At 43.7% G+C, this 115,343-nt stretch carries 108 protein-coding genes, 2 tRNA genes and 1 other RNA gene; 40 read left to right on the top strand and 71 right to left on the bottom strand.

What is annotated here, in order from left to right; all coding sequences use genetic code 11:
- The first annotated feature begins 154 nt into the window (after nucleotides 1-154).
- Together BLS49_RS13325 and BLS49_RS25025 are read left to right on the top strand one after the other, a co-directional pair.
- Nucleotides 155-1,573: an RsmB/NOP family class I SAM-dependent RNA methyltransferase gene (locus tag BLS49_RS13325; protein WP_091231109.1), complete on the top strand. Its 1,419-nt coding sequence runs from the start codon at nucleotides 155-157 to the stop codon at nucleotides 1,571-1,573.
- A gap of 125 nt (nucleotides 1,574-1,698) precedes the next feature.
- A complete protein-coding gene (locus tag BLS49_RS25025; protein WP_217640064.1) occupies nucleotides 1,699-1,794 on the top strand; it encodes a YjcZ family sporulation protein in 96 nt (31 codons plus the stop codon).
- Nucleotides 1,795-1,894: 100 nt separating this feature from the next.
- On the opposite strand, the gene BLS49_RS13320 is transcribed toward BLS49_RS25025, so the two are convergent.
- The 6 genes from BLS49_RS13320 to BLS49_RS13295 form a co-directional block, all read right to left on the bottom strand.
- A complete protein-coding gene (locus BLS49_RS13320) occupies nucleotides 1,895-2,695 on the bottom strand; it encodes a Cof-type HAD-IIB family hydrolase (protein ID WP_091231106.1) in 801 nt (266 codons plus the stop codon).
- Nucleotides 2,696-2,710: 15 nt separating this feature from the next.
- Nucleotides 2,711-3,469 (bottom strand): pseudouridine synthase, encoded by a 759-nt coding sequence (locus tag BLS49_RS13315; RefSeq protein WP_091231103.1) that lies wholly within the window; start codon nucleotides 3,467-3,469, stop codon nucleotides 2,711-2,713.
- A 4-nt stretch (nucleotides 3,470-3,473) separates the two neighbouring features.
- Complete coding sequence (locus BLS49_RS13310) at nucleotides 3,474-5,018, bottom strand: RsmF rRNA methyltransferase first C-terminal domain-containing protein (RefSeq protein WP_091231099.1); 1,545 nt, start codon at nucleotides 5,016-5,018, stop codon at nucleotides 3,474-3,476.
- A 140-nt stretch (nucleotides 5,019-5,158) separates the two neighbouring features.
- Nucleotides 5,159-5,644 (bottom strand): DUF309 domain-containing protein, encoded by a 486-nt coding sequence (locus BLS49_RS13305; RefSeq protein WP_091231096.1) that lies wholly within the window; start codon nucleotides 5,642-5,644, stop codon nucleotides 5,159-5,161.
- Nucleotides 5,634-6,449, bottom strand: coding sequence for a GTP diphosphokinase (yjbM, locus tag BLS49_RS13300; RefSeq protein ID WP_091231093.1), 816 nt, complete (start codon nucleotides 6,447-6,449; stop codon nucleotides 5,634-5,636). Before yjbM ends, BLS49_RS13305 begins: the two co-directional genes overlap by 11 nt.
- Before the next feature lie 30 nt (nucleotides 6,450-6,479).
- Entirely contained in the window at nucleotides 6,480-7,574 is a 1,095-nt protein-coding gene (locus BLS49_RS13295; RefSeq protein WP_091231090.1) for a quinone-dependent dihydroorotate dehydrogenase, read from the bottom strand.
- Nucleotides 7,575-7,784: 210 nt separating this feature from the next.
- Between BLS49_RS13295 and BLS49_RS24845 the strand changes: the two genes are divergently transcribed.
- Nucleotides 7,785-7,922, top strand: a complete 138-nt coding sequence (locus BLS49_RS24845; RefSeq protein ID WP_175471406.1) for a hypothetical protein — start codon at nucleotides 7,785-7,787, stop codon at nucleotides 7,920-7,922.
- Here the strand turns inward: BLS49_RS24845 and BLS49_RS13290 are convergent, their stop codons facing one another.
- From BLS49_RS13290 to BLS49_RS13280, 3 genes are all read right to left on the bottom strand, one after another.
- Nucleotides 7,923-9,317, bottom strand: a complete 1,395-nt coding sequence (locus BLS49_RS13290; RefSeq protein ID WP_091231087.1) for a L,D-transpeptidase family protein — start codon at nucleotides 9,315-9,317, stop codon at nucleotides 7,923-7,925.
- 191 nt (nucleotides 9,318-9,508) lie between these two features.
- Entirely contained in the window at nucleotides 9,509-9,751 is a 243-nt protein-coding gene (locus tag BLS49_RS13285; RefSeq protein ID WP_091231084.1) for a ferredoxin, read from the bottom strand.
- Nucleotides 9,752-9,893: 142 nt separating this feature from the next.
- The gene (locus BLS49_RS13280) at nucleotides 9,894-11,183 is read right to left on the bottom strand and encodes a DNA polymerase IV (protein ID WP_091231081.1); all 1,290 of its coding nucleotides are present in this window, start codon (nucleotides 11,181-11,183) and stop codon (nucleotides 9,894-9,896) included.
- A gap of 185 nt (nucleotides 11,184-11,368) precedes the next feature.
- Between BLS49_RS13280 and cimA the strand changes: the two genes are divergently transcribed.
- The gene (gene cimA, locus BLS49_RS13275; RefSeq protein ID WP_091231079.1) at nucleotides 11,369-12,988 is read left to right on the top strand and encodes a citramalate synthase; all 1,620 of its coding nucleotides are present in this window, start codon (nucleotides 11,369-11,371) and stop codon (nucleotides 12,986-12,988) included.
- Between the two features lie 80 nt (nucleotides 12,989-13,068).
- Here the strand turns inward: cimA and BLS49_RS13270 are convergent, their stop codons facing one another.
- From BLS49_RS13270 to BLS49_RS13255, 4 genes are all read right to left on the bottom strand, one after another.
- Nucleotides 13,069-13,656 (bottom strand): TlpA family protein disulfide reductase, encoded by a 588-nt coding sequence (locus BLS49_RS13270; RefSeq protein ID WP_091231074.1) that lies wholly within the window; start codon nucleotides 13,654-13,656, stop codon nucleotides 13,069-13,071.
- Nucleotides 13,657-13,911: 255 nt separating this feature from the next.
- Entirely contained in the window at nucleotides 13,912-14,646 is a 735-nt protein-coding gene (locus BLS49_RS13265) for an exonuclease domain-containing protein (protein ID WP_091231071.1), read from the bottom strand.
- Nucleotides 14,643-15,734 carry a DUF294 nucleotidyltransferase-like domain-containing protein gene (locus BLS49_RS13260; protein ID WP_091231069.1) on the bottom strand — a complete coding sequence of 364 codons (1,092 nt, stop codon included), beginning with the start codon at nucleotides 15,732-15,734 and terminating at the stop codon, nucleotides 14,643-14,645. Before BLS49_RS13260 ends, BLS49_RS13265 begins: the two co-directional genes overlap by 4 nt.
- Before the next feature lie 64 nt (nucleotides 15,735-15,798).
- On the bottom strand, nucleotides 15,799-17,208 hold the full coding sequence (locus BLS49_RS13255) for an ammonium transporter (RefSeq protein WP_091231065.1): 1,410 nt from the start codon (nucleotides 17,206-17,208) through the stop codon (nucleotides 15,799-15,801).
- A 273-nt stretch (nucleotides 17,209-17,481) separates the two neighbouring features.
- Between BLS49_RS13255 and BLS49_RS13250 the strand changes: the two genes are divergently transcribed.
- Both BLS49_RS13250 and BLS49_RS13245 read left to right on the top strand, forming a co-directional pair.
- On the top strand, nucleotides 17,482-17,922 hold the full coding sequence (locus BLS49_RS13250; RefSeq protein WP_376769601.1) for a MerR family transcriptional regulator: 441 nt from the start codon (nucleotides 17,482-17,484) through the stop codon (nucleotides 17,920-17,922).
- A 29-nt stretch (nucleotides 17,923-17,951) separates the two neighbouring features.
- A complete protein-coding gene (locus tag BLS49_RS13245) occupies nucleotides 17,952-18,632 on the top strand; it encodes a zinc metallopeptidase (protein WP_091231058.1) in 681 nt (226 codons plus the stop codon).
- An 86-nt stretch (nucleotides 18,633-18,718) separates the two neighbouring features.
- Here BLS49_RS13245 and gltC read toward each other — a convergent pair whose 3' ends face one another.
- Together gltC and BLS49_RS13235 are read right to left on the bottom strand one after the other, a co-directional pair.
- Complete coding sequence (gltC, locus tag BLS49_RS13240; RefSeq protein WP_091231055.1) at nucleotides 18,719-19,630, bottom strand: glutamate biosynthesis transcriptional regulator GltC; 912 nt, start codon at nucleotides 19,628-19,630, stop codon at nucleotides 18,719-18,721.
- Between the two features lie 129 nt (nucleotides 19,631-19,759).
- On the bottom strand, nucleotides 19,760-20,371 hold the full coding sequence (locus tag BLS49_RS13235) for a rhomboid family intramembrane serine protease (RefSeq protein WP_091231051.1): 612 nt from the start codon (nucleotides 20,369-20,371) through the stop codon (nucleotides 19,760-19,762).
- Nucleotides 20,372-20,494: 123 nt separating this feature from the next.
- Here BLS49_RS13235 and tpx point away from each other — a divergent pair, with 123 nt between their 5' ends.
- Nucleotides 20,495-21,016, top strand: a complete 522-nt coding sequence (gene tpx, locus BLS49_RS13230) for a thiol peroxidase (protein WP_091231048.1) — start codon at nucleotides 20,495-20,497, stop codon at nucleotides 21,014-21,016.
- A 95-nt stretch (nucleotides 21,017-21,111) separates the two neighbouring features.
- Here the strand turns inward: tpx and BLS49_RS13225 are convergent, their stop codons facing one another.
- The 3 genes from BLS49_RS13225 to BLS49_RS13215 form a co-directional block, all read right to left on the bottom strand.
- The gene (locus tag BLS49_RS13225) at nucleotides 21,112-21,510 is read right to left on the bottom strand and encodes a DUF1499 domain-containing protein (protein WP_091231045.1); all 399 of its coding nucleotides are present in this window, start codon (nucleotides 21,508-21,510) and stop codon (nucleotides 21,112-21,114) included.
- A gap of 154 nt (nucleotides 21,511-21,664) precedes the next feature.
- Nucleotides 21,665-21,855, bottom strand: a non-coding RNA gene (ssrS, locus tag BLS49_RS13220) — 6S RNA.
- 86 nt (nucleotides 21,856-21,941) lie between these two features.
- A complete protein-coding gene (locus tag BLS49_RS13215; protein WP_091231168.1) occupies nucleotides 21,942-22,730 on the bottom strand; it encodes a YesL family protein in 789 nt (262 codons plus the stop codon).
- 192 nt (nucleotides 22,731-22,922) lie between these two features.
- Between BLS49_RS13215 and BLS49_RS13210 the strand changes: the two genes are divergently transcribed.
- On the top strand, nucleotides 22,923-23,024 hold the full coding sequence (locus BLS49_RS13210) for a sporulation protein YjcZ (protein WP_091231041.1): 102 nt from the start codon (nucleotides 22,923-22,925) through the stop codon (nucleotides 23,022-23,024).
- A 61-nt stretch (nucleotides 23,025-23,085) separates the two neighbouring features.
- Here BLS49_RS13210 and cshA read toward each other — a convergent pair whose 3' ends face one another.
- Entirely contained in the window at nucleotides 23,086-24,699 is a 1,614-nt protein-coding gene (gene cshA, locus BLS49_RS13205) for a degradosome RNA helicase CshA (RefSeq protein ID WP_091231038.1), read from the bottom strand.
- A gap of 277 nt (nucleotides 24,700-24,976) precedes the next feature.
- Here cshA and BLS49_RS13200 point away from each other — a divergent pair, with 277 nt between their 5' ends.
- The 3 genes from BLS49_RS13200 (at nucleotide 24,977) to BLS49_RS13190 (ending at nucleotide 27,488) form a co-directional block, all read left to right on the top strand.
- Complete coding sequence (locus tag BLS49_RS13200) at nucleotides 24,977-25,798, top strand: YitT family protein (protein WP_091231035.1); 822 nt, start codon at nucleotides 24,977-24,979, stop codon at nucleotides 25,796-25,798.
- A 165-nt stretch (nucleotides 25,799-25,963) separates the two neighbouring features.
- A complete protein-coding gene (locus BLS49_RS13195; RefSeq protein ID WP_175471405.1) occupies nucleotides 25,964-26,152 on the top strand; it encodes a hypothetical protein in 189 nt (62 codons plus the stop codon).
- A 151-nt stretch (nucleotides 26,153-26,303) separates the two neighbouring features.
- Nucleotides 26,304-27,488: a putative glycoside hydrolase gene (locus BLS49_RS13190; protein ID WP_091231029.1), complete on the top strand. Its 1,185-nt coding sequence runs from the start codon at nucleotides 26,304-26,306 to the stop codon at nucleotides 27,486-27,488.
- A 117-nt stretch (nucleotides 27,489-27,605) separates the two neighbouring features.
- On the opposite strand, the gene pfkA is transcribed toward BLS49_RS13190, so the two are convergent.
- Together pfkA and BLS49_RS13180 are read right to left on the bottom strand one after the other, a co-directional pair.
- On the bottom strand, nucleotides 27,606-28,577 hold the full coding sequence (pfkA, locus tag BLS49_RS13185; RefSeq protein WP_091231024.1) for a 6-phosphofructokinase: 972 nt from the start codon (nucleotides 28,575-28,577) through the stop codon (nucleotides 27,606-27,608).
- Between the two features lie 33 nt (nucleotides 28,578-28,610).
- Entirely contained in the window at nucleotides 28,611-29,690 is a 1,080-nt protein-coding gene (locus BLS49_RS13180; RefSeq protein WP_091231020.1) for a tetraprenyl-beta-curcumene synthase family protein, read from the bottom strand.
- Nucleotides 29,691-29,891: 201 nt separating this feature from the next.
- Here BLS49_RS13180 and BLS49_RS13175 point away from each other — a divergent pair, with 201 nt between their 5' ends.
- Nucleotides 29,892-31,133, top strand: coding sequence for an MFS transporter (locus BLS49_RS13175; protein WP_091231016.1), 1,242 nt, complete (start codon nucleotides 29,892-29,894; stop codon nucleotides 31,131-31,133).
- 430 nt (nucleotides 31,134-31,563) lie between these two features.
- On the opposite strand, the gene BLS49_RS13170 is transcribed toward BLS49_RS13175, so the two are convergent.
- The 4 genes from BLS49_RS13170 to BLS49_RS13155 all read right to left on the bottom strand — a co-directional run bounded on the left by BLS49_RS13170 (nucleotide 31,564) and on the right by BLS49_RS13155 (nucleotide 35,038).
- A complete protein-coding gene (locus BLS49_RS13170; protein ID WP_091231013.1) occupies nucleotides 31,564-32,475 on the bottom strand; it encodes a prenyltransferase/squalene oxidase repeat-containing protein in 912 nt (303 codons plus the stop codon).
- 45 nt (nucleotides 32,476-32,520) lie between these two features.
- Nucleotides 32,521-33,603, bottom strand: coding sequence for a DNA glycosylase AlkZ-like family protein (locus BLS49_RS13165; RefSeq protein WP_091231009.1), 1,083 nt, complete (start codon nucleotides 33,601-33,603; stop codon nucleotides 32,521-32,523).
- Between the two features lie 47 nt (nucleotides 33,604-33,650).
- The gene (locus BLS49_RS13160; RefSeq protein WP_091231006.1) at nucleotides 33,651-34,577 is read right to left on the bottom strand and encodes a helix-turn-helix transcriptional regulator; all 927 of its coding nucleotides are present in this window, start codon (nucleotides 34,575-34,577) and stop codon (nucleotides 33,651-33,653) included.
- 263 nt (nucleotides 34,578-34,840) lie between these two features.
- Nucleotides 34,841-35,038 (bottom strand): cold shock domain-containing protein, encoded by a 198-nt coding sequence (locus BLS49_RS13155; RefSeq protein WP_018750471.1) that lies wholly within the window; start codon nucleotides 35,036-35,038, stop codon nucleotides 34,841-34,843.
- 214 nt (nucleotides 35,039-35,252) lie between these two features.
- On the opposite strand from BLS49_RS13155, the gene BLS49_RS13150 reads away from it, so the two are divergent.
- From BLS49_RS13150 to BLS49_RS13130, 6 genes are all read left to right on the top strand, one after another.
- Nucleotides 35,253-35,486 (top strand): hypothetical protein, encoded by a 234-nt coding sequence (locus BLS49_RS13150; protein WP_091231001.1) that lies wholly within the window; start codon nucleotides 35,253-35,255, stop codon nucleotides 35,484-35,486.
- A gap of 26 nt (nucleotides 35,487-35,512) precedes the next feature.
- Nucleotides 35,513-35,686, top strand: coding sequence for a hypothetical protein (locus BLS49_RS24840; RefSeq protein WP_175471404.1), 174 nt, complete (start codon nucleotides 35,513-35,515; stop codon nucleotides 35,684-35,686).
- Nucleotides 35,687-35,925: 239 nt separating this feature from the next.
- Nucleotides 35,926-37,716 carry an oligoendopeptidase F gene (gene pepF / locus BLS49_RS13145; protein WP_091230996.1) on the top strand — a complete coding sequence of 597 codons (1,791 nt, stop codon included), beginning with the start codon at nucleotides 35,926-35,928 and terminating at the stop codon, nucleotides 37,714-37,716.
- Between the two features lie 91 nt (nucleotides 37,717-37,807).
- Nucleotides 37,808-38,143 (top strand): LapA family protein, encoded by a 336-nt coding sequence (locus BLS49_RS13140; RefSeq protein WP_091230994.1) that lies wholly within the window; start codon nucleotides 37,808-37,810, stop codon nucleotides 38,141-38,143.
- Nucleotides 38,144-38,176: 33 nt separating this feature from the next.
- Nucleotides 38,177-39,217, top strand: coding sequence for a M42 family metallopeptidase (locus BLS49_RS13135; protein WP_091230991.1), 1,041 nt, complete (start codon nucleotides 38,177-38,179; stop codon nucleotides 39,215-39,217).
- A 464-nt stretch (nucleotides 39,218-39,681) separates the two neighbouring features.
- A complete protein-coding gene (locus BLS49_RS13130; protein ID WP_091230988.1) occupies nucleotides 39,682-43,899 on the top strand; it encodes a 2-hydroxyacyl-CoA dehydratase in 4,218 nt (1,405 codons plus the stop codon).
- 173 nt (nucleotides 43,900-44,072) lie between these two features.
- Here BLS49_RS13130 and BLS49_RS13125 read toward each other — a convergent pair whose 3' ends face one another.
- From BLS49_RS13125 to hemE, 7 genes are all read right to left on the bottom strand, one after another.
- Entirely contained in the window at nucleotides 44,073-46,070 is a 1,998-nt protein-coding gene (locus BLS49_RS13125) for an ABC-F family ATP-binding cassette domain-containing protein (protein ID WP_091230983.1), read from the bottom strand.
- 41 nt (nucleotides 46,071-46,111) lie between these two features.
- On the bottom strand, nucleotides 46,112-46,981 hold the full coding sequence (locus BLS49_RS13120; RefSeq protein WP_091230980.1) for a DUF92 domain-containing protein: 870 nt from the start codon (nucleotides 46,979-46,981) through the stop codon (nucleotides 46,112-46,114).
- Nucleotides 46,978-47,622: a fumarylacetoacetate hydrolase family protein gene (locus tag BLS49_RS13115; RefSeq protein WP_091230976.1), complete on the bottom strand. Its 645-nt coding sequence runs from the start codon at nucleotides 47,620-47,622 to the stop codon at nucleotides 46,978-46,980. Before BLS49_RS13115 ends, BLS49_RS13120 begins: the two co-directional genes overlap by 4 nt.
- 20 nt (nucleotides 47,623-47,642) lie before the next feature.
- The gene (locus BLS49_RS13110) at nucleotides 47,643-48,377 is read right to left on the bottom strand and encodes a glycerophosphodiester phosphodiesterase (RefSeq protein ID WP_091230973.1); all 735 of its coding nucleotides are present in this window, start codon (nucleotides 48,375-48,377) and stop codon (nucleotides 47,643-47,645) included.
- A 36-nt stretch (nucleotides 48,378-48,413) separates the two neighbouring features.
- Nucleotides 48,414-49,736: a CapA family protein gene (locus tag BLS49_RS13105; protein WP_091230968.1), complete on the bottom strand. Its 1,323-nt coding sequence runs from the start codon at nucleotides 49,734-49,736 to the stop codon at nucleotides 48,414-48,416.
- A gap of 125 nt (nucleotides 49,737-49,861) precedes the next feature.
- Nucleotides 49,862-50,803 carry a ferrochelatase gene (hemH, locus tag BLS49_RS13100; RefSeq protein WP_091230965.1) on the bottom strand — a complete coding sequence of 314 codons (942 nt, stop codon included), beginning with the start codon at nucleotides 50,801-50,803 and terminating at the stop codon, nucleotides 49,862-49,864.
- A gap of 33 nt (nucleotides 50,804-50,836) precedes the next feature.
- Nucleotides 50,837-51,886 (bottom strand): uroporphyrinogen decarboxylase, encoded by a 1,050-nt coding sequence (gene hemE, locus BLS49_RS13095; RefSeq protein WP_091230962.1) that lies wholly within the window; start codon nucleotides 51,884-51,886, stop codon nucleotides 50,837-50,839.
- A gap of 196 nt (nucleotides 51,887-52,082) precedes the next feature.
- Here hemE and BLS49_RS13090 point away from each other — a divergent pair, with 196 nt between their 5' ends.
- Nucleotides 52,083-53,291 (top strand): MFS transporter, encoded by a 1,209-nt coding sequence (locus BLS49_RS13090; RefSeq protein WP_091230958.1) that lies wholly within the window; start codon nucleotides 52,083-52,085, stop codon nucleotides 53,289-53,291.
- Nucleotides 53,292-53,374: 83 nt separating this feature from the next.
- Here the strand turns inward: BLS49_RS13090 and BLS49_RS13085 are convergent, their stop codons facing one another.
- Nucleotides 53,375-53,782, bottom strand: a complete 408-nt coding sequence (locus BLS49_RS13085; RefSeq protein WP_091230955.1) for an Lrp/AsnC family transcriptional regulator — start codon at nucleotides 53,780-53,782, stop codon at nucleotides 53,375-53,377.
- A 116-nt stretch (nucleotides 53,783-53,898) separates the two neighbouring features.
- On the opposite strand from BLS49_RS13085, the gene BLS49_RS13080 reads away from it, so the two are divergent.
- Nucleotides 53,899-54,657 (top strand): MBL fold metallo-hydrolase, encoded by a 759-nt coding sequence (locus tag BLS49_RS13080; RefSeq protein WP_091230952.1) that lies wholly within the window; start codon nucleotides 53,899-53,901, stop codon nucleotides 54,655-54,657.
- A 683-nt stretch (nucleotides 54,658-55,340) separates the two neighbouring features.
- Here BLS49_RS13080 and BLS49_RS13075 read toward each other — a convergent pair.
- Nucleotides 55,341-55,970, bottom strand: a complete 630-nt coding sequence (locus BLS49_RS13075; protein ID WP_175471402.1) for an O-methyltransferase — start codon at nucleotides 55,968-55,970, stop codon at nucleotides 55,341-55,343.
- 113 nt (nucleotides 55,971-56,083) lie between these two features.
- Between BLS49_RS13075 and BLS49_RS13070 the strand changes: the two genes are divergently transcribed.
- On the top strand, nucleotides 56,084-57,229 hold the full coding sequence (locus BLS49_RS13070; RefSeq protein ID WP_091230949.1) for a THUMP domain-containing class I SAM-dependent RNA methyltransferase: 1,146 nt from the start codon (nucleotides 56,084-56,086) through the stop codon (nucleotides 57,227-57,229).
- A 19-nt stretch (nucleotides 57,230-57,248) separates the two neighbouring features.
- On the opposite strand, the gene BLS49_RS13065 is transcribed toward BLS49_RS13070, so the two are convergent.
- Nucleotides 57,249-58,439, bottom strand: a complete 1,191-nt coding sequence (locus BLS49_RS13065) for an alpha/beta hydrolase (protein ID WP_091230945.1) — start codon at nucleotides 58,437-58,439, stop codon at nucleotides 57,249-57,251.
- Nucleotides 58,440-58,667: 228 nt separating this feature from the next.
- Here BLS49_RS13065 and BLS49_RS13060 point away from each other — a divergent pair, with 228 nt between their 5' ends.
- Both BLS49_RS13060 and BLS49_RS13055 read left to right on the top strand, forming a co-directional pair.
- On the top strand, nucleotides 58,668-59,327 hold the full coding sequence (locus BLS49_RS13060) for a DUF2306 domain-containing protein (protein WP_091231160.1): 660 nt from the start codon (nucleotides 58,668-58,670) through the stop codon (nucleotides 59,325-59,327).
- Between the two features lie 70 nt (nucleotides 59,328-59,397).
- On the top strand, nucleotides 59,398-61,404 hold the full coding sequence (locus BLS49_RS13055) for an LTA synthase family protein (protein WP_245742373.1): 2,007 nt from the start codon (nucleotides 59,398-59,400) through the stop codon (nucleotides 61,402-61,404).
- 95 nt (nucleotides 61,405-61,499) lie between these two features.
- Here the strand turns inward: BLS49_RS13055 and BLS49_RS13050 are convergent, their stop codons facing one another.
- The 6 genes from BLS49_RS13050 to BLS49_RS13025 all read right to left on the bottom strand — a co-directional run bounded on the left by BLS49_RS13050 (nucleotide 61,500) and on the right by BLS49_RS13025 (nucleotide 64,735).
- Nucleotides 61,500-61,736 carry a YuzB family protein gene (locus tag BLS49_RS13050; protein WP_091230942.1) on the bottom strand — a complete coding sequence of 79 codons (237 nt, stop codon included), beginning with the start codon at nucleotides 61,734-61,736 and terminating at the stop codon, nucleotides 61,500-61,502.
- Nucleotides 61,737-61,754: 18 nt separating this feature from the next.
- Complete coding sequence (locus BLS49_RS13045) at nucleotides 61,755-62,057, bottom strand: HesB/IscA family protein (protein WP_091230939.1); 303 nt, start codon at nucleotides 62,055-62,057, stop codon at nucleotides 61,755-61,757.
- A gap of 177 nt (nucleotides 62,058-62,234) precedes the next feature.
- Nucleotides 62,235-62,714, bottom strand: coding sequence for a hypothetical protein (locus tag BLS49_RS13040; protein WP_091230937.1), 480 nt, complete (start codon nucleotides 62,712-62,714; stop codon nucleotides 62,235-62,237).
- A 119-nt stretch (nucleotides 62,715-62,833) separates the two neighbouring features.
- Nucleotides 62,834-63,079 (bottom strand): YkvA family protein, encoded by a 246-nt coding sequence (locus BLS49_RS13035; RefSeq protein WP_091230934.1) that lies wholly within the window; start codon nucleotides 63,077-63,079, stop codon nucleotides 62,834-62,836.
- An 89-nt stretch (nucleotides 63,080-63,168) separates the two neighbouring features.
- Nucleotides 63,169-64,074, bottom strand: coding sequence for a M14 family metallopeptidase (locus BLS49_RS13030; protein ID WP_175471401.1), 906 nt, complete (start codon nucleotides 64,072-64,074; stop codon nucleotides 63,169-63,171).
- Between the two features lie 31 nt (nucleotides 64,075-64,105).
- The gene (locus BLS49_RS13025; RefSeq protein WP_091230931.1) at nucleotides 64,106-64,735 is read right to left on the bottom strand and encodes a TraX family protein; all 630 of its coding nucleotides are present in this window, start codon (nucleotides 64,733-64,735) and stop codon (nucleotides 64,106-64,108) included.
- A gap of 100 nt (nucleotides 64,736-64,835) precedes the next feature.
- On the opposite strand from BLS49_RS13025, the gene BLS49_RS13020 reads away from it, so the two are divergent.
- A complete protein-coding gene (locus BLS49_RS13020) occupies nucleotides 64,836-65,741 on the top strand; it encodes a diacylglycerol/lipid kinase family protein (RefSeq protein WP_091230928.1) in 906 nt (301 codons plus the stop codon).
- A gap of 57 nt (nucleotides 65,742-65,798) precedes the next feature.
- Here BLS49_RS13020 and racE read toward each other — a convergent pair whose 3' ends face one another.
- The 4 genes from racE to BLS49_RS13000 all read right to left on the bottom strand — a co-directional run bounded on the left by racE (nucleotide 65,799) and on the right by BLS49_RS13000 (nucleotide 68,361).
- Nucleotides 65,799-66,677 carry a glutamate racemase gene (racE, locus tag BLS49_RS13015; RefSeq protein WP_091230924.1) on the bottom strand — a complete coding sequence of 293 codons (879 nt, stop codon included), beginning with the start codon at nucleotides 66,675-66,677 and terminating at the stop codon, nucleotides 65,799-65,801.
- Between the two features lie 130 nt (nucleotides 66,678-66,807).
- Nucleotides 66,808-67,296, bottom strand: coding sequence for a YtxH domain-containing protein (locus BLS49_RS13010; protein WP_091230921.1), 489 nt, complete (start codon nucleotides 67,294-67,296; stop codon nucleotides 66,808-66,810).
- Nucleotides 67,297-67,479: 183 nt separating this feature from the next.
- Nucleotides 67,480-67,908: a DUF86 domain-containing protein gene (locus BLS49_RS13005; RefSeq protein ID WP_091230918.1), complete on the bottom strand. Its 429-nt coding sequence runs from the start codon at nucleotides 67,906-67,908 to the stop codon at nucleotides 67,480-67,482.
- Nucleotides 67,909-68,073: 165 nt separating this feature from the next.
- A complete protein-coding gene (locus BLS49_RS13000; RefSeq protein ID WP_091230916.1) occupies nucleotides 68,074-68,361 on the bottom strand; it encodes a Dabb family protein in 288 nt (95 codons plus the stop codon).
- A gap of 208 nt (nucleotides 68,362-68,569) precedes the next feature.
- On the opposite strand from BLS49_RS13000, the gene BLS49_RS12995 reads away from it, so the two are divergent.
- A tRNA-Ala gene (locus BLS49_RS12995) sits at nucleotides 68,570-68,645 on the top strand.
- Between the two features lie 23 nt (nucleotides 68,646-68,668).
- A tRNA-Lys gene (locus tag BLS49_RS12990) sits at nucleotides 68,669-68,741 on the top strand.
- A 119-nt stretch (nucleotides 68,742-68,860) separates the two neighbouring features.
- On the opposite strand, the gene BLS49_RS12985 is transcribed toward BLS49_RS12990, so the two are convergent.
- Nucleotides 68,861-69,319, bottom strand: coding sequence for an SRPBCC domain-containing protein (locus BLS49_RS12985; RefSeq protein WP_091230912.1), 459 nt, complete (start codon nucleotides 69,317-69,319; stop codon nucleotides 68,861-68,863).
- 140 nt (nucleotides 69,320-69,459) lie between these two features.
- Here BLS49_RS12985 and BLS49_RS12980 point away from each other — a divergent pair, with 140 nt between their 5' ends.
- From BLS49_RS12980 to BLS49_RS12960, 5 genes are all read left to right on the top strand, one after another.
- Nucleotides 69,460-70,308 carry a helix-turn-helix domain-containing protein gene (locus BLS49_RS12980; protein ID WP_091230909.1) on the top strand — a complete coding sequence of 283 codons (849 nt, stop codon included), beginning with the start codon at nucleotides 69,460-69,462 and terminating at the stop codon, nucleotides 70,306-70,308.
- 19 nt (nucleotides 70,309-70,327) lie between these two features.
- The gene (locus tag BLS49_RS12975; protein WP_091230906.1) at nucleotides 70,328-71,059 is read left to right on the top strand and encodes a response regulator transcription factor; all 732 of its coding nucleotides are present in this window, start codon (nucleotides 70,328-70,330) and stop codon (nucleotides 71,057-71,059) included.
- Nucleotides 71,056-71,991: a sensor histidine kinase gene (locus tag BLS49_RS12970; protein WP_091230903.1), complete on the top strand. Its 936-nt coding sequence runs from the start codon at nucleotides 71,056-71,058 to the stop codon at nucleotides 71,989-71,991. Before BLS49_RS12975 ends, BLS49_RS12970 begins: the two co-directional genes overlap by 4 nt.
- 148 nt (nucleotides 71,992-72,139) lie before the next feature.
- The gene (locus tag BLS49_RS12965) at nucleotides 72,140-73,060 is read left to right on the top strand and encodes an ABC transporter ATP-binding protein (RefSeq protein WP_091230900.1); all 921 of its coding nucleotides are present in this window, start codon (nucleotides 72,140-72,142) and stop codon (nucleotides 73,058-73,060) included.
- Nucleotides 73,053-73,730, top strand: a complete 678-nt coding sequence (locus BLS49_RS12960; RefSeq protein ID WP_091230897.1) for an ABC transporter permease — start codon at nucleotides 73,053-73,055, stop codon at nucleotides 73,728-73,730. Before BLS49_RS12965 ends, BLS49_RS12960 begins: the two co-directional genes overlap by 8 nt.
- A gap of 145 nt (nucleotides 73,731-73,875) precedes the next feature.
- Here BLS49_RS12960 and BLS49_RS12955 read toward each other — a convergent pair whose 3' ends face one another.
- On the bottom strand, nucleotides 73,876-73,986 hold the full coding sequence (locus tag BLS49_RS12955; protein ID WP_091230895.1) for a sporulation protein YjcZ: 111 nt from the start codon (nucleotides 73,984-73,986) through the stop codon (nucleotides 73,876-73,878).
- A 150-nt stretch (nucleotides 73,987-74,136) separates the two neighbouring features.
- On the opposite strand from BLS49_RS12955, the gene BLS49_RS12950 reads away from it, so the two are divergent.
- On the top strand, nucleotides 74,137-74,376 hold the full coding sequence (locus BLS49_RS12950; RefSeq protein WP_091230893.1) for a hypothetical protein: 240 nt from the start codon (nucleotides 74,137-74,139) through the stop codon (nucleotides 74,374-74,376).
- A gap of 13 nt (nucleotides 74,377-74,389) precedes the next feature.
- On the opposite strand, the gene BLS49_RS12945 is transcribed toward BLS49_RS12950, so the two are convergent.
- On the bottom strand, nucleotides 74,390-75,022 hold the full coding sequence (locus BLS49_RS12945) for a DedA family protein (RefSeq protein ID WP_091230889.1): 633 nt from the start codon (nucleotides 75,020-75,022) through the stop codon (nucleotides 74,390-74,392).
- A gap of 233 nt (nucleotides 75,023-75,255) precedes the next feature.
- On the opposite strand from BLS49_RS12945, the gene BLS49_RS12940 reads away from it, so the two are divergent.
- Nucleotides 75,256-75,618: a hypothetical protein gene (locus BLS49_RS12940; RefSeq protein ID WP_091230885.1), complete on the top strand. Its 363-nt coding sequence runs from the start codon at nucleotides 75,256-75,258 to the stop codon at nucleotides 75,616-75,618.
- A gap of 346 nt (nucleotides 75,619-75,964) precedes the next feature.
- Here the strand turns inward: BLS49_RS12940 and pstB are convergent, their stop codons facing one another.
- The 4 genes from pstB to BLS49_RS12920 all read right to left on the bottom strand — a co-directional run bounded on the left by pstB (nucleotide 75,965) and on the right by BLS49_RS12920 (nucleotide 79,529).
- Nucleotides 75,965-76,723 carry a phosphate ABC transporter ATP-binding protein PstB gene (pstB, locus tag BLS49_RS12935; protein WP_091230883.1) on the bottom strand — a complete coding sequence of 253 codons (759 nt, stop codon included), beginning with the start codon at nucleotides 76,721-76,723 and terminating at the stop codon, nucleotides 75,965-75,967.
- Nucleotides 76,724-76,733: 10 nt separating this feature from the next.
- Nucleotides 76,734-77,621: a phosphate ABC transporter permease PstA gene (pstA, locus tag BLS49_RS12930; RefSeq protein ID WP_091230880.1), complete on the bottom strand. Its 888-nt coding sequence runs from the start codon at nucleotides 77,619-77,621 to the stop codon at nucleotides 76,734-76,736.
- Complete coding sequence (pstC, locus tag BLS49_RS12925) at nucleotides 77,618-78,520, bottom strand: phosphate ABC transporter permease subunit PstC (protein WP_091230877.1); 903 nt, start codon at nucleotides 78,518-78,520, stop codon at nucleotides 77,618-77,620. Before pstC ends, pstA begins: the two co-directional genes overlap by 4 nt.
- Before the next feature lie 79 nt (nucleotides 78,521-78,599).
- Nucleotides 78,600-79,529, bottom strand: a complete 930-nt coding sequence (locus BLS49_RS12920) for a phosphate ABC transporter substrate-binding protein PstS family protein (RefSeq protein WP_091230874.1) — start codon at nucleotides 79,527-79,529, stop codon at nucleotides 78,600-78,602.
- Between the two features lie 231 nt (nucleotides 79,530-79,760).
- On the opposite strand from BLS49_RS12920, the gene BLS49_RS12915 reads away from it, so the two are divergent.
- The gene (locus BLS49_RS12915; RefSeq protein ID WP_091230871.1) at nucleotides 79,761-81,356 is read left to right on the top strand and encodes an Ig-like domain-containing protein; all 1,596 of its coding nucleotides are present in this window, start codon (nucleotides 79,761-79,763) and stop codon (nucleotides 81,354-81,356) included.
- A 359-nt stretch (nucleotides 81,357-81,715) separates the two neighbouring features.
- Here the strand turns inward: BLS49_RS12915 and nrdR are convergent, their stop codons facing one another.
- Nucleotides 81,716-82,183: a transcriptional regulator NrdR gene (gene nrdR, locus BLS49_RS12910; RefSeq protein ID WP_091230867.1), complete on the bottom strand. Its 468-nt coding sequence runs from the start codon at nucleotides 82,181-82,183 to the stop codon at nucleotides 81,716-81,718.
- Between the two features lie 132 nt (nucleotides 82,184-82,315).
- Here nrdR and BLS49_RS12905 point away from each other — a divergent pair, with 132 nt between their 5' ends.
- Nucleotides 82,316-82,552, top strand: coding sequence for an alpha/beta-type small acid-soluble spore protein (locus tag BLS49_RS12905; RefSeq protein ID WP_091230863.1), 237 nt, complete (start codon nucleotides 82,316-82,318; stop codon nucleotides 82,550-82,552).
- A 49-nt stretch (nucleotides 82,553-82,601) separates the two neighbouring features.
- On the opposite strand, the gene BLS49_RS12900 is transcribed toward BLS49_RS12905, so the two are convergent.
- The 4 genes from BLS49_RS12900 to polA are packed head-to-tail and all read right to left on the bottom strand — an operon-like array spanning nucleotide 82,602 to nucleotide 87,407.
- Nucleotides 82,602-83,165: a lytic transglycosylase domain-containing protein gene (locus BLS49_RS12900; RefSeq protein ID WP_091230860.1), complete on the bottom strand. Its 564-nt coding sequence runs from the start codon at nucleotides 83,163-83,165 to the stop codon at nucleotides 82,602-82,604.
- Entirely contained in the window at nucleotides 83,162-83,758 is a 597-nt protein-coding gene (gene coaE, locus BLS49_RS12895; RefSeq protein WP_091230857.1) for a dephospho-CoA kinase, read from the bottom strand. Before coaE ends, BLS49_RS12900 begins: the two co-directional genes overlap by 4 nt.
- Nucleotides 83,755-84,687 carry a DNA-formamidopyrimidine glycosylase gene (gene mutM / locus BLS49_RS12890; protein WP_091230854.1) on the bottom strand — a complete coding sequence of 311 codons (933 nt, stop codon included), beginning with the start codon at nucleotides 84,685-84,687 and terminating at the stop codon, nucleotides 83,755-83,757. Before mutM ends, coaE begins: the two co-directional genes overlap by 4 nt.
- A gap of 38 nt (nucleotides 84,688-84,725) precedes the next feature.
- Entirely contained in the window at nucleotides 84,726-87,407 is a 2,682-nt protein-coding gene (polA, locus tag BLS49_RS12885; protein WP_091230851.1) for a DNA polymerase I, read from the bottom strand.
- A 381-nt stretch (nucleotides 87,408-87,788) separates the two neighbouring features.
- On the opposite strand from polA, the gene BLS49_RS12880 reads away from it, so the two are divergent.
- From BLS49_RS12880 to BLS49_RS12860, 5 genes are all read left to right on the top strand, one after another.
- Nucleotides 87,789-89,456: a peptide ABC transporter substrate-binding protein gene (locus BLS49_RS12880; RefSeq protein ID WP_217640063.1), complete on the top strand. Its 1,668-nt coding sequence runs from the start codon at nucleotides 87,789-87,791 to the stop codon at nucleotides 89,454-89,456.
- 114 nt (nucleotides 89,457-89,570) lie between these two features.
- Nucleotides 89,571-90,512, top strand: coding sequence for an ABC transporter permease (locus BLS49_RS12875; RefSeq protein WP_091230848.1), 942 nt, complete (start codon nucleotides 89,571-89,573; stop codon nucleotides 90,510-90,512).
- Nucleotides 90,505-91,518 carry an oligopeptide ABC transporter permease gene (opp3C, locus tag BLS49_RS12870; RefSeq protein WP_091230845.1) on the top strand — a complete coding sequence of 338 codons (1,014 nt, stop codon included), beginning with the start codon at nucleotides 90,505-90,507 and terminating at the stop codon, nucleotides 91,516-91,518. Before BLS49_RS12875 ends, opp3C begins: the two co-directional genes overlap by 8 nt.
- Nucleotides 91,519-91,530: 12 nt before the next feature.
- A complete protein-coding gene (locus tag BLS49_RS12865) occupies nucleotides 91,531-92,625 on the top strand; it encodes an ABC transporter ATP-binding protein (RefSeq protein ID WP_091230842.1) in 1,095 nt (364 codons plus the stop codon).
- Nucleotides 92,598-93,524 (top strand): ABC transporter ATP-binding protein, encoded by a 927-nt coding sequence (locus BLS49_RS12860; protein WP_091230838.1) that lies wholly within the window; start codon nucleotides 92,598-92,600, stop codon nucleotides 93,522-93,524. The genes BLS49_RS12865 and BLS49_RS12860 overlap by 28 nt, the downstream gene beginning before the upstream one ends.
- Nucleotides 93,525-93,590: 66 nt before the next feature.
- On the opposite strand, the gene BLS49_RS12855 is transcribed toward BLS49_RS12860, so the two are convergent.
- The 14 genes from BLS49_RS12855 to BLS49_RS12790 form a co-directional block, all read right to left on the bottom strand.
- The gene (locus tag BLS49_RS12855; RefSeq protein WP_091231148.1) at nucleotides 93,591-95,498 is read right to left on the bottom strand and encodes a beta-N-acetylhexosaminidase; all 1,908 of its coding nucleotides are present in this window, start codon (nucleotides 95,496-95,498) and stop codon (nucleotides 93,591-93,593) included.
- Between the two features lie 14 nt (nucleotides 95,499-95,512).
- On the bottom strand, nucleotides 95,513-98,257 hold the full coding sequence (locus BLS49_RS12850) for an alpha-mannosidase (RefSeq protein ID WP_091230835.1): 2,745 nt from the start codon (nucleotides 98,255-98,257) through the stop codon (nucleotides 95,513-95,515).
- A 59-nt stretch (nucleotides 98,258-98,316) separates the two neighbouring features.
- Nucleotides 98,317-99,294 carry a phosphotransferase family protein gene (locus BLS49_RS12845; RefSeq protein WP_091230833.1) on the bottom strand — a complete coding sequence of 326 codons (978 nt, stop codon included), beginning with the start codon at nucleotides 99,292-99,294 and terminating at the stop codon, nucleotides 98,317-98,319.
- 42 nt (nucleotides 99,295-99,336) lie between these two features.
- Nucleotides 99,337-100,329: a glycoside hydrolase family 130 protein gene (locus tag BLS49_RS12840; RefSeq protein WP_091230830.1), complete on the bottom strand. Its 993-nt coding sequence runs from the start codon at nucleotides 100,327-100,329 to the stop codon at nucleotides 99,337-99,339.
- Nucleotides 100,330-100,377: 48 nt separating this feature from the next.
- Nucleotides 100,378-101,697 (bottom strand): glycoside hydrolase family 125 protein, encoded by a 1,320-nt coding sequence (locus BLS49_RS12835; RefSeq protein WP_091230828.1) that lies wholly within the window; start codon nucleotides 101,695-101,697, stop codon nucleotides 100,378-100,380.
- Nucleotides 101,698-101,726: 29 nt separating this feature from the next.
- Nucleotides 101,727-104,873: an alpha-mannosidase gene (locus BLS49_RS12830; protein WP_091230824.1), complete on the bottom strand. Its 3,147-nt coding sequence runs from the start codon at nucleotides 104,871-104,873 to the stop codon at nucleotides 101,727-101,729.
- Between the two features lie 3 nt (nucleotides 104,874-104,876).
- A complete protein-coding gene (locus BLS49_RS12825; protein WP_091230821.1) occupies nucleotides 104,877-107,174 on the bottom strand; it encodes a glycoside hydrolase family 3 N-terminal domain-containing protein in 2,298 nt (765 codons plus the stop codon).
- Between the two features lie 52 nt (nucleotides 107,175-107,226).
- Nucleotides 107,227-108,141 carry a carbohydrate ABC transporter permease gene (locus BLS49_RS12820; protein ID WP_091230818.1) on the bottom strand — a complete coding sequence of 305 codons (915 nt, stop codon included), beginning with the start codon at nucleotides 108,139-108,141 and terminating at the stop codon, nucleotides 107,227-107,229.
- Nucleotides 108,142-108,164: 23 nt separating this feature from the next.
- Nucleotides 108,165-109,103, bottom strand: coding sequence for an ABC transporter permease (locus tag BLS49_RS12815; protein WP_091230815.1), 939 nt, complete (start codon nucleotides 109,101-109,103; stop codon nucleotides 108,165-108,167).
- 94 nt (nucleotides 109,104-109,197) lie between these two features.
- Nucleotides 109,198-110,703 carry an ABC transporter substrate-binding protein gene (locus BLS49_RS12810; RefSeq protein ID WP_091230812.1) on the bottom strand — a complete coding sequence of 502 codons (1,506 nt, stop codon included), beginning with the start codon at nucleotides 110,701-110,703 and terminating at the stop codon, nucleotides 109,198-109,200.
- A 134-nt stretch (nucleotides 110,704-110,837) separates the two neighbouring features.
- Entirely contained in the window at nucleotides 110,838-112,361 is a 1,524-nt protein-coding gene (locus BLS49_RS12805; protein ID WP_091230808.1) for a response regulator transcription factor, read from the bottom strand.
- Nucleotides 112,354-114,180 (bottom strand): sensor histidine kinase, encoded by a 1,827-nt coding sequence (locus BLS49_RS12800; RefSeq protein ID WP_091230806.1) that lies wholly within the window; start codon nucleotides 114,178-114,180, stop codon nucleotides 112,354-112,356. The genes BLS49_RS12805 and BLS49_RS12800 overlap by 8 nt, the downstream gene beginning before the upstream one ends.
- 185 nt (nucleotides 114,181-114,365) lie before the next feature.
- Nucleotides 114,366-115,025: a phosphate signaling complex protein PhoU gene (gene phoU / locus BLS49_RS12795; protein ID WP_091230803.1), complete on the bottom strand. Its 660-nt coding sequence runs from the start codon at nucleotides 115,023-115,025 to the stop codon at nucleotides 114,366-114,368.
- 21 nt (nucleotides 115,026-115,046) lie between these two features.
- Nucleotides 115,047-115,343: phosphate ABC transporter ATP-binding protein (locus BLS49_RS12790; protein ID WP_425432147.1), on the bottom strand; the 297-nt coding region annotated here is incomplete at its 5' end.

The following is a 115,343-nucleotide window of genomic DNA, read 5'->3' as shown; positions in this document are numbered from 1 at the left end:
GAACACCTACACCTCCATTATGCCACAGGCAGGAAGGAACATCCATTCCCCTTTTGATATAGAAAAACATTATGATAAACTTCGAAAAGTAAGTATACACATAACAGTACAGTTTTCTTATTATTGTTATGACCGGAGAAAGGAGACACGAAATATGACAGAAGTATCACTGCCCGCCGCATTTCGCGACCAGATCATTACTATGCTGGGTGAACATGAGGGCGAGGCATTTTTTCACAGTTATACAACAAAACGAACCTACGGATTAAGACTCAACCATTTAAAAATACCCCCCTCTTCAAAAACAGAACAAACCATTCAACAACTCTTTGACCTTCGCCCTGTGTCTTGGTGCACAGGAGGATATTATTACGATGAACATTTCCGGCCAGGCAAACATCCCTATCATGCAGCCGGTTTATACTATATTCAAGAGCCGTCAGCAATGTCTGCTGTAGAGCTTCTTGCTCCTAAGCCTGGTGAAGTCGTGCTGGATTTGGCCGCAGCACCAGGTGGTAAAACTACGCAAATTGCCGCTAAAATGGCCGGTTCCGGCCTATTAATCAGTAATGAAATTCATCCACAGCGTGCTAAAATATTGGCAGAGAATGTAGAACGTCTTGGCATTCGAAATGCCGTAGTAACCCAAACAACTCCTGGCGAGCTATCCTCAAGATTTCCGCTTGCTTTTGATCGGATTATGCTTGATGCTCCTTGCTCAGGTGAGGGAATGTTCCGCAAGGATCACGATGCTATATCGGAATGGTCTCCTGCTTCGGTCGAAGTCTGTGTAAACCGCCAATGGGACATTTTACAGGATGCTGTTGCCATGCTTAAACCCGGTGGAGTAATGGCCTATTCCACCTGTACCTTCAATCGTCGTGAGAATGAAGAAATGATGTCACGCTTACTGAACGAATATCCATTTCTAAGACTTGTCCAGGAGAAAAGAATATGGCCGCATCTGCAAGAGGGTGAAGGACATTATGTTGCTCTTATTGAACGTTTGACCAGTTCAGACGACATCCTTAATGACAGCTCTGCAAATTCGCTTCGGGACCGGAGTTCCCGATATTCTGGACGAACCGGGCGAAATGATCGCAGTTCCCGTGAAACAATGGATGTATCCAGCAGCTGGAAAACCTTTCTGGCTTGGGCGCAGGAAGAGCTACCTGGCTTTAAGGCTCCGTCTGGCACACCCATTTTATTTGGCGAAGCACTCTATCTACTTCCCCATAGTGAAAGCTATAGCCTGAATATGGATCAGCTCTCGGGGCTTAAAATCCCACGTGCCGGACTACATCTTGGAGACTTCCGCAAGGATCGATTCCATCCAGCACATGCCCTTGCTATGGCCTCTGCCGCACAGGACGCTACTTACGTCTGGAATCTCGAAGCCGATTCTCCTGAGGTAACGTCTTATTTGCATGGCGATACACTGACTATACCAGACAGTATTCGTGGCTGGTGTCTCGTAACCATAACATGCGGCGAGGATCACTTCCCACTTGGATGGGGAAAGGCCAGTAACGGACAATTAAAAAACCATTTGCCTAAAGGACTACGAAATTGAAGTAGAAGTACACCCTTTTTCCAGCATTTATAGATAATAGTCCAAACGAATTATGCCTCCAAACATACAATACGATATCCCGTGTATTTCGGGGTAACACCAACTGAAAGTAAGGAGGAATATCAATGAGCGGTTTATTAGGCGCTGGTTTCACATCAACTGGTGTTATCTTGGTTCTCTTTATTTTGCTGGTTATCGTATCCCGGGCTTTCGTCATCTAACCATTTTTCACCAGACACAAACAGGGCTATTCCCTCAAGTCATTTCAATGACCGAAGGATAGCCCTGTTTTTGTCACACTATTAAAAAAGGAGGCCATAATCAGGATAAACAGTACTTCTGGAGCGCCAGCTTAACTCCTTCTTCGTTATTAGAAGCAGTAACATTATCAGCTGCTGCTTTAACCTCCAACGGAGAATTATCCATAGCTACGCCCAAGCCTGCAAAGGTCAGCATCGTAAGATCATTATAATAGTTACCGATCGCCATCACTTGTTCAGCAGGAATTCCCCGTACCGCTGCCAGCTTTTGAAGCGCCGATCCTTTTGAAGAATCTTTATGCATTAAGTCGATAAAAAAATCCCCACTACGAAGCATATTAAACTCTTGCTCCCATTGACTCCAGTCACTATATACCTTGTCCATCTGCTCCATACTTCCAGTTACCGTGAATTTTACAATCGGCTCGCTGAAGTCAGCCCATCCTGGCAAATCCTCAGGTTCCATCATAAACTTGTGGTACATATCGAGAGCTTCCTGGCTCAATCCCGCCACGCCTTCAACATAAATAGCAAACGTGGTGTTTACATCAAAATGAATGTTGTTTTTACGGCAATAATCCATATATGGATCGAGTCCAAACGGATTCAGCGCGAACTCATGAACGATTTCCTCAGTCGTCACATTCACAGTAGCCGCCCCATTATGAGTAATAACATACCCTTCCAATCCAATTTGTTTCATATACGGAATCGAATTTACAGGAGCTCGTCCTGTACACAATACAAATTCCGTTCCTTGATCCGCAATCATCTTGATCACCTCTGCCGTTCCAGATGATAGTACATGATCATCATTCAATAAGGTTCCATCCACATCCAAAGCAATCAGTTTGTAGTTCATTAGCTGCCTCTCCTTCTATCGTTTATCTCTATGAATCATCATTGCTTGAAGCTCGGACTCCGTAAGTTCACGGACATATCCCATCGGAAGGCTCTCATCCAGCTCTAGCGATCCCATTGACACACGTTTTAAATAGGTCACTTTGGAGCCCACCGACTCAAACATACGCTTGACTTGATGGAATTTACCTTCAGAAATCGTCAGAGAAATTCGCGACATCTTCTCTCCTTCTGCGGTATCTATGATTTCAAGCACTTGCAATTCTGCCGGCAAGGTAACGTAACCGTCATCAAGCTCTACACCTTCTTTAAACTTCTCTACCACATCATCTCCAATATGGCCGATGCAGTTAGCTACGTACGTCTTGGGCACATGCTTGCGCGGAGACAACAGATCGTGAGCAAGCTGACCATCATTCGTCAGAAGCAGCAGCCCCTCGGTGTCCTTATCAAGTCTCCCTACTGGAAAAGGAGCAAAAATCAAATACTCGTCAGGGATCAAATCAATGACCGTCTTCTCTCTGAAATCTTCAGTAGCGGAAATAACACCAGGTGGTTTATGCATCATTAAATATATAAATTCACGATAAAGTACTGGATCACCATCCACTTCAATTACATCGCTCAATGGAAGGCACTGGGTCCCGCTATCTTTGACAACGGAACCATTCAATGTAACTCGACCTTGCTTCACGATTTTTTTAATTTCAGAACGTGATCCGTATCCCATATTGCCAAGAATTTTATCGATACGTTTTTTCTTATCGTCTTTCATGTCCTTAGGTCCACCTCCAGCCAGCAGGATAATCATTTTTGAGCATACCGTCCAGCCATTTGCCCCAGCCCAGGGAGTACCCGTCTACTGTAACAAGCACATATCCCTTTGGACTGACTCCGTCAGATCGGACAATTCGGGATTCAGGAATTTCTAGTGTCTCTCCCTTTAAATACCGGACTGCCTCTGTATCATGTGAAGACAAATTAAGCACTCTCGCGGCTTCATCCGGCTTTAGCGCTGTTGCGAGCGGGTGTCCTGGTTGAAACCTTCCGTTCTTTGACGTACCAACATACCAACCAGGTCGTACGGTTTTAAGCCCGTCCAACTTTTCTTTTGAAAGTGGAGATAAGTACACATTACCACCAAATAATAAAGTTTGTTCTTGGGAGCCAATCACGAGATGCTCATGAGCAAAAGCTGACCATGTCTCGATCATCTCCCCCTCATCCAGCCCCTTTTTCCCCTGATTATTGATACTTTTCCCTGCTTTACGTGCAATTCTTGATTGATCCCTGTTAGAACGCTCTTTCAATGGACCAGGTGACCGATCCTTTTCGTTTGAGCCAATGTAATGGTCATCCTGACTTATATCTACATCTTCACCGTTATGTCGAAGCACAGCCAAAAAATGACCCTCTCCCTCGATCTTATGAGGCCACAATCGACCACACCCGGCCGTCTGCGCTTTGATATCGTCAGGGATAACCGCTCCCTCCAAGCGATCAGGTATCCATTCTGGGCGTCCACGTGAAAATCCGGAATCAGTAGAAAGCGGGACAACTGCAAACTCATCATTATTTAGCAAAAATTCCGATATCATTCCCTCATTTTCCTCAGGAGCAAACGTACACGTCGAATAAACAATCGTTCCACCCGGAGCTAACAGTGAAGCTGCCGTTCTGAGAATGTCACGCTGCATTAATGTACACTTGTCTATCGAATGCTTCTCCCACTGACGGATCATATCTTCATCCTTGCGGAACATCCCTTCCCCGGAGCATGGCGCATCAATGACAATTTTATTGAAAAAATGAGGGAAAGATTTCGCGATGCGCTCCGGTGTCTCATTCAGCACAACCGCGTTTCTCACACCGTACAGCTCTATATTTTTAGCCAACGCTTTCGTTCGATCTGCGCTGATGTCGTTTGTAACCAGTATGCCCTTACCCTGCAGCTTGCCTGCAATTTGCGTTGATTTACCTCCTGGAGCTGCGCATAAATCCAGCACCCGATCTCCCGGCTCAACCTTCAGTGCTTCTGCCGGAGACATCGCGCTTGGCTCCTGAATATAGTATAGGCCTGCATGATAATAAGGGTGTTTGCCAGGCTTCACGTTCTCATCAACATAGAATCCAGTCTCGCACCAAGGGATTGGCTTTAACTCAAATGGGGTAATTTTCAGAAATTCGTCCACTTCGATTTTGAGAGTGTTCACCCGAATGCCCACGTACTTGGGTTTATCATACGATGATAAAAAAGATGCATACTCATCTCCCAACAGTGTCTGCATTCGATCCAAAAAAGCGAGGGGTAATTGTACGGCCATGTTGTACCTTCCATTCTTCCGATATTACGTATTACGATATGCCCATATTGTATCATACTTCAAGTCGAGATCCTGAAGTTATTAACATCGATATCTCCCCACAAAAAAAAAACAGTACTCCTCATAAGAGAAGTACTGCCCTATTTCATATCCGAACGCTGATTCTTCATTTGTAATGCCGCTTCGTGCTTAGCCCCTCTTTGAGGTCCACGGCGCTGGGGAACGTTCGGCTGAATCGTCGCTGACGCCACTTCAATTTGGGCTAATAACTTTGGATCGTATACAATGATCGATAGATCATAATATTTAAACGGATGAATGCTGTAATCACCCAACGCATCCGCATAGGAAGCAGCCTCGCTCCGCAGCTTGCCTAGATCGATGCCAAGACTGTCAGGGGGATAAGGAGCCAGCCTTTGATAAGCAGATCGAAACATCTTTGTACCACCGGTCACATTACCGTTTCGAAAATGATAGAGTCCGACAGCAACCTGAAGTAAACCCTTATACAATGGTTCTTTATCCAGCTTTAGCCAAAGCTCCTCAAGCACCTCATGACATTCAAAATAATCCTGGTCTCTATTGAAGTACACTAGGAACGCCACATACAGCGGCTCATAGCTCATCGCCCGGTTCCTCGACTTTTTTGTTCGCCTTAATCAATGCCTTGACCTCAACAAGCAAATCCTTAATACCTTCCATATCTTTCTCTTCCCACAAATCATTAAAACGATTCTGATAAGCGATTGCCTCATTTACCAGATGGAAGAAATACAGCTGATGGATAGCATGAAGAAGCTGTGTAACGATATTCGCATCATCCTCGAAGGTCTTTTGCGCTTCAAGAATTTCCTGACGAATACTGGACATTTCGTTATCTAGTACAAAAGCCGCTTCACCTGCTTTTTTGAGTCGTGCCCTCATCTCCTCAGGCAAGCTCTCCCTGTACTTGTAATTGAGCGAATGCTCAATTGTAGCCCAGAAGTTCATAGCTAATGTACGAATCTGGATCTCAGCGAGTACGATCTTTTGTCCAAGTGCTGTCTGAACCGGATACTCTACAATCATATGAAAGCTGCGGTAGCCGCTCTCTTTATAATTCGTTATATAGTCCTTCTCGTATAACACCGTTAAATCCTTGCGCATCCGAATATATTCGGCTACTCGGCGAATGTCCTCAACAAACTGACACATGATACGAATACCTGCGATATCTTCAATGCCTGTCTCAATATCCTCCATCGCAACGTTTAATCGCTTGGCTTTGTCAAAAATACTTGTAATTTTTTTAACTCTTCCCGTTACAAACTCAATCGGTGCGTATTCTTCACGTTTTTTAAGCTCAGAACGCATCGTTTTGAATTTGACCTTCAATTCCTCAACAGCTTGTTCATACGGAAGCAAAAATGTTCCCCAATCCCTACTGTCCATGACTGCGCCTCCTGTCTTCTGTAACCCTGCCTAACGATGGTCGGCCCCTATCGCTTCAGAAATATGTGAGAAACCGTCCCTTCGCAGAAGTTCCCTCAGACCGCGATGCAACTTACGGTTAATCTCAGGACCTTCATAGATCAATGCTGTATAAATCTCGACTAAACTAGCACCTGCTCGAATTTTGTTATATGCATCTTCTGCTGTAAAAATGCCGCCCGAACCGATAATCGGAAGGCCACCTTCAGTCTGGCGATACACACGTGAAATGATGTCAGTCGATCTTTGGGTCAGCGGCTTGCCGCTAAGTCCTCCCGTTTCCTTTGCATTAGGATGTTTCAGACCATCTCTTGAAATTGTAGTATTGGTAGCAATTAGGCCGGATACACCGCTCTTCTGAATCGTATCTACCATATACTCCAGCTCTGCGTCACTTACGTCAGGAGCGATTTTCACCAATACAGCCTTATTTGAGCCGTACCGCTTGCCTTCCAACGCCATTTGCTCGGTCACGGCCTGAAGCAATAATGCCAACTCACTCCCATGCTGCAAATTACGCAAGTCTGGCGTGTTCGGTGAGCTGATATTTACAACAAAAAAGTCAGCATACGGATAAAGCGCCGATATACATTGCTCGTAATCCCGGTGAGCGTCCTCGTTTGGCGTTGCTTTATTTTTACCAATATTAACAGCGACCGGAATGCTTCTGGTCTTAAGCTTAGCCAGCTCTTCGGCCATAGCCTCCGCTCCAAAATTGTTAAAGCCCATACGGTTAATCAATGCCTCGTCCTGAGGCAACCGAAATAATCGTGGCTGTTCATTGCCAGGCTGTCCCTTCGGTGTTACCGTCCCTACTTCCATAAACCCGAATCCGATCGCAGAAAATCCAGCTACAGATCTTCCATTCTTATCAAGCCCGGCAGCTAAACCTACTGGTGACGGAAAATGAATACCGAACAAATCACTTGCCAGTTCGGGGGTTTCCTGAACACCATACAATCCACGCATAATCGGAACAATTCCAGGAACTTTTGCCGCAGTATGTAGACCATCAACTACCAGATGATGCGCCTTCTCCGGATCTAGTTTAAAAAACAATGGTTTCCCCAAATTACGATACAACACGTTCACTCTTCACTCCGATCATTCTTCATGCATAAGCACAAGCAATCCCTAGAACACATATATCCAGTTTAGCGGTTCTTGGCGCAAAAGAAAAGTTTAACCTGCTTTGTGAAACAAACAACATGGTGATGGAATTTTATATTGAAAGCCGTTACAATGTATATATTATGATACATATTCCTGATGATAACCAAGAGAGGGGAACCGTCTATGTCAACAAAACGCAAATCACCTACACTTCAGCAAAAAAGGGATGAAGTAAATAAAAAAGCGTTGGTCTGGGCAAGTTCTGTTGTCGGAGCGCTTATCATTCTGGTCACCATCGTGATCATCCTCGCCAATCTTTAATTAATTTAGCCAATGATACGTACGATCGGGATTGGTCTGACTCTGCCGGTTACCAAGAGTGAATCGACTCTTCGGGACGACCTCAAGAGAAGGAACAATCCCTTTTCCTATTGTTACCTTAGTCCCTTTTGGCAGTAGATCGAATAGTTCCTCTACATCTTCCTTGAGCATTCGAATGCAACCGAGTGATTGATCTTTTCCCACACTGTCAGGTTCATTTGTCCCATGGATTGCGTAATTCGTATCTGACAATTGCATCCCGCGGCTGCCAAACTCTCCGTCACTATGTCCGTTTGGATTAACCACCTTATCTGAAATTACATATTTGCCTTCCGGTGTATCCTCTCCACCAAGCCCGACTTTATAACTCCTGACTATTACCGAACCACTGACGACAGCCAATCGATGCGTTGTTTTATCTACCAACACCTCAAGTGGCAGTGTAAAATAAGGTTCAGCTTCTTGCAAGGACGGCTTTGCCGTTGTGGTATTGCCATTATGCGCACTAACCTCTGTCTCATTATCCGGCTGATTCTTTTGAAGTTGTGAGAGCAGCGGGATGAAATTATCCTTCATTATAGTGTCAGTTCCAGCAAGCCAATTCCCTGGAAACGGCTTCGTCAATTCCTTTAGGCTAGAAGGCCACTTCCCATTTTTCTCTTTATAATGACGTATAGCTGAGGATAGAACCGCTAAAGATTCCTGCCGAACTGCCCACTTTTCGCCCTCTTTCTGCAACTTTGATGGATCTGGTGGAGTGCAATCGCAATCTATTGGATCGTAGGATTGAATCGTTGTCTCGCCGCTGTCCGAATCCTGCTGAATCCCGTAGACTACAGGAAGATTTTTAGACCAGAGCAGCCAATTCCCCGAACGCTTCATCCCCATCACTACAGTCTGGCTTTGCTCATCTGAACGATTACCACCTAGCAAATCTGCGGCATATTTCATGCCGTTGTTTCCAGAGTATTCTCTTGCCGTAAACGTCGGTTTTGTCTTGCCTGAAGATGCTCCGCTATCAGACTGGACTTCCTTCTTACCCGTTGTATCTGCTATCACCGTATCAGAACCATCAGAAGTCTGACCAGGTGCATAAGAAAGCGGAATCCAAATCAACATAAGTAAAATCAATAAAACACCAATTCTACGAGCTAATCTACTCTGCTTTTCCTTACGTTTTGATTCCTGCAGCAGCTTCGTCTGGTATTCCTTCCACAAATCCGCAGGGACCTTGCTTGCTTCAAAGGCCTCGTAGACGCCGCTCGCCTGGTTATAACAATAGTTAGCCTTTCCTTCTTGCCCCGCTGCTTCGTACTCCTTGCCGAGCAAATACCAAGCCATCTTGTTATCAGGGTGATTTTCCACATATTTTTTGAGGTACACCGAATTATTCATCGAAATCCTCCACATAAAATTGGATCGTATTATAGTAGCTTCACTGTTATAAATAACTTTGCTACTTACTATATCGGCAACAATATGCAGGTTTCTAACTTTACGGCTAAAAAATTTCATAAAAAAACATCTTCTGTCACGATTAACAGAAGATGTTTACAGAACTATGAACAAATCATATTAGACTTTTGTTAACCTTCTTTATTAAACGGTACGTCAGCAATTTTGATGGAATCCGTAGGGCATCCGTCACAAGCATCTTGAAGATCATCAAACAAATCGTCAGGAATTTCAGTGACACCGCGGTTCGCATCGCTTTCGTAAATTACCTCAGCCAAACCTTCGTCATCATAATCGTAAATATCCGGCGCTGTTGCGCCACATGCGCCACATGCGATGCAAGTATCTTTTTCAACCCAAGTATATTTTGCCATATTTATCTGCCTCCTGAATAACAGTACAAGTCCGGTGCTAGTATCAGTATCACCATGTTCAATATAATACAAAAGAAAAGCAATTTCAATGCAATTTCCGCATTTTCCCAACTGATAATAGTTATCACTCTTCCCAGTCGTATCAACCGTTTTCGTCTTCTTCTCGCAAAAAATCGGTCTGTAAAGAGGTTCCTCGAATCTTGTGATTTCTAATCAGTGCTGAAGGGTCGTCAGAGAGCATTCCTGCAGTTAATATAGCTCCTTCACCAAATTTATCACGCAGCAAATCCATCGTTTTCGTCAGGGACTCCTTCTTCGGTTCCAGCTCATAGTCAAAAAGATCCAATTGCATTGCTGAATCTTCTTTCGGAACAAGATTCTGAAGTGTAATTCCTAACAGTCGTACGGGTTTGTCGCTATTCCAATGTCGGCTGTACAAATTGCACGCCTCATGATACACATCTTCGGCACGATCAATGACCTTACTCAGACTCTGAGAACGGGTAATTGTCGCCATATCCGGGGTACGTATCGTAATTTGAATCGTTTGAGCCATAAGATTTTGCCGACGCAGCCTCCGGGTCACTTGATCCGCTAGATTCAGCATAACCCTTTGGACATCCTCAAGCTTGCTAATATCCCGGGGCAAGGTTGTAGTATGCCCAATCGATTTATTCTTCTCTTTGTCTTCCCTAACCGGAGAATCATCCAATCCATTGGCAGCCTGCTTCATCCATAACCCTGCTACACCAAACTTTTCCCTCAATAAACGCTCATCAGCCGCAGCCAGTTGTCCTATCGTAAAAATGGTCAGCCTTTTCAGCTTTTCTGCTGTTTTGTTGCCTATTCCAAAAAGCTCATTACATGGTTTGTCCCACAAAAGCGCCGGAACGTCACGTATCCTCAACACCGTTATTCCATTAGGCTTTTTCATATCTGAAGCCATCTTGGCGAGCAGCTTGTTGGGGGCAACTCCGATAGAGCAGGGCAACCCAAGCTCATCAGCAATTCTTGTTTGGATCTCCTTGGCAATTTCGAGCGGAGTTCCGAATTGCTTTGAACCCGTAATGTCCAGATAACATTCGTCGATGGAAACCGCCTGAAGAAGAGGCGTATACTCATAGGCGATACCCATAAAGGCCTTGGAATATTTACGATATAAATGAAAATTAGGGGTGATTACGATAAGCTCCGGGCATTTTTTTAGTCCCTGGCTCACTGTCATACCCGTAGATATTCCTTTTTTTCTGGCTGCATATGAGCATGTCACGATTACGCCCTTTCGCAGCTCTACACTGCCTGCCACTGCAGTAGGCTGATTTCGATATTTTTCCGGCTCCTCCGCCTCATGAACAGAACAATAAAAAGCGTTCATATCGACATGAAGCACAACCCGGCCCCTGGCAGGATAGTATTCATCGATATTTTTCAAGGAAATTCCCCTCTTTTATGATTGGTTAGAGTTGTTCTCAGCATACCCCTTCATCTAAAGTTAGGTCAACTTTGCTTATGTAAATTATTAAAAATCGTGTAACTTTAAAAAAAGGAGTGCTATAATGAGTTAATATTGAAATCGGAGCCCATTCTAAGGACATCCATAAGGAGGATACTTCCATCATGTCAAAGGCTATATCCATCTTCGACACTACATTACGCGATGGTACACAAGGCGAAGGTATTAGCTTGTCCGCGGACGATAAGTTGAAGATCGCCAGGAAGCTGGATCAGCTGGGTGTCCATTATATAGAAGGTGGCATCCCTGGCAGTAATAGCAAGGATATTGAGTTTTTCAAGCGTATCCAGGATTTTAATTTATCCGCTAAAATTACGGCATTTGGCAGCACGCGTCGTAAAGACAGCCAGGCAGAACATGACGCCAACCTCAAAAGTATGATACAATCCGGCGCCAAGGCAGCTACGCTTGTCGGCAAATCATGGGATTTCCATGTGCATACTGCTCTGCAAACTACACTGGAAGAAAATCTCGCCATGATCTATGATTCCATTGCTTATTTGAAGCAGAATGGTCTGGAAGTTATTTTTGATGCTGAACATTTCTTTGACGGCTACAAGCACAATCCCGAATATGCCCTGTCTGTAATGCGCAAAGCAGAGGAAGCAGGAGCGGACTGGCTGGTTATGTGTGATACGAACGGCGGAACGATGCCGCATGAGGTTCATGATATTGTTACCTCTCTTGTCGGTCAGGCAAGCAGCTCACGACTAGGCATTCATACTCATAACGATTGTGAGCTTGCGGTAGCAAATTCTCTTAGTGCGGTTCGTGCAGGCGCCGAGCAGATTCAAGGTACAATGAACGGCTATGGAGAACGATGTGGCAACGCTAATCTTTGCTCAATTATTCCGAATCTTCAGCTAAAGCTTGGTTATGAAGTGATTGACCCAGAGCAAATCAAACAACTGACAAATACCGCCCGTTACATTAGTGAGATTGCAAATGTACACATGCCGGTTAATCAACCTTATGTTGGTACAGCAGCTTTTGCGCACAAAGGCGGCATACACGTATCTGCGATCCTTCGTGATTCTCGTACGTATGAGCATATTGCACCGGAAACTGTAGGCAACCGTCAGCGTGTACTTGTCTCCGAGCTTGCCGGACAGAGCAATATTCTATCCAAAGCTCAAGAAATGGGAATTGATATCAATCCCGAGAATGAGAGCACTCGTAAAGTTATAGCTAAAATCAAAGACCTGGAGCATCAAGGATATCAATTTGAAGGTGCTGACGCTTCTCTTGAGCTTTTACTACGTCAAGCGAATGGGGAGCTTAAAGAGCTATTCGTCTTTGAATCCTTCAAAATGCTCGTTGAGAAAACGGCTGGCAGACCGGTTGTCTCCGAAGCTTTCGTCAAGCTCAACATCGATGGCAACAGCATTTATACCGCTGCTGAGGGCAACGGACCTGTCAACGCACTTGATAACGCCCTGCGCAAAGCGCTGATCAGTTATTTCCCTCGAATTGCCAACATTCACTTGTCTGACTATAAAGTACGTGTATTAGATGAAAAGGACGCTACTGCATCCAAGGTTCGCGTATTAATCGAGTCCCGAGACGCTGAAAACACATGGAGTACAGTCGGTGTATCCGGCAACGTGATTGAAGCGAGCTGGGAAGCACTGGTGGATAGTCTTCGCTACGCTCTGCTTGGACAGACGAAACGTGAGGATTATGAAGAGATTCCATCAGCCGCTCGTGGTTTAGTGAACCTATAAACAACAAACGGGGTATCCTAGAAGCCAGAACTCTGGCGACCGGGATACCCCTTGTTACATTTGAACCTATAATTTTTCTCTTAACTATCTTCCAGCAGCTTCTTCACCTTGGCTTCTAGCTCCTCAGGCGGCAATATTCCTATGATAACCTCCTGTATTACACCGTTCTTATCGATTAGAGCATTAGTTGGAAAAGCGATCCCGTTAAACATACGATATACTTCCTCTTTTTCATCCAGCAAAATTGGGAAAGTGTAATGATACTCCTCCACAAACTTTTTAGCGTTCTCAAGCTTATCGTATGCCGTTACATTTACGCCATAAAAATCCATCTTATCTCCATACTTTTTGTACAAATTAACGAGATCAGGTGCCTCCTCCTTGCATGGATCGCACCATGAAGCCCAGAAGTTGAGCAGCAGCGGTTTATCCCGCTTCCCTCCTACCTCATAATTATGACCATCTAGCCCAGTCAAGGAAAAAGCCGGCGATGGAGTTCCTGGTTTTGGAGTATTTTCTGCTATAAGATTACTTAGTGTCTGTTCTGAAGGGGATGAATTTTTTGTTTTATCCGAAAACCGCGACAAAATGCTTTGACCACTATTCTCATACAAGACAACGGCCAGGCAAACAATAACCCCCACCAATATCCATCGATTACGATTCATATTTGTGACTTCCTTTATGTTAAAGTCTTTTTGTGGATCCCACCTTAAAGCAAAAGATTTGCCTACACTTGATATTGTACCCTGTTTTCTAGTTTTGTTACAGATTACAACAACAAAAACGTTGATCGACGAGCACTCAAGAATAACAGACCGCATTTAGCAGCAATTTTTTTGTAAACTACGTAATGAAAAAAACCGTCCGGAACAAACCGAACGGTTAACAGCAGCAAGTATTAGATGTATTATGCCTAAGTATTAATTCTTACTAAGATAACTATATAAATCACCTAATGTAATGACTCCGCATTCTTTAAGACGTGAAATAATAGCACACCATAACCCGGCCGTCATCTTCGAATCCTCAAGAGCATGGTGACGTCTTAACAGTGGTATTTCGTATACTTCCAACCAATCATCCAGAGACGAAATGTTTCGTTCCGGTTCGAGCTTTCTGGCTATCATCATCGTATCCAGCACCCGATGTCCCAGATGAGCTTTTGTCGTTTTCCAGAGTGCAACATCAAGGAATGCTTTATCATGAGCACTACCATGTGCAATAAGCACCCGATCATCAACAAAACCCATAAAATCTCGAAGCGCTAGTAGTAAAGGAGGCGCATCTTCAACCATCTCAGGTGTGATACCTGTTAATTCCACAATTTGTTCTGGAACAGAACAAGCGGGTTTACACAAGGAATAATACACGTCATCCGTTATCTGCTCGCCATCTACCTTAATCGCTCCAAAAGACAATATTTCGTCGCCATAATGATAATGAAATCCCGTCGTTTCCAGATCGAATACAGCCGTCTTTAATTCAGTGAGAGGTACGTGGAGTGTTTCCGGTTTACGTTGACCTTTAGTAAGTGAGCGTACGAAGGCGATTTGCTGAGCACTGGGAGCTCCTAGCATTGAAGCGATCCTTGGAGGTATTCCTCCACCTTTCAACACATCCCACAATCCCCCGGTTTCTTTCATCGGTTCCTTCATAGCCATTTCCTTTCTGTATAACGATGTTGACGCTGGAGGGTACGGTACATTAGTTTTACCGTACTCAAAGCTTCCCTGAGCTCACGCCGCATTTCTTTTTGTCTGATCAGGGTTTCTGGTAAATAATTCGTTCCTGTCAATAATCCATCTTCATCTTTGACAGCAGCCATCGATCTGAATCTAAGAGCGGTGTTAAAAGCATGTTGACATGAGTCCAGCCATCTAAGTTGAGCAGCGTCCAATCTATATAGCTGCTCAATTCTCTCCTGCGTTGAAGAAGCAACAATTCCATACTCTATTGATAAGTAACGCACAGCATTCACAACAGGAAGATAAAGGCCATATTTCACATCAAACTCTCCGGCATGCTCCCCTGTCTGCTCCGTAATGACCTGCCCCAGCGCATTTAACGCTGCTTTATGGCGAATAGTATTACGAAGAACAGCAGCGGTCAGATCATATTCAGGCTCAGCCTCCGATTCAAACACTGCAGTCATTTTTTTGCGAAGGAGCTTTGTTAATTCTTCATCACCATATATATGGCGCATGTCAGCTGCAATCATGAGATAACGAACCTGCTCCCACCCGAGCAGACCTCTCCAATACCGCAGCTGCCTCTCCCAATCCGCTACTGATTTACGCCAAAGTGTGTTGGATAGCATCACATTCCCTGGACACGGCGGATAACCTGCCACTTCCAATATATGCGATAGCCTTGGGCCGAACTCATCAAAATAAGATTCCGACGTACCATCATTACTTTCACCGATTATTAGACCGTTATCCTGATCACTCCATAACGTCTGTTCAGCACGCCCAGCACTCCCAAAAACAACATATGCATAAGGAACAGGAGGAGGGCCGAAGCCCTCCTCAATTAACTCCTGTTCACATAATGCTGAAGCTCGTGACATTACCGTATTATGAAGCTCATTTACAAGCTCATTCCAAATCACTATTTCAGTGTCAGAGAATTGTTCAAATAGCCTGTTTTGTTCTTCAATCCGTGCCTTCCTAAGCTCTGCGGGAGAGGAAGCCGACCGAATCGTCTGAAAACTGACTTCGTTCATGGACGCTTCATTGCTCATAGGCCGAACTTCCTTTCTAAATGATGTCACTGCTGCTAATCACATTATAAGTTCAGAATCTCTCTTATAAGTTTTGTGTATTTCCAGAGCCAGAAGCAGTTGATTGATTCAACAGACTCATTTGTTCAGGATAACCATAAGTGCCGTGCTCACTAATATCAAGACCCATCATTTCTTCTTCTTCAGTAACGCGTAGCCCCATAATCATTTTCATTCCACCAAGTACGATAAAGGAAACTACAAGAACGAAAGCAAATGTTCCGATAACCCCTAGCAATTGCACGCCCAATTGTCCGAAGCCGCCGCCGTAGAATAACCCTTCTTTACCTACACCAGTTGTCCCTACAAGCTCAGGAGTAGCGAACAAGCCTGTAGAAATAGCACCCCAGATACCAGCAACACCGTGAACAGAAATTGCAGAGATTGGATCATCAACTCCGATACGTTCAATCCATCTACCTACCAGGAATGCTACAATAGCTGCTACAGCACCAATGATAATGGAAGCCCAAGCATCAACGAATGCACAAGAACCAGTAATTGCAACTAACGCAGCAAGCACACCATTCAACATACTTGGAATATCAGATTTGCCCATTACTGCCCAGGAAATCAGTAGTGCAGCAACAGCACCAGCAGCAGCTGCAAGGTTTGTTGTCATTAATACATAACCGAAGAATCCATCACCAAGTGGAGTTAACGCACTACCTGGGTTAAATCCAAACCAGCCAATCCACAAAATAATTACACCGAGAACAGTCAACACTTGGTTATGACCTGGAATACTATTTGGTTTACCATCTTTATTGTATTTACCAAGACGTGGTTTTAGCAACACTGTTGCAACGAGTGCAGCTGTAGCACCTGTAAGGTGAACTACCGTGGAGCCTGCATAATCTTGCATTCCGAGACTGCCTAACCAGCCGCCGCCCCATACCCAGTGACATACAATAGGATAAATTCCTACTATAAATATGATGCCGAATACGATATATACACTTAGCTTTGCTCTTTCAGCCATACCGCCACAAGCAATTGCCAAGGATACTGCCGCAAATGCCATTTGGAACAAGAACATCATATTTAGTGAAATTCCGATCTCAGAAAGACCACTAAATGAACCAATTGCCCCGTCACCGCCATAGAGGAAGCCAGTTGTTCCCCAGAAGCCGTTACCATCACCAAATGCGAAACCAAAACCTAAAGCCCACCAAGCAACTATTGAAATACCTAATGTAAGAACTGTTTTACCTGCTACGTGACCCGCATTTTTCATTCGAACTGAGCCAGCTTCCAAAAGTGCGAATCCGGCTTGCATGAAGAATACTAACATTGCAGCTACAAAAACAAAAAGTGTATTTAGTCCAATCTCTAATACCGCTGGAGTTACTTCACCTTCTGCTGCAAAAGCTGATACCGGAAAAGCAAACATAGCTGCAGTTCCTAACAATCCATAGAGCCATTTCTTTTTCATAGATCCCCACTCCTCAATGTCATATTTCCTAACACAAAATAAAAGGTTAAGGTGATTATAAGACTAAAGAAGCAGATATGACAATAGTTTTTTTAAAAAAACCGAAAATAATTTATATTAATTAACACATCATGTTAGATATTCACGTATTTTATTGTGAATTAGTTACTTTCTTTAATAAAGCATGACGTTTGACTGTACACTTATAGATCAGTTATCATTTAGGTATAACCTCTATGTTTCACGTATAAATAATTAGAAAGAGGTGATTATATTGGAGTTATAAAATTATTTCGGATAGGAGAATTGGCCAAGGCTGCAGACGTAAGTGAGCGCACTATTGATTACTACACTAAGATGGGACTTATTTCACCCGAGAGCAGAACTCAAAAAAATTACCGTCTTTATAGTAATGAAACCTTAAACAGGCTGGAGCGAATTAATCTTTTAAAACAGGAAAAATACACTCTTGAAGAAATTCGTGAGAAGCTGGAGCTTTGGAACAAGGTAAGCAACGAAGAACATGTAACTGAAAAATTAAGTTCGTTGGAAATACACCTTCAGCAGCTTGAGCGTGAAGTAAAGGAGCTTGAGCCCCTCATTTCCAGCCTTAAGCCCGGACAGGCACGTCACGCATTTTCCAACATCATGCCTCAAAGCCTTGCCTGTATCGAAGCACTTCGTATTTTGATGAACAATGTTCCTTTTAGCTAAATATTCAATTACTTTTGGAGGAATGCTTGATGTACTCTGACATAATGTTAATTCCCATTTTATTGGCTTTCGGACTCTCCGTCTGGGCTCAATTCCGTGTTAAGGGAACCTTTAACAAATGGGCAAAAGTTGAAAATTCATATGGTCTCACAGGCCATGATGCCGCAAGACGTATGCTGGATTCCAACGGTCTTTACAACGTACCCATCGAACCGGTTAGAGGTACACTATCTGACCACTATGATCCGATCAAACGTGTCGTTCGCCTTTCTGAACCTGTATATTATGAACGCACGATATCAGCAGTCGCTGTAGCCTGTCATGAAGTTGGTCACGCCATTCAACATAAAGAATCTTACCCGATGCTAGTGCTTCGTCATAAAATGTTCCCTGTTGTCAATTTTGCTTCCGGGATTGCACCGTTCCTTTTATTGGCTGGTATCATCTTCCAAGCATTTAACCTGATTGGCCTTGGGATCATCTTCTTCTCGGCAGCAGTTCTGTTCCAGCTTGTTACACTGCCAGTCGAATTTAATGCCAGCAGCCGTGCCCGAAAAATCATGTTAAGCCAAGGATATGTTACACAAAATGAAGAACGCGGCGTCGGTAAAGTGTTGAACGCAGCTGCGCTAACTTATGTAGCAGCAGCTCTTATTTCCCTGCTTGAACTGATTCGTTACATTTTGATATTCACTAGCAATCGCGAATAATACTGACAAATACAAAGACCCTTCACTCCGCCCAGCATGACGGAGACAGAAGGGTCTTTGTTGCTTGCAAATAAAAAAACCGCCGATCACTGGCTCGGCGGAGTATCGATTTGTAGTCCAAAATATTCAAGAAGAAAAATACGGAAAGATTGAGCAACGAGCGGCAGCTTTTCATCTGCACGATGAATAAGTCCAATCGTTCGCGTTACCTTTGGAACTGAAATTCGAACTCTGCTTGGCTGGAGGGAAAAGCTCTGAAACAGCGCCGTTTCCGGCAGCAGGCTCACGCCCATTCCCGCCGCAACAAGTCCACGAATCGTATCTGTCTCTTCCCCCTCAAATGCAATCTTCGGGGTAAATCCAGCCTCCAGGCACGCATGCCACACAATCGGACGCAGAGAGTATCCTTTACTAAACAATACAAATTTATCATCTTTTAATTGATTAAGGGTTATGCTCTGTTCGCCTGACAACGGATGACCAGGCGGTAAAATAGCGACTAAATCCTCTGTCAGCACTACATTACCTGCCACCTGATTGTGGTTCTCCGGAAACGGAGATATAAAAGCGAGATCCACATCTCCTGACACCACGTCACGAATTAAGGTTGGGTACGTTCCTTGTCGGAACCGAAACTTGACGTTAGGGTAGAGTTTGCGGAATTCCGCCACTACACTAGGTATAATATGAATTCCAAGGCTGTTCGGAAAACCTAGTCTGATCTCTCCTTGTTCAGGGTCCAGAAATTCATGAACCTCACTAACGGCCCTTTCCAAATCCTTAAGAATAGTTTCTACACGGCTGCAAAACAGCTGCCCGACTGCCGTCAGGTGCAAATTTCTCCCCTTCTGCATGAACAGATTAACTCCAAGCTCCTGCTCCAACTGATGAATTTGCCGACTTACCGCGGATTGAGCCACATGCAGCTCTTCTGCCGCTTGAGTGACGTGCTCTTTTTTCGCCACTTTTACGAAGTATTGCAGTTGTCTAAGTTCCACGAATCTGATCGCTCCATTTCGCATCTTCATATAATCGAAATAAGGGCAAAATAAAAGGGCTTACATTTCTAAAAGATACAAATAGATAAAATTTATTTATCTTAAATGTACCATTTAGTTATCATCTCTTCAACGGCGTTTTAACAATCTTATAATGATTCCGTAAATAAAAAAGCCTCCGAGGAGCCCACCAAAATGAGCTACCCAGTTGATTTGAGGAACCGCAACCGAGAACACTACCCCAACGATCAGCAAGCTGTACAGCGTCTTACGCGAGCTCTCATCCATAAGATTACGCTGTAGAAGTGCAATATATAGAAACGCTCCATACACGCCGTATATCGCTCCTGAGGCGCCGACAGAGATAGTATCCATAGCATGACGATATGCTCCTAATGAAATTATGTTGCCAACTAAGCCGCTTCCAAGATAAAGCAGCGCATATCGCCATTTGCCTAAATAGGTCTCAAGCGGAGGTGCAAACACCAGGATCGCAAAACAATTTGAGAGCAAATGGTTGAACCCGTTATGCAAAAACATAGCCGTGAACAATCTCCACATTTCTTCTGGATAATGCCCATAATTCGCCATTGCCCCAAATTTCAACAAGGTTTCAAGATTCGTTGAACCCCCATTTATCGTAACGATGATGAACATCACAATATTCGCAGCTAATAATAGACAAGTTATCGGATAATACCGAAGATAGCTTTTCCAGCTTTCATATCGAATAAAAATCATGTTGCGAACCTTCCTTCGTTCAATAATGTTATCTAACTATTTCCTAAAGTTGGACAATCTCTTTTTATAAATATTATAATTAAAATTGAAAACAATATCTAATCTATAGGAGGAGAAATTAAAATGACACAAGAACGCGCTAGCGTAGCTACATTTAAAGGTAATCCCATTACCCTGGTAGGTCCGGAACTGAAGGTTGGCGACACTGCGCCAGACTTCAAAATTAGCAAAAATTTGCTCGAAGAGGCTTCTCTCCAAGACTACGCAGGGAAAATCAAGCTAATTAGTGTCGTTCCTTCTCTCGATACAGGCGTATGTGACGCTCAAACCCGCCGCTTTAACCAAGAAGCAGCAACCCTGGGCGATGATGTTATCGTATTGACCATCAGCGTAGACCTTCCATTTGCACAATCACGTTGGTGTGGAGCTGCTGGTATCGACCAAGTAATTACTCTATCTGACTACAAGGACAACTCCTTCGGTAAAGCATACGGCGTATTTATCAAAGAATTTGCGCTTGATCATCGCGCAGTATTCGTTCTTGATAAAGAAAACACGATCCGTTATGTCGAAGTACTTAAAGAAATGGGCGAACACCCGAACTATGATGCACCTATCGACGCAGTCAAACAACTGTTGTCCTAATCATTATTGCGGCGTTTAATAACCTGTATACACGAAAAGCGAGTAAGGAGGGCTCCCCTCCCTGCTCGCTTATTTTAGCGCGGTGCATGTAAAAATTATGACGGTGACGAGATTTTATGTGAGGACAGTTTCTTGTCCAGCATCCCAAATAAATGCATAATATTACGGTAATTCGCACCCAGATCGCCCATTGATCCTCGGGTAGCAGAATAAATGTCAATCGCACTACGAACAGGTCCTGTAGAAACGATAGAGACCGTAATATCCATAGTTCGTCCAAAAGCAGTGCGTTTCTCCAATGTAATTTCACCTACTGAAGGAACCTCATGCGTGACTTTATAACCAGGAATTTTCTTAAGTGTCGAAGATACTTCCTCCCAAATTTTATCCTTCGACATTTGATAATATCTTGTTTTTAATTCAGGTACTTTCGCACGATCACTCGTTCCCTCCTGACTGCGAAATATACCGGCTAATGTTCTCTTTAATGACAACCCGTTCTGCCTCCTTTATAACTCCTCAAACAACTTGTACTTACATTACAGTTTATCATTCTTGAGGAACAAACAAAAGAGCGTTTACTTGGCATTAACAAAAAAGCACCTTGAAGCTTTAACAAAAGCCTCAAGGTGCCGTTCAATTCATAACAAAAGACCCGCCTATGCCGTCCGGTTACATTGTCTCGAACCTGCCATTAGCAGGTGGGTGATCGCAGCATCACTTTTGAAGTCCCCAAATCTCATGGATAGGGCCTTTCAGCCATGATGCAATGTAGATCTCCCGAGACATCGTCATTGGTTCAAAACAACATAGAACCGAAACGCACATCGCAGGACGTAAACCTATTATAAAACTTCATTAATCAAATGTAAACTTAACTGCACTTGTAATCATCAGGTAAAATATTCCTGACATCACCTTAGTACTATTCTTTTTCCCTTTGCTCTCCAGACTCAAGCTCAAGCACTTCTTCAGAGCTATCGCCTTCAGCGTTAGACTCTTCACCATTTTTATCTGCATTCATTTTGTCTACTTTTTCCTGAATCTTATTGTAAGCAACGTTGAAGTTGAAATATGCGACTAATGCAGTCAAGCTTCCTAAGCCAAAAAGAATCAGCCAGCCGTATTTAAGCGTAAGAAAAAACAGAATTGCGGTACAAATGACTGTAGTCAACATTCTAAATGGTTTGATAATCGTTAACAAAATAGCATTTTTGATGATCTGCGTTGTCTTCATATGGTAATGAGCAACCATCGAGAAGAAGTTGAACAAAGACACAAACGCAATGATTAGAAAGATCAATATGATAATACCAATCATTTGCATATTTTCGAGCTGCTTCATGTATACGTTGTAATCAAACACCATAATTACTACAAGAAGAGTATAGAAAATTCCGCCGATCATGCTTTGTTTATAATTTTCCTTGTAACCCTTAAAGTACACTTTGATAATGCTCAAATCCGTTTCACCCATTACCCACTTCCGGGTAACCGAAAATAACGCTGAAGTAGCAGGAAAAAAAACAAATGGAGCCAAAATAGCCATAGCTAGATAAGTAAAAATTTCATTTTCTAGTCCAGGTACTGGGTTAAGATATAACATAAACTTCGTACCCGCAGGAATCATGAATGGCAATGAACAAATTAGCCATAACAGATTACTTCCAGCGATCCTCATGATCCACTCCGTTATTTTATACAAACCGCCCATAAACCCTTTATCCAAGTAAAAATCTCCCTCCGAAAGTGATAATTATGTCTAGTAATAACTATACATGATTAGCACATCTCTATCCAGCGCCTAATTTCGTACACACATAGGTGAATGTCTAATCCTATAATTCCTTATTACCATAGTATATACCGTAACTTCAATTATTCACAAATCAAAGGAGGTAATCTCATGTCCCAAGCAGGAGGATATGGAGGTTTCTGGACTTCCACTGGCACAATTTTGGTTTTGTTCATTTTGCTAGTTATCGTGAGCCGCACAATCCTTTACTAATTAATATGAATAAATAAAGACGGGGCATAGTGCCCCGCCTTTGTTTATTGCATTCAACCAATTAATTGTCGAAAGAATTGTTGTCGTTACGTTTCGATGGTCTGCGATCACCGTTATTATAGTTTGAACGCGGCTTACGATCTGAAGAAGATGACGAAGAACGATATGAATCACGTCCTCCTTCTTTATTATATCCGCCCTTGTTACCATAACCGCCACGATTTCCACCTTCGCGACTTCCGCCTTCACGATTGTCACGACGATAGCCGCCACCACCACTGCCGCCGCCACGATTTCCATATCCAGAAGGTTTGCGTCCACTAGAGCGAATGTCTGGATTACGACGTTTCACACGAATTGGTTCCTCTGGTGTGAGTTCGATATTTGCTTTGTCATTCTTATCTCCAGTAATAAGCTTGAACGCAGCCGCAAGCAGATTAACAGAATCATATTGCTCAAGTAATTGGATAGCCATACCTTTATATTCACCGAGCTCTGCCGCTTCCACAAGCTCAATAATCCGTTCAGCAGTAATCCGTTGCTTACCTTCAATAGCCTCTGCAATACTTGGAAGAGGTTTACGAGCAATTTTATGACGAGTAATGCGTTCGATAAAATGCAAATGGTCAATTTCACGTGGTGTTACAAAAGACCATGCAGCACCCTCTTTACCAGCACGACCTGTACGGCCGATACGGTGAACATAACTCTCAGGGTCTTGCGGCAAGTCAAAGTTCACAACATGTGATACGCCAGAAACGTCAAGACCGCGAGCAGCTACATCTGTTGCTACCAATACGTCAATACTTCCATCACGGAATTTACGCATCACGTTATCACGTTGATGTTGGGACAAATCACCATGCAAACCATCTGCAGAATATCCACGTTTTTGCAAAGCTTCAGCAAGTTCGTCTACACGACGTTTTGTCCGACCGAAGACAATAGCAAGCTCTGGAGATTCCATATCGAGCAAACGAGTCAGAGCGTCAAATTTTTGGCGTTCATGAACTTCAATGTAAGCTTGATCGATCAACGGTGCGCTAACCTGTTTTGGAATAACGGATACATGTTCAGGATTTTTCAGGAACTGCTGAGCCAACTTCTGGATATTTGCTGGCATGGTAGCGGAAAATAACATCGTTTGGCGTTCTTCGGGGACAAGCTTCAGGATCGACTGAATATCTTCCATGAAACCCATATCCAGCATTTCATCTGCTTCATCAAGGACGACAGTCTTCACGTCGTCAAGTTTGATCGTCTTACGGTTAATGTGATCAAGCAAACGACCCGGGGTACCGATAATAATTTGAGGTTTCTTCTTCAAAGCGCGAATTTGACGAACGATGTCTTGTCCTCCGTAAATAGGCAAAGAGCGTGTACCTTTAAAACGTGCTAATTTACCAATCTCTTCAGCTACTTGAATTGCAAGTTCACGCGTTGGTGTCATAATAAGCGCTACAATCCGATCTTCATCCTTTGGAATTCTGTTAATGAGCGGAAGGCCAAATGCAGCTGTCTTCCCTGTTCCTGTCTGAGCTTGTCCAATCATATCTCTTCCAGTGAGTGCGATAGGAATGGATTTGCCTTGAATCGGAGTCGCTTCCTCAAATCCAAGCTCGGTAATAGCTTGTAATACTTTAGGCTCTAGGCCAAAATCTGCAAATGTGTTCAAATTGTTCATACTCCTTCTATATAGTGGACATTCCACAGTGTTAACTGTATTCTTAAGTAGCATTCTAACGTTTATAGACTATCCAACAGGCCAAAAAAACTTACATAAGGCACTGGAAAGTTAGAGAACCTTAGACGGTAAATACTGATATCTTGCTGTTTTTAAAACAGAAAACAACCCCACTCAAGAATATCTCACACATTATAGCACAAAACAATAAAAGAATACCAGCAAGCAGGTTGGGATACTCCCAATATCAACGAGAGGTGATTTTTCAGTGTTAAAGGATATTAGGAACTGTATTGTCATAATAATCGGAGCAGTCTTTATCGCATCCGGCTTCAACTTGTTCCTTGTTCCGCATCATTTACTTAGCGGTGGTGTATCCGGTCTTGCCATGCTTACCGGATACTTCTCCCCCCTTAGCATCAATACCATGTACCTAGCTTACAATGTTCCTATACTTATTATAGGATTGTTCATGCTTGGCAAACGTTTTATCGGTCTCAGCATTTTATCAGTAGCCGCGGTAACATGGGCTATGGCCCTAATACCACAGCAGCCCGTCGCTACGGACACGCTGCTGTCCGCGGCATTTGGCGGCGTGCTTGTTGGCATAGGAAGCGGCATTTCATTTCGAGTAGGTGGTTCTTCGGGAGGTTTTGACATCGTTGGTTCTATAGTCACTCGCTACCGCGATCTCCCTGTTGGCAGCATCCTAGTTGTTCTCAATGCAGCAGTAATCTTCTCTATGGGTTATCTAGAGGGCGATTGGAATTTGGCGCTTGCTTCCATGTTGTCGATATATATTTCTGGTAAAGTGCTGGACCTGATACATATCAGCCATAACAAGGTTACCCTGTACATTATTACGGAAAAAACGGATGAGCTGTTGGCCAAGCTCCTCACTCTTCCCCGAGGTGTAACACTCATCAAAACAGAAGGTGCCTTTTCTCATAAAGAGAAAGATATGCTTATGACAGTGACAACACGTTACGAATTGACCGAGCTGAAGGAAATTATTCGGAAGACTGATCCCTCCGCATTCGTTAATATTGTTGAAACTGTCGGAGTAATGGGATCATTTAGAAGAAGGTAACTCGCCGTTACATTTCTTCTTAACTGTGCTATAATGTTGATAACAAGCGGTTCCTTTGTAAACTGTATAATTCAGCTTTACCTTATTTCACCAGCTTTTTGCTTTTCCGATGTAGGAATGATTCAGAACGAATGATTCTAATAGGAAAGGGTGATTGTTGTGGAAATGGAAACGGTAAAACTGGCACAAATCGTCATGAAGTGGTTCCCAGATATGTTGCCTTTTTTAAACCAGAAGGAACTTGACTCCATGATCATCCTTCGTGATGGTCTGACCATTCTGGAACCGGAAGATGCGATGGAGATCATCCAGTTCAGCATCTGCGAGCATCAAAATTCAGCGTTTCTTCATTAAATACATTGTGCTTTATAAACCGTCTCTTCTGTCGCAAGCAGAAGAAACGGTTTTTTTTATTCCTTATTAATATAGTAATCTATTATAATTAACCTTATCCGCCTCACCATCATTTATAATTATTACAGCGTATACAAGGGAGAGGAATCTTATGAACATCTTATGGACTCTTTTAATTCTAGCAATGAGCTCCGGTCATAATGCTGAACCAGCGAACCACAATGACCATCGAATGACCGAAATCGCGCAATCCTCTTTTCAAACATTTATAACTAATGCTTCTCAAGGTCGAATGGAAGATCCGCTTACACCAAATAAAATCACAGCGGGTCCTAATGTTGAAGCAGCTCCTGTTGTCAAAGGAATTTACGTTACCGCTTACAGCGCAGGCGGTTCAAGAATGAGCACATTGGTTGATCTGGTCGATTCTACTGATCTCAACGCTATGGTTATCGATATCAAAGATGATGAAGGCTACATTACATACAAAACAGATAATCCCAAACTGATCGAAATGGGCAAGCCGCAGCCTTTTATTTCTAATATCAATAAGCTGATGGAACGTCTGAACAGTCATGAAATATATCCTATCGCACGTGTCGTCGTTTTCAAAGATACGATTCTCGCAAAGAAAAACCCGGAGCTATCATTCCGTAATAGTGATGGTACCGTATGGAGCAATAGCAAGGGAGATAGCTTTGTCAATCCGTATAGTAAAGTCGTCTGGGATTATAATATAGAAGTTGCTAAGGAAGCCGCCAAGCTCGGTTTCAAAGAAATTCAGTTTGATTATGTGCGTTTTCCGGAAGGCTTCGAGAAGCGCGCAGACTCTCTTAAATATGAAAAAAGTAATATCAGCCGAATCGATGCTGTTACTTCTTTTGTGAATTATGCCAAGGAACAATTGGAGCCACTTGGCATCAAAGTTTCGGTAGATATTTTCGGATATGCTGCATCAGTTCCCGCTGCTGAAGGAATTGGTCAAGACTTTGTTCAAATTTCAGATCAGGTGGATGTCATCTGTCCAATGATTTATCCAAGTCACTATACGACAGGCTGGTTTAACGCTCAGGCCCCTGACAGAGCACCTTATCAGACTATTAAGGGTGCTATCGCCGATACGCACAAAAAACTTGAACCGTTGGGTGATAATAAGCCCATCATTCGCCCATGGATTCAAGATTTTACAGCCAGCTGGCTTGGCAAAGGTCATTATACGAAGTATGGCAAACATGAGGTTGAAGAACAAATTCGTGCGTTGAAAGAATCCAATATCGATGAATACCTGCTGTGGAACGCTTCTAATAAATATACAGGTAGCGTTGAGTATAAATAAAAAATGAAGCGTTTATTCGCAGTCCAACGGAAAATGCAGCTTCAAATCAAAGAGGGAAATCCATTGCCTTGATCTAAGGCTTCGGATTTCCCTCTTTATTATGCAATTCGATAATTATTATTGTGACAAACGGGAAGCTAGCTCATACAATTCCATATCAAACTGCTTCTTGGTAGCTACAACCTTTTCTATATCAGTCAATACCATTTCTCCACCAATCATACCACATGCTTTGTTGGATTCCCCAGCGATCAAGCTGCGTACAGCAAAATCACCCAGGCGGCTTGCCAGATTACGGTCAAAAGGAGTTGGAGATCCTCCACGTTGAATATGTCCGAGTACAGTGGCACGTGGCTCAAGAGATGGTTGGCGTTCTTTAATTGCTTGTACTACTTCCTCGCCCTTACCAACACCTTCAGCAACGATAACGATGCTATGTCTCTTGCCTTTATCAAAGTTTTGTCTCATACGGTCCGCAACTTCATTCAAATCAAATGGAACCTCAGGAACCAGAATCGTTTCCGCTCCCGCAGCAAGACCTGAATGAAGAGCAATATCTCCAGCGTGACGCCCCATTACTTCTACAACAGACGCGCGTTCATGAGAAGACATCGTGTCACGCAGCTTGTTTACTGCATCCACAACAATACCTACTGCAGTGTCAAAACCGATGGTGTAATCCGTGAACGAAATATCATTATCTATTGTACCTGGAAGTCCCATTGTCTTAATCCCAAGCTTACTTAACTTCTCAGCACCTTGATAAGAACCATCTCCACCAATAACCACTAAACCGTCGATTCCACGGTCACGCAGTATTTGTGCACCTTTCTGCTGGCCTTCAGGTGTTTTGAACTCCAGGCAGCGGGCAGATTGCAGAATCGTACCCCCACGTTGGATGATGTCACCTACGCTGCGAATATCCATCGAGAAAATGTCATTATTCAATAGGCCTTGGTAACCACGTTGAATACCGAACACCTCAAGACCATAGAATAATCCACTACGTACAACGGCACGCACAGCTGCGTTCATGCCTTGTGAATCTCCTCCACTGGTGAGAACTGCGATTTTTTTTACTGCTGACATGATGATTCCTCCTTAAAGTTATGCACATTTCATTTATAAATGTTTGCGAATCCAAAGGCTATTTACGAAAAAAAACAGTCGCATCAGCGGGCTTCTTCTCATTAATTGCCTGGAAGCATCGCGAATTTCCTGTTGCTGACTTACCTTGGGATCAGATAAATAAAGAGCCAGCAATCCTTCAATAATCATCCGATGAAACGAAGGTGCTGGAAGCTTCTTAATGTCCCGGCGTGCTCCCTCAACAATAAGAGCGATCCGGCTCAGCATCATTTCCTTATTATCATAGTAACTACAAAAATTGAGATCCCCGCCCACTTCATCCTCCACCTGATCTATTAAATAGTCAAGCAAAATATGTAAACCACAAATATGAGGGAAATAAGCTCCATGGATCAATTCAGCGCTATTACGATCCAACTTGTCATTGCTTGCTGCTAAAAACAACATAAATACACCAAGGGTAGATCCCGTTGCTGCAGCGAACTCATTCCATTGAAGCTGCGGCGTGCGTCCTTTATGTTGCTCCCACCATTTAAGCAAAGCAGACTCGCGATTTTCCGGAGCAATGTGCTTGTACACCTGCAGGTCGGTATAGAGACCTACCAAATCTAATATTTGCGGCTTGGCAGCACTATATCCAGGGAGTTTGGCAATATTGTCGCGACAGGTTTGTACGAGAAGATGCAAGTACCCTCCGTCATCCTGTTCCTCGCGTAATGCATAATAGTTTTGCACCTTGGATTCCGGCTCAACCGCATCAAGCATGCTCTGATGCAAAAGCCTGAAATCCCTCTCATCCATCGAGGTACTTCTGTCGCACAAATTATCCAAATAATCGCTTATTGTCTGAAAAGCTACAATCAGAGGGACTAACACTTGACGCATCTGTAAGTTAGCTGCTGCATACACAGCGCCTCCCTGACAATGAAACTCTTTGGTGGCTATACTGGCAAGTGCTTGTCTTCTTAGCTCAGGATCGGGAATATTCCCGGCCTCCTGCCTCCACCCATCCAGCTCCTTGCGAACCTCTGGCAAAATAAACTTATATACGCGGCTCATCAACCTGATCGGTTCTTTTGGAAACTGGTTTCGGCTTTGCTCAAGTTCAATCAATGGCCTGCCTCCACTACGTTGTTAAAAAACTAATTAATAAAAATCATTCTATATTATAATATGTTCCAACTTTTTGTACAAATAAACAAAATCACAGGCAGGTTATGATATACTAGCAAGCATATGCCGTTTATCAATCACTGGCGCATCTCACATCACTTGGCATCTCTTACCTTGACGAAACGGAGAAGTGTATTTGGTATGAAAAAAACTCCAACCCGGTCGGAGCTTTATTGGCTTCGTGCCTTCGCATTTACTATTTACGGAACAAGCGTTCTGATCTTCTCCTACTTCCCACTCTTTTACGCTGAGATCGGATTCACTAAAAGTCAGATCGGATTATTATTTGCACTCGGACCGATGATCTCATTAATCGCTAACCTGATATGGAGCATAGCTAGCGACAAATATAGAACAATCAAAAAAATAATGATCATTTTATTGATAGGTCAAATTGCAATGATTTTCATTTTATCTTCTACAACGACTTTTTCGGTCATTGTACTTGTTATAACACTCTTCTATTTCTTCTATTATCCCGTGTTTCCATTATCAGACACCATTGCAATCAACGCGGCAAAAAATCACGGGAAAAGCTTTATATCGATCCGGGTATTTGGGTCTATAGGCTTTGCAATTCTTTCCATTGTTATTGGATATGTACTATCACTCATCGGTTCTGCAGAGATCATGAAAGTATCCATTGCCATTACCAGTGTATGTTTGATATTGACTTTATTTATTAAGGATCAGAGTACTCCAGTAGCCAAAATGAATTTGTCAGGAATCGTACCGATATTTCGACAAAAGGAACTTTTATGGTTTTTTGCATGTGTCTTTTTGCTTGCACTTGGAACAAGGATGAATGATGCTTTTCTAACTATTTCACTGAGTGAGCTCGGAGCTAGCAAGGGATTAATTGGTTGGGCCATGCTCGCATCATCCGGCTCAGAAATCCCTGTATTTCTATACCTAAGCTTTAGAGGTGATAAATACAAAGAGCTGCCCTTACTCGTTATAGCCAGTCTTATTTTTGCACTACGATTTTTCCTGATGAGTGGCGTTGATTCTGCTGTTGGCATCGTCATGATCCAGTTGTTGCATGGCTTCACCTTTGGTATCTTTTATGTTACAGCGATTCGTATGCTGACCCGGCTCATTCCGGATCAATTCCGTGCTACCGGAATGGCGCTGTTTACCATTGTCTGGTCCAGTTTATCCGGACTGATCAGCGGAACATTTGGCGGTCTGCTGTTCGAGCATTTTGGAAGACAAAGCTTCTATCTCATCGCGATGATTACAGCTATTGCAGCTTGTATCGGGTTTGCCAGCCGTTATCTGTATCGCGGTCCAAAGCCCGCTGTCCCAGTAGCATCAGCTTACATCTCACCATCACCAAATCATGCAAATACTTCGTCTACCAACCATGATGAACCAATGTAAAGGGAATTAAGAAGGAGCTGTCCCAAAAGTTATCTAAGATAACTTTGAGGGACGCTTCTTGTTTAGCAGTGTAAAGGCAAGATATCAGGAAAAGGATGCAAAAATACAGTTTTTTTAAAGTAGTCATGAAAGGTTGAACCATATTCCTGCAAAAATGCAGGAATATGGTTCAGAATTGACTAGTTTGAAGAGAATCCTTAGAGAAAGCCTGCACATTTGCAGCAATTTAGGGCATTTAGAGGCTTTACATAAACAAAGCCTGTATATTTGCAGGAATTTCAGGAATTCCGCATCATGACACTATTACACATGAGATACGGTCATAGAATGCGTGGCAGGATCAAGCGGTACAGGATCATCTTCCTTGCACCGCTATTTCTAGTTTTGACACTAACCCTACTTTTGGGACAGCCCCTAAGCATCTGTTCTCCTACAGATTAAGCACCCCGTAGGCTTTTAATATTTTCAGACGCTCTACGGTTAGCCAACCTCTCCATTCCTGCTCATTCGCCACACTAACGGACGGAAATGAAATTCCCCAACCCCCATCCTCCTGCTGTGTAGAAATAAACCAATCAAGATGTCGATTTACCTCTTCGTCCGATACTATTCGTGAAGCATAGCTTTTTGGCTCAGGGGCATAATCCAGCACTTTATGTACATAGCCCTCTGCATTTTCGTCCCGCTCAATTCCTTTCGGTCCGCTTAGCCAGTGATCAAGAATCGCACGGTAGTGATTCACTCTCTCTGTGTCCTGGCCTGTAACCTTTTCAACGTGCTCCAAAAAAGGTATCCACTGCATAGCATCATGGAAATCATTCGGAAGGTTCTCCTCAAGACAGTTCCATAGAAATGATATATGACTACGAAACCAAGGTTCATCGTAAAAATCAATACGAGCATTCTGAGCCATCAGCATTCCAACAATACTTCCTGTCGGGTTTATCGACGGAATATCGTCCTGCTCAGTTATCCACCATGGTGCATGAGGGTAATCATTCACTCGGGTTGTACTTCTTGGCAACCCTCCACCACTTAACGTGATTGACTTTAAATACGATAATACGCCGTCAAAAATTTCTGTGTCACAGGACTTCACCTCATTCAGTATGTAAAGTCCCACCTCCGTTGCAACCGGCTGACTATCTGGACATCGCATATCAGGCTCCAATGCATGACCGAAGCCTCCATCCTCATTTTGATATGCACGAAGAGCTTGAAGTACCTTTTCCTTAGATCCCTTCTCAAAAAGATAAGCAAATCTCATCCGATCAAGCAATCTGGCACTGCTATAAATAAATGTTCTGGCACGCTCAAATACATCACCGCTGTGTATCGTCATCAAGAACCGCCTCCCTACCAAATTTAGTTTTTCAATTAACTGACTTCAACACTTTTGCCCGTTATAACGTAGAATAGCGTGGTAGCTGGGATCATATATTTTGCGAACGGCATGCAATACTTCCTCTTTACGTTCTGCTGTCTCCGTTTCATCCAATTCCATTAAAATATCATCGATATCATAGGGACCAATTCGCCAGTGTCCAAGTACAACACCGCGAAAAACTCCGTCAACGAGTAAATATTGCAGAACTTCCAAGCCTTTGTATCGAGCCTGGAGATCATCTAATTCAGCGCGTACGAGATAATCCGACTTGTCCAGCATCCAGATGCTTCGCGGGATTCTGGAATCAAGCTCCTGCTTCTCTGCTAACTGAATATCATGGCTTCTCATCAGGCCTTTACCTAATTCCTCGATGTCAACGCTGATCAATTCACCGCACTCAACTAGCTTGCTCACCACATGACGTATCGTTTTAGCCGTCCAACCGCTCCAGCTTTTAATGCTAACTTCACTTGCAAACACCATTGATTCTATAAATTGCAGCAGAACCTTCATTACCGCTGCTTCATAGTTTTCAGGATCATCTGAGATTTCAAACCATTCTTCGGCAAATATTAACCATCCAGTATCCCAGTCATTGTCGGTCTGCTGCTCATAGAGCAGGAAGGCTGTCTGCAAGTCCTGAAGCGCTTTTCCAACTTCTCCAGGAGGATACGGGAGATCCTCCTTTAACTGTTCTTTTGTTAATCCACCCGATTCCTTTACCGCTATCATGACATCTTCGTGTATTTGCTTGAATACTTTAGGACGCTTGCAGAATGCCGTAGCATAAAGCTTCAAATCGTCTTCAAGCACATAAGCAACACGACCGCCCTGAAACCGTCCCTTGACTAGAGACTGACGTACCCTTAACGATGAAGACATCTCCATATCATCATATTCCGTGCGATGGACAAGCTTTGGCGGATCACCTGGCCGAGTAAAATGCACTGGAGCCACCGGCTGCAGTTTGCGAAATAAAGATATGTAAGCCACTTCATCTTGATAATCAGCTAACGGTTCAGTAAATCCCTGTCTACGTAAACGCTCTGCCAGTACCAATGTTTTATTCCATCCCGTTGTCACAGTACCTCCGCCTCTCTGCCGATGAACCTGGCCTGTTGATTTATGATTCACGATTTATACCTAGATGTAAGCTGAGTTGCCCGTTCCTTCAGCTCTTGTCTTAACTTTTCAGGCTCCATAACCTCTGCATCAAGACCTAATTGAAAGAAAAAAGATATCGCCCAATTCCACTCAGAGAAAGGACATTCAAAATCGATTACCCATTCTTCATCACTAATTTGCCCCACCAGATGACCGATGTGCGTATCCTGCTCAGCCAGTAATGCGCCGCGATAAGTAAACTTTGCTACAATCCGGATGGATGGATCATCTCCACCACTTGCTTTAACGATTTCGATATCTTGAATATTCGGATCATCCATTTCCTTGAGCTCAACGAAACGATCAACCCGAAACGTTCTTTTTTCTCCATGCAGAATGGAATACGCCTCGCAATACCAAAAACCATGTGCTGCATATACACGGCAAGGCTTAATCTCAACATGTCTTTTATAGTTCTGGGAACGATACAATGCCCGCATCCATTTATTTTTTGTTGTATATTCCATTATGTCATCTAAAAGCGGGGTCTTATAAGCTCGTTCCGGTACTTCCATCTCAACATGCTGAAGAATAGAAGATATTTGATTTAGTGTCCCCTCTGGAAGTACTGCCTTAACCTTATCAGTTACCGTCCATCTCGCTTGTTGAAAAAGGCTGTCGCTATATTTAGCCATCGCATCTAAAGCTAGCAAGAGCACTAAAGCTTCCCCTGTATCCAAATTAAGCGGTGGAAGTTGATATCCTTCCATAAGTCGGTAACCGCCACCAGGGCCTGATAGCGCTGAAATCGGAACGCCAATTTCAGATAAAGACTGAATGTCGCGCAGTACGGTACGCTTGGACACTTCCATTTTGTCTGCAAGAGATTGTGCTGTCTCCGCTCGCTGCTGTAGAGCCATAACGATTGCCAGCATTCTATCCATCCTGTTCATCCGCTTCACCCTAACAATAACATGATATTGGTGACAACTGTTTGTCACTGATTTTGAACATTCTTTTTTTCACTATTTGTTCTTTCATCACATCAGCTACAATATCCTTCATTGATTTTATCGTTAATTATTCCAAATGGCGATATGATCATCTAAGAAATAAGAGGTAGACGCAAAAAAACACAGCTCCATTCAGAGCTGTGTCTTTCATATCGTGCTTGGAACCAAACTTTATAAGTAGATCCGTTATACGGATAATGATCTTATAATTTGATTACGTTAGCAGCTTGAGGACCACGGTTGCCGTCAGTGATTTCGAACTCAACAGCTTGGCCTTCTTCTAATGTTTTGAAACCGTCGCCTTGGATTGCGGAGAAATGTACGAATACATCTTCGCCACCTTCAACTTGAATGAAGCCATAGCCTTTTTCTGCGTTAAACCATTTAACTGTACCTTTCAAATGAACAACCTCCTAAAAATAATCGCCATCATTGACGAATACCCATATTATACTCTATGACCTACGACAATGCAACGTGTCATTTTTTCAAAATAAAAAACATTAACTTTATGTAGCTTTGCTGCTGCGATGTATTTGCTTTCCTTTATAGGCTGAGTTATGATTTTACATAAAAATGTACTTAGTTTAAATGTAAGATCGGAGAATTGTGATAATGATTAAAAAACATGAAATATACAAACGGGACAAATGGAATATGATGACCGTAGAGGTTCAAGGGAAATACATCGTTTTACGGGAAATTTCCGACCAATGGGGAGAGGAATGTCATACATTTCTAAGTCGTCCTGCGATGATGCAATGGGTGAACAACCGCTTTCCAAAAGAAGAGTTTAATGGTAAGGAAGACGAATGGAAGGAACTTATGGCTTCCTTCAAGCAGATCTAATATTAAATGAAATGGAGTCACTCTGAATGGATACTTCAAATCTTCTTATTTTCATAATAAGCGCATTTGCACTTGGTGTCGTCATTATAATGACTAGAGACCGTATTCCAACTAAAATGAGACGCGGCCTTGCCCTTACCGCTACTATTATGGTAGCTTTAGCATTTTGCCTCATTATCTACAGTTTTCTCGTGATCTAGAACATAAATAGTTCATAGACTATGACAGCTAATGCTAATGTACTGCCTGCGGGAGATAAATATTTGATGGAACAACGGGAATACTAGAAAAATGCCCCTTTAAATTGGAGGTCTTTTGAATGTATAACCGTCTGCTCCCCCTCCTGCTGTCCAGTTGCTTGCTGATGTCTGCCATACCCGGTGCTGCGACGGGGCAACCAACGTCAGCTTCATCTTATTCAAAGCCAAGGAGGATACCGATGAGCACATTACCTAAACGTTCGGAAATTAAGGAAGAGAACACATGGAGATTGGATGACATGTTTTCCGATCAACCAGAATGGGATCAAGCTTATAAGAATTTAAAAAACCTGGTAAGCAAAGTGAATCAATACGAGGGCAAGTTAAATTCCGCTGAAAATGTAAAAGCTATACTTACACTGGAAGACGAAATTTCCTACAATGTAGAGCGTCTTTACGTTTACGCCCATCTTAACCATGATCAGGATACAACTAACCCTACATATCAGGCACTATCTCAAAAAGCAAAAAAACTGAACGTAGAAATCAGTGAGGCGCTTTCTTTTATTACGCCGGAAATATTATCTCTTCCAGAGCAGGAGTTGGATGCTCTAATTGAGAACCCTGAGCTGGCTGACTACAAATTCACTCTGCAGGAAATCAAACGCGAAAAGGCGCATGTTCTTACTAAAGTAGAAGAAGCGTTATTAGCCCAGGTAGGCAATCTGTCTCAAGCTCCGCAAAACATTTTTGGCATGATCAACAATGCGGATCTTAAATTCCCCAAAATTAAAGATGAGCATGGTAATGAGGTTGAATTGACTCATGGCAGCTACATTCAATTTCTAGAAAATCCTGATCGGGACGTTCGCCGTCGTGCCTTTAAAGCAGTATACGAAACCTACGGCAAGCAAAAAAATACAATCGCCGCGACTCTAAGCGCCAACGTAAACAAGAACATGTTCTATTCTCGTGTGCGTAAATACCCTTCTGTATTGGAAATGTCACTGTATGGGGACAATATTCCAAAGGACGTGTATAGCAATCTGATTGATACGATCCACGAGAGCTTGCCCCTTCTTCATCGTTATATGAAATTGCGCAAAAAATTGCTTGGTGTCGATGAGCTTCATATGTATGATCTGTTCGCCCCGCTTGTAGAAGAATATAAATGGGATATTTCATATGATGAAGCAAAAAACATCATCCTTGAGGGTCTTAAACCATTGGGAGACAACTATCTCAAAGTGCTGAGCGATGGCTTCAACAACCGCTGGATTGATGTTTACGAGAATGAAGGCAAACGGACCGGGGCATACAGCTGGGGTGCATACGGCACACATCCTTTTGTTCTGCTCAACCACAAGGACAACCTGAACAGTATGTTCACTCTGGCTCATGAAATGGGGCATGCCCTCCATTCTTACTTCTCTGATGAGAATCTGAAGTATCGTGATGCTCAGTACACAATCTTCCTTGCCGAAGTAGCCTCTACGACGAACGAAGCATTGCTTATGGATTACTTGCTGAAGCATTCATCTGATCCGAAGCAGAAGCTCTACCTGCTGACTTACTACGCTGACCAATTCCGGACAACGGTGTTCCGTCAGACGATGTTCGCAGAGTTCGAGAAGCTGATTCACGAACGCGCCGAGGAAGGAGAATCGTTAACTCCGCAAGAGCTTAGCTCTATTTATTATGATCTAAACCTTAAATATCATGGAAAAGAAATGGTCGTGGACCAAGAAATCGAAATGGAGTGGGCACGTATTCCTCATTTCTATACCAGCTTCTACGTCTACAAATATGCTACAGGCTTCTCGGCTGCAACGAGCTTCTCCAAGCAAATTCTGGAGGAGGGCCAGCCTGCAGTTGATCGTTATCTCAGCTTCCTGAAGAGCGGCGGCAGCGACTATTCCATCAACATTTTACGTAAAGCCGGAGTTGATATGTCGACACCTCAGCCGGTTCGCGAAGCGATGAGCGTATTCGAGAACGTTATTGAGCAAATGGAGCAATTGACTAAATAATTTATAGTGATAGCTTCCACTTCGCTTACTAATCCCTTGCCCTTGATGGGTAAGGGATTTTATACTGTGAATATAAAGGAGGTGTTGCCTCATGAGGATACAGTGGTCCTTGATTATTGCTCTGATCTTTGCATTGATTACCGCCGTATTTGCAGTTATTAATGTAGACCCCGTCGAAGTCAATTTATTGTTCGGCTCCGTCAGTCTTCCGCTAATTCTGCTGATTCTTGGATGTACGCTGTTAGGCGGTTTGATTGTTGGTTCTTTTGGTATTTATCGCGGTTATCGTCTTCAAAAAGAAGTTAAAAACCTCAATGCCAAGCTCGTACATATCCAAGATGCTACTGGATACGTGTTCCCAGATCCTACTGCTGCGGAACCAGCATCAGCAGAAACTTCTGCGGACAATTCTGCGGACACTAAATAATATACTTGTTTAAAGCTATGAGGAGGCTTAATCGTGAACATTCAACCGAATGAATCATACATTCTAGACATACTCAAAAAATTGCTCGATACGCCTAGCCCGAGCGGATTTACCCGCGATGTGATGAAGATCATTTTATCTGAGGCTGAATCTCTCAGTATCCCGTTTTCTCAAAATGAGAAAGGCGGAGCTCTGCTCACGCTTAAAGGGAAGGATTCTTCCAGATGTATTGCAATCAGCGCTCACGTCGATACTCTTGGCGCTATGGTACGAGCTATAAATTCAAACGGAACGTTAGCGATTACTTCTGTCGGCGGCTTCATGATGAACAGCATTGAGAACGAATACTGCATCATTCACACCCGCAGCGGTAAAAACTACACCGGTACAATTTTGAGCTCCCATCCTTCGGTTCACGTATATAGCGATGCCAGAGAATACAAACGTGACGAGAAAAATATGGAGATAAGAATCGACGAGCTTGTGGAAAATAAAGAGGATGTTCAGAAGCTGGGCATCTCTGTCGGAGACTACATCTCTTTTGACGCGCGTGCAGTTGTAACCCCCAGTGGTTATGTAAAATCCCGCCATCTGGATGACAAGGCCAGTGTTGCCGCTCTGTTCGGATTGCTGGAGTCGAGCCGTCGTGAAGGATGGACTCCACGGCATGATCTAGTATTATTGATATCCAATTATGAAGAAGTAGGACATGGAGCAGCTTGGATTCCAGACGGTGTCCATGAAATGATCGCTGTCGATATGGGAGCTATAGGTGACAACCTGAGCTGTAAGGAAACTGACGTATCTATTTGCGCCAAGGATTCCTCCGGGCCATATGATTATGATATGACAGGACGCCTGATCGAGCTTGCGAAGGAAATAAACATCCCTTATGTCGTAGATATCTATCCACACTATGGTTCAGATGCTTCTGCAGCCCTTCAAGCTGGTCATAACATTCGCGCTGCGCTCATTGGTCCGGGTGTACACGCCTCTCACGCAATGGAAAGAACACATAAACAAGCGATCTTCAACACAACAAAACTGCTTGCCGCATATGTAGCAGGCGAATAGCTGAAGCCAGTAAAAAAACTGTACTCTTAATTGGAAATTCCTGCAAAAGTGCATCTTTTTCCCCTTCAAGCAATACTCTATAAATAATTCCTGCAAAAATACATCTTTTGGGCGCACATTCTGAGTTCTTAGCGACATTAGCGCTAAAAAACTGTATTTTTGCAGGTTTTTCCTTTCAAACAAGCGATTGCGTTAGAAAAAACTGTATTTTTGCAGGTTTTCATCGCATTCGTCGTTGGACTTCATTTTCTCCAAATCATCTTTCCCGGTTAGCCTTGTCTGCAATAATTTCCGTTACGTGTATGCCGATCGATAACAGGCGTTTTTCAATCGTTTCCCCATCCATAATATTGGTTTTATATTTTGCTGCCGTACCTGTGACATTCGCTGTTACAAATGATATAGCACCTCGCTGTTTTTTGTTGGTATGTTAAAACTGAATACTCAAAGAACAGGTGAGACGCATGCTTTTACATATCGGACTTGACGTTGGTTCGACTACGGCTAAAATTATCGTTATGCATCAGTCAGAAATTGTTTATAAAAACTATGTACGGCACTTTTCTGATATTCAACAGGCTGTTCTTTCTCTATGGACTGAGGTCTTGAATCAGTTCCATGATGCCGAAGCAACTCTTTGCATTAGCGGCTCTTCTGCTCTGGCTTTGTCTGAGCTCTCCAAAATTGATTTTCTGCAAGAAGTTGTCGCCTGTACAAAGGCTATCCGACTTCGTATTCCGGAATGTGATACCGCCATCGAGCTTGGCGGTGAAGATGCCAAAATCATCTATTTCACAGGCGGTATTGAACAGAGAATGAACAATGCCTGTGCGGGAGGTACAGGGGCATTTATCGACCAAATGGCCGCATTGCTGAATACCGATCCATCCGGACTTAATGAGCTGGCCAGCCGCCATACCAACATTTACCCTATCGCATCCCGATGCGGCGTATTCGCCAAGACCGATGTTCAACCTTTGATTAATGAGGGAGCCCCTCGCGAGGACATCGCAGCATCTATTTTCCAGAGCATCGTAACTCAAACTATCACTGGGCTCGCATGCGGGCGTCCGATCAGCGGAAAGGTTGCTTTTTTAGGCGGCCCGCTGTCCTTTCTACCCTCATTAAGAGAACGCTTTGTGACTACTTTAGGACTATCTGAGGGGGACATACTTTTCCCTGAGGATAGCCAGTATTTTGTAGCTCTGGGATGCTGTCTTCACTCTACAGAGCAAGCTCCTTTTCCCATAACAGAATGGTATAACCGTCTACGAGATGTTGATTTCATATCAAACCATACGGAAGGTTCAGGACTCTCTCCGCTCTTTTCTGATGCACTGGAACTTGCTTCCTTTCGCGAGCGCCACAGTAGAGCTATCGCACCTCGTATCCCGCTTTCACAATACATGGGACCTTGTTTTCTCGGCATAGATGCGGGCTCTACAACAACCAAGCTTGTGTTAACTGGTGTAGACAACCAAATTCTCCACTCCTTCTATCGCAGCAACAAGGGAGATCCGCTTGGAACTGTCAGGGAAGCATTGTCTGATATCTTCAATGACCTGCATGAAGGCTGTTTTATCGCTAATTCCTACGTTACCGGATATGGTGAGGGACTCGTTAAAGCTGCATTTCATGTCGATGGCGGTGAAGTGGAGACAATGGCACACTATCGAGCGGCTTCATTTTTTCTTCCTGACGTTGATTACATTCTCGATATCGGCGGTCAGGATATGAAGGCCATAAAAATTCGAGGTGGGCATATCGATTCACTTATGCTGAATGAGGCATGCTCTGCTGGCTGTGGATCATTTCTGGAGAGCTTTGCGGAGACGCTGGGTCTCAGTATTTCTGCATTCGCCGAGGAAGCCCTGAAGTGCATCACCCCCGTAGATCTTGGTTCACGATGTACCGTATTTATGAATTCCAAAGTAAAGCAGGTTCAAAAGGAAGGGGCTTCCCTTCCCGATCTCTCTGCAGGACTGTCATACTCCGTCATCAAAAATGCTCTCCATAAAGTGATCAAGCTTAGGAATCCTGAGGAAATGGGAGAGCGTATAATCGTTCAAGGAGGGACCTTTCTTAACGATGCCGTACTTCGTGCTTTTGAGAATTTGACTGGCAAAGAGGTCGTTAGACCGGATATTGCAGGGCTTATGGGCGCCTATGGCTGTGCACTTATTGCGAGAGAGCGTTATACCGGGAGCAAGCCTAGTTCACTTTTATCCAAGACAGAGCTGAACTCTTTCTCTTACAAGGTGTCTCAGGCTAGATGTTCCCTTTGCAGCAATACATGTGCTATGACAATCAATCGATTTCCAGATAAAAGCTTTCATGTTACAGGAAACCGCTGCGAACGCGGAGCATCAGGTAAAAAAGTGAAGAACGAGCTGCCTAATCTCGTCGCATACAAATATGAACGTATGTTCAACTATGAACCACTTAACCCGGAACAAGCACCTAGAGGAACGGTTGGGATTCCACGCGTACTCAACATGTTTGAGAACTATCCCTTTTGGCACACCTTTTTTACGCAATTGGGATACAGGGTACAGCTATCTCCCAAATCGTCCAAAAAGCTATACGAGAAAGGAATGGACAGCATTCCTTCAGAGGCGGTATGTTATCCTGCAAAGCTAGCTCATGGTCATATAAATAGTCTGATCGCTGATGGAGTCGACTTTATTTTTTATCCTGCAGTGGTGTATGAGAAGATGGAAGATCAAGCCCAGGATAATCACTTTAATTGCCCGGTCGTGGCCTCATATCCCGAAGTGATCCGCACTAATATGAATATATTGCAACAATCCGGGATACCGCTCATTAGCCCTTTTTTAAATCTGGATAATGAATACGTCCTGCGTAAAGAATTGCAAGACACATTCTCTCACATTTCTAAAATGGAAATTGCTGCTGCGTTTCAAGCGGCATGGTCAGAAGCACAGCAGGCAAAAGGGGATATTTCTGCCAAGGGAGAAGAAACTCTTCGTTATCTTGAACGAACGGGTATTAAAGGGATCGTGCTGTGCGGTCATCCTTATCATGCCGACCCGGAAATCAATCACGGAATTTCCGAATTAATTACCGGAATGGGGTTGGCTGTTTTAACCGAAGACTCCATTTGTCATCTTGGTTCCGTAAAGCATCCGCTCCCCGTCGTTAATCAATGGACATATCACGGACGTATGTACCGTGCCGCCTATTTGGTCAGCGAACGCGAGGATCTTGAGCTCGTACAGCTAACTTCATTCGGCTGCGGAATTGATGCGATTACTGCAGATACGATTCAGGATATTTTGGAGCAGCATTACAAAACCTTCACTCTCATCAAGGTAGATGAAATCAGTAACCTCGGTGCTGCACGAATCCGTCTTCGTTCTTTACTTGCCGCGATGAAAGAACGTGAATCGAAGAAGCTAAAGGCACATTTTCATAACACTGCAATCACTTCTAGAGTTCCAATCTTCACCAAGGAAATGAGAAGCAACTACACTATTCTCGCTCCTCAGCTCTCACCGATTCATTTTGAACTGTTCGAAACCGTGTTCCGCAGCTCTGGTTATCGTCTGGAAGTGTTAAAGTCAATCAACAAAGGCGCACGGGATGAAGGACTGAAGCTGGTTAATAACGATGCGTGTTATCCCGCAATTGTGACGATTGGTCAAATCGTTGCTGCATTAAAAAGCGGTGATTATGATCTCAATCGTACCGCCGTTATTCTGACACAGACAGGTGGAGGCTGCCGAGCCACTAATTATATCGCCCTGCTTCGTAAAGCACTAAAAGAATCCGATATGGCGCAGGTTCCTGTCATCTCACTGAACGTGTCAGGGCTTGACAACCAGCCAGGCTTCAAGCTTAATCTGAAAATGATCAATCGGCTGATCGCCGCGGCCTGCTACGGTGATTTACTGATGCGTTTGCTTTATCGAACCAGGCCTTACGAGCTTGAAATAGGAGCTTCAGAGCTTTTGTTCAGGAAATGGATGAGTCTATGCAAACACTCGCTGCAGTATTTTACTTTCGAACAATATAAAGAAAATATTCGCGATATGGTGTCTGATTTTGAAGGTATGCCATTGAGCAGCGTCTCTAAGCCAAAGGTAGGTGTCGTCGGCGAAATACTCATCAAGTTCCATCCTGACGCCAACAATAAAATTGTCGAGATCATTGAGGCTGAGGGGGGTGAAGCTGTCGTTCCTGATTTTCTGGATTTCATGTTCTACTGTCTATACAATCCAATTTACAGAGCTGATCAATGGGGAAAAAATAAAATGCTTCGCTACGTAAATCCAATGATCATACATTACCTTGAAAGATACCGGTCTCCTGTTAAAAAAGTACTTAGCAAAAGCAAGTTTCTGTCTCCTCCTGAGGACATTTACAAGCTGGCGGAAAAAGCAAGCCGACTTGTATCAATCGGCAACCAGATGGGTGAAGGCTGGTTCCTTACAGCAGAGATGATGGAACTGCTCGATCAAGGCGTTCATAATATCGCCTGCATTCAGCCGTTTGCATGTCTGCCGAATCACATTACAGGACGCGGTATGGTAAAAGGATTAAAAGAGCTGTATCCAGAGGCCAACATCGTTGCGATCGACTATGATGCAGGAGCCAGTGAAGTGAACCAAATGAATCGCATCAAGCTTATGATGTCCATTGCGAACGGTGTGCTGTGCTAATAATATCCTTGCCAAATACTTATTTATGTTCGATCCAACAGCTGAATTTTCTACTTTTAGAGCAGTTTAGGTAGAAATAAGGAAAAAACTTCCTTTATTCCTTCATGATCACCACATTCTCATAAAGTAAGGGAAGTTTTTTCCGATATATTGGCACTTTGTATTGCTTCGAATCAGCTATTACGTTGTTTCTCGATTTTCTCTGCGAGCTCATTCAAATAAGCCCAACGGTCCATGAGCCGTTCAAGCTCAGCTTCAGCTTCTTGCTGTTCCTTCATAAGCTCTTGTAATCTGACTGCGTCACTTACGGCCGCTTCCATAGCGTCCACAATCCCGCTCAAACGCTGCTCGGCAGCTTCAACCAATCCATCAATTGCTTCGTACTCACGCTGTTCATTATAGCTGAATTTAAGCTTTTCACTGCGTACTGATTGAGTTGAGCCTCCTGCTGATGATGCTCCAGTTCCTTCTGACGATGCAGATGAACCTGATGATGCCCCGGAAGCATGTGCGCGACGAAGATCTCCATTGCCAGTACCGCCATCCCCGTTACCGCCAAAATGGCTAGTCCCCATTCCTTGCGTCCGTTCTTCATAATCGCTGTAATCCCCAACATGTACTGCCACGATACCGTTTCCTTCGAATGCCATGATTTTATCTACAGTGCGATCCAGGAAATAACGATCATGGGATACTACAAATACAGCACCCGGAAACTCATCCAGATAAGCCTCTAGCACGCCCAAGGTCTGAATATCCAAATCATTTGTAGGTTCATCCAGCAGCAATACGTTGGGTGCTCCCATTAACACACGAAGCAAATACAAGCGTCGCTTCTCACCGCCCGATAGCTTGGCGATAGGAGTCCATTGCAGCGCAGGAGGAAACAAAAAGCGTTCCAGCATTTGTGAAGCCGTGATTCGAGAACCGTCAGCAGTCGTCACAACCTCTGCCTCATCCTTAATATACTCAATCACCCGCTGCTTATCGTCCATTTCTTGATGTTCCTGAGTAAAATAGCCCAGCTTCACCGTCTGTCCAAGAGCAACTTCACCCTGATCTGGCTCCAGCCTTCCTGCGATCATGTTCAGGAGCGTCGATTTGCCGCTTCCATTTGGTCCGACGATACCCACGCGATCACCTGGAACTGCTGTATAAGTTAAATCCTTGATCAGCACACGTTCTCCTGCCTTTTTATAAAGGCCTTCAATCTCCACAATTTTGCGTCCGAGTCTTGTTGAAGCTACGGAAATATCTAATGAATCATTTTTGTATTCCGATTTTGCCGACTGCAGCTTTTCAAAGCGTTCAATCCGCGCCTTCTGCTTCGTTGACCGAGCCTTGGCGCCCCGCCGAATCCAAGCCAGCTCGGTACGCAGTAAGTTTTGCCGTTTTTGCTCTGTGGATGCTTCGCGTTCCTCACGTTCACTCTTCAGCTCTAAAAAACGGCTGTAATTCGCCTCGTAGCGGAACAATCTCCCGTGATCCAGCTCCAGCATAATGTTGCAGACGCGATCAAGGAAATAACGATCATGCGTAATCAGGAGGAGCGCGCCCCGGCGCTTCTGCAAATAGGTTTCCAGCCAAGCAACGGAATCATTATCGATATGGTTGGTCGGTTCATCCATGATCAACAGCTCAGATGGAATGATCAGCGCAGAAGCCAGAGCAACCCGCTTGCGCTGTCCGCCGGACAAGCTGCCCATTTTCCGTTTAAAGTCAGTTATCCCCAGCTTGGATAGAACACTTTTTGCTTCACTTTCAAGTCCCCACACCTGATACTTGTCCATTTCCTGACTCAATCTGCTGACTTTGTTTTGCAACTCCTCATCACCAGGCAGCAGCTCAAGCAGCTCCATAGCCTCCATGTAAGAGGACACAATCTCCAGCTCAGGACCTCCGCCTTGAAATACGCTGAGCAGCACAGATGCTTCAGGATCATATTCAGGATTTTGCGGGAGAATTCTTACTCTTGTATCCCGGTTGACCGATACCCGCCCCTCGTCAGGCGTATCAAGGCCTGCAATGACTCGCAGAAACGTAGACTTTCCAGTACCGTTTACGCCAATAATACCGATCTTGTCGTTCTCTTCCATGCCGAAGGAGGCGTCCTCAAAAAGAACCTTTTCCCCGTAGCTTTTCGTTAAGTGTTCAACCGTCAATATATTCATATGAGTTCCCTACTTTTTAAAGTTTCTTTCATAAATATTTATCATAACAATACTCCTAGCCCCCAGGCAATGGCTCCAGCTGCCAACAAGCTTAACAAATTAACCACGTCATTGTTCATCCAGCGTATTCCGCGTTCAGGTTTAGTTGGCCGTTCACAGTGAACCGTTACTTCAACGCTTTTGCCACAGACCGTGCAGCGGTGCATCTTTTGCAAGCTTGCCCCCAGTAATGAATCGATAAAGGCTCCAGCAAATCCTGATAAACCACCAATTAATATCCATTTCCAAAAGAGTAAGGTTTCGCTTGACTTGTTAAACTGTATCAATCCGAGCACCTGCTCAAATAAATCCTTCAAGTTAGCCCCATGGCTCCACAAAGACAATATCCAGGCTGCCCCTCCGATCATAACAGAACCAGCAAGTGCAGCCAAACTGCCCAGCCATGATACACCGCCAGATGTGCCCGCGGGCAGTTGCTTCCACGTCAATACGGATCTTGGCGGTCTTTTGCTTAATCCGCCCCATTCTGTTGCCCAGGTATCCGCAGTAGCCGCTGCCATGAAGCCTACGAACAAATAACTCCATGCAGAATGTGGCCAAACGGCATGACCTATACAAGCCAGCATACCAAGCCCGCCATTTGCAAATACCTGAACAGCATCTCTTCTGCTGCTCTTCGCATAGGATTTCTCCAATTCACGTTTCCGGTCTCCGCGCAATTTGGAGAACAGAGAAGAAGTTACAAAGAAAAGAAGCAGAATCCCAAACCAGAATACATCCCCTGCACCGTAATATACGGTACCCATCACAAAGGCAGCAACCATGCCTGACATAGATAACGATTGCTTCCGGTATGCCGCCACAGAGACCAAAAGGGCGCATAGCGCCCCGATTATCCAATCTGCCATCATTTAGCCCGGGCAGGTCCTTTTAGTATTTCACAGCTTCCCAGCAGCCTGCTTCCATACGATAGCTCCAGCTTGTCTCCACTGTAAATAGGACCCACACCAGCAGGTGTGCCAGTAAAGATGTGGTCCCCTTCATCCAAACCATAACGCTCTCCAACATAATCTACGATCTGTTGAAGTGAAAAAATCATATCGGAAATGTTCCCGCGTTGAACGAGATTTTCATTTAGAAGAAGTGTAAAATCCTCTGCAGCTGTCTCCTCAATTCCGGGAAACGCAATATAAGGAGTGATCGGCGCTGAATTACGAAAGCCTTTTGCCGCTGTCCAAGGGTGGCCCTTCTTCTTAATCTCACTCTGTACATCGCGCAGCGTAAAGTCTATGCCTAAAGCCATTACATCAACAAGCTCGTCCACCGTCATACCCGGTTCATACCGACGGCCAATTCGAATAACCAATTCCGCCTCATAATGTACTTCGCCTGAATTTTCAGGCAGAACAAGTTCCCCTTCATTCATAGATACTACCGCATGAGAGGGCTTCATAAATATCATAGGTTCTGATGGAACCTCATTGCCGAGTTCCTCAGCATGGAGCCGGTAATTGCGACCTACGCAATATACATTGGAAATAACTTTGCTCATCTTTGTTATGCCTCCCTGATTCATTCTGTCTGTCCAATCGCTTTATACCATAAATCGGGTCGATTCGTACAAATGAGGATCTCCGGATGTATCGCAGCAACCCGTTTGATCCTCCTGACATCGTCTACCGTCCATGCCATCACTTCAATTCCGCGTCTGATCGCTTTTTCAGCTAGCTCCGAATTAAGGTGACGATAATTAATAGAGAGAAAAGAGCATTTAAGCATTTGCAAGCGCAAGAGAAGATCCTTTGGTTTACTATCAATAATTAGGCCAGTACGTATTTTACAACTTATCTCCTTCACCTTCGCCAATACACGCGGCTCAAAAGATGTAAGTACAACCTCATGCTCCATTCGATGTTGCTTCACCGCGGATATAACCTTCTCCTCAATATTCGGATAAAGATTGCCCTGAGTCTTAATTTCTATATTCGCTCGAAGTCTTCCTTTGATTTTATCCAAAAAGTCATCAAGTCTCACCAGTCGTTCCCCGATAAAAGACTTGGAGTACCATCTTCCAGCATCCAGCTGACTGAGCTCATCCCAGGTTTTGTCCTTAACAGGCCCACGTCCATTCGTCGTTCGGTTCAGCGTATAATCATGAATAAGAAACGGAATTCCATCCTTTGATAACTGAATGTCGACCTCAACCCATTTAACATATGGCTCCTGCATGGCGAGATTGATTGCTGACATCGTATTTTCAGGAGCTTTGCCAGAGTATCCACGGTGCGCTACACAATAATTATGCAACTCTACTCGCCTCCAACTTTCATACCTATTTAGTGATCAATTCTCTGTCTTCACATTGCCCGAAGCATCGATTTTGATTCCCGGTGACAGGCCTTCAACCATTTTCAGAATCCCTGCCCCATCCTCTTCACTAACGGGTACAGGTCTTCCCAATTCAGTACGATACGGAATCAAGCTTAAATCACAATCTCCCTTTTTCGTACATTTTGCAGAAAACACAGCAGTATCCCAGGTTTTAGGGTCTTTTGATTTTGTAAAAATAAAATTACCTGAGCTATAAGCAATCCATTTATTCTTATACTTCTCGATCCCCTGCAGAACATGAGGGTGTCCGCCGATTACCAAATCAGCTCCCGCATCAATATATTCATGGGCTAGCGAGGTTTGATGCTTCTCCAATTCTGTTGCTCGCTCTTTGCCCCAATGGACAACAACAAGCACTAAATCCGCGTTCTTGCGTGCGGCTTGAATCGCCTTTACTGCCATCTCTGAATTGTATGTTGCCGCTACCCCTGCTCTTTTCTTCTCGGCAGACCAGCTCTCATGAGGAATGACACGGCTGAATCCGCAAATCGCGATTTTTATCCCTTTACGTTCAACATAGATGGGAGTAAAAGCATCGTTTCTATTTTTTCCGGCTCCGACGTGAAGGATATGATTATCTTTCAGATGATCAATAGTATCCAGCAAGCCCTCAACCCCTTGATCAAGGGAATGATTGTTAGCCAAATTAACAGCGTCAATACCTGCCTTCACCATTTCAGGAAGTGCCTTAGGTGATGATTTGAATACAAAGGTCTTATTCTCTGCTCCAACTCCCCGCTCTGTCACTGGTGTCTCCAAATTCACTACAGTTAAATCATCGTTTTGAAACAGCTCACGAACATATTCATAGGGATAATCATATCCTTCTTCGTTTAACTTAACAGCCACTTTATCTGAAAAAATCGTATCACCACCAAAATGAATCAAAAGCTCCTGTTCAGCTTCTTCTCCATTATGCTCAGGAGGCGCTGCCTCACCCTGTGATGAATCCTCTCCATCTACAGTCTCCTCTCCGATTTGCCCGGAAGGCGCAGATGAATCTTGTTCTTGATCCAATGGATTATCGGCTTCATCAATCCTGTCAACATCAGCCGTATCAGAGTCATCGGTCTGCGGATCTGATACAAATGAACTATCAGGTATTTCGGTATTATCCGAGTTGCCTTTCACACTGCGATCCTCTAGAACAAAATAAACTCCTAAAACAAGAATAATCATGATTAATGATAAGTTAAGCATCATCCAAAAGCGGGATACAACGCGCTGGCGCTCTTTCTTTTTTTGCTTATTTTTTTCCGATCTTGGTGGGTACATCATAAACTCCTTTTATTAATTCCATTTATATTAAGTAAACATGTTCATTTTATTATATCAGGTATGCTGAAATAAATAGAACCCCTCGCCTATTTTAGACAAGAGGTTCTTTTGCCAAGCCAGTCCTAATTGTTCTTCACCGTTTCTAAAATCATCTCGCTAAGAGTCTCCATATATAATGGATCCGTATTGAGAGAATCAATACGTTCTAATCTCATGTCAAGCTCTTTCGCTACCGTTTTAGCCTCAATATCCAGATCATAAAGCACTTCCAGATGGTCAGATACGAAACCTACAGGTGCAACAAGAACATCCTCCACCTGTTCCTTGCTTAAATCATGCAACGTATCGAGAATGTCCGGACCAAGCCAAGGATCTGAAGTACGCCCTGCGCTTTGCCAAGTAAATTGCCAATTGCTGACTCCGGCTTTCCGAGCTACTTCCCGGGAAGTTTCAAGCAATTGATCTCGATACGGATCGCCCATTTCGAGTATTTTAGCTGGCAAGCTGTGTGCGCTGAACAACACTTTTACCGTATCTCTCTCAGCACCTGCTTCCTTGAACAGTTCAAGCTTGCTCGACACTCTGTTCGCAAATGCCTCAATTAATTTAGGATGAGTATGATAACTGCGAATGAACTTCATGGAAATTCCTGCTTCGGAGGATTTTGTTTCCGCACGCTTTATGTATCCTCCAACGCTCATCACTGAATAATGAGGGGCCAGCACAATACCAATCGCTTCCTTAATTCCATCCTGAGCTATCTTGTCAACACCATCCTCAATGAAAGGAGCTGCATGTTTCAGGCCTTGGTAACAAACGAATTCATAGCCCGAATCACCGGATAGTCGATTTAGAGTTTCTTGAAGTGCTTCAACCTGATTGTCCGTGTTGGCACGCAGCGGGAACACTCCTCCAACAATAGCTTCATAACGATCTTTAAGCTCTTTGAGCTGTTCTTCAGTTGGGGGATGACCTCTGCGAATATGTGTATAATATGCTTCCACTTGATCAAGACTTTCGGGTGTTCCGTAGGACATTACTAATACACCGATTTTATTACTCACTATCCCCTGTCACCTCGTTCGATGGAATGAAAATTATTGATTCCGTTTAATGGCTTCCTCAGAATACTGATGAACGAATTCCGTTAATTCTATAAGCTTCTCAATGGGCGCCTCAGGGAACAAACCATGACCCAGGTTGAACACATAACCGGGTTCCTTCACACCTTGATCGATGATATCTTTAGCATGCTCTTTAATTACAGATATCGGAGCAGTTAATACATAAGGATCAAGATTTCCCTGCACGGCATACTTTCCACCAGTACGTCTTCGACCTTCTTCTATAGATACTCGCCAGTCCAAGCCGATAACATCCGCCTTGATTCCCGTAAGTGTAGGCAGCAATTCACCTGAGCTGACACCTGGAAAATAAATCTTGGGTACATCCAAATCCTCAAGTTCGGCAAAAATACGAGTAATCGTTGGAAGGACAAATCGTTCAAAATCTTTAGGGGCCAAAGCGCCAACCCAGCTGTCAAATATTTGGAACGCCTTACCGCCGCTTTGAACGTGGTATCTCAAATAGGTGATGACCATATCCCCTAGTTTACCCATCAACTGGTCCCACAACTCAGGTTCGCCATACATTAAACTTTTTGTACGAATGTAGCTTTTGGATGGACGACCTTCGATCAAATAACTAGCTATAGTAAAAGGTGCTCCGGCAAAAGTGATCAGAGGAACCTCCAGCTCCTTGTCCAAAATGGAGATGGTCTCCAAAATATGTGAAAGGTCTTTCTCAACATCAATCGGTTTCAAGCGCTCTATGTCGCTTTTTGAACGGATTGGATTGTTGATCACAGGTCCGATATTTTTGACAATATCAAAATCAATGCCAAGAGATGCCACCGGGTTCATAATATCTGAGTATAAAATTGCCGCATCCACGCCAAGCTTGTGTACAGGCATAAGAGTAATTTCTGCTGCAAGTTCAGGCTGACGACAAATTTCAAGAAGACTGTATTTTTCTTTGATTTTCCGGTATTCCGGGTCGTATCTACCCGCCTGACGCATGTACCAGACAGGAAGTCGTTCGACTTCTTTCTTGAGACAGGCACGGATAAACCGATCGTTGTAAGCCACAAACAGGCCCCCAATCTAAAATTATTCTAAACTAATCTATTTTACATTATGCCCTTTTTAGTAGTAAGTAACAACTATCACACAAGCCAATACTATGACAAACATATGACATCATCTCCCAATGATTCGCCAAATATTGTGGTATACTGAGAAAATCGACCATTCATCAAGATTCCGGAAAGGAAGTGACAGCACATTGAAGTCGTGGAAGGTTAATCTCATTGTGCTATGGTTTGGGCTCTTTCTGGTCAATGCAGGGATGACAATGATTATTCCTTTTCTCTCACTTTATCTGTCCAAAGACCTTGGTGTGCAAGGCGATCAATCCATCGGACTCTGGGCAGGTATGATCTTTGCAGCAAATTTTGTTACATCGTTCATTTTCCAGCCGCTCTGGGGTAAACTTGCTGATAGATACGGGCGGAAGATTATGCTCCTTCGCTCAGGCTTTGGCATGGCGATTGTCATGGCTTTAATGGGCTTCGCCACTCAACCATGGCATCTACTGGCATTAAGGCTGCTAAACGGTACAATTTCCGGCTTTAATCCAGCTGCGATTTCACTTATTTCTGGCACTGCACCTAAAGAGCGTATGGGCTTTGCAATGGGAACGGTTCAATCAGGAAATGTCGCAGGTACGATTCTGGGTCCTTTAATCGGAGGCTTCCTGGCAGAATGGGTTGGTTTCCGTCCGATATTTTACATTACGGGTGCTCTGTTATTCCTTGCCTCTCTACTAGCCCTGTTCTTCGTTCGGGAAAAATTCAATCGGGCAGAAGCAGCAAAATCTCCGGAAATTTCAGTAATTCAAGGCTTAATTGAACTAAATAAGACCCCGCAGCTAACCTCCTTGTTTGCGGTCACATTTTTGCTTCAATTCGCGATGCTTAGTCCAATGTCACTGCTACCCCTCTACGTGGAAAAGCTGCATGGTACAGCAGTAAATGTCGCATTTTGGGCTGGATTAGCCACTGCTGTAACTGGTATATCGAACATGTTAATGTCGCCTCTCCTTGGAAAGGTTAGTGACAATATCGGTGCACATCGTGTGCTAACCTTATCTTTAGTCGGGGCTGCGGCTACTCTCATACCTCAAGCCTTTGTTGACTCAGTATGGCAGCTCATCATAGTTCGCTTCCTCCTTGGCATGTTCTTGGGTGGTTTACTGCCAAGTGTCAATGCTTTGATCAGATTCTACACTCCCGACGGAATGGAGAGCCGCGCCTTTGGATTCAACAGCAGCACACTTTCACTCGGCAACATGCTTGGTTCGCTGATTGGCGGCTTTTTGTCAGGATATATCGGGATCGAGGGCATCTTTATCATATCCGGCATTTTGCTCGTCATAAATACCGTATGGGTACGCTGGAAGCTGTATGTAAGACCGAAGGTTCCTGGTCATTAACTTTCATTAAAAGTCTATAAATTAAAGGATAGATAAAGCAGATATTTTTCCTGCTATATCTATCCTTTTTTGTACATGCACTATTAATTAATAACAATCGACAATTTATAGTTTGCAAACTCGTTTAGATTTTCCAAAAACTTATCTAATATTTCATTGGAAGGAAATTGGCATTCGAGAAGGTAACAACCTTCTCCACTAATTTTATGATTACGTATGATGAATTGTTCTTGTGCTTTGATGAACGACAGATAAGGTTTATGATTTGAACTTTGTGTAAAAATCGTAATAAAAGTATGAACAGGAAACCCCAGTTTAACCTGATTCACTTTAATTGTGTACCCCTCAATGATTCCTTGATCCTCTAATTTAGCAACCCTGGCTGAAGCAGCTTGTCCTGTCAAATGGACCTTCTCACCCAATTCTTTCATCGTGATTCGACTGTTTTTGGATAATTCATCCAGGATAAGCATATCCGTGCTATCTAACATTTTTCAAATCCTTTCATTTATCAAGTCAAACTGCAAAAAAACCTGATTTTATCTATGTAATCCTTAATTGGTCATAGTATAAACTATACGCACATCGAAAAAAAGGAGATAAAAATATGAATATAGAACAGATTAGAAACGCCACATTAGTTGTCCAATATGCAGGGAAAAAATTTTTAATCGATCCCATGTTAGCAGAAAAAGGTACTTATCCGCCTTTTCCTAATTCATTGCGACAAGACCATAACAACCCGTTAGTTAGCTTACCTAAATCAATCGATGAATTAATCAATGTCGATGCAGTAATTGTCACTCACCTGCATTTGGATCATTGGGATCATGTTGCGAAAGATGTATTGCCGAAGGGCATTAAATTGTTTGTACAAAATGAAGAAGATGCTATTGTCGTTCATGACGCTGGTTTTCTAAATGTAGAAGTTCTACAAGAAGATACAGTTTTTGAGGGTATCAAATTAATTAAAACGAAAGGCGAGCACGGAAGAGGAGAAATACTTAAAATTGTTGGCCTAGTATGTGGCATTGTCTTTAAACACCCAAATGAGCAAACTTTATATGTAGCTGGAGATACGGTGTGGTATACAGCAGTGCAAGAAGTAATCGAAACACATCAACCACAAATCATTGTTGTAAATGGTGGAGATAATCAATTCTTCGAGGGCGGTTCCTTAATCATGGGCAAAGGCGATATTTATGAAGTGTATCAGGCTGCCCCTAACGCAAAAATTGTTGTTAGCCATATGGAGGCTGTGAATCATTGGACACTGTCAAGAGAAGATTTAAAAAGCTTTATTCATGAAAAAGAAATCTCCTCCACTGTTCTAGTCCCAGATGATGGAGAATCCTACACTTTTTAATGCGAACGGATATATTCATAAAGAGGCATCCCCAAAAATCATCCAGGATAACTTTGAGAGATGCCCCTTCTTAATAGAGTGGGAATATAGAAGCTCCTATCATTAGCAGTGAACAGGCACGATATCAGACAAAAATGCAAAAACAACTAAGACGCCCAGGCGTCACCACCTAAAATGAAAATAAGATACTCCAAATTTCCAAATTGCGCTTTAGCGAAATAGTACAGCTAGCTTATTCGTGAGAAGTCAGAGGATTGCAGATAGAACACAGTAGAGGAAAAAATCTCCTTTATTTTCGAAAATGGGATGATTTTAAAGAAAATAGAGGAAGTATTTTCTCCTATCTTTACTGAAATTGCCCTAAAATGCGAAAAATTAGCATTTAGCACCAAAATAGAGGAATTAAGTTCCTTTATTTTATAATCTTGAGCGAATCCTGGTGGAATAGGGGAACTTTTTTCCTTTATTGCTACCGAAGTGCTAAGGTAGGCTGAAAACGCCAAATGTAGCCACGATGCTTTTTGAAAAGAGTCCTTAGTGAAATCCTGCACATTCGCAGCAATTCAATGCCTTGGAAGGGCATTCGGAGTATATTAGTGAGTAGAACCAATAATCTATAATTGTGCCTCTACATAGATAGCTCAAGCGGTAAGGGGATCTTCTCCCTTGCTCCAAATCCTATATTACTTTACCATTGCCAAAGCCAGCCCATCATAGGCTGGAAGCATCGTACTGATCAAGCGTTCATCTCTAGCGATCATTTCATTAAATTTACGGATAGCCTGTACCGATGGTCCGTTCTTATCTGTATTCAGTGTACGTCCGCGCAATAAGAAATTGTCCCCTGCGATAAGCGCTCCAGGAGCCGCCAATGAGATCGCATATTCCAAATAGTGCGGATAGTTCTCCTTGTCAGCATCGATAAAAAAGAAATCGAAAACAGCACCCTCGCTTTTCAGCACTTCGAGACTGTCCAGCGCGGGTCCAATCATATATTGCACCATCCCCCCATAGCCGGCATTCTCCATGTTGCTTTTTGCTAATTTCGCGTTATCTTCACTTATTTCCAACGATACAATTTTACCGTCATCCTTCAATCCTTTAGCCAGGCATACCCCGCTATATCCACCAAGCGCACCAATTTCCAGCACCGAATGAGCACCTGATGATCTAACCAGCAAAGTCAGCAGTCTCCCATACCCCGGAGCGATCGAAACATCATTTATGCCATGATCCTGAATGGAGCGAGTCACTGCCTCCAGAACCTCGTCTTTTTCATATAAATCATCGCTATATTGTTCAGGCGTAAGCATAATACAACATCGTTCCTTTCTTCCCTCTCGCAATTTACATCACATTGTCCTATACTGAATTGTATGGTTTTTCAGCATTTCCTACAAGTAAGTGTATGGAGTTGATCAATGTAATGTCAGGTAAATTGGATTTAATCGCTACCGCGCCTATGGGTCTTGAAGCTGTAGTTGCGCGTGAGCTTAAAGATTTAGGCTACACCGAGACAGTGGTTGAAAATGGAAGAGTTAACTTTAAAGGTGACCTGATCGACATTTGCAGATGTAATTTATGGCTGCGAACTTCCGATCGTATCCTGATCAAGATGGGCGAATTCAAGGCTGTTACTTTCGATGAATTGTTCGAAGGGACAAAAGCACTGCCTTGGCAGGATTGGATTCCTTCCCACGGTGAATTCCCTGTTGAAGGAAGATCTCACAAATCCCAGCTGAGCAGCGTACCTGCCTGTCAGGGAATTGTGAAAAAGGCGATTGTTGAGAAGCTGAAAGAGTCCTACCATACAGAATGGTTTCAGGAAAATGGTCCACGTTATGTGATTGAGATTATTTTGCTTAATGACATGGCACTGCTTACTCTCGATACGACAGGTCCAGCACTTCATAAACGGGGATACCGCAAGGTAGCAACAGAAGCTCCGTTAAAAGAAACGATGGCTGCTGCGCTTATTTTGCTTAGCCGCTGGAATCAGAATCCTTCACGTCCGTTCTACGATCCGTGCTGTGGATCAGGAACCTTGCCGATCGAAGCTGCATTAATCGCCTGGAACATCGCTCCTGGACTTCGTCGTTCCTTTAATGCCGAATCCTGGCCTGAAATTCCAGAGAGACTGTGGCAGCAAGCACGTGAGGAAGCGATCGATGCTTCAAGAGATGACATCGAGCTGAACATTACCGGCAGCGATATTGATCCAGTTGCGATCGAAATTGCCAATGCCTCCGCTAAAAGCGCAGGACTGGCTAAAGAGATCAAATTTGAGGTCATGCCTGCCGCCAGAATTCGTCCTGAAGGAGATTATGGCTGTATGATCACCAATCCACCTTATGGTGAACGGATAGGCGAAGAGAAGGAAATTCGCAGACTCATATCTCAATTAGGACGAGTAACGGCAGAGCTTCCAACCTGGTCGTTTTTCGCCATTACTCCTACAAAGCAATTTGAGCATGACTTTGGCCGAAAAGCAGATAAACGCCGCAAGCTGTTTAACGGTCGTATCGAATGCCAATATTTGCAGTATCTTGGACCCCTCCCGCCGCGGCATTAATTGCCGCAAGGAGGGTTTTTCAATATCCGCCGTATTCAATGGTGTGAAGTTTAGTAATTCCCATATAACTTACTTCTACATCGATGCGTTCCGTTTTAAGAAATGTAACATTGCCTTTGCTGTCAACTTGCCCGTTCTCTGGATTCAGCACCTTATAGGTCGCTAACTGGGACACGGTATAGGACATACCATTATCCATAGTCACTACAGGATTAATCTTGGTTAGACCATCGCCCACTAGCGAGGACGTCATGTAATCATTAACTTCCAAACTTACGGCTTGTTTTGGGTCATCTCCACCAAACATGAGGAGCGGATTATGCACACGTTTTGACCAAGACAACTCATCATGTTCACCTTCTTTATCCATTAGATAAAAGAGGTCCTCTCCATATTTGAATCCCTGTGCTATCAAAGCATCTACCAAAGGATCAATCTTCATTCCCTCAGTGCCGCCCATATCCAGCCAAATCCGAACATCAGGATGTTCTGTTGTCGTTTTCTCCATTTCCCGGAATATCCTGTGATTATCGACCCAAGTAGAAGGAGAAACCGCACCTATTGCCGAAAAAATTTCCGGATGTTGATACCCCATCCAAAAGGCCTGTATTCCACCAAAGGAAGAACCCATAATCATTCGGTTGTCCCGATCCGGAATCGTTCGATATTTACTATCCACATAAGGAATAATCTGATCAATGAAATATTTAGTAAACTCTTCAGCAATCAATCCATCAGAAGGAATCATCGGATCTGTAAAAGGTACATACTCAAGTGCCCGGTCAGCCTCTCCGTGAGCTACCGCAGCAACAATGACCTCTTTCATTGTATGCTCCAGCCCAAGCTTATCCAGAACCTCATCTACTTGCCATTCCTTGCCGTATCCGCTTGTGCTTGCATCAAATACATTTTGCCCGTCATGCATATAAACCACAGGATACCGCTTGTCAGAATTTTGATAGTTTGCAGGCAGGTAAATGTAGATGGTACGTCCTTCAAACTCATCCAATTGGACAGTGCCTTTAGAAGCGAGCGTCTGAACTACGTCCCTCTTAGCATCTTCACCCTCAACTACGGCAGGCTGAGCCTCAGCTGATTTGCCTTCTTCTTTCTGAATACTGTTGTTTTGGCATGCGGACAGCAGAAATGTTGCGATTAGCAGCATATTCAAAAGAAATATTCGTAATCCCTTTCTCCAAAATATTTTCATTGCCTAACTCCCTTCTATAGTAAGCGTTTACATTAAATATACTCTAATGCGTAGTGTAAATGCTGTAAGTGATTTTCATCAATAAAAATATTCAACACACCAACAGACCCGACCTTGGTTCCATGCAGAATCCTTCTGGAGACGGATTATTATGCATGGATATTTTTGTAAGATCAATACATGCATGAAGATAGTTTTCAATAATAGGGGGGAGCATACTTGAAAAGAATGATCAAGATTAATACAAGGTTAGGTGTTGTTGCGTTTCTGGCGATTGGAGTAAGTCTGTATTTTGCGATACAGTATTTTTGGTTCGGAGCTGATAAAGCTGAGTTTGTTCTGAACAAATGGAATGAAATGCAGCTTCTTGATCTTTGGTACGTTATGCTCTACATTCACATCATAACTGCAATTGTAGCGATCTCCATTGGCTGGTTGCAGTTCATTAGCAAGCTTAGAGCTAAATCTAGTCAGATTCACAAAATAATAGGTAAAATATATAGCGGCAGTATTGTGCTTTCAGGACTATCAGGGATTTATTTGTCATTCTATGCCACAGGTGGCCTCATTTCAAGCATCGGCTTTTTTCTGTTATCCATGTCTTGGCTATATACCTTGCTTCAAGGTATTCGAGCCATTGCAGTCAATAAAGATCGCATCGCACATCAAAAATGGATGACCCGAAACTATGCTCTTACTTTTGCAGCTGTAACTCTTAGAATCTATTTGCCTGTTTCCATGCTCATTTTCGGAATAGAACATTTTAATGAATATTACCGAGTGATCGCCTGGCTCTGCTGGGTACCTAATTTGATAGTGGCTGAGCTAATTTTGAAAAGACAAAAAACATCTGTTCCACCTTCCAATCAAAGCACACGCGTGTCTTAAGTGGTATGATAATCATATAATTTTACCTCCCCTTAACAATCTGCCATTTAGTAAAGGAGCAATAAACGTTGTGAAAGCTTTAATTAAACAAAACAAATCTTCCATACAAGGGCTGCTGGAGTATCTAGCATTCATCGCATTTATTTATATGAAGCTTAGAATACTCCACTCTCATCTTCATGCGAGATACATCGATATGAATCGGCTCGACGACCTCATTGCCATCGGTTCAGTCATCATGATTTCGTTCTGGACCTTGTGGCTGCCGAAACGGGCAAGAACCATATCACTCGCTGTGTTAAATGTTTTGCTTACTGCATTGATATTTTCAGACATGGTTTATTACCGATATTTCGGGGATTTCATCACGATTCCAGTTCTTATGCAAGCAGGGCAAGTCGGAGAGCTTGGGGACAGCATTTTATCGCTAATTTATTGGTCAGATCTGTGGTTTATAGCGGATTGGTTCCTGTGGGCTCTGGTGATCATAACAATCACCTTCCGTCGTAAACGTCGTAACCAATACTTCGGACACCAATATAATTACCGGACTCATTCCCAGTTATCGTTCCTGTCTCAAAACAATACCTCAAGATCGAGATCGTTTTTTAAACGTCTCATCACTGGAATCGTAACCTTTATACTCGGTTTTGTCATGACAATGGGTCCAATCAAGCATTATACCGACTCTTGGGCAGGAGAATTGTTCAAGGGAAATTGGTGGAATATGTCTTTGTATAATGTTACTGGACTATTAGGCTTCCATTATTTCGATACTTACCGCTACACTAAAGAGCATCTGCTCGGTAAGCCGGAGCTTTCTACGGAAGAAATGAATGACATTGAGAATTGGTTTAGTACAACAAAACAAAATCGTTACGACCCTAACGATACATTTGGCGCTTATAAAGGCAGTAATGTCGTTGTAATTCAGGCTGAAGCATTTATGAACTTTATGATTGGTCAAAGTATCCATGGTCAGGAGATTACACCTAACTTCAATAAGCTGATGAAAGAGAGCCTGTATTTCTCAAATTTCTATCATCAGACTGGTCAAGGCAGAACCTCTGATGCAGACTTTTCTTCACAAACATCGCTTCATCCGCTGCCAACCGGGTCTGTATTTGTTCGTTATCCAGATCACACTTATGATGCATTACCCCTTATCCTGAAAGAAAACGGGTATTCAACGTCAGCATTTCACGCTTATGAAGGCAGCTTTTGGAACCGAACCAATATGTATCGGGAGCTGGGGTACGATCAATTTTATTCCAAAAAAGACTACATCATAGATGAACCGCTTGGCTGGTCACTTGGCGATCAATCATTTTTCCGTCAGTCTCTTCAGCTTATGTCAAAAAATAAAGAACCATTCTATTCCTTCTTAATTACGTTGTCCAGTCATCACCCGTATACTTTGCCGGAAGAATTACAAACGCTTGATACAGGTAAATTTAAAGGTACGATGTTCGGTGATTATTTACAATCGGTTCATTATGTTGACGATGCTCTCGGTCAGTTGGTAGCAGAGATGAAAGAGGCCGGGCTTTGGGACAATACGATTCTATATTTCTACGGTGATCATGATAATTCGATTACTGGCAAGGCAGACTATGAGAAATTTCTAGGAAAATCGTTAAGTGATCTCGACTTGCATCAGATCATGAACCAGGTTCCTCTTCTCGTCCATTTACCGGATGGGCAATTAACTGGAATACGTCAAGAGCCTGCAGGTCAACTTGATATGACACCATCGCTTCTTCATTTGTTAGGAATATCTACCGAGCAGAGTTTTATGATGGGGAATAATATGTTTTCGAACAAAAACAATGATGATAACGTAGCTTCAAGCTTGCAGTATCTTGTTGTACAGCGATCAGGGGCTTTCAGCACCGAACATTTATATTATATCCCTTCATCTGATAACAGATTTGAGAACGGGTCCTGCTACAATCTTAGTAACCGCCAATTGACGAATATTGAGGAATGCCGCATCCCTTATGATGAAGCTAAAAAGAGGCTTCATATTTCAGAGTCCATCATCACTTCAAATCTGATTCCAAAATTGCGAGAATAACCAAATAAATAAAACACCTTTAAGCTAGGCAAGCATGTTCAACACTTGCTTTCAACTTAAAGGTGTTTTTTTGTCTAACTATCTGATTGATCCTGTTACTCTGCCTTAGGCTTCTTGACGAAAGGAGCGGCCTTCGCCAGCACTTCGTCCTCAGTCGGTCCGCTGACGTATCGACCGTTAATATATACGAAAGCCCTTTTGCCACAAGGTCCGCAATAGGATTTGCAGCCGACTTTGATCTCGGCATCCGGTGCGAGCTTTTGGAGCTTGGGTATAAATGTCTTCATACGGATATGATTACATTTGTCGCAAATGCGAATATCGTTAGCCATGTCAATACCTTCTTTTTCCTAGTGGTCCCCGTGATTGCCTTTGGATGGATTCGTAATGATGAACCCTTCTTCCGGGAGATACAAATAATCAATCTTCACGCCCTCAAGGAGACTTTCATTCGGATCAACGATAACGTCGATTTCTTTATCAGTTGATACAATGTTATCGTTGTCGCTTGGCTTCACCAAATCAAGACCATAATGAGCGTGATCTCCATGAGCATGAGTAATGAATACTTTCAGTACAAGACCCTTATTTTCTTCCTTATCGAGTTCTTTCTTTATCACTTTGGCCGCATTGCGGGTAATTTTGACGCTCATACAATCTCTCCTATTCCAATATGACTTTTGATTTTATATTCTTAACATTCCTATTGTAAAGAAACAAGCACTATCATGCAAGGCCGCAAAAGCAAATAAATCATGCCTATTCATCATAATCAGCCTAATATCTACCCATTCTTGGATGATACGTCCAAGTGGCAAACTGGGCTATAATTATTCAATCACTTTTATCTTTTTCCAATCTGTCTCCATCTTGTAAGCTCTACTTTTGCCATCACCAACATGTAGAGAAAATTCTGCGACTGCTGAGATTTCATATACCCCTGGTTTTTTTAACCTATACGGATATTTTTCTGTAAGAGCATCTTTTTTCTCCAGCAGTTGCACAATTCCTACATCCTTTCTTGTAATCGTGTTCATCGTTTTACCACTGCTATCACGTACCAGATAATAAAATACCGGATCACCAGTCGTTATTTCGATTGCTCTTTCAGTTAGATTATTTAATTCGACATTAATTGTAAAAGATTCATTCGCTTCAACTGCTTCTGGAACTACAATATTAACGGAAAAAAGTTCATTTTCAGATGTAGCAAGTGGTAACGCGTTCGTTTTTACAAGTGCTGTTTGCTCTGATTCTGAAAATTGGATTCCAAATATAGTTATCAATAATAAAATAAGTATATTCTTCATAAAAACACCTCCAACCAATCAGACGCATTAAATAATGATTTTGTTTCAATAAAAACAATAGAACAAACCGGGGAAAGAAGTATTGATTTGAATTTAACAAGTATTTATCCCAAATATTTTCACTGTTTCATAATGTCATCCTTACGTTCAGCCCGGCTAACGAACCAGTTCATTAACAGCATCGTTACTGCTATATCATCGATCGGAATAAAAGGAAGCACATCAGGAATGACCCAATATACAAGGGCAGGTACTACAAGCAGCAGCTTGTCCAGCAGAGGGATTCGCGGGGACGTAAGCAACCGCGGAACTCTGCGAAAAATACTGCCCCAATGGCGAAACGACCACAGTTTGGACCATTTCATATTGTTTGCCTCCCTTTTATCTTTAGAATACCCTCATCTTCCTCCATTATCTAACATAGGATCATGAATCTCAAGTTAGCTAACCAACGTCAGTTGCCCCGCACAAATTTATCCATAATTAGAGCCAACTCATCATAAATCTTATCAAACTGCTCAGCAGGCAGCGGATTAATCCCTTCCCCTGCTTCAACAGTAAAACCGGGACGTCGAAACTCCTGAATAAACCAGTCTTTATAACCAGCATCACTTCCACTTAGCCTGACTGCTCGATATCCGCCAGTATTTGCAAGCTGATTTGCTATTTCTTCCGCTTGCTGAGGTTCCATATCACGATAATTCCAATAAATTTCCCGCCCTTGAGTATGAAGCGACATAACACGACTAAAATTGCATTTTCTCGTTAAATCCGCCAATGCGATTGCCTCTGGCTCACTGAGCGGATGAGGTCCGCTGTAATCCTGCCAGGCCGGACCTTTTCGCCCGCGTCTGCCCCGTTCTTCTTCCCAAAAAGCCGGAAATTGGTCGTTCAAATCAACGCCTCGAATGTTAGCTTTCCAGCGGCTAAAATCGGGATTGCCATCATTCCACGCCAAAAGCTGCTCTCGTTCCAGATCAGTGCATCCATTAGGAATACCATTCTGGACCAAATCTATCCCGTCGGGATTCACCATGGGGACTACCCAGAGAGCAATTTTATCTTCAATTTTTTGTATCAACCCATACTCAGTAGCTAAATCTTCAATAAAACGCAGTAATAATGGAGCCGTAATCCATTCATTGGCATGCACCGCGGCATTAATATGCAAGAGCTCTTTTCCATTTCCAATAACCCATGCATGAATGGGCTTTCCAAGAACACTCTCTCCAATTTGTATTTGGTTTAAGCAAGCATAGGTTCTAAGCAGTCCTTCACTTTGCACCATGTAGTCACTATACCGATAACCTCCATCAACCAAATGAATAATCCGACACACATCATTCTGCTTCTTTTCCATTCGTACCCTCCTATTACTTCAGCATCCTGCTTCAAACCTTCATCCAATATACAAATGCCGCAAGCATTGCCAAATGTGCAGGATAGAAGCTTCTCCACACCCATCCTGGCAATTTCCATGACTCCAGCCTTTGCCATAATCTCGGACCATACACAATTATCAGGGTTGGTACAATGCTAATCATTTGAATAAGCCATCCGTAAGATAACAAATAAATCAAGTTAAGCAGCAAATGCATGATCACCATTTCTGTCGACTTTCCATATTTGAATATAAGCACGAGAAACAGTCCATATGCACCATAATCAAACGGCAGCACCTCTAGAAAAACACACATTCCACAAATAAACAGAGCCGACCAGATTCCAGGTTTAACTCCGTCAAGCACCCGTAATACAAGGGACGCCATAAATAAAGTGGCAACTACATTCAATGCGTTTGTATTAAAAGCCATTTGATAAGGTACTTGCGAGACAACAGCAATCAAAAAGAGACGTATCACATATTTTCCATAATTCGATGTATAGGTGTGTCCCTGAACAAGCGCATATGCATAAATAGGGAATGCGATCCGGCCCACGATTCTCCACAGCATGTCGCCAGGAAAAAAGATTAATCCAATATGATCCATTAGCATTGTCAGCATGGCAATAAATTGCATATGTGCCTACCCCCTAAAAATTTAATGATTTCCTTTTGAACCAATTTTGCTTACACTAACACTATCAGATTACGCTTGCAATGTTGATGGAGGAATGGTTATGTATTTGTTTATCGTGAACAAAAATTCTGGAAACGGAGGCGGCTTTCGAGTATGGAAAAAAATACAGGAAACCCTCCGAAATCGGAATATATCCTATGAATATACCTTTACAGATAGTGCTGAGCAAGCGCATACATTTCTGCAGGAGAAGCTGTCAACATCAATAAGCTGGAACGCTGTAGGCGTCGTTGGTGGAGATGGAACGATACACAGTCTGCTTCCGGCACTTCGAGATACAGGAATTCCACTTGCTGTGTTCCCGGCAGGCTCGGGTAATGACACTGCCCGTGGTTTCCGTATTCCGATGAAAACAACTGCTGCATTAGATATTATGCTCGAAGGGTTGCCCAAAGTCGCAGACCTGATCTCCATTTCAGGCAAAAGCACCCTCACTGCTCTTGCAGTCGGCTTTGATGCCCAGGTAGCTCAGAATGTCAACAACAGCCGTTATAAAAAAATATGTAACAAGTTCGGGCTCGGCAGAGTAGCTTACGTAATCGGTGTGTTCCATACTTTGCTTACCTTTCGTCCTGCCCCTCTGACTATTGAATGTGACGGTGAGACACACCACTTCTCCTCTGCTTGGATGGCAGCAGTGAATAATGTGACTAGTTACGGCGGCGGACTTACGATCTGTCCTGATGCATTACCCGATGACGGAGTCCTTGATATTTGCGTCGTGCATGACTGTTCCCGCCTTCAGTTAATGATGCTCTTTCCAACACTGCTTTACGGTAAACATACCAGACTCCCCTTTGTAAAAATGCTCAGAGGGCGTCTCGTTTCCATCCAAAGCAGTCTGCCACGATTAGCGCTTGGCGATGGTGAACACATTACGTCTACACCACTAACAGCATCGGCAGACCCTGGAGCAATGACAGTAATGACATCTCATTCCATCTAGACATAGGGTGAAAAAACCTTTGGCCAAGAAAGCTCCAAAGGTTTTTTTCTGCTTGTATTAAATAGGATTGGAAACTTGCCATACAATAGGGGTTAATTCAATCTGCTCTCCTAACCATTGAAGAGCAATTTTCTTAAACATGCTAGGGTCTCCGCTGCAAAAAAACTGATGAACAGGAATCTCATTCCCTCTCGCAAGACGACCCTTCTGATGAAGCACGGTACTAATCTCTCTTGCCGTCTCATCCGCAGAACTGATCAGTTTTACTGTTTTCCCCATGACCTGTTTGATTTGATCTCTAAGAAACGGATAATGAGTACAGCCGAGAATCAGGCAATCTATCGGACAATGCTTAATATTCATGAGCGATTCCTGGACGACCTCCAACGCCTCTTCCGTCTCATATTTACCTTGCTCTACTAACGGCGCAAGTGTTGGACACGCTTCACTAAAAATCTCAATCGCTGGATTCAGCTCCTTTAGAGCCGACGTATAAGCCTCACTATTGATAGTGCCAATCGTTCCGATAACGCCAACCTTATTCGTCTTCGTTGCACTAATTGCCGCACGTGCTCCGGGATGAATAACTCCTATTACAGGAATGTTTACCTTTGACTTAATATATTCCAATGCGGCGGCTGTCGCGGTATTACAGGCTATAACAATCATTTTAGGATCATATTGAATCAAATAATCTACAATTTGTTCAGTAAAAAGACGAACCTCCTGTGGAGATCTGGGACCATAAGGGCTACGAGCAGTATCTCCGAAATAAATGATTTTTTCTCTTGGAAGCTGTCTCATGACTTCCTTGGCGACGGTGAGCCCACCTACGCCTGAGTCTAGTATTGCTATTGCTTGCTGCTGCACGAAAATACCGCTTCCTTTGTCTGTATTATTAAGTTCATTCTCCAATACTTTATGAAGAGCTGCCATAAAGCGTACCTAAATAGTAACTCAATTTATGTATCGGTACAAGAAAGAACCTTAATCATTAAAACAAAAGGACAGGGCACAATGCCCTGCCCCGTCCTTTTATTTATAGTTAGTTGTCCGTTAAGTATAATTAGGCTTTCTTTGTATCTTCTTCCTCAGTCAAGCTGGCTTCTTCCCCTGCAGCAGCTTCACTTTCAGCGTCACCTTCAACCGTCTCATCGGCTACTCCAATGACTGCAGTCTCTTCATCAGCGGAAGCATCAGCATCATTTACATCCTCAACAGATGAAATTTGCAATGTTTCTTCGTCGGCTTGCTTAGACGCACGCCAGTTTTTGATATCATTCACCAATTCACCAGCTGAGTCCTTAACCTTGCCAGCCAATTGAACACTTTGTTCACTTACTTTGCCGGCAACCTCTTGTGTCTTTTCGCTAACTTTACTCGCTACTTCCTGCGTCTTATCACCAACCTGACGTGCGCCATCGGCAATATCCTTACGGAGTTCACGACCAGCCTTTGGTGCAAATAACAAAGCCGTAACAGAACCTACAACAGTACCAATTACAGCACCCCACAACCAACCTTTGCTATCCTTGCCTTTGTTTTCATTACTCATGTCTCATCTCTCCTTGTTCGGCATCAACCGCCACAATTATATTCCGGGGATCGAAATCATTCGTAATACAATATCCTTATTCGGCTCCCGAATTCTAGGGCGAATGCCTATATAGTTAGTTTATTATAAGCAGATGATACTTGTCCCGTCACACTTCTCAATTCTAATTTTTGGAGAATTGGGTCAGGTAGGTATCCCTTCCTTGTCCAAATATTCTAGAACTTTGTGAGAAAAGCGCTCCAATGAAGCACTGATTTGTACCGTCAGCTCATGATATCCTTTTCGACAGTCATCGAAATATTCCTGCACTAACGGCCTGCGCATTCTTACTAACTCTGTAAATATTTTATGCAGATTTTCATCGATCACTTTCTCGTCATACATAATATCGACTATATCCTCATAGCTGCTAGCATCACGCATGATAAACCCGTCAATCAAATAACTACCGACATCCGTCACAATTTCAATGGCCAAATGAAGCGATCTTTCCTCGGCGTAACGTTCTATAAGCGTCTTGTCCTGAAGTGCAGTCGTCGATTCAAGAACCTGCACCAGCTCCGGAATGACATGTAATCTGTGCTCAATTTGTTCCCGGTTTACATAGTACATGGCTCTCCTCCTAGTCAATTAGCGGGTATCATATTAGTGACCTTTGTTGCGGCCTTTTCTTTTTAACAAAAATACCATGATTGCAAATGCCGCAACGACAAGACATAAAATAAATATAGAAAACATTACGTCCTTCAAATCATCCACTAGAAACAGGCCCTTCTATTAAAATTCGAAATCAACAGCAACCTGACTCTCACGAACCTGGCTCATATGCTCGATAACCTTTTTATGCTCCGGATGCACTTGATAGCCTTCCAAATCTTCCAGGGAATCGAATGTAGCTACTAGGGCGATGTCATAAGAACGTGGCGATTTGACAACATCAATACCAACCTCCAGCTCTCTAAGCTGCTCCACCTTTCCCTTCAGTCCACGCAGAACGTCTGTTGTAAGCTGAACGCTCTCTGGAGAAGAGTCTTTAAGCTTGAATAGAACGATATGCTTGATCATTGCATCATCTCTCCTTCATCTATCAGAATCATGGTGCTTACTCTTTATTAAACCACTATTCATAAAAAATATACCATAACGGATAACTATGGAAAAGGTTGACGTACACAACAAATTAGGACTTGCATTCACCAGCGAATATATGTTATATTATTTGAGCGGAACAAAACGACGTACTGGTTATCGTGATCATTTACGCACCGCACTTGGGGCCTTAGCTCAGCTGGGAGAGCGCATCGCTGGCAGCGATGAGGTCAGGGGTTCGATCCCCCTAGGCTCCACCAGAGATTGCTCCACTTTACATCATGGATCGTTAGCTCAGTTGGTAGAGCACGTGACTCTTAATCATGTGGTCCAGGGTTCGAGCCCCTGACGATCCATCTATATAACCTACTAAACGGCAGAGATGCCGTTTTTTTATTTTGCATCTTAAATAAGAGCCTTATTCTCGAACTGTGTTATGTCCAAGAATAAGGCTCTATTTATTCCCCTTGTTCCCCTACCATCCTAAATCAAGCGTCTTCCCCGTCTCAGCCAACGTCTTTAAATTACTTAAAATATAAACCCATGAATCGGCAGCCTTGCTGTATCCGGGATGGTTGTCGGGCCAGTTGTCATTGACTAGCGTCACCTTGGTGCTGTTCCCAACAAGCTCAAGATATAAAGAAACTCTTGTCTCCAGTTCCTCATGGTTCTCATAATACGAAGGGCCAGGATGCTCGGTATAGCTCATACTTTGATGTGGTTCAAAGGTCAAAATTTTCCCGTATACATGTATTGTTGCATCACCATCCGCGCCAGGTCCAACATAAGCATATGGCGCCCCAACCTCAAAAGAAGATTTAAGCTCGCAGCCGAAAAAGAGCTGTCTACAGCCTTCGGGAGACACCAATAAATCCCATACTTTTTCCGGCGCTGCTCCAATGTACAAATCATATTTCAGTTCTTTAGATTCCATCATCGTTTCCCCCAATTTGTTATGTCATGTTCTTATCGTTTCTCAAGTATTTGTTGCTATGTTACTTGTCTCCATTTACTATAAAACGTAGGGAATATCAGGTATTGTAAAAATGCGACATCACCTCAGGAGGCGATGATTTGGAGCGTTCATCAGAATTAAGCTGGGCAGGCAAAGGAATTTTACAATATGATGTAAACCATCAAAAGTTCGAGCTTACAAGATATCAGCCATCCATCGAACTAGCTCCTTTCATCAAACATTATTGGATCGTCAGATGGGATCTGCGTGACCAAGAGCCTTACCAGCAAACCATTCTCTCCCATCCAAATGTCAATATGGTATTAGAGGACGGGCAAGCGAGAATTTTTGGCATCTCCAGAATAACCTCTACTCATTTGCTTAAAAATAAAGGCGCAGTACTTGGTGTAAAATTTACGTCTGGTGGCTTCTATCCGTTTTGGAATCAGTCTCTGGATCAACTCATCAACATTTCCATAGCAGCTGACAAGTTATTTGGTGAGGAAATTTTAGCTCTGGCTGCCTCTATCCAGCAAGCGAATCAAGTATACTCAAAAAATACGGAGACAGAGAATATACGATGGGTTATTCAGCTTGAGAATTTAATCAAGCGCAGGCTTCCTAAGCGCGATGCCTCCGGAGAAAAAGTCAACGCTATCGTAGATAGGATCAAAAATAACCCTCATATCACCAGAGTCAATCGACTCGCAAATGAAATTGCAACCAATCCGCGTACCCTGCAGCGACTGTTCCATCGATATATTGGAATAGGGCCCAAATGGGTCATACAACGCTACCGGCTGCATGAAGCCGCGGAGCAAATGGACCAGGGTGAATTGCTGGATTGGGCAAATTTAGCTCAGAATCTTGGGTATTTTGACCAAGCCCACTTCATCAAAGACTTCAAAGCAATTGTCGGTAAATCTCCAGTAGGCTATATAAATACAGTCAATTCACTGGATCATTAGAAGTAAGGAGATCTGACGCATGGCTCATACAATATTAATCATTGAAGATGACATTTCGATCATTGAAATGTTATCCAATTATTTAACAAAAGAAGGCTTTCATGTTACTTCTGCATTAGATGGAGAAGATGGCATCACTAAATTCAGACAAGATCATTATGACCTCATCGTTGTGGACATAATGATGCCCAAACTCGATGGGATTGAAGTCATCAAAATCATACGTGAAAGCAGTTTAATCCCAATACTGATCATGTCTGCCAAAGATAACGACATCGACAAGGCCATCGGTCTCGGTTTTGGAGCCGATGATTACATAGCCAAACCATTTTCCATGATAGAAATTACGGCGCGAATCAAGGCCAGTATCAGAAGAACTACACAATATGCTGCGCTATCAAACAATTCATCATCAGATTCAGGATCTGAGTCATCATCACCACAATTAATTAACCTGGATCACCTTACCATTGATTTAAACAACTACTCTGTCACTAAACAGGGTGAAGAACTCAAGCTGACAGCCAAGGAATCCGAGATTCTCAAGCTGTTTCTTAACAACCCCAATCGAGTGTTCACTAAGGCGCAAATTTATGGATTTGTTTGGAATGAGGAATATTATGGTGATGAGAACGTCATTAATGTTCATATCCGAAGATTGAGGGAGAAGTTAGAAGATAACCCTTCAGAACCTAAATACATAAAGACCTTATGGGGAATTGGCTACAAATGGGAAGGTCACACACCATGATTACGGCACTCATTTGCTGCATGATCCTATTATTGTTCGTGATCTTTTGGCAGTACCGTAAAATCCGTACCAGAAGTCGGCAATTAAATCACATACATGACAAGCTGACAAATATTCTGTCTGAGCAATCAAGCGAAAAGCTCCTTTTGTTCACAGAGGACGCTGAACTCAAGCTTCTGCTTAGCGATATTAATGAAGTGCTGGAAACTCGTCAAAAAGATGCCGCCAAGGGGATCAAAACAGAATTTTCGATTCGAAGAATGCTCTCGAACATTTCACATGATTTAAAGACGCCACTGACTGTCGTGCTCGGGTATATTGAGACGATGCTGCTTGATCCCAAAATGCCCGATGAGGATAGAACTGTACTTTTGAGCAAGGTGCAGGCGAAGGCAAACGAGGTGTCCGGACTAATACAGCATTTTTTTGACTTGGCTAAACTTGAATCCGGAGATCAAAATCTCTCTCTTACACGGGTTTGTATAAATGAAGTGTGCCGCAAAAATATACTGACCTTCTATGACATTCTACAAAATAAAGGTTTTGAGGTAGACATTCAAATTCCCGAAGAACCGATTTATGCACATGCTAACGAAGGGGCACTGGATCGAATCCTTCACAATCTTATTTCCAATGCCATTCGTTATGGAGCTGAAGGCCAATTTCTTGGAATAACCCTTCGGAAGGATGAACAGTTTTTATATATTGATGTATGGGACAAGGGGCAAGGAATTCCCGAGGTCTATCAGGATCAGGTTTTTGAACGCTTGTATACCTTGGAGGACTCACGAAATAAATCCTTTCAAGGAAGCGGGCTGGGGCTAACTATTACGAAGAGATTGATCCAGAGCATGGGCGGAGAAGTTACATTAATAAGTACTCCGTTCGTTAGAACTGTATTCACTGTACGGTTAAGAGAGATGGTCTATTAGCTTATAGCCTGGCGGGATTGCCAATCCCAAGCTATAAGCTTTTTTGAACTTAAGAATCACTTAAGATTTGATTAAGAAAAAAGAATAATTCACTTTATACAATACATTTAGAAAACAAATTTACTAAACGTTGTTGAAGGAGGACCATATGAGCTACATTTTAAAAACGACTCAATTGACCAAGTCCTATAAGGGTCTTGAAGTCGTATCCAACGTAAATATGAGTATTAAAAAAGGTGAAATCTACGGATTTCTGGGACCTAACGGTGCGGGAAAAACTACAATTATGCGATTAATCACCAATCTCATCAAGCCTACTTACGGAGACATTGAAATTTTCGGACAAAAATTAACACCATCTTCTTATGACCAGCTTGGCAGAATAGGCAGCATTATCGAATATCCAGTATTTTATGACAAGCTCTCAGCAAGAGGAAATCTTGAGCTGCATTGCGAGTATATGGGATATTACAATAACAAATCCATTGATGAAGCACTGGAGCTAGTTAATTTGAGACAGATTAATCAGACCAAGGTGAAGGACTTCTCACTCGGAATGAAGCAAAGATTAGGTATCGCCAGAGCTATTATCACTAAACCTGAACTGCTTATTTTAGACGAACCGATCAATGGACTGGACCCTGTCGGGATTAAGGAGATCCGTGACCTGTTCAACATGCTGAGCAAAGAATATGGCATTACGATTCTCATTTCGAGTCATATTCTGGCCGAGATTGAACAAATCGCAGATACAATTGGTGTAATTAATCAAGGAAAGCTGATCAAGGAGGTCAGCATGGATGAGATTCGAGAAAACAATACAGCTTACATTGAGCTCGTTGTGAACGATACCAAAAAAGCGGCCTTTATCCTGTCCAACAAACTGAACGTAAACAATATACGGGTTCTGGATAACCACAATATTCGTATTTATGACGCTATCTCCCAAAATGATCTAACAAAAGCATTAGTCATAAACGATGTAACCATTGAGTCCTTGCACAAGAAAAGCAGTTCACTTGAAGATTACTTCTTATCCTTACTTCATGGAGGGGATATAAGTGCTTAAATTAACCCGGCTTGAATTAAAAAAGAATGGAATTGGCGGCAACATTGGAGGAGCCTTCATCGCAATTTTCATTATTCTTACACTCTTAACGGTCGTAAATTTCGAGGAGCCTCTCCTCAGTTATAAAGACATCTTCAGTCTTACGAATGTCATTACCACGGTCACATTTATTATTTTCGCTTCCGTACTCTTGTCCAAGCTGATCATCGATGAATTCAAGAGCAAAACAATTACCGTCCTGTTCATGTATCCCGTTAATCGAAAAAAGGTGTTAATCGCAAAACTGATCATCGTTGTTGCTTTTACATTTATATTCAGCCTCCTAGCTAAAATCATTATCATCTCTGGATTCAGCTTCATCAATCAATACACGCATTTTATTCAGGAGGAACTTACGTTTGAAATGATTCGCAACCAGTTTTTCATTGGAATAGTCAACTCGTTAACTGCCGGCTGCATAAGTCTCATTCCTCTCTATTTCGGAATGAGGAAATATTCAACTCCTGCTACCATTGTGTCGGCTATCATCATCTCAAGTATTCTGAATTCTCAATTTGGAACAGAGTTCACATTAAGCTCTATTATCTATATTCCACTTGCTTTATCCGCACTCGGCGTTCTGATTGGCTTCATATCTATTCGAAACATTGAAACCAAGGATATTGTATAGTTCAAACCCACAAGATTCAGGAATATGAAATATAAATAATAGCAAAGAGACCCGCCCGAGCATATGCTCAGGCGGGTCTCTTTATACTATTAATAAAGGAGATGCTTACTGCAAGTGGAGATTATTCTAAGAGGCGTGAACTAAATTAGATGAAAGTTCTAGATACAATAACCAAAAGAATGAACAATACGAGAATAACGCCAGTAGAAGTAAAAATTCCGCCTACACCAGGACCTACGTTTCCACATTCAGACATTGTTTTCCCTCCCTTTTCAGTATAAGACATCATATTGGAATTAATCTCATACTGACACGGCAAGAGCCTTAATATTGTTTAACTCGTTCTGTTCATTCACATCTATCATCATCTGTTCATTCGCCTATTCAAGCTAAGGTGCAACTGCATATGATAAATAAAGTTGACTTAAAGCAGGTGGTGGATTTGCGCAAGAAAAAAAAGGGTCAAACTAAAAGTAATAACAACAATAACAGCCTTATCGGAGCTGAGGTCACTTCTGACGATTTAGCTATTATCGGAGCAGGACTTACAGTTCTAGGCGACCTATTTGCTTTTTTATCACTAGTAAAAGTTAGAGAAGAGGAGATCGAAGCGGCGACTGAGGAAGGAAAATCATCAAAAGAATAATTAGCTGCAATGATTAGCTTAATTCTTTTTTAGTCACTGGCCCTTTCATTCGCCACTTTCTCCATTTAAAATACAGGAACAACAGGAGAACAGTGCCCAGACCGCTGAAGAAATACGATAAGTATTTCTCAACCCATACAATCACTTGCTGCCACTGCTCACCAAACACATATCCGATGCCGACAAAGGCAAATACCCATATCGCTGCTCCAGGGTATGCATACAGAGCAAATGTCCGGTAAGGAATACGAATAATACCTACAAAATAACCAAAAAATTGCCTGACTCCAGGCACGAAATAACTTACTAACAGCAGTTTGTTACCATATTTTTGATATTGCTGTCTCGTTTTCTCCAAATGGGACGGTTTCAAAAAGAACCACTTCCCGTATCGATGGATTAATGGTGATCCTAATTTGTATCCGATGGTATATGTTATCGTGATACCGAGCACAGTTCCAAAATATGCTGCAAGCAGAGCAGAGACAAGATTCAAAGAGCCTTTAAAGGCCAAAAATCCGGTAAAAGTTAACGTAGTTTGACCCGGGGGCAGCGGCAACGCGATAAAATCGACAGGAAGTCCAAGCAATAGCACCAAATATCCATAGTGCTCAAACATCGCTTCAATCCATTCCAACACATTCATAATTAATCCTGATCTCCTCTTCCTCTTTCAAAAAGGTTGCGATAATTCTGTCTTATGACTCTATACTTTAATTTAGTATGTACCAAGCTATTACCTGGTCATTCCATTACAAATGAATATTATACCTGTATTTAAGGCGATGGCAATTCTCTTTGCCCTTAGGCACCTCCCCAAATGAATTTGCATACGATAACGCAGAAGGCAAATACAGGTCAGGTGGAGGTTTTAGAGAAATGGCACTATTAGGAAATCAGAGTCAAGTGATTTATCAAGCAAGACCCAACGTGACGCAAACGATCAAAGATGCACGACATCAGCTTCATAAAGTGGGAAGAGACTACAAGAATCGCCACGTTCGGATACAAACGATTGACGGTATGATTTATGAAGGAATCATTTCCCATGCAGAAGGTCCTTTCATCTTCCTTATCGTCTCGAATCCACAAGGAGGACATGGTGGTTACGGTTATTCTCATCAGCCTTATGGAGGTTATCCTCAGCCGCGTGGACTACTATACAACCAATATTACTACAACAATGTAATTTTGCCTCTGGTCCTGTATGAACTGCTCGTAATTACGCTGCTTTATACTTAACCCAATAGCAAAATATATAGTATTAGAGATAAGACTGCTGAATTCGACTCCTCAGAGTCTTATTTTTTTGTCAATTTACGCTTGGGCCTCACTCATAGATCCTGATAGATCCGATTGATCATTTAATGATTCAATCAGGGACAATTGCTCCAGTCGCCGCTGTTTGTCCTCTACATGCTACGTGCCTCCGACCTTCATCATTTCTTTATTTTACTCTATCCATCAATAAGTTCCAATTATCTCTCTTACTAATCCAGGCAGCATTTCGTAGAAAAAATAAGAGCAGCAGGACAAGATTGTGTGATCATCTTGTTCTGCTGCTCTTTTTTATTGTTCTCATATCGTGTTATCCGAATCTACCCGAAATATAATCATCGGTACGCTTTTCTGACGGATTCGTAAATATTTTACTAGTATCATCATACTCTACAACTTCACCCATCAAGAAAAATGCAGTTTTTTGCGAAACACGAGCCGCCTGCTGCATATTATGAGTGACGATAATGATGGAGTATTCACGCTTTAGATCCGCGATCAGCTCTTCAACCTTTGCACTGGAGATTGGGTCCAACGCCGATGCAGGTTCATCCATCAAGATAATGCTTGGACTTACGGCAATCGATCTAGCAATACATAGACGCTGCTGTTGCCCACCAGACAATGACAATGCTGAGCGATTCAGTCTGTCCTTCGTTTCATCCCACAGAGCAGCCTTTGTTAACGAATCCTCCACGATTTGATCCAGCTTCTTCTTGTCACGAATGCCGTGATAACGTGGACCAAATGCAATGTTCTCATAGATCGATTTATGGAACGGGTTCGGACGCTGCCACACCATCCCGATCTTTTGCCGCAGAAGCACTACGTCTGTTTTCTGATCATTAATATTTTGATCACCGATCCAGATATCGCCTGTAATTTTTGCTCCGCTAATTAAATCATTCATCCGGTTCAAGCTCCGCAGAAACGTTGATTTACCACAACCGGAAGGTCCGATCAAGGCCGTTACCTCCCTGGAAGCAAAATCAAGCGATATATTTTTAACGGCTTGCTTTTCCCCATAGAACACGTTCAAATCTTTTGTCGACAATGCTACATTTTGCATGGTAGACCTCCTATTTCGTAGCCGTAAATTTCTTGTGGATGAGGCGACCGATAAAGCGCGCCAGAAGATTAAAGACCAGGACCATCAAAATCAGCACTGCTGAAGCTCCTGCCGCAATTTCCGGTGCATCCGGTGCCAATCCCTCGGAATTAATCTTCCAAATGTGTACAGCTAGTGTCTCAGCCGGACGGAACGGGTTCAGCGGAGACATCGGGCTAAGTGGATTCCAATCTGAGAAATCCAGTCTTGGACTACTCATACCCGCTGTAAACAATAGCGCTGCAGCCTCACCAAACACACGGCCTGCAGCCAAAATAGTTCCTGTAAGAATGATCGGCGTCGCAATCGGCAACATAATCGATTTGATCGTTTTCCATTTGGACAAGCCCAAAGCCAGACTCGCTTCCTTCTGTGCCTGAGGAACACTTGCCAACCCTTGCTCTGTAATACGGACCATAAGCGGTAAGTTAAATACAGTCAGCGCAAGTGCACCGGAGAACAACGAGAAACCAAAACCAAACACATTAACAAAAACGAGTAAACCGAACAAACCTACTACAATGGAAGGGAAAGAAGACAATACTTCAACGATCAAACGAATAAAATCTGTGACTTTTCCCGGCTTGGCATATTCGCTCATGTAGATGCCCGCACCCAAACCGAGAGGAACTGTAATAATTAAGGTTAATACAAGCAAAAAGAGTGAGTTAAAAAGCTGAGGACCAATCCCCCCGCCTTCCTTAATTGTCTCAGGCGCTGAAGTCAGAAAGTCCCAGCTGATATGGCCCAAACCTCTCACCAATATAAATCCAAGCAAGCCCAGCATAACGAGAACTATAAATCCGGCTAACGTTATAATGACGGCCGTAGCGATTTTATCTGCTGTTTTTGCACTCATCGTTGAGCTCTCCTTTCCAGCCACCGAACAATAAAGACAAAGACAAAGGTCATCATCATTAGAATAAGAGCAAGTGTCCACAATACGTTATTTTGCATCGATCCCATAACGGTGTTGCCCATACTTAACGTAATTACACTTGTTAATGTAGACGTAGACTCAAACAGCGAGTTTGGAATATGCGGCGCATTACCGATAACCATTTGCACAGCAAGTGCTTCACCAAAAGCCCGAGCCATACCGAGCACAACACCGGTTAACAAAGATGGCATTGTTGTTGGCAGTACTGTACGATACAAAGTTTGCCAACGAGTAGCACCTAACGCATACGATCCTTCCTTTAGTCCAGCCGGGAGAGCAGCAAGTGCATCTGTAGCAATCGAAGTAATCGTCGGCAGAATCATGATAGACAGTACGCTTGCTCCTGCAGCAATACCAAGCCCCTGACCCGGAAACAGATCTCTATACAATGGAACAATTACACTTAGGCCAACAAAACCGTAGACTACGGAAGGAATACCTGCTAACAACTCGATTGCTGGTTGCAAATATTTTCTACCGAATTTCGGCAAAATCTCAACCATTAGCAACGCGGCACAAATGCCAAGGGGAGCGGCAATTAGTGCTGCAAGAATGGAAGTGCTAAATGAACCGATTATAAACGGCAGAGCTCCAAACATAGGAGGTTCGCCTTCCGGCTTCCATTTTGATCCTCCAAGTACTTCTCCTAAATTGATGCCATCCTTAAAAAATGAACTTAAGCCTTTAGTCGCCACAAAATAGACCATCGAAAAAATGGTCACCACCAAAAGCACTATACATAAAGAAGTGACGATTTTACCTGTCCACTCTTCTATTATATGTTTCTTTACTTTTGGCTTCTCACCGGATTGAATCATGAAACCTCTCCCTTTACACAGCACAGAAAGAGGCAGAATGCTCCGCCTCTAACCTTGCTGATATGATGTTGGCGATCATTTATTTAGTAATATTCCCGTCCAGATCGCGTGTAACTTCCATCTTGCTTACTGGAATGTAGCCGAGTTCTACTACGTCCTTGTTTTGTACTTCATCAGACGCCATGAACTCAAGGAATGCTTTGACAACGTCATTTGGCTCACCTTTAGTGTACATATGCTCGTAAGCCCATACCGGATAAGTACCGTTCGCTACATTTTCTTCAGTAGCTTCTACTCCATCATATTTAACAACCTTGACGGAATCATCGAGGTAAGATAATGCAAGATAACCGATTGCCCCGGGAGTTTCGCCTACAAGCTTTTTAACAGTACCGGAAGAATCTTCTTGAATCGAACCTTCAAGATCGTCAGTTTTTGTTCCTAATGCATATTTTTCAAAAGTGGCCCGTGTACCGGAGCTTGCAGGTCTGTTAACGATTTGGATAGCTTGATCCGGTCCGCCAACTTCGCTCCAATTTTTAACTTCGCCGGTAAAAATTTTGACCAATTGATCTTTTGTTAAATTATCAACATTCACGTCAGGATTAATAACAGCTGCCATAGCAACTACGGCTACTTGATGATCTACAAGCTCTGCCGCAGGACCAGCATCAAGCTTCTCTTCTGCAAACACATCAGAGTTACCGATATCAGCTTGTCCTCCAGATACTTGAGTCAAACCAGTTCCACTGCCTCCGCCTTGAACTTGAATAGAAACTTTAGGATTCAGATCCATGAATTTTTTGGATGCTTGATCCACCAATGGTTGAAGTGCAGACGAACCTACTGCCAAAATAGAACCAGACAACTCGGACGCAGCAGCGTTTCCTCCATTAGTACCCTCTTGGCTACCTTCATTTGACTTATTGCTGCTCGTGTTGCTTTGACCACATGCTGCCAGTGTAAATGTCAAAATCAGAGTTAATACAAGCATCAAACTTTTCTTCATTGTTCTAGTTTCCCCCTCTTTTGTTTGTACAAAATTGATTATAGAGCTCAAATATCAAATCCGTGTTTTACTTTTGTTAACGCAATGTAAAAAATACATAACCTCACGACAAGACGTAATTACTTATATTATTTTCCTTATTATATAAATTAATGTAATAAATAACGAAACTTCCAGTTGTTTTACGAGTCTAATCATTGATTGGCCAAATCAAATTATTGGAGGAAAATTATGTACAAACGACAAGCATTACCAAGGCAATGGTTATTCGTAGCATTAGTATCAGCATTACTATTGTTCACTCTCCCAACCGGTTGGGCTGCAGCAGAGGAAAACTCTAACCTCGAATGGGAAAAAAATTACGGAAATATTGATCTGATTCATGTTAAAGAAACTGCAGAGGGCTATTCGTTAGTTGGAACTAATATGGACAACAATTTTATTTACTTAGCCAAGACAGATGCAAATGGACATACGAACTGGGATACAAGCTTAGAGCTAAGAGGTAGTAGCGGAAAATTAATAGAGCTGATTTCTGCTGATTCTACAATTGATGGTGGATATATACTAGGTGGTGCTATTACTTCACAAACCCATTGGCGATACAGAGATTATTTCTTTGCAAAAATTAATGTTAATGGATCTGTCGAATGGACAGTTGAAGAAAATGCAGGTGCTTACGGTTCAATAAATGATATTAAGCAAATAAACGACGGATCATATTTGTATGTTAGTTCTATGGAGAGCCTAAATGTAGGATTTAGCAGCGCAAGTGTAGGTAAACTAATTTCAAATCACTCTACAGAGTGGCAAACTTCATTAGGTAGTGCCGGACCTCGGGGTCCATTTATTAGCGCTAATAACATCGAGGAATTGGGAAGTAACAATTATTTAGTCATTGGTTCTATTGATGACAAGCTTCAAGTATGGAGACTAGATTCAACGAAAACGATCTCATGGAGTAACAACTACCCGAATCTTTCTTATGTCGGAGATATCGTTGCTGAAGCAGATGGTGGATATTCCATTGCAGGTACAAATGCAACGAATGAAGTAGTCTTGGTTAAGAATGATGCCTATAACAATGAAACCTTCCAACAAACGTTATCATTTGGCGGTCAATTAAAATCTATAGTAACAACAGTCGACAATGGCTATTATTTTGGAACCACAGAGGGCTTATACAGAACTGATACAAATGGAAATATCCAATGGTCCCAATCTATAGATAATATTAAACAAGTCATCACTACAACGGATGGAGGTGCTGCTGTTATAGCGAATGGTAAATTACTAAAATTTAATGAGGGTGGTTCTATACCTGGAGAAGAAAATCTAAGTTTTGATTCTACACAGTACACTCTAACCGTTGGGCAGACACTGGACACTGTTGTAACTGCTCATAATGGATCAACGGCTACAGATGTTACGTACCAAGCTATTTTCGCTTCATATGATGATTCTGTTGTATCCATTGATGAATTAGGTAATATTACTGGACTACAACCAGGCAAAACACAGATTCGCGCTACATGGAACGGTATAGAAGCACAAGCAACTGTAAACGTAATCAACATATTTACAGGTCTGCGGCTAGATGATACCGAATACAGTGTCAATATCGGACAACCCATCGATCTTGTCGTAACCTACGAGGAAGTTGATCAGATTACCAATGTTACGATTTCCAGTAGCTACAGTACAAGCGATCCTTCGATAGCTATTGTAGATCAAGAAGGTAACATTATTGGATTGAAAAGGGGTCAGACAACCCTTACGGTCACCTATAACGGAGTTCACGCTACAGCCACTATCGATGTATACTAATTAAAACGAAGGACCGCCCATTTGGACGGTCCTTCGTTTTGATTTTTAAGTTCAGTCATGTTCTTAGGTTCATCGACATTCATCGTATTCATCAAATCCGTCGAGTCAAAGCTTGGTGAATTCCTGCATATGTGCAGGCTTTTGGTTCTAACTAGTCTTCAAGTTCACAATCCCTGCAATAGTGCAGGAATTCAACTTAATTATGCTTTGAATAAACAATATGATAAGTTATTCCTGCACTTTTGCAGGCTTTTGCTACTTTTCGTTATTTCTGCTGAGTATTAACTGCACATTTGCAGGAATTTGCACATCTTATCGGACTGAAATCAATTGTTATTTTTAAAGTTGCATCATCTTCATTAGTTATCCTGAGGGCCTTTGGACAATAAGCCTGTCAGTTCTTTCATAAACATATTGATATCTTTAAACTGACGGTAAACGGATGCAAAACGTACGTAAGCAACTTCATCAACGGGATAAAGCTGCTCCATCACCAGTTCTCCAATTCCACGACTCTCTACTTCTGCATTTGCAGACTGACGAAGCGAGCGTTCAACCTCAGACACGATGGATTCCAGCTGGTCAACGGATACGGGCCGCTTCTCACAAGCGCGGATCAAGCCGCGGAGCATTTTCTCACGACTAAATTCCTCACGACTTCCGTCCTTTTTAATTACAATGAGCGGCATTTCCTCAACCATCTCGAATGTAGTGAAGCGGCGGCTGCATTTCTCACATTCCCTGCGGCGGCGAATAGAGCGATTCTCGTTAGCAGGTCTTGAATCCAGCACCTTAGTCCCAAAATAATCACAATACGGACATCTCAAGCGTGAAGCCCTCCTTTATTTATTCAATATTATAGCCATGTAAAAAGTACCAAAATATTACTTCCGAATTTCGTAATGAAGTTCGACTTCATGACACATAATACTGTTACCAACCACAAGGAGGTGAACAGTATGAGCCAAAACACCAATGGCAATGGATTCAGCAATACAAACAATTTGGTAGTTAGACAAGCTTCCGGTGCGCTAGAGCAAATGAAATATGAAGTTGCTCAAGAGCTAGGTATCGCTTTCCCACAAGACGGATATGCAGGCAACTTGACTTCTTATGAAAACGGTTCGATCGGTGGTTATATTACTAAACGTTTGGTTACTTTAGCCGAACAACAATTAGCGGGTCAATATAAATAACCGATCAATCGAGGAGTATTGACAACCCCTGTTGTCAATACTCCTTTACTTAAAGGTTCTCATAAATGTTTTGATATTGCTCATAATAATGAGACACTCTTTTCACATAATGCCGGGTCTCGCCAAATGGAATATCATTCGATTTCTCCAGGCTTCCATCCCATCTGCCGCTCTTAATCCAGTTTTTCACATTCGTCGGACCCGCATTGTAAGCAGCAATCATGGCGATTGGATTCCCTTCAAACTGATCAGACAACGATTTTAGATACCAAGTACCAATCTGAATATTCGCGCCCGTCTCCCCTTTTACCTTTTCAAGAGGAATATCTTCAAATTTAGCCTTTAAAATGACCCATTTTGCCGTATCCGGCATGATCTGCATAACGCCAAGAGCACCTTTTTTCGATTCCGAGCCTGTCTTAAAGTTACTCTCAACCTTGATGATTGCTGCAACCATCAACGGATCGAGGTCATTATTGGATGCATGATACTTAATTTCTTCTTTGTAATGGATCGGATAAAATAACGAAAGCCAGGATGAATTAAAAAAGATAATAACGAGAAAACCTAAGAACAACAGAAGCAGCACACGTTTTTTCTGCAGCCACTTCATGAGAGGCCCTTGTTTCGCCAAAATTCATCGATTTGGCGTTCTGTCTCGTTAAATCCATAACTGTTATCAATAACAATATCCGCTCTCTGCTTCTTAAGCTCGATGTCCATCTGAGCGCTTAATCTAGCTTCTGCTCCAGATAAACTAAGCCCATCCCGCTGCATAAGGCGATCAAGCTGAATCTCTCTTGGTACATAAACAACCATAATTTCTTCATACAGATTTTCAAGTCCGGATTCATATAGAAGTGGAATATCCGCAATGACAAGACGCCTCGGATTCTCGGCTTCAAGCCGGCTCATAGCTTCGCGCATTTCACTACGAATTGCCGGATGAGTTATCTCTTCGAGCGCTTTTCGCTGCGTTGGATCAGAGAAAACGATTGACCCCAGTTTTTTGCGATCAAGAGTACCGTCCTCATGCAGCACTTCCTGCCCAAAGCGCTCAACCACCCTTTGAAGCACGGGATGTCCGGGCTCCATAATTTCCCTTGCGACAACATCTGCATCAATCAGGGCTGCTCCACGATTCACCAGCATCTGTGAAACCGTACTTTTACCTGCCGCAATCCCTCCGGTCAAACCTATATTCATCCTTTCACCCCGCTTCCGTCATTTGCACCGCGTGGAGAAGTCTTTTTTCTATTTCCAGAAATTTTACGGCTTATTGATTTAGACTTGTCATGACTTGTCCATATCAGCGGCTGGCAAGCAGGGCAGAAATGAGTTCCACGCCCACCAACAACAGTTTTCTCTATGGGATAACCACATACTACGCAAGATTCTCCCTTTCGTCCATATACCTTCAGAGAATGCTGGAACATCCCCATTTCACCTTGTCCATTAACATAGGATTTGATGGAGGAACCACCCGCCTCTACCGCATGAGCCAACGTATTTACAATTGCTTCGTGCAGCCGATGAAGCTCATCTTCAGTAAGCGTATTCGCCGGATGCTCAGGATGAATTCCCGCCTCAAACAGCGCTTCATCCACATAAATATTCCCAAGCCCTACGATATATTCCTGATTGAGCAGCGCGGGCTTGATCTTGGTAGTACGCTTGGACATCACTTCACGAAAAGCTTCAACAGTAAAAGATTCCTCAAGCGGCTCAAGCCCCAGCTTCATCAGCGGTTTATTGTTAAATTCATCCCCGGCCCGAAATAAATGCATCGTACCGAATTGCCGAACATCCCTATATCTTAAATCTGTACCATCGGTAAAATGAAAAATGACATGTGTATGTTTCTCGGCAGGCTCACTGCGATCATATACTCCGTAACGGCCTTCCATTCGCAAATGAGAAACGAGGACAAGTCCATCCATAATAATCAGCAAAAATTTTCCTCTGCGGCCAACAGCCTGAATGTGATGTCCCATAAGCTCAGTTTCAAATCTCCGAATATCATCTGGACGCTGAATAATTCTCGGCAATGACACAGTCACAGATTCAATTTGTTTCCCGACAATGAGCTCGGTTAATGTCCTTCTAACCGTCTCTACCTCAGGTAATTCGGGCATTGTTCAATTCACCTCGCTTATTCCCATGCTGTTCTATTCTACTTGGTCTCATACCAATTCACGCCGCTGCTGACTTCCGATTTAAGCGGAACCGAAAGCGACAACGCCTTCTCCATCGTTTCCGGAACAAGCTTAGTCATAAGCTCCAGTTCCTCGGGCGGAACCTCAAATACCAATTCATCGTGCACCTGAAGGAGCATACGACTCTTTAGTTGATGATCGTATAACGCCTTATCCATCAGCACCATAGCGAGCTTAATAATATCCGCCGCCGTGCCTTGAATAGGTGTATTCATTGCAGTACGTTCTGCAAAAGAACGCAAATTGAAGTTCGACGCATTAATTTCCGGCAAATATCTTCTACGCTCCAGAAGCGTCTTCACGTACCCGTCACGTCTCGCTTCCTTCACGATGCTGTCCATATACTCACGGACACCCTGAAAGGCCTCAAAATATTGGTCAATAAACTTGGCTGCCTCTTTACGAGTGATGTTCAGGTTTTGTGACAGACCATAATCACTAATACCGTATACAATACCGAAGTTTACCGCCTTGGCAGAACGACGCATATTGGAATCAACATCCTCAGCCGATACACCAAATACTTTCATCGCCGTTTTGGTGTGAATATCCATATCATGTAAAAAAGCTTCCTGAAGACCCTTATCTCCGGAAATGTCTGCTAATACACGCAGCTCAATCTGAGAGTAGTCAGCTGCCAGCATAAACCAGCCTTCTTCAGATGGAACAAATACTTTACGAATCTTCCGGCCTTCCTCAAGTCGAATCGGAATGTTCTGCAAGTTAGGAAACTGACTGCTGAGCCTTCCGGTTGCTGCAACCGTCTGACGGAAATAAGTATGAACCTTTCCAGTCTCAGGTCGAATTTCTTTGAGCAGACCTTCCACATAAGTGGACTGAAGTTTGGCAAGCTGACGATATTCCAGAATGTATTGGACAATCGGATTGTACGGAGCAAGCTTCTCCAGCACTTCTGCATCTGTAGAATAACCTGTTTTCGTCTTCTTAACGACGGGCATTCCAAGCTTATCAAACAAAATTTCGCCTAACTGCTTCGGTGAATTCAAATTAAATTCCTGGCCTGCTATATCATAAATCTGTGAAACCAGCTTATTGATTTGCACTTCAAATTCCTTGCCAAGCTCAACTAGTGACTCACGATCTACGGACACACCTTGCTTCTCCATATCCGCCAGAATTCGAGATAGCGGCATTTCCAGATCAAAGAAAAGAGCATTCATCTCGTTCTTTTTCAAATCGCCCTGCTGCAGCGGAATTATTTTGGTGATAGCTTCAATTTTATGAGCAAGATGCTTGCTCAAAGTTCCCGTATCAGGAACCTTGAATTTTGCTCCTTTGCCATATACATCATCATCAGAAGCCACATGAGCAAGTCCGTATTTCTCCGCCAGTGCACTCACTGTCTGATCATTGTTCGTCGGATCCAGCAGGTAGGCCGCAAGCTCGATATCATGACTTGCCCCCGCAAACGGGATGCCATGCCAATGCAATACCAAATCCGTGCGATGCAAATCATATCCACGTTTTGGATAGTTGCCGTCACCAAGCCATTTGATAACAGCCTCTGCTTGGGATTTATCCAACAAGAACTGATCTGAAAGGTAAAAATGACGCTCTCCTGTAGATAGAATCAACCCCATAATGTTTGCATGATGCGGGTTTTCCCCATACGATTCCAAATACATACTCTCGATCGTCGGCAGCAATTCGTTTAATTCAGATACAGATTCAGAATCAACAACAGTAACTTCTACCTCAGATGCAGCCGCAGCTTGATCCTTTTCATTGCTTCCATCATTTTCATTATTGCCATCGCCACTTATTAGTGACAAACGTTCTATAAGCGATTTAAACTCCAGTTTGCGCAGCATAGGAGCAGCTGTATCGCCTTGAATGCCGTTAAAAGTCATATCCTCCCAAGACCGTTCAACGGGTACTTCGCGGAAAATAGTAGCCAGCCGTTTACTCATGACAGCATCATCGGAGTGATTGACGAGATTTTCCTTCATCTTACCTTTTAATTCATCCGTACGTGCAAGCACTTCCTCAACTGAACCGAACTGATGCAGCAGCTTCAGCGCAGTTTTCTCTCCAATCCCCGGCACTCCGGGAATGTTATCCGAAGCATCGCCCATTAACCCTTTTAGATCGATAATCTGCAAAGGACTTAAGCCGTATTTTTCTTCAATCTCCTTAGGGCCGTAAGGTTCAACCTCACTGATTCCTTTACGCGTCAATGCCACCGTAACCTTGTCACTGACCACCTGAAGCATATCCTTATCACCCGTAACAACAAGCACTTCACGTCCGGAATCCTCACCTTGCTTGCTGAGCGTACCAATGATGTCATCCGCCTCATATCCCGCGAGTTCAAACCAGGAGATTCCGAAGCTTTCAAGCAATTCGCGCATAAGCGGGAATTGTTCCGACAGTTCTGGCGGAGTCTTGTCACGTCCACCCTTGTATTCTTGGTAACCCTCATGGCGGAACGTAACCTTGCCTGCATCAAATGCAACTAATATATGAGTTGGTTTCTCCTCTTGAATTAAACGAAGCAACATATTTGTGAATCCGTACACAGCATTCGTATGCAATCCGCTTGAATTGGTAAGCGGCGGCATAGCGAAAAACGCCCGATAAATGATGCTATTTCCATCAATTAGAATTAATTTATCCATTAGACACCTCGTCCTTAAGCTTACTCCTTTCCCTATTCTAACACATGCCTCGCGTAATCAAAAAACAAAAACCAATACGTACCTATTCGAGGAACATCATATTTTACACTGGTGGGTGTGAGTAATCTGTCCCACAATTCCCAAAACCTATTTAATGTTATATATTCTAACATCAAAACGATAAATTCCACCTATTTTATAGATAAAACTTTCATATAATCTAATATATGCTAGTAATATAACATTAACTTCAAATATTGTTGTAAGGTTTATTGACATATAATTACTTGATTTGTATAATTCAGAAAAAAGGTTGGAGAAATTCAATTTGGGATTGGGTCGTTTTCACCTTTTATTTATCACTAACGAGGGGGGATTTTTTTGAGAAACGTTAAGTTAGCTTTCGCCATCTTCTCCATTATTTTTTTAATTGCAGGCTGTTCTAAATCTGCTACGCCAAACACACCCGCAACAACAGAAAACACAACTCCATCAAATAACACCACAAGCGATACTAAAGCAAAGGTACTTAATCTTGGCAAGGATGTAGAATTAGCGTCTATGGACTCCGCGATCGCAACGGATGGTCTATCATTTGAAGTTATTGCTGCAACCATTGAAGGACTCTATACCATTGACGCCGATGGCGTACCTCAGCTTGCTATAGCAGAAAAAGTCGACCTTAGCGATGATGGCACGAAATATACCTTCACCATCCGCGATGCGAAGTGGTCAAATGGAACACCCGTTACCGCTAATGACTTTGAATTTGCATGGAAACGTCTGGTGAACCCAGAAACTGCCAGTGAATACAGCTTCATCATGGGCGTAGCAGGCGTGAAGAATGCCGACGCTATTGTCGCAGGTGAGAAAGGGATCGAAGAACTTGGTGTAAAAGCAGTCGATGAAAAAACACTCGTAGTCGAGCTTGACCGTCCGGTCGCTTTCTTTAATTCCCTCATGGCATTCCCCTCCTTCTACCCTATCAACGAAGCCTTTTATAATGAAAAAGGCGCAGAATACGCTTTGACATCCGATGCATTGCTGGCTAACGGTCCTTTTAAAATGAAAACCTGGGAAGTTGGCGGCACTACATTTTATCTGGAAAAGAACCCTGACTATTTTGCTGCTGACAGCATTAAGCTGGACGGCTTGAATTATCAAGTTATCAAAGACACTCAACAATCGATCCTGGCCTATGAAAACGGCGACCTCGACTATATCATGCTCTCCGGCGAACAAATCGTGAACTATCAAGACAGTCCCGAGTATCACAACATTGTTGCAGGTTACTTATGGTATCTTTCTCCTAACCAAAAGGTCGCAGGCTTAGAAAACTTGAATCTACGTAAGGCGCTCTCCTTAGCCTATGATAAAGAAGCTATTGTTAATGACATTTTGAAGGATGGTTCTATAAAAGCTGACTTTGCTGTTCCTACTTTGTTGGCAACCGGCCCTGATGGTAAGGACTATAGAGAGACAGCCGAAACATACCCTTCTACTAATAAGGAAGAAGCATTGAAGTATTGGGAAAAAGCAAAAGCTGATCTAGGCATTAGTTCAATCAATCTGGAATTACTGTTTGAAGATACAGAATCGGCAACACTTGTTGCACAATTTATTCAATCTGAAGTCGAAAGCACGCTCCCAGGCGTAACCTTTACTCTTAAATCCCAGCCGAAGAAAAATCGGGTTGAGCTGATGCAGCAAGGAGACTACGAGGTTGGACTCACAAGATGGGGACCGGACTATGCCGATCCAATGACCTATCTGGATATGTGGACTACCGGAAGCCCTAACAACTATGGAGCTTGGGAAAACAAAGAGTATGACGAGCTGGTTAACAGAGCAAGCAAGGGTGACCTCGCCAGCAAGCCTGAAGAAAGATGGGAGGCTTTGAAAAAGGCGGAGGGCATCGTGATGGATCAAGCGGTTATTTTCCCTGTGTATCAAAAAGGGAATGCCGTATTGATTAAGCCTGAAGTAAGCGGAATAGAGTTCCACTCCGTGGGTGTTAACATTTTCTATAAAAGTGCTGACAAGCAATAATTAACAAGCAAACCTCTTTCCTCAATGATTTGCAGCTTTAAGCTGTCATAAAAGCAGCAGGACTACAGTGACTAATTTCTCAGCTGTAGTCCTGCATTTTTAGAGGTGAAAGTAATGGGAAGGTATATATTCAAAAGATTAGCACTTGCAGCGATTACGATCCTCATCATATTAATGGTACTTTTTCTGATGCTCGAGTATATGCCGGGGTCGCCTTTTAATGATGAAAAAATAACCGCCGCCCAAAGAGCTGTATTGGATGCTAAATACGGGCTGGATCAACCCGTTTTTTTTCGGTTTATCGATTATGTGAAGTCCATGCTAACCGGTGATTTCGGGGTTTCTTATGTCATCCAGAAAAATATGCCGATCTCCACCATGCTGGAGGCACGCCTTCCGGTCACGATTCAAATCGGTGCACAAGCTATACTGCTTGGTACCTTAATCGGACTTATCCTCGGAATTATCGCTGCGTTAAGACATAACAGCATCATTGATACACTGACGACCTTTATTTCCGTCATCGGCGTCAGCTTTCCATCGTATGTATTTGCCTTGGCATTATCCTTCTTTCTCGGCTCCAAGCTGCATTGGTTTCCGATTTTGTACAGCCCGGCAAAACCAATCGTTTCCTCCATCCTTCCAACCATAGCACTTTCTATGTTTACTATCGCCACCGTTGCACGGTTTGCAAGGTCTGAAATGATTGAAGTGCTGAATTCGGATTATATCCTACTGTCTGAAAGTAAAGGTGTAACCAAAAGAAGACTCATTTTCATCCATGCATTGCGCAATGCATTAATTCCAATCATCACGGTACTTGCGCCACTAGTTGTAACTTTAATGACAGGAAGCCTGGTCATAGAACAAATTTTCTCTATCCCGGGAATCGGAAGTCTCCTCGTGACCGCCATTCAGATCAACGATTACAACGTGATTCTTGCCGTGACTTTTATTTACAGCATTATGTTTGTCGGCATCATGTTATTAGTCGATATTCTATATGGCATCATTGACCCGAGAATCCGTTTGGCAAAGGGGGAGAAACATGGGTGAACCGGCACAAGTAATCAATAATAGCGATTTTGAATTAGCCAACGATAACGGGCGAATTCAAATCGATCATAACTACACCAGCCAATCGTATTGGAAGGACGCCTTCATTCGTTTTAAATCAAACAAAGGCGCTGTTTTTGGCTTAATCATTATCCTGATCATTTCATTTTTTGCGGCATTTGGACCCATGATGAATGATCACACCTATAAATCGATGAACATCAAGCACAAGAGTCTTGCTCCTCGAATTGAAGGATTCGAGAACTCATTTATTTTCAATGGTGTCGCTAATGGGATAAATTCATACAAACAAAAGGGATTGCACGATGTCTACTATTTCTTTGGCACAGATACCTTAGGAAGGGACTTGTGGACACGCGTCTGGGAAGGGACCCGCATTTCACTCTATATCGCAATCATTGCAGTAGTTATTGATATGGTCATCGGGATGTGCTACGGTCTCATTTCCGGTTACTTTGGCGGAGCAATAGATAATGTGATGCAGCGATTTATCGAAATTTTAAGCAGCATACCCAATCTGGTCATTGTTACCCTTCTAATCATCGTCCTCAAACCCGGGCTCGTCACGATTACGCTCGCTTTATTGATCACTGGCTGGATCGGCATGAGCAAGGTAGCGCGCGCACAAATGCTAAAGCTTAAGGAGCAGGAATTTGTTCTGGCCTCTCGAACCTTGGGTGCCAGCAATCTCAGCATTATCTTTAAAGACATTTTGCCGAATATTTTTGGTCAGATCATCATTATGTCGATGTTTTCAATTCCAAGCGCCATCTTTACTGAAGCATTTCTGGCTTTTATCGGGTTAGGTATTCCTCAGCCTATGGCTTCCCTCGGCTCATTAATCAGTGAAGGCTTCAAATCGATGACCATATATCCGTATATGATCGCCGCGCCAGTAACGGTGCTTGCCTTGCTTATGTTGAGCTTTAACCTGTTAGCTGACGGACTCAGAGATGCACTAGACCCAAAAATGAAAGAAATGTAGGAGGATTGCAAGATGAGCGAAACTGTACTTTCCATACGCAACTTATCCATATCTTTTAAGACTTCAAACGGCATGGTAAATGCTATCCGGGGCGTGGATCTGGATTTGCATAAAGGCGAGACAGTAGCTATAGTCGGTGAATCCGGCAGCGGAAAATCTGTTACTGTTAAAGCCATCATGAGAATACTCAGCTCTAATCAAAGGATCAATTCAGGCAGCATTACATTTAACTATGAGCGTGACGGCAAACGGGTCAGTCAGGATTTGCTCAAGCTCTCCAAAAAGGAAATGCGCAACAGAATCAATGGCAAACGAATCGCTATGGTCTTTCAGGACCCTATGACGTCCCTCAATCCTACAATGACAATAGGCCATCAGATTATGGAGGGGATGATCATCCACTTGAAAAAGAGCAGATCTGAGGCTTATGAACGCGCCTTGGAATTGTTGACACTGGTCGGCATTACTGCTCCGGAAAAGAGAATGAAGTGCTATCCCCACCAGTTATCCGGCGGCATGCGGCAGCGTGTTGTCATCGCCATTATGCTGGCCTGCAATCCGGAAGTGCTCATATGTGATGAACCAACCACCGCCCTTGATGTAACCATTCAAGCGAAAATTCTGGAGCTGATCAAGGATATTCAAGCCAAAACGAATATTTCCGTAATCTATATTACTCATGATTTAGGCGTTGTTGCCAAGGTAGCTGATTATGTAGCTGTCATGTATGCCGGAAAAATTGTAGAACGAGGTTCAGTCAACGAGATTTTCTACGATCCTAAGCATCCTTATACATGGGGTCTTCTATCCTCTATGCCGGATATAGGCTCCGAAAATGAGAAGCTGTACACGATACCCGGAAGCCCGCCCAATCTGCTGAACAAGGTTGTGGGAGATGCTTTTGCACCAAGAAATGTTCATGCCCTGAATATCGATTTCAAGCAGGAGCCTCCTATGTTTAAAGTTTCGGATACCCATTATGCTGCAACCTGGCTGCTGCATGACAACGCACCTAGAGTAGAAATGTCCGATACATTGCGAAAAAGAATCGATAAGGTCGTCAAGGAGGTAGGAAGCGAATGGATGCAGCCCCACTCTTACAAGTAACGGATCTAAAGCAGCATTTTAAAATGAGCAGCAAATTTACACTAAAAGCTGTAGATGGCGTATCATTTAATATTCACGCGGGCGAAACCTATGGCCTTGTTGGAGAATCCGGCAGCGGTAAATCCACGATTGGCAGATCAATTATTCGCCTGTATCAGCCTAGTGCAGGTAAGGTTACTTTCCAGGGTGTCGATATATCCGGACCGCTCAAGGAAAAGGAACAGACTTTGCTCCGCACCAAGATGCAAATGATATTTCAAGATCCAATGGCTTGTCTTAATCCACGAAAAAAAGTCATCGACATTATTGCTCAAGGGCTTGATATCCATAAGCTTTACAAAACTAAGCAGGAACGCACTGAGAAGGTATATCGAATTTTAGACAAGGTGGGTCTCTCTCGTGAGCATGCGAACCGCTATCCTCATCAATTTTCAGGTGGACAACGTCAACGCATCGGTATTGCAAGAGCTCTAATTATGGAGCCTAAGCTGATTATTGCCGATGAAGCGATCAGCGCTCTCGATGTCTCCATTCAAGCGCAGATTGTAAATCTCCTGAAGGACATTCAAGAGGAGACAAACACCGCCTTTTTGTTTATCGCCCATGATTTGTCCATGGTCAAATATATATCTGATCGTATCGGCGTGCTGCATCTGGGGCATTTGGTTGAAACCGGAACAACTCATGATATTTTCGAGCATCCGATCCATCCATACACCAAGTCACTCTTGTCCGCTATCCCTCATGCCAACCCGATCAAGGAGAAGCAAAGGGTTGCAATAACGTATAATTACGCGACCAGTGGAATCGATTATTCGAAGGGCATTCAGCAGCAAGTATCTGATACTCACTGGGTGTTAGCTAATGAAGAGGAATATGCAGCTTGGATTGCAAGGTAGATGTCAATTCAGCAAAAAGACGACTCCTCATTCAAAAATGAATAAAGGTCGTCTTCTTGTTTCTTTTTACGTCAGCGAGGTTGCTGTTACAATCAACTGATACAGCCCTGTCACATTCATCGGAGCCGTTGGTGTACCATTCTGATCAAAAACGAGCCGCTCGGCTTCAAGCTCCTCCAGCACATCTACACGTCCATCGAGATAATCACACAATCTGTCTCCTGCCGATTGAATACGAGACTTCAACCCGCCGTAGCGAATGTCGAGCGTTTCCCAGCCAAACGGTTTATAGGTCAGCATCCACATTCGTCGATGGGCAAGCCGCAGGCTTTCCACCCGTGAATAAAGCTCCGGCAGCTCGCTGCTCGCAATCTTCGCCAGCTCTTCCTTCCGCTGCTCCTTATAGTATCTCGTGATACGCACTCCTAAAGCAGTCTTCATCGACAGCACTGCGGCCAGCTTCTCATAGGTTTCGAACAGCGCATGAAACGGAGCAGGCATACACTCCTTGACATTGCGCCATTTTACTTCCATATCCCTGTAATACCCAGGCAGTACTTCTTCGGTATCCGCTTCAATATGCTTATCAAAAATACCAACCATTAAATCCTGCCACAGCAAAAATTTGGAAGGGTTAGCCATCCAATGATTGCCTTCATCGACACCCGGAACCTCATCCATATATTTCAGAGACACTAGGGGTTCAAAAAGATCAATTCCGGTACAGGCCTTCAATCGCTTGGCAAGCGTCTCATCATCGACCTCATCGCCATAGCCATGCTCCGCAAACAGCTGCAGGCCGGCCAGAATCACATAATGATTCGTTTCAGTACCATTATCGCCCCAAGCGGTAGCGAATACCTCCCTAAGCCCCTTTTTCTTGGCTGCCCGAAGAGCCGGATGACTCGTCTTCCACGTCTTTCCATAGTTCGGAGCGATAGAGTTCCACATGTGAATCCCGCCGGCAAAAATCGGCATTGACCCGAATTTTTTATGCATATCAAAGACGAGCTCATAACCTTCCTCTTCACCTCTGCCATAATCCCAGAACACGAATTGAACGCCCTCAGGAATTTTGGACATATTCTCGGCAGAAAAATCGGCATTCATGTTATACAGCTGTCCCTGATTATCATTGGCGAGCAAATTGAAATACATATCGCTCCAGATCATCGGACGAAGACCATACTTGCTGGTGATTTCCAGAACCTTTCCTACATGCTCATTCATAATATCAAAACGATTGCGGTAGCCATGCTCGCGTAAATAGCGACCAAGCCCTACCTGAAAAGCTTCGTCCATGCCGATATGAATCCGTTTCGAGCGGAAGGTAGATGCAGCGGTGCTGATCATCTGCTCAATGAATTCATAGGTTTTAGGCTCATCCGGAAGCAAAATATCATGATGATCCCTGATCGGTTCGGCATAGTTCCATTTTAAAGCATGATGCAGATGCCCCAAGGTCTGGATACAGGGAATCATTTCGATCCCGAACATATCAGCGTAGTCATCACAGGCACGAAGCTCCTCTTTCGAGTAGCGGCCACGCATATATCCGAAATACGGCAAACCTTCAATTTCATAGGTGTCCTCGGTATAGAGCATAAGACCGTTGAGCCCCATCAAGGCCATGTAACGGATGAACTGCTTGATCGTGTCCACTCGCAACACCCCGTTGCGGGATACGTCGAGCATCGTGCCGTTGTAATCGAATCTTGGCTGTTCATTTATCGTGAAGGCTTCCATAGTACGTGCGTGTTCCACAAACAAGCCAAGCCCGCGGTAAAAATGTATCTTCTTCTCATATTGGATAAACCCTCGGTTGCCGTTTCGAGTCACCTTCAGCGGCCCATTTGCCTGAACAACCTCAACCGATATTGCGTCTTCCGCCTGCGTTTCTATGCCCAGCATTCCACCAAGCTCTGCCACACCACGCAGCGTGTCCTTAGATAGCCCGGAAAATAGTAGCTTCATAGCTTCACCCCCGTTCATGGCAATATCGGCTTCATTCCGATCGTGACGATCTCGCATGGACCAACCGCTACATTCAATTCACCAACCGCAGTTCTCGCGATCGGCGGTGCTAGTTCCTCCATGATAGTAGTCTTGTACATGCTCTCGACAGAAATTTTTGTGCTAAAGATAAGCTGAGTGTTACTTCCGCTCATATTGAACCAGCGAAGCAGCAAATTATCGGTATCCTCATTCATCTTCATTGAGGAGAAGGCAAGCTCCGCGCTTTCCCAGCGCAGAGGAGTGTAAATAGGAGCAATCTGACCGGAATGTACTCCGGTCTGACACACTGTCCATGGAATCTGGAATTGATAAGCCTCGGTATAAGCTTCAAATGCCCCGTTTGCCTCATCGTCTGCGCAATATGGAATCAGCTCCATCCGGAAGGTATGCTCACCCAGGCATTGCGCTTCCGGTGTAGGGAACAATCCCCAGTCGCCTAATTCCCCTACAGCTCGAAGCAGCGTAATCGCAATGGTGTTGCGCCCATCCCGAAGCACTTCGTATTCATTCAAGCCGAGATTCGCGATCGTCAGTCCTGAGTGAGCATCCTTAATGTCAACAAAAGCTTGCTGGTGCTGCGTATTGCTCGGATTTTCCCATTCAGATGCCGGAACGTTATCTCTTTCCGCGATTTCAAACATCGAATCTGCAAGATGTGTGGCAGCGTCCAGATCAGTCGGAAACAATGCTCTAAGTCTGTGATCCTTCGCCTGATTGTTAAGCTTCGTCTCTACAAAAACACCTTTTGCATCCGCTTCAAGCGTAATCACGGTACATATTCGAAGCGGTACGAGGCTGTCGCTGCGCTGCGCCTTACGCTCCGGATAATACACCAATTCCCGCTGCTCCTGATCCAGCTTTTCATCCCCGGAGACGGGAATTTCCAATTCGTGCACGATTTCTACAGATGCACGATAAGGCGTATCCTCCAACACGCGGATTTGCGCAGCCAACCCTTTTGTAGTTAGAGCTTCTTCTCCTTCAGGCTGTCTGTACATGTATTCATTGCCGATATCTCCCGTATCCTCATAAACCCCAAGATCACGATACGTTTGGCCTGTTTTTTTGTGAATTAGTGCAAAAGAGCCGTCCTCCGCAATCTCCACTTTAAGTGCCTCATTCTCCATCACACGCTGTCCCGTAAGTAGAGAAGCTGCCTCCTGTTGCTGCTCCTCACGGCGTACCCAAGCGTATGCACGCAGTCCCAGAGCCGGAACCTCCTTCGCTTGGAACGTAATCCGCACCCTGCGGCACATGTAAGGCTGACGGAACTTGTCCTCAGGCAAATCATAGCCAAACAGCAAGCCTAAATCTTCTACACTGCAAGGAACTGCGTTCCCCTGCTCGTCAACCAGAACCCGCCCTGATAAATCCGTCTCCTTCATCCGGCGCGAGGTTTCTTCAAGCGTAAAGCCTTCCCGCAAATACAGACGTGCTGCATCCAGCTCCACCGACAGCACCCCTGAGCGAGCCCATCCGGTAGTATTCATCGCAATCAACGGCAGCGGGTCCTCCCCATATTCGCAGAAGACAGAAGTATCTACCTTCTCAGCGATCACCTGCTTGCTCTCATCTATAATTGCTTCCGCTACATGACGGCTTTTATCAAAGCGGGTCACCATCTCCCGGTGCACTTCATCCACACTGCAGCCACAGATGCTGTCGTGCGGGTGGTTCTGCATCAAGGTCTTCCAGGCGTAAGTAAATAGATGATGAGGATAGGACTGCCCTAAAAGATGAGCAAACGAAGCCAGCGGCTCGGCTACTTTTTCAAGCAGCGCTTGTCCTTCCTGATTCATCTGCTTCAAATACACGCGAGCCGAGGCTGTGTTGACCAGGGTCCCCCAGCCGTCCGTCCGCTGACTGCGCAATTCGCCCTTCACCGAGGACAAATCGCGGTCCAGTGCCCCTTCCAGAGACTGTAAATACTCCGGCAGACTGGAGTGGATAAACTCCGTATCCGAGTACAATCTGGAAGCTGTCTCGATCGCCTCAGGCAGATCAAGCTGAATTGGCTGGTGGTCGCAGCCGTTCATAAAGAGGAGTTCTCCCGTGGCCGCATATTTTTCTGCATCCGCCAGCTTTTTGTCCCAAAACGTCTTAGCTTCAGCTTCGTCTACCGGCACCTCATTGCCATTGGAATACCAGTTAGCGAACAATATACCCAGCACTTTCGAGCCATCGGGACCTTCCCAGATCAGTTCGGAGAACGAAGACTCATAGCCTCCATCAGATACTGTATTGTTAAAGCCCGTCGGTTTTACACCGCGACCAAAAAAGGCATTGCTAATGCCGGACTGCTGCATCAACTGCGGAGTCTGTCCGACTAAGCCGAAGGTGTCCGGGAAGTATCCGATCTTGGCCGGCTCTCCGTACTGCTTGGCATCACGGTGACCGATCTGCATGTTGCGCACATTCGCCTCACCGCTTGTCAAAAAAGCATCCTGCAAAATATACCATGGGCCTATCAGAATTCTACCTTCGCGAATATGCTTCTCCAGCCGTTCCTTGTTCTCTGGACGGACCTGAAGATAATCCTCCAGAATAATCGTTTGACCATCCAAATAGAAGCTTCTGAAATCACTGCCCTTATCCAGCTTGTCCAGGAGAGAATCGACCAAAGCGACAAGCCTTACATGATGCTTCTCATAGGGTAAATACCATTCCCTGTCCCAATGCGTATGGGAGATGATATGGGCTCTTTTTTGTTTGTTCATATTGATCATTCCCTTCTAATTACAACTAATAATGATGTCCCATGTCTGGGAATCTTTTTTTACAATCGCTTCTCAATAGAACAAAGCATGTCCAGTGTACGCTGCTTGTTACTCTCAAATTGAGCATGATCACGATATTGGACATTCCAGATGTAAGTATCTATAAAAGTGAACAGCATACGATACGTGTCCATTTTCAATATTCGAACAGCATTCCTTTGAGATGACTCGTCTTTGGCTTCGTCTGAGAATGGAAGCCAAGGACTGGCAAATTCAAAATCGCTGTCCCCGAACAACGCTCTATCCGCATCAAGGATCGCTGTAACCTCGTAACGTTCTTCTTCCGGGCGGCGCTGAACAAGCACGTTGCCAGCCCACAAATCCCCGTGGAGCATACGAGGAGTCCTGATATCCCGGTAAAGCTCGGAGTTCTCCTCATATATCCGCAGAATTCGCTGTACTTCCTCTGGCTTGAATACTCCATAATTCAGACAGGAATCCCCCACCTCCGCAGCATGCGCGAGCAGAAATTCCTGCCATTTGTAATATCCTCTGCCTTGCAATAAATCAGCTATTCTGCCATATGCAGGGCCAGTAATGGAGTGCATCCTGGCCGTCAATTCTGCAACTTGCTTGTAGATACCCTTTTTGCTCTCCTCAGAAATAGACTCATCTGCCAAGGATATGCCGGGAATATAGTCAGTGATCATGAAATCCCGATCCAGATACTGCTTGGTGTTATCGCATACCAGAACATCCGGACAAGGAATATCCAGAGTGGAAAGCAGTTGATATGCCATTTCCTCCGCCTTCATTAGATGATGCTCAAAGGGCAGCAGGTGCTGGCGATTCACTGGACCTAATCTCAAAATTAATTTCCGCTGCAATAAAGGAAGCGTCAACTTGTAGGTAGTGTTGAAGAGTCCTCCCTTCAACAGCGTGCATTCCAACTCCTCCGCATGTCCAAAATACCTTTTAACTATGCTGCGGAGGGTCTCAAATGGCACTTCTTCAAACAAGATTGACGCTGTATTCATTTTATTTCCTCATTCCTGCTTCATTTACTTCGATTGATCAACTTACCCTTCCAAAGGGTACTTCTCCATATAATCGAGCAGTTCGTCAACAGTAGTAAATGCCAATCCCGTTACCGTATCCGCGCATCCATAATAAATAGCAATACGTCCGGTTGCAGCATCGGTCAAAGCCGCACACGGGAAAGTCACATTCGGTACATCTCCGACGCATTCATACAAGGTTTCAGGCCCCAAAATATAATTGCGTGACCGCGCTTTTACTTTCCAAGGCTGATCAATATCCAGAAGCGCACAGCCCATGCGATAGACAAAGCCGTTGCAAGTATTGATTACGCCATGGTAAATCAGCAGCCAGCCCTTGTCGGTTTCGATCGGAATCGGACCCGGTCCGATTTTTTTGGACTGCCATGCAGAGGCATCTCCATCGATCGTACCCATCACATAGCGGTGTTTCCCCCAGAAGGTGAGGTCAGGACTTTCGCTGTAAAATATGTCACCGAAAGGAGTATGGCCTGTATCGCTAGGACGGCTAACCATTGCATAATTGTCGCCAATCTTGCGCGGGAACAGCACTCCGTTTCGGTTATACGGCAAGAAGGCATTCTCAATTTGATGGAAAGTCTGAAAATCAAATGTATAAGCAAGTCCAATCGTTGGGCCATGATAGCCGTTGCACCATGAGATGTAATAACGATCTCCAATTTTGCAGACCCGCGGATCATAACGGTATTCCCGTTTAATGACTTCCTCATCTCCCTGGAATACGATGGGCTCGTGATTGATTTCCCAGTTCACACCATCCTTGCTGAAGCCGGCGAAAATGTCCATGCTGACGGATTTGGAGTCGCAGCGGAATACACCGGCGAACCCGTCTTCAAAAGGAATTACAGCCGAATTAAATATACTGTTGGAGCTTGGAATTGCGTCACGCTTAATAATCGGATTGTGTGAATATCTCCAAACGGGTGCATTATAGCCTTCAGGTTTATCCTGCCAGGGAATATGGTTCAGGTTTTCTCCAATAATTCTGCTCATTTTCAAATCTCCTTTTTACGACACTTATATTTTAAAGGTCAATACGACTTACAGAATGTCTTCCTTCATCGCACGGTAAACTAGCTGTGAAAACAGGCTGTTCGACCAAGCGAACCAGCTGCGGGTAAAGATCGTTGGATCGTCCGAATGGAAGCCTTCATGCATATAACCAGTGTCAGCATCCGTCGCTTCCAGTATCGCAATCATCTCCAGCTTCTCCTCGGCAGTCTGAGCCGTGATCCCCTGCATCGATAACGCCATATGCCAAATGTAATCCTTCGGTGTATGCGGGCTGCCTATTCCTTTGGCTGCTTTCCCTTCAAAGTAGAACGGATTTTCCTTGCTAAGCGCAAAACGCCGCGTATTTTGGTAAATCGGATCGTCAGCAGTGACATAGCCTAGATAAGGAATCGACATCAATCCTGGAGTCCCAGCATCATCCATCAGACAATAGTTGCCAAACCCGTCCGTCTCGTAAGCATAAATGGGTCCAAATTCAGGATGACGGTAAATGCCATACAGCTTGATCCCGTAGTCTATTTCAAGCTCCAGTGTCTGAAGCTGTGCCAGAAAACCCATGTCACGGAATACCCATTCCGCGAATTCCTGCATTTGGCGAAGCGCCACGACCGCAAACATATTACCCGGAATGTTGTAATGGAAATCACAGGCATCGTCGCTGGAACGGAAGCCTGACCAGATCATTCCGGTGTAATTGACCGGCATGCCCATTCCGGCATTTCGCAGCGAATCCTCAATGATGCCATTATTGCGTGTAAACCGATATGGCGACTGTTCAAAATGCCGCTGCTCGGTACGGAACACATCATAAATTTTCCGCATGGCGGATTTAAATCCGGCGTCAAAAATATCAGCACGCCCGGTTTCTTTCCAGTACGTGTATGCGAGCCGGACTACAAAGCAAAGGGAATCGATTTCGAATTTCCGTTCCCATACCCATGGCGACATGTCTGTCTCATCCGTCGTATTCCAGTGCCAATCGTTGGCCGATTCATTGAATGCATTGGCATACGGGTCAATGTGGATGTATTGGATATGACGCTTGATCAGTCCGGAAATAATCCGCTGCAAATCCGCGTCTTCTTTCGCTATAGGCACGTAGTGGATCACCTGCTCTACCGAATCCCGCAGCCAGGAGGCCGGAATATCTCCTGTAATGACAAAGGTCGTTCCGTCCTCCATTAGCTTGGTCGTCGTCTCCAGCGTATTGGGAAAGCAGTTTTTGAACTGCTTCAGCAGCTTTGGACGATGTGCAAGCTTCTCATCCGCTTCCCGCAGCACATCCTGCACCGCATTCGGCAATTCCAGCTTCGGCATGTTTATTTTCGGGAGTCTAAATTGTTCCAAAGCTTCTCGCTCCTTTATCGTGAGTTAGATTAGTAGTTGATTCTGATCGTCTTAATTTCATATGGTGCAAAATCAAGCTCAAACTGACCTTCATTATGCGGGAGCTGCTCAAATTCCTTTTCAAGAGCATTGGAAATATATATGCTTTGAACCTGCTCCGGCCATTCCAAAGCAACTTTTTCCCGTCCCCCTGCGGACTCATAAAGGCGAAGAATAACTCCGCTGCCTTCCTCGGCAGGCTTGACTGTGTCCAGCATGACATGCTGCCCGTTGAAGCCAAGTAAGCTTCCTTCGTTCGGCAGAGAGCCGACAGCAGCTTCAGTCTGTCCTGCACATCCAATGACAGGAGCCTCGTGATTCAGCTCGGCTGCTTTTCTGACAATATGTGCTTCCTGCCAGCTTCCGGCATGCGGATACAAGGAATAGATAAATTCGTGAGCTCCCAAATCTGCGGTTTTATCCGGCCATTTAGGCGCGCGCAGCAGCGATAGTCGTATGGTGCTTCCTTGCACGTCATAACCGTATTTGCAATCATTCAACAGGCTGACACCGTAACCGTGCTCGGACACATCTACAAAGCGATGACCGCAAACCTCATATTGTGCCTGCTCCCAGCTCGTATTGCGATGAGTCGGCCGCTCCAGTGCGCCATACGGTATCTCATAGGTTGCCTTATCGGCAACTACATCTATAGGGAATCCTACCTTAAGCAGCTTATGTGCTTCATTCCAGTTCACTCTTGTTTTGAAATCAATTCTTCGATCATGGTGATACAGAATGATATCCTGCTCGATATCCGACTGGCTCAAACTCCAACGAAAACGCAGAACATCCATGACATCGCCCTGAAGAAGCACCGTACGCTCCACAAGCTTCGCTTCTCCAGCCGGCTGCTCCTCGTATCTGCTGTCAATATCCCATGCATCCCAAAGGATAGGACGGTCATGGAAGAAGTGGAATCTGTTCGCCGCTTCGCCAGGCTGGACTATTTCCCGGTTCACTGCTTTATCCAGCAGGCTGATGATCTCGCCTTTCTCGTTAAATCGGATAGAGTAATACTCTGTCTCCCATACGTCACCATTCCACTGCCCGGTTCCGCAGGATGAGTTGACCTCACCGCTAGTAGGCGCAACAGATGCTTCGTCATCCCTGAACCAGATCGTTTTGTAACCAAAGGCCGGAACGTTCGGCACTCGAATCCATACATGGTCCGAATTTTCGTGTCCAGCTCCTGCAATTAAATCAGCTTCCAAGCGATTGCCTTCCGAATCGTATACCTTGGTGCCACGGCGGTTGAAGCCGGAATCGTTAATTGAAACGACGACGTCCCTGGACCAGCCCAGACTGTTGTACACAACGTACGGCGTTCCTTCGCCCGTCATCGTTATTCGTTCGCTTAGCGTTGTCAGTCCTGTCATTAGGCTGGCGTTACCGAAGCTGAAAATATCCTTGTATTCTTTTTCCGAAGTTTCGTAGGCTTCTGTAATGGCTGAGCCCGGGATGATGTCATGGAATTGATTCAACAGGATCAGCTTCCAGCCATCATGCAGCGATTGCAGGCTGTCCCGCCGTTTTTCTTCTTTCATGAAGCTAGCGGCGAGCGTGTTCCACAATTCAGCCTCACGATACATAATCTCTGCTTTTCGATTGTTCCGTTTATTGCGACCATGGGTTGTATACGTTCCCCGGTGCAGCTCCAGATACAAATCGCCTCTCCATTCAGGAATTTGAGGTCTATGCCCGGCAATACCGTCAAAAAATTGCGCTGCCGTGCTGTAAACACTGGACGGTTGACCAACCATTAGCTCCGAACGATCGATATATTCGAGCATCTCGCGAGTTACGCCGCCGCCTCCATCACCATGTCCGTACAGCAGCATCTGCTCGGGATGACTCGCTTTTTCCCGGAAAGACTGCCAATGATCATGGATGTCTTTCGGAAGTGTATTTTCGTTTACCCCGTGATTCAAATAAGAGAGCATTGGTGTTCCGTCGATCCCGACCCAATGGAACAAATCGTAAGGAAATACATTGGTATCGTTCCAGCCCAGCTTGGTCGTCATAAAAAACCGAATACCACCATGCTTCAAAATTTGCGGCAAAGAAGCGCAATAACCAAACGTATCCGGGAGCCATTCAATATCAGAGGTTTTCCCGAATTCTTGCCGGTAAAAGGACTGACCGTACAGCATTTGCCGCATCAGCGACTCCCCATTAGGCAGGTTCAGATCCGGTTCGATCCACATGCCTCCAACCAGCTCCCAGCGACCCTCGGAAATTCTGGCCTTTACCCGCTCATACAGCTCGGGATCGTTATTCTTAAGATATTCAAACAGCAGCGGCTGACTTTGTGCATATTTGAAATCCGGGTATTCCGACATCAATGCATCAACGGTTGAGAACGTACGACTCGTCTTGCGGACGGTCTCTCGTGCCGGCCACAGCCAAGCAATATCGATGTGCGACTGGCCAACCATGTGCATGATTCCTTCGGCATTTCCTCCGATCTCCTGCACACGCTGCATCAACCGTTCCTCAATCGCCGAAGCAGAAACACCTTCCCGAACCTCTGTCTTGCTCAGTCCGACAAATTCATCCATAGCCCGGTACAACGCCTCAATCAAGCGAGTTCTGCGAAAATCCTGCTCAGGCAGCAATACCACCGAGTCGCGAATGATTGTCGCGGTATACATCAAGCTCTGAACAGGCCGATTAACTAGCACCAGCTTGCATTGAACCGCAGTGATCGGCGGCTGAATAACAGCCTGCTGATTTAATGGATCAACTGGTTCCGGTACAGGATCGAACAGCTCGATCTCAAGCTCCAGCGGAGCGCTCTTTTCCTCACGCAGTGTCACAAAGGTATGGTTGCGGTCTAGACCTTGGTACGATTTACCATTAACTCTGAGCAAGCCTTCTCCACCTGATTTGAAAATCAGTCCTACATGACCTTCCTGCCAGGAAGAAGGAACAGACAATTGCGTACGGAAAAAGTAGGTCGTGCCTTGTGTGCTTGGAAACCGTTCAAAGTTCAGTCCCTCCGAATAAGGAGCTACATTCTCATACTCTCCCGGCAGCTTGTACGTTGCCGAAGTGATCTCCCAGCTTCGCACCTCTTGTTCCTCCAGCCATGAGGCTTCCAACAGTTCGCGAATAAAACGCTGCATTCGTTCCATACTCTACTCCTTTCGCACCTGCAATGCGGCGCTTAAAGTATCATTTACATGTCTGCCGATGCATACCTGAAATTCTCCAGGCTCCACAACGGTTTTCATATCCCGACCGATATATTGAAGCTCCTCCGCACCGATCGTAAATTTCACGGTTTGAGTTTCACCCGGCTCCAAATAAATTTTGCGGAACCCTTTCAATTCCTTGGCCGGACGTGTTACAGTGCTGACCTTATCGGAGATATAAAGCTGCACGACCTCCGCACCTGCCCGTTTGCCGACGTTAGTTACTTCAACAGCGGCTACAGTGCTTCCGTTAACAGCGAGCTCCTGTGATTCAAGCTTGAGGTTGGAATAAGCAAATTCCGTATAGCTGAGTCCAAATCCGAACGGATAGCGTGGCTGGGAATTATCCTCCAGATATCGCTTCCCGCGAGAGCGTTTGCCGTTATAATACACAGGCAATTGGCCGACATGCTTTGGAATGGACACCGTCAAACGTCCGGATGGATTGACATCACCGAACAAAATGTCAGCTACCGCATGGCCGCCCTCCTGACCCGGATACCATGCTTCCACAATGGCGTCCGCATGCTCATCGATCCATGGCTCGACAATAGGACGACCGTTAATATATACAACTACAAGCTGTTTTCCCAGCTTGCTGATTTCCTGCAGCAATTCAAGCTGTACACCGGACAGGCTCAATGACATTCGATCGATGCCTTCGCCACAGTCCATATCACTCCACGAATGTCCGGTTACCTTTGAGGCTCCTGTCTTTAAGTCAATGCTGCCTTCGCCGAAATCACGCGCACTGGAGCCTCCAACTACCATCACGATGGTATCGGCCTTCTCCGCTGTGGAAAGGGCGAGCTCAAATCCCTCGCGCGATTCCCCTCTGATTCTGCAGCCCGGCGCATACAGAACACGCCCGCTGTCGTCTTTCAGCTTTTCACGAATGCCGTCCAGCACCGTCACCACCGTGCCTGGCGGCTGCGGAGACGTGTAATCGCCCAACTGATTGTAGCCCGCGTCTGCGTTAGGTCCAATTACAGCAATGGTTCCTGTAGCATCGGACAACGGGAGCAGTCCTCCTTCGTTCTTCAACAAAACGATGCCTTCGCCTGCGATTTTACGAGCTAATGATATATGCTCCTTGCTGGCGATAATCTCTTCGGCACGATCCGGATCGCCATAAGGTGACTCGAATAATCCGAGCTTGAACTTCAAGGCAAGCACCCTGCGTACTGCCGCATCCAGAACCTCAGCATTCAATCGATTGGATTGCAAGGCCATCAGCAAATAATTACCGAACATTTCACCTGACATTTCCATGTCGATTCCTGCCTCAATGGCTTGCACGGCAGCATCCAGTCCATCCTCAGCCACATCATGGCCTGATGCCAGCATGTCGATTGCGCCACAATCTGTTATGATCATGCCGTCAAAGCCCCAATCATCGCGGAGGATATCCTGCAGCAACTCCTTGTTGGTCGTGCATGGAACGCCATCAATCTCGTTATAAGCCGGCATGATCGATTGCGCCCCTGCCTGAACCGCCTTTTTGAACGGCAGCATATCCACCTCAAGCAGCTCGCGTCGGCCCATATGTGCTGGACCTGCATTTCTTCCGCCTTCAGAGCTTCCGTAGGCTACAAAATGCTTCAATGTCGCAACAACGCTGTCCGGACTGTCCAAGGAATCGCCCTGCAGACCCTCAACAGAGGCTACCGCCATTTCGCTGATCAAGTAAGGATCTTCTCCAAAGCACTCCTCCGTCCGTCCCCAGCGAGGATCGCGAACGACGTCCAGAACGGGTGAATACGTTGCTGCACCACCCTGGCTTCTTGTTTCTTTGGCTACGGCCCGGCACATTTCCCGATACAGATCCACATTCCATGTGCTGCCAAGGGTTAATGGAACCGGAAATACAGTTGCCCCGATGGCCATATGTCCATGAGAGCATTCCTCTCCGATCAGGATCGGGATGCCCAGTCGGGAATTTTCGATGGCATATCTTTGAATTTCATTGACGGCCTCCGCTCCCTGTCTCGGTGACAGCCCCTTCTCCAGGGTAACTCCTGTCCACGGGTCGGCGCGCAATGCGCCGTACAGGGACCCGACGCCCGTGCTTTCTATTTGCTTTTTAAAGGAATCTGTAAGCTCAATCTTTCCGTCTATATGTGTATAGGCCTGCCAGCCAAAAGGCTGCACCAGCTGGCCGACCTTTTCTTCCATTGTCATAAGCCCAAGCAAATGCTCGACTCTTTCATTAATTGGTCTGGTATGGTCCTTATAGATCATGGTATCTGCTCTCTCCTTCGCAATGATCTTTTTAGAGGTTATTTTTCATTATCTATTCTTTAACTGCCCCTACAGTAAGACCTTGAATGAAATAACGTTGGAAAAACGGATAAGCAAAAATAATCGGTCCTGTTGCAAGCACAACCATCGCCATCCGCGAAGTATCCTGCGGCATAGAACGGAGCGCCTCCAGACTTAGCGAGCTGTTTTGCGAGTTTTGCAAAATGAACTGCATGCTTGTCTCGATCCGCATCAGCATGGATTGCAGCGGTACAAGATTCGGACTATCGATGTACAACAGAGCATTAAACCAGTCGTTCCAGTAGCCTAGAGTACTGAACAAGGCAATGGTTGCGAGCCCTGGAAGGGATAGCGGGAGCACCAGCTTGAGGAAAATTCTGAACTCTCCGGCACCGTCGATTTTCCCTGATTCGACAATTGCATCCGGTACACTGCTCGTATAAAACGTCCGTAAAATCATAATGTAAAATGCGTTAACCGCCATTGGCAAAATCAGAGCCCACACGCTATCCTTCAGCCCCAATAACTGCGTTACGACAATATACGTCGGGACAAGTCCACCATTAAACAGCATGGTAAAAAAGGCGAAAAAGGAAAAGAAATTACGATATCTGAAGCTTTTTCGCGAAACTGCATAGGCATAAAGAGAAATGATCAGAAGGCTGACTATAGTACCTACTATGGTGACAAAGATCGTTACTCCATAAGATTGAAGCAAGGTGTCGGCCGTTTCGAACACGTAACGATAGGCTGCCAGGCTCCATTTTTCAGGGATTAACCGATAGCCGTTCCGGGCCAGAACTGATTCATCTGTGAAGGAAATGATCACGACAAACAAGAATGGAAATACACAGAGAAAGGCAAATAACCCAGCTATTGAATTGAATATGATATTCCATACTTTTGACAGTTGATGAAAATCACGTTGCTTAGTTCTCCGAGACATATAAACTCACTCCTTCCATTGGATTAGAATAATGCGCTGTCCTTGTCATATTTTCTTACAATATAGTTCGATGTAATGACCAGGATAAAGCCTACGACTGATTGATATAGACCTGCGGCAGTACTCATTCCAATTTCACCGGTCGATTTGAGCCCACGATATACATAGGTATCGATTACGTTAGTCACGGAATACAATGTGCCTGAATCTCTAGGAACCTGGTAGAACAATCCGAAATCCGCGTAAAATATTTTGCCGATCGCCAGCAGCGTCATGATTGTAATTATTGGTTTAAGCAGCGGAATTGTAATGTTGCGAATTTGCTGAAATTTGCTCGCTCCGTCAATCATGGCGGCCTCATACAGCGATCTGTCTATCCCCATAATGGCAGCCAAATATACTACGCTGTTGTACCCTACTGCCTTCCACAAATAGACGAGTATCAAAATGTACGGCCAAAATTTAGGATTGTTATACCATTGAATCGTATCTACCCCGAAGCTTTGCAGTACTTGGTTGAGCAAACCACGCTCTGAGCTAAGGAAGCTGAATGTAAAATAGCCAACGATAACCCATGAGAGAAAATAAGGCATGAACATACCTGTTTGATATGTCTTCGCTAGCCGTTTATTGGATATCTCCGATAAAATGACTGCTAAAACAACGGAAAGGATCAAGCCTATGAAAATAAACGCGAGATTATAGAGAAGCGTATTGCGTGTAATTACATAAGCATCATTGGTGCTGAACAAAAACTTGAAGTTGTCCCAACCTACCCATTTACTGTTTACAATGCTGGCCCAGAAGCCGTCACGGCTGAATCGATATTCCTTGAACGCGATCACCGTACCGAACATCGGAAGGTATGAAAAGAACAGGAACCATAACGCACCGGGTAAAACCATAAACAGCATTACTTTACTTTTGTAGATATTCTGAAAAAATCCGCCGACCGCTTTCATGCGTATCCCTCCTGATCGTTATTCATTGCTGGCGAAAAGAAAAAGAATCGGGCTAAGCTTTTCACCCGCCCGATCCTAGTTCAATATGGCGAAATTATTCGCTTACTGTTGCTCTCCACTCATCGATTTGTCTTTGCGCCTCTGCAATAATTGCATCCAGTCCGGCAGCCTTGAATTTCTCATTAGCTTTTGGCAGATATTCCTCTGGATCAACTGTACCTGTCATCAAGGATGACCAGAACTCTTCTTTAACGTTTTGCACCGCAGCGATTTCATTTGTAATCTTGGATGTATCAAAGTTAAAGCCAAGAAGAGGAGAATTAATGCCTGAAGCATTGAATTTCTTAAATTCTTCCCATTTGTTTTCCGGGTCGCCTTCATTCAGATAGTTGATCATGATGTTACCAAGAGAGAACGTAGGCATATCGTAGTTCTTGCTGTCCGGAAGGTTCTTGACTACGTTGTCGCTAACTTTTTCATAGTGAACGCCTTCAATACCTGAGTCGATCATGTTGCGAAGAACTGGATCTGTATTGAGCAGGTTAAGGAATTCCATTGCTTTCTCAGGATACTTGGAGTTAGCGGAGATCGCTTGCATCGAGCCCATTACAGACCAGTTATATACGTACGGATCGCCTGCTGCTGTTGAAACTACAGGATATCCGTAGCTAGCTGACCACAGGTTGTCTGCAAATGGTTGTGTTGCAGCACGGTCCATAAACCATTTTCCTGATTTGTACAAATCGTCTACAGAAGTTGTAGTAGCTACTTCAGGTGATAGATAACCAGCTTGATAGTATTTACGAACCGTTTTCAAAGTGTCTACGATTTCCGGAGTTTCCAAAATGTTGACTACTTTGTAGTCTTTCGTATCCAAGTAAACAGCCATAGGCATTTTCTCAATTACATAGTCAAACGGCATGAGCGGCATAAAATCCTTAACCATAGCATAAGGCGTAATGTCAGGCTCGTTTTCCTTGATTGTCTTCAGCAATGGCTCAAGACTTTCCAGTGTAGTTGCGCTTGCCATATCCAGATTGTACTTGTCCAAAAGCTCCTTGTTGAAACGCCATACTTCTTGAGCTGGAAGCTCTTTGTTAGCAGGTATTGCATAGTTGTGTCCATCAACCTTGGAGCCTTTCAGGAATGCTGGATCAAGAGTTTCCTTGATGCCTTGTCCGTATTTATCCAGCAGATCATCTAATTCCATAAACGCGCCTTTACGAGCATTTTGCACGTAATCGAACGCCCATGAGCATGTGAACAAGATATCCATCGGCTCGCCGGAAGCGACCATTACCTGCATTTTTTGGCTGTAGTCACCAAAGTCAATCATTTTCATGTCGACTGTGGCATTAATTTTTTCCTTGGTGTACTTGTTAACTTCCTCCATGACTCGGGACAAGTCCTTTTGCGGTGCTCCGATCGTGTACCAGATCAGCTCCACCGGTTTTTCCGAGCTCTTCGTTGGTTCCGTGTTTTGCGTCTTGCCAGAATTCGCATTTTCTGCTTTGTTACCTCCACCGCAAGCACTTAATAGCAATGAAAACGCCATCAAAGATGCCAACAGTAAACAAATACTTTTCTTTGTCTTACTCATTGGTAAACCTCCCTTATGAAGTAGAAGCTCATGTAACTATCTTTACTTTATTTGATGTAAGCATTTTCAAAAAGAAGATAAACTAAATAAAACAGTGTTCAAAATAAAGAAAAGAGCCGGCTGTGGATATACCACTAGCCTAGCCCTTTGTATTCCTTAGGAGATACCCCGACATATTTTTTGAATTGCTTGTAAAAATACCCTGTCTCCCAATATCCTACGTTGCGGGCAATCTCATGTACCTTCTGATGTGTTGTCTTAAGAAGCTCCTTAGCTTTCTCAATTCGGTATCTGTTGATGTATTCTGTGAAGGACTCTCCAACTTCCTTATGAAAAAGCTGCCCAAGATATACGGGATGAATATTGTAGGTATTCCCCAGCGTTTTAAGCGATAAATCCTGATTGTATGCTACACGAATATAGGATAGCACCTGCTGAACGATCGGACTCTTGACATCGCCGTTTAACACGTCGATTGCCATTTCAGCCATTTTTTTCACGATAATGACCAGTTCTTCCATGGTCCCCGCTGACTTTATTTGGTCATACCCCTCTTTAATTAGACGAGGCTCCTCAGCATATCGAATCTTCTGCAATTGCATCTTGAAGCGTACGAGCCATTCCAAAGCCATATCCTGCAGGAACAGTGGTGTAACACCGGCTATTTCACCCATATAGGCAAATTGTTGATCAATAAGAGCAAACAGCTCCTCTCTATCTCTTGCCAGCAGCAGTCTTGTACTTTCATCCCAGTCAATTGCTGCCAGTTGGCTTGATGTAGCCGGGCTTTTGAGCTCATCAAATCTGATTGTGGTTTGCTCTGAATAGATCAAAAAATACTCCTGCGCCTTTTTTGCATTTTCATAGCTGAGATGAGCCCCATCCTCCAAGCTTTCGACACTACCCTCAGATAGCTGGACATCTAAATCACGCAGCTTCTCTGACAGCTCATCAATCAACTCGGCGGACTCCAGTCTGCCTTCGCCGGGATCATCAAAATTGAACAGCAGTATAATATCACCGTCAGTGTCTTGAAATGTAATAACAGTTGATAGTCTTTCAATACTATCTACACTTTGTTCAATTAAATCTAACAAATCCGAAGAAGCTGTTCTAACACGGCAAAGTGTAATCAGCACATACGGCTTATCGATCTGCAGGCCGAGCAAATCGATTCTTTCCCGAAACTCCCGCTCTTCGATTTGATTGCATACCCATCTATACATCACGTTATCTCGCAATATCCGGATGCTGTACTCGCTTAGGGCTTCGTCATTCCGGGAAGCATTGAGCTTCTCATGAACCGCATTCAAAGTCGCCTGAAATTCCTCAAGATTAATCGGCTTCAGTAAATAGTTCTCAATTCCTAAAGTCATGCCTTCCTTCAAATAAGCAAATTCATCGTAGCCGCTAAGCACAATGACCTTTAATTCCGGCTTGAGCTGGCGAATCTGACGAATCAGCTCCAGCCCGTTCATCTTCGGCATTGAAATATCGGTAATCAAAATGTCAGTTGGAGTCTCTGTCAACGCTTCCAATGCTGCACAGCCATTCTCTGCATAACCGACGATCTCCATCCCTAGCATAGACCAATCGACTATATCGTACAGCCCTTCGATAATAAACGGCTCATCGTCTACGATAAAAACCTTATACAATGATGTTTGCCTCCTCCTGTTCGGGAAATGAAACGATCACGGTCGTTCCCTCCCCCTCCTCACTATGCAGTTCGATGCCATAAGGGTTTCCATACAGTAGCTTTAATCTTTCATGAATGCTTCGCAGTCCAAACGACTCTGAATAGGTATCCGGATTACTCATATTTCGAGTTATTTCACTCAATCTTTCTGAGGAGATGCCGCGGCCGTTATCCTCAATTCTGGCTTGAACCATTCCCATATCCTTGCGAACGATTGAAATGAAAACCACATTATCAGTTCGTTCTGTACGGAGACCGTGAATAATATAATTTTCAATAATCGGCTGCAAGGACATCTTCATTACCGGAATAGACTCCAATACCTTATCACAGTTTATTTCATAGGAAAGTCTGTCTTTATAGCGTATTCTGAACAGCTCAAGATACAATCTGCACGCCTCAAGCTCATCCCTTAGCGTATAATTTTGTTTTTGCTGCACATAGCCTTTGAACAGCATGGATAAGCTGTAGATCATTTCCCCGACATCGTTTGCCCCCTGTGAAACCGCTCTCATACGTATCACTTCCAGCGTATTATACAAAAAATGGGGGTTTACTCTTGATTCCAATGCCGCTAGCTCGGCCTGCTTCTGCTTGATTTCAGCTTTATACACCTTATCGATATACAGGTTCAAATTGTCGAGCACGCTATTAAAGCTTTTGGAGATGAGACCTAACTCATCATCCTTGTTATCCTCAATACGAACCGTCAAATCACCATTCCTCACTTTTCTTGTAATTCGAACAATACCGTACGTACGTTTAGCAAAATTGCCGATAAACAAGGATGAAATGATGATGGCAAACAAGATGCAGATCGAACTAATCGTAATAATGGTATTGCGTAATCCTCGATACGTCTTGGCGAGCTCATCCTCAGGAACCGTGCTCAATACGGTAAACCCTCCATGACTCTGCGTTAGCTTTGTCACAATCAAATCCTGTCCGACGATCCCGTCATCATAGACAGAGTTGATCTCATTAAAATAGGGATATTTACTTCCGTAATAAATTCCCGCGCTGTCAAACATAACATCCCCATCGCTGGAAAGCACCACGATTTGCCCCTTCAGATTTTCTTCGAATTTTTCCAGGCTTTCATGTATTTTTTCGGTATCGAAATAGACGAGAAGCTGGCCCATGTTACGCAAAGATTGGTTATTATTCATCGGAACACGTACAGAATACACCGGAGTATCCGGCATGCCTATTGTTTTTCGAATCCAGATATTCGGAAGCGTTACATCAATACCTTCCTCCAGATACATCGCATCCGGTACAAAGGAGCGTGAAGCATTCGTGGATACGATTTTAAACTGCTTGATGCTGTTGTATACGTATAACTGCTGCATATCAGCACTATACAGCATCAAACTAACGATATCCTGGTCATCTTCGATCTGATTTCTGAAATACTGCACCGTATCCGTAGTAGAGCCTGTATCCGTAAAGAAGCGATCCAGCCGGTAATTCACGTAATCCTGGTAAGGATGCTCCATAAAGTAGGCCGTATTGGATGCTAATTCGCTATCCCGGTATACCTCCCTCATCATTCGCTGCACAGATTCATACTTGCCTCCAATGTAGTTGCTGACACTCTCCATCGCGCTCTTCTGTACATCCATCTGTCGATCTACTGCAGACTCCGACATAAACTTAAACATTAGGTATGAAAAAGAAATGATCGTCAGGATGGTTATCATAGAGAAAAACAGAATAATCTTCATGAATGAATTATTTTTAAAATACTTTTGGTATATTCCGACTCCTCTTATCATGCACACCCCCTCTCAACTACTCTGCAAAAAATTATATCACGCTGCAGCTAGATAAGTAGTTAGAATAAATTTGAAAAATAGTTGACATATTGTTACACAAATCGACAAATTAGAAACCAAAAAAGACGACCTCTCATTCAAAAAAATGAATTTAGAGTCGTCTTTTTATGTTAAGAAGTTAATTACTACTGGTTCAAATCAGGACGATGCCCTGTTACGAGGTACACGGCACTTTCGCCAATATTTGTTGCGTGGTCTGCAATCCGTTCAATATAGCGACCAACCAGCGTAAGGAGCATGGATTGATGCAAGGATTCTGGATGCTCAATCATATAAGTATATAGGTCGCGGATCATTTGACTGTACAGATGATCAACTTCATCATCATCCTTAGCCATCTTATATGCCAAATCGGTATTTTCGTCGAGGTAGGACTGCAAGGACTCTTTAACCATTAGAATAACCAAATCCGCCATTTTAGGAATATCAATCAGCGGCTTAATCAGTTTTTGTCCTTCCAGACGGGTTGTGACCTTGGCAATATCGATAGCGAGATCACCCATACGTTCCAGATCACTGGAAATTTTGAAGGCTACAATGATTCTTCGCAAATCCTTTGCAACCGGCTGCTGGGTCACGATTAATCGTGAACCGATCTCCATTACTTGTTCTTCCATCTGATTGAGCAGAATATCCCGCTCTACGATTTGTTTAGCTTGCCCAGAATCTAAAGCTTGAAGAGCAGAAATGGATTCCTTTAATGAGTTTTCCACATGCTCACCCATTTGTCTGAGCAGCTGGCGAAGTTCCTCTAAATTTTGGTCAAATTCTTTTCTTTGAATCATTACGTGAGCAGCCCCCTTCTGTTAGCCGAAACGACCGGAAATGTAATCTTCAGTACGAGCATCCTGCGGTGTAGAGAATAGCTTCTGAGTATCATCAGCCTCTACGATCTCACCATTTAGGAAAAAGACAGTCCGATCCGAAATACGGGCCGCCTGATGCATGTTATGCGTAACCATTACAATAGTATACCTATCTTTTAACTGCTGCACTAATTCCTCAATTTTTAAAGTCGAAATCGGGTCGAGTGCCGAAGTCGCTTCATCCATAAGCAGAATGTCAGGTTGAACCGCTATCGCTCTTGCAATACACAGACGCTG

Origin of the sequence: Fontibacillus panacisegetis (assembly GCF_900102215.1) — a bacterium.
GTDB classification, from domain to species: domain Bacteria; phylum Bacillota; class Bacilli; order Paenibacillales; family Paenibacillaceae; genus Fontibacillus; species Fontibacillus panacisegetis.
This window is presented reverse-complemented; position numbering and strand designations above follow the sequence as displayed.

Coding starts and splice junctions, on each gene's coding strand:
- BLS49_RS12955 (WP_091230895.1), bottom strand. CDS start 73,986: ATGTCTGAATGTGGAAACGTAGGTCCTGGTGTAGGCGGAATTTTTACT.
- BLS49_RS13060 (WP_091231160.1), top strand. CDS start 58,668: ATGATCAAGATTAATACAAGGTTAGGTGTTGTTGCGTTTCTGGCGATT.
- pepF (WP_091230996.1), top strand. CDS start 35,926: ATGAGCACATTACCTAAACGTTCGGAAATTAAGGAAGAGAACACATGG.
- pstC (WP_091230877.1), bottom strand. CDS start 78,520: ATGATTCAATCCGGTGAGAAGCCAAAAGTAAAGAAACATATAATAGAA.
- BLS49_RS13150 (WP_091231001.1), top strand. CDS start 35,253: ATGATTAAAAAACATGAAATATACAAACGGGACAAATGGAATATGATG.
- BLS49_RS12940 (WP_091230885.1), top strand. CDS start 75,256: ATGGCACTATTAGGAAATCAGAGTCAAGTGATTTATCAAGCAAGACCC.
- BLS49_RS13000 (WP_091230916.1), bottom strand. CDS start 68,361: ATGATCAAGCATATCGTTCTATTCAAGCTTAAAGACTCTTCTCCAGAG.
- pfkA (WP_091231024.1), bottom strand. CDS start 28,577: ATGTCAGCAGTAAAAAAAATCGCAGTTCTCACCAGTGGAGGAGATTCA.
- BLS49_RS12820 (WP_091230818.1), bottom strand. CDS start 108,141: ATGTCTCGGAGAACTAAGCAACGTGATTTTCATCAACTGTCAAAAGTA.
- BLS49_RS12850 (WP_091230835.1), bottom strand. CDS start 98,257: ATGAACAAACAAAAAAGAGCCCATATCATCTCCCATACGCATTGGGAC.
- BLS49_RS12865 (WP_091230842.1), top strand. CDS start 91,531: ATGAGCGAAACTGTACTTTCCATACGCAACTTATCCATATCTTTTAAG.
- BLS49_RS13160 (WP_091231006.1), bottom strand. CDS start 34,577: ATGAACAGGATGGATAGAATGCTGGCAATCGTTATGGCTCTACAGCAG.
- BLS49_RS13305 (WP_091231096.1), bottom strand. CDS start 5,644: ATGAGCTATGAGCCGCTGTATGTGGCGTTCCTAGTGTACTTCAATAGA.
- BLS49_RS24845 (WP_175471406.1), top strand. CDS start 7,785: ATGTCAACAAAACGCAAATCACCTACACTTCAGCAAAAAAGGGATGAA.
- BLS49_RS13195 (WP_175471405.1), top strand. CDS start 25,964: ATGGAAACGGTAAAACTGGCACAAATCGTCATGAAGTGGTTCCCAGAT.
- racE (WP_091230924.1), bottom strand. CDS start 66,677: ATGGCAGCTCTTCATAAAGTATTGGAGAATGAACTTAATAATACAGAC.
- BLS49_RS13325 (WP_091231109.1), top strand. CDS start 155: ATGACAGAAGTATCACTGCCCGCCGCATTTCGCGACCAGATCATTACT.
- BLS49_RS13265 (WP_091231071.1), bottom strand. CDS start 14,646: ATGAAGGAACCGATGAAAGAAACCGGGGGATTGTGGGATGTGTTGAAA.
- BLS49_RS13290 (WP_091231087.1), bottom strand. CDS start 9,317: ATGAATAATTCGGTGTACCTCAAAAAATATGTGGAAAATCACCCTGAT.
- BLS49_RS13190 (WP_091231029.1), top strand. CDS start 26,304: ATGAACATCTTATGGACTCTTTTAATTCTAGCAATGAGCTCCGGTCAT.
- BLS49_RS12840 (WP_091230830.1), bottom strand. CDS start 100,329: ATGAGCAGAATTATTGGAGAAAACCTGAACCATATTCCCTGGCAGGAT.
- BLS49_RS12855 (WP_091231148.1), bottom strand. CDS start 95,498: ATGAAGCTACTATTTTCCGGGCTATCTAAGGACACGCTGCGTGGTGTG.
- BLS49_RS12920 (WP_091230874.1), bottom strand. CDS start 79,529: ATGAAGAAAAGTTTGATGCTTGTATTAACTCTGATTTTGACATTTACA.
- BLS49_RS13005 (WP_091230918.1), bottom strand. CDS start 67,908: ATGTACTATGTAAACCGGGAACAAATTGAGCACAGATTACATGTCATT.
- BLS49_RS12800 (WP_091230806.1), bottom strand. CDS start 114,180: ATGATAAGAGGAGTCGGAATATACCAAAAGTATTTTAAAAATAATTCA.
- BLS49_RS12970 (WP_091230903.1), top strand. CDS start 71,056: ATGATTACGGCACTCATTTGCTGCATGATCCTATTATTGTTCGTGATC.
- BLS49_RS13285 (WP_091231084.1), bottom strand. CDS start 9,751: ATGGCAAAATATACTTGGGTTGAAAAAGATACTTGCATCGCATGTGGC.
- BLS49_RS13255 (WP_091231065.1), bottom strand. CDS start 17,208: ATGAAAAAGAAATGGCTCTATGGATTGTTAGGAACTGCAGCTATGTTT.
- BLS49_RS12830 (WP_091230824.1), bottom strand. CDS start 104,873: ATGGAACGAATGCAGCGTTTTATTCGCGAACTGTTGGAAGCCTCATGG.
- BLS49_RS12900 (WP_091230860.1), bottom strand. CDS start 83,165: ATGAAGTGGCTGCAGAAAAAACGTGTGCTGCTTCTGTTGTTCTTAGGT.
- BLS49_RS12905 (WP_091230863.1), top strand. CDS start 82,316: ATGAGCCAAAACACCAATGGCAATGGATTCAGCAATACAAACAATTTG.
- BLS49_RS13175 (WP_091231016.1), top strand. CDS start 29,892: ATGAAAAAAACTCCAACCCGGTCGGAGCTTTATTGGCTTCGTGCCTTC.
- BLS49_RS13115 (WP_091230976.1), bottom strand. CDS start 47,622: ATGAGCAAAGTTATTTCCAATGTATATTGCGTAGGTCGCAATTACCGG.
- BLS49_RS13120 (WP_091230980.1), bottom strand. CDS start 46,981: ATGATGGCAGATTGGATAATCGGGGCGCTATGCGCCCTTTTGGTCTCT.
- coaE (WP_091230857.1), bottom strand. CDS start 83,758: ATGAATATAGGTTTGACCGGAGGGATTGCGGCAGGTAAAAGTACGGTT.
- BLS49_RS13315 (WP_091231103.1), bottom strand. CDS start 3,469: ATGAAAGACGATAAGAAAAAACGTATCGATAAAATTCTTGGCAATATG.
- yjbM (WP_091231093.1), bottom strand. CDS start 6,449: ATGGACAGTAGGGATTGGGGAACATTTTTGCTTCCGTATGAACAAGCT.
- BLS49_RS13025 (WP_091230931.1), bottom strand. CDS start 64,735: ATGCAATTTATTGCCATGCTGACAATGCTAATGGATCATATTGGATTA.
- BLS49_RS13210 (WP_091231041.1), top strand. CDS start 22,923: ATGTCCCAAGCAGGAGGATATGGAGGTTTCTGGACTTCCACTGGCACA.
- tpx (WP_091231048.1), top strand. CDS start 20,495: ATGACACAAGAACGCGCTAGCGTAGCTACATTTAAAGGTAATCCCATT.
- BLS49_RS13310 (WP_091231099.1), bottom strand. CDS start 5,018: ATGGCCGTACAATTACCCCTCGCTTTTTTGGATCGAATGCAGACACTG.
- BLS49_RS24840 (WP_175471404.1), top strand. CDS start 35,513: ATGGATACTTCAAATCTTCTTATTTTCATAATAAGCGCATTTGCACTT.
- BLS49_RS13320 (WP_091231106.1), bottom strand. CDS start 2,695: ATGAACTACAAACTGATTGCTTTGGATGTGGATGGAACCTTATTGAAT.
- BLS49_RS13260 (WP_091231069.1), bottom strand. CDS start 15,734: ATGAGCAATGAAGCGTCCATGAACGAAGTCAGTTTTCAGACGATTCGG.
- BLS49_RS13270 (WP_091231074.1), bottom strand. CDS start 13,656: ATGAATCGTAATCGATGGATATTGGTGGGGGTTATTGTTTGCCTGGCC.
- BLS49_RS12860 (WP_091230838.1), top strand. CDS start 92,598: ATGGATGCAGCCCCACTCTTACAAGTAACGGATCTAAAGCAGCATTTT.
- BLS49_RS13130 (WP_091230988.1), top strand. CDS start 39,682: ATGCTTTTACATATCGGACTTGACGTTGGTTCGACTACGGCTAAAATT.
- BLS49_RS13105 (WP_091230968.1), bottom strand. CDS start 49,736: ATGTACCCACCAAGATCGGAAAAAAATAAGCAAAAAAAGAAAGAGCGC.
- BLS49_RS13085 (WP_091230955.1), bottom strand. CDS start 53,782: ATGTTAGATAGCACGGATATGCTTATCCTGGATGAATTATCCAAAAAC.
- BLS49_RS13030 (WP_175471401.1), bottom strand. CDS start 64,074: ATGGAAAAGAAGCAGAATGATGTGTGTCGGATTATTCATTTGGTTGAT.
- polA (WP_091230851.1), bottom strand. CDS start 87,407: ATGGATAAATTAATTCTAATTGATGGAAATAGCATCATTTATCGGGCG.
- BLS49_RS25025 (WP_217640064.1), top strand. CDS start 1,699: ATGAGCGGTTTATTAGGCGCTGGTTTCACATCAACTGGTGTTATCTTG.
- BLS49_RS12845 (WP_091230833.1), bottom strand. CDS start 99,294: ATGAATACAGCGTCAATCTTGTTTGAAGAAGTGCCATTTGAGACCCTC.
- BLS49_RS13235 (WP_091231051.1), bottom strand. CDS start 20,371: ATGATTTTTATTCGATATGAAAGCTGGAAAAGCTATCTTCGGTATTAT.
- cimA (WP_091231079.1), top strand. CDS start 11,369: ATGTCAAAGGCTATATCCATCTTCGACACTACATTACGCGATGGTACA.
- BLS49_RS13020 (WP_091230928.1), top strand. CDS start 64,836: ATGTATTTGTTTATCGTGAACAAAAATTCTGGAAACGGAGGCGGCTTT.
- opp3C (WP_091230845.1), top strand. CDS start 90,505: ATGGGTGAACCGGCACAAGTAATCAATAATAGCGATTTTGAATTAGCC.
- BLS49_RS13070 (WP_091230949.1), top strand. CDS start 56,084: ATGTCAGGTAAATTGGATTTAATCGCTACCGCGCCTATGGGTCTTGAA.
- BLS49_RS12975 (WP_091230906.1), top strand. CDS start 70,328: ATGGCTCATACAATATTAATCATTGAAGATGACATTTCGATCATTGAA.
- BLS49_RS13075 (WP_175471402.1), bottom strand. CDS start 55,970: ATGCTTACGCCTGAACAATATAGCGATGATTTATATGAAAAAGACGAG.
- BLS49_RS13065 (WP_091230945.1), bottom strand. CDS start 58,439: ATGAAAATATTTTGGAGAAAGGGATTACGAATATTTCTTTTGAATATG.
- BLS49_RS13035 (WP_091230934.1), bottom strand. CDS start 63,079: ATGAAATGGTCCAAACTGTGGTCGTTTCGCCATTGGGGCAGTATTTTT.
- pstB (WP_091230883.1), bottom strand. CDS start 76,723: ATGCAAAATGTAGCATTGTCGACAAAAGATTTGAACGTGTTCTATGGG.
- BLS49_RS12825 (WP_091230821.1), bottom strand. CDS start 107,174: ATGATCTATAAGGACCATACCAGACCAATTAATGAAAGAGTCGAGCAT.
- BLS49_RS13050 (WP_091230942.1), bottom strand. CDS start 61,736: ATGGCTAACGATATTCGCATTTGCGACAAATGTAATCATATCCGTATG.
- BLS49_RS12950 (WP_091230893.1), top strand. CDS start 74,137: ATGATAAATAAAGTTGACTTAAAGCAGGTGGTGGATTTGCGCAAGAAA.
- BLS49_RS13080 (WP_091230952.1), top strand. CDS start 53,899: ATGAATATAGAACAGATTAGAAACGCCACATTAGTTGTCCAATATGCA.
- BLS49_RS13170 (WP_091231013.1), bottom strand. CDS start 32,475: ATGACGATACACAGCGGTGATGTATTTGAGCGTGCCAGAACATTTATT.
- pstA (WP_091230880.1), bottom strand. CDS start 77,621: ATGAGTGCAAAAACAGCAGATAAAATCGCTACGGCCGTCATTATAACG.
- BLS49_RS12875 (WP_091230848.1), top strand. CDS start 89,571: ATGGGAAGGTATATATTCAAAAGATTAGCACTTGCAGCGATTACGATC.
- BLS49_RS12965 (WP_091230900.1), top strand. CDS start 72,140: ATGAGCTACATTTTAAAAACGACTCAATTGACCAAGTCCTATAAGGGT.
- BLS49_RS13040 (WP_091230937.1), bottom strand. CDS start 62,714: ATGAAGAATATACTTATTTTATTATTGATAACTATATTTGGAATCCAA.
- BLS49_RS12945 (WP_091230889.1), bottom strand. CDS start 75,022: ATGAATGTGTTGGAATGGATTGAAGCGATGTTTGAGCACTATGGATAT.
- BLS49_RS12815 (WP_091230815.1), bottom strand. CDS start 109,103: ATGAAAGCGGTCGGCGGATTTTTTCAGAATATCTACAAAAGTAAAGTA.
- BLS49_RS12810 (WP_091230812.1), bottom strand. CDS start 110,703: ATGAGTAAGACAAAGAAAAGTATTTGTTTACTGTTGGCATCTTTGATG.
- BLS49_RS12915 (WP_091230871.1), top strand. CDS start 79,761: ATGTACAAACGACAAGCATTACCAAGGCAATGGTTATTCGTAGCATTA.
- BLS49_RS13010 (WP_091230921.1), bottom strand. CDS start 67,296: ATGAGTAATGAAAACAAAGGCAAGGATAGCAAAGGTTGGTTGTGGGGT.
- phoU (WP_091230803.1), bottom strand. CDS start 115,025: ATGATTCAAAGAAAAGAATTTGACCAAAATTTAGAGGAACTTCGCCAG.
- BLS49_RS12985 (WP_091230912.1), bottom strand. CDS start 69,319: ATGGAATCTAAAGAACTGAAATATGATTTGTACATTGGAGCAGCGCCG.
- BLS49_RS13245 (WP_091231058.1), top strand. CDS start 17,952: ATGTACTCTGACATAATGTTAATTCCCATTTTATTGGCTTTCGGACTC.
- BLS49_RS13215 (WP_091231168.1), bottom strand. CDS start 22,730: ATGGGCGGTTTGTATAAAATAACGGAGTGGATCATGAGGATCGCTGGA.
- BLS49_RS13045 (WP_091230939.1), bottom strand. CDS start 62,057: ATGAGCGTCAAAATTACCCGCAATGCGGCCAAAGTGATAAAGAAAGAA.
- BLS49_RS13125 (WP_091230983.1), bottom strand. CDS start 46,070: ATGAATATATTGACGGTTGAACACTTAACGAAAAGCTACGGGGAAAAG.
- BLS49_RS13140 (WP_091230994.1), top strand. CDS start 37,808: ATGAGGATACAGTGGTCCTTGATTATTGCTCTGATCTTTGCATTGATT.
- mutM (WP_091230854.1), bottom strand. CDS start 84,687: ATGCCCGAATTACCTGAGGTAGAGACGGTTAGAAGGACATTAACCGAG.